We start from the raw sequence: 115343 nt of genomic DNA on the forward strand, positions 1-115343 counted from the left end.
TGTTTTAGGCGCTGAATCAGCGCGGAAATGAACTCATCATTTTTGAGTTATGAATTTTAATGCCCGAATTAAAGGGATCATCATGTGGGTTCTACTTCGCGATACCCTCAGTCAGCGTCGCCATCAATCGTGTCCGCCGTGACTCCAGTTCGCTAATCTGACGCTCAATATCCTCCAACCGCTGGTACTGTAATGCCTGGGTTTCAGGGCAGAAAGCCGCGCCTTCGACCATCAGCATACAATCAGGAAAGGAGCAGATTTCAGCAATGCTAAAACCGATATTGATGAGCCGTTGAATCTGACGCACCTGTGTTACTGCCTGCGGAGGAAAATAACGATATCCATTACAGGCACGTTTTGAAGTCAGTAACCCGTGCCGATCATAGTGACGGATTGCCCGAACGCTGACGCCTGATTGTTTCGCCACCTCTCCAATCGCCAACTGCATAGATCATCTCCAATAGGGGGCTTGACTCTGACACCAGTGTCAGGGTTCAGGATAGCCAGGAATCATTCATATCAGGAGGCTTTTTATGCTGTTACACCTATCACGCACGCTGTGTGCACTGTTCATCATGCTGTTTTCTACCGCACTGTTTGCTGCGGAAAAGCACTACACCGTCACCGCCCCCGATGGCGTGCGGATCGCGGTACAGGAGTCAGGCAATCCTGAAGGTTTACCCATTATCTTTATTCATGGCTTATTGGGCAGCCATCTTAACTGGGAAAAACAGCTCAACGAGCCGCAGCTACAGCGCTATCGCCTGATAACCTATGATCTTCGCGGGCATGGACTTTCCGACAAACCACAGCAGGCAGTAGCCTATAGCGATGGCAAGCGTTGGGCAGACGATCTCAAGGCGGTGATTGATCAACGCCACGCTCGAAATCCACTGCTGGTGGGATGGTCGCTTGGCGGCGCGGTCATAACCAATTATTTGGCGGCATTTGGTGACCATCAAATCAGTGGCGCAATCAATGCTGACGGAGTGGTGGAACTTACCCCGGCGTTAATCCCCGCGCATGACAACGTTTATCGCGACATGATCTCGGCAGATTTAAAAACGCATCTCGATGGCGAGCGCGCCTTCTTGCGGCTTTGCTTCTATCAGCAACCAGACAGCGAAACCTTTGAACGCCTGCTGGCGAATGCTGCAATGGCTTCCTGGTCCATGCAGCGTGCGGTGATGTCGATGACAATCCCATTGCCGCAAGGACTTAAACACGTGCGCGTACCGTTACTGTTTATATACGGTGAACATGACGCGCTGATTAATCCTGCGGCATCGCTGAAAAGAGCGAAGCAGGTGAATCCCGCTATTCAAACGCGTATTTATAGCCACTCCGGTCATGCTCCGTTTATTGAGGAGTCGGCACGCTTTAACCGCGATGTAGCCGCCTTCGCTGCTGCGCTTTGATTGGCTGTAAGTCATTCAGCGGAACAGCCATGTGAGTTGCTCTGATTAAACTTACCTTGGTGACAGGCAGGCTCAGTGCAAAAAAATGAGCCTGTTTTTTAGTAGAAATAATCACACAATGGCAACGCAACGCATCAGTAATACAATTTGCTGCGAGTGTTGACCTTGGATTGAAATAAAGCGAAGCGGTAAACTGTCGGTATGTGTTAATAAAAATTTGCATTAGCAACAATAAGACGTTGCAGCATCGTTTTTTAACAATTGACAGAGAGCTTTTTACTGTTCATCCTAATGAATTGTCTTTGCAAGATAACATTAAAAAAACCATATAAAAAATTCGCACTTTTCACTATTTATTCCTGAATATTATCTTTGATATTATCTTCTTCCAAAGCTTGTTTAGTCCGCGTGGACAATTCGAACGGATGGCATCCAGAGGTAAAATTGGAAATAACGTACAGTATCGATTTTCAGTACAAACGACGTGGTGAAGAAACGCCGACCCCTGCAGGAAGTGTTATTCAGACCTCTGGTGAATAAACTCCGGTGATGTTTATCCCTTCAGTAGGTGATTACGTAGAAATCGGTGGAAATCCAGAAGAGAACGAGACACTCAGCTCTTTCAGGGGAATCGTGATCTCACGTTTTTTCCGTTATGACCGACAGTCAGAGTATGAAGTGTTCTGTCATGTAAATATTTTAGTGGAAGAGTCATTCCAGAATTTTAGGCATCTCGTTCAAGACTAGTTAACCACTTTTGATCCCGGCCTTAAACCAAATTCAGACAAAACCGCCTAATGGAGGTTTTGTCGTTTAGAATCGCTGATAAGAAATTTTTAATAGATTCCGTGGTTTTCAGGGCGTTGAGCTGGCCGATCGTTTGTTATCAAATCAATCACAGTCAATGATTAACAATATATAGTCAATAGAAAACAGCCGGATAGTGAATCCGGCTGTCATCCATTATCAGGATTCGTCCAGAACTCTGCGTTGAAGCCCTTAAAAGCAGATCAAAAAACGCTTTCCCTCAACGCTATTTAAATGTTGGAACTCCCCTCACGGATACAACCCCCGCTCCTTCCTTGCCGTCAAAATCCGCTCACACGCCACCGCATAAGCCGCCGTTCGCAAACTCACTGCCAACTGTTCCGATTTTTGCCAGATCGCGAGCAGCGCCTGTTCCATGATTTTGTCTAGTCGGGCGTTAATTTCATCTTCGCTCCAGAAGAAGCTGGAGAAATCCTGTACCCACTCGAAGTAGCTGACGGTGACGCCACCGGCGTTGCAAATCACATCGGGCACCACCGTGATATTGCGCTGCGTCAGGATGTCGTCGGCCTCCGGTAACGTTGGGCCGTTAGCACCTTCCAGCACCATACGGCACACCAGTTTTCGCGCGCGCTCTGCGGTAATTTGCCCTTCCAGCGCGGCGGGGATCAGGATATCGCAACCCTGTTCCCAAAAGGCCTCGTGGCTGATCGCCGTTGCGCCATGAAACCCGGCGATGCTGCCGTGCTGCTGTTGCCAGCGAATCAGTGCCGCCACATCAATGCCGGCTGAATGATGCAGCGTGGCGCTGTGATCCTGCACCGTGACGACCTTAGCACCAGACTGCGAAAACAGTTCGGCGGCCACGCTGCCGACATTGCCGAAGCCCTGCACCGCCACGCGTGCGTTCTCCAGTTCCAGGCCGATCCGCTGCGCGGTAACTTTTCCGGTGACAAACACACCGCGCCCCGTTGCCTTCACGCGGCCCAGTGAACCACCGAGATGGATGGGTTTGCCGGTCACCACACCGGTACTGGTCATTCCGACATTCATCGACCAGGTATCCATCATCCATGCCATCACCTGCGGATTGGTGCCGACGTCCGGTGCCGGAATATCCTGCTGCGGTCCAATGATGCTGCCAATCTCGCTGGTATAGCGGCGCGTCAGTCGCTCCAGTTCCTTTTTGGATAGCTCTCGCGGATCGACGCGGATACCGCCTTTCGCGCCACCAAACGGCAGATTGATCGCCGCACATTTCACCGTCATCCAGGCTGACAGCGCCATCACTTCTTCCAGCGTCACGTCCGGGTGAAAACGCACGCCGCCTTTACCCGGCCCGCGTGAAAGATTGTGCTGCACGCGGTAGCCTTCGAAATGCCTGACGCTGCCATCATCCATCTCCAGCGGGATATCGACGATCAGTGCACGCTTAGGATGGCGCAGCGTATCCGCCCAGCGTGAAAGTTCGCCCAGATAGGGAAGGACGCGATCGACCTGCGCCAGATAGGTCGCCCAGGGAGAGTGTTTATCTTCTGATACATAGGAAAGCGCTGTCATCATTTCACCTTTTTGCACCGCGCAGGCGCTGCCCCAAATTCAGGATGCAGTAACCCCTCACAGTGATTGTGATCATCAAAAGAAGAGGGAATAGGCCGCTGACGGGCGGCCCCGATTTTATTTAGTGCGGCAAGCTTCCACGCTGAACTCATTGGCGGTAGCGAAACCACGTAGTCCGCCGATCAGCACCGACATCAACTGCGTACCCACCTGTTTTTCCGTCAGGCCAACGGTATCCAGCAGGTCAAAGATTTCACGGGGATCGAACAGGATGTTCCACAGGAAAATCGCTTTATCACCAATGTCCGGCAGATCCATTTCCTCCATCGCTTCGCGTAACGCCGGGCGTAGCGCATCAGCCTGCACTTTCAGGTAGTCCGCGCCTTCCCATAAACGTTCCAGGTAGCCACGACGGTTACGCATCGGCACCATTGCGGCACCGTTTTCGCGCACCAGTTTGATCCAGTGCCGGCTGATGTTCTCCAGTTTCTGCAGGCCCGCGCAGCTCTGGCTCAGACTGAAATCGAGCAAAAGCTGGCCCACTTCCTGGCGATAGGCGTTCAGCACCTCTTCTACCGACGTAAACTGGCGATAGGCCGTAGCAACGGATACGCCGGCTTCGGCGGCAATCTCCGCCAGGCTTATCGGGTTTTCTGCATGCTCAAACAAGCGGGCTCCCGCCTGAATCAGGTTTTTGCGGTTTCTTTCGGTATCACTGCGCATCGGTCTTCCCGCCATGGTGGGTTTTATTCCTGTGTTTTACGTCTCAGTTCAAACCAGCCAGCGCACGTTTGAGGCGACGTACGCCTTCGACAATCGCCTCATTGCTGGCCGCGTAGGACAGGCGCAGGTGGCGCTCTCCCGCCGCACCAAACTCACTGCCTGGACGGACGGCAATGCCTTGTTCACGCAGCAGCGCGACCATATCGATTGCCGGGATCGGCAATGAATAAGAAGGGAAGCAGTAAAATGCCCCCTCGGGTTCATTGAGCGACAGCTCCGGGATGGCGTACAGACCTTCCATCATTAACTGGCGACGTTCACGGTAGACATCATACATACGTTTGACGTCGTTTTTACACTGCGTGAGTGCCACCAGTGCTGCACGCTGCACTGCACTGTTCACCGATCCGTTGATGCTATTGTGAACGCGCGCGGCGGCAGCGATCATCTCAGCCGGGCCTGCCAGATAGCCCACGCGCCAGCCGGTCATGGCGTAACTTTTCGAGAAGGTCTGACAGTACAGCGTGCGGCCAGCGAAGGCGGGCACCTGCAATACCGAAGTGAAAGGGCGAACGGTGAACACCAGATCGCTGTAAGCTTCATCCGCAATCACCAGATTGTTGTGTTTGTTAACCAGCTTACCCAGGGTTTCAATTTCTTCGCAGCTGTGCACGATGCCGGTGGGATTGCCTGGGTTACAGAACACAAACAGTTTGGCGCCCTCCAGCGCTTTATCCAGACGATCCAAATCCCAGTGCAAATCGCTGCGGCACGGCATAGGAATGCAGATACCACCCGCCATATTGACCAGGTCGGCATACAGCGAATAAGTCGGATCCGGAATGACGACACGATCGCCCGGATTGACGATAGAGAGAATCGCAGCAGCCAGGCCTGCAGTACCGCCGTGGGTCACCAGCACTTCACCGTTTTTAACCGACATGCCGCTCCGCGCAGAGACGTCGTCGGCCAGCGCCTGGCACAATGTTTTATCGCCCAGCAGGGGGGCGTAATGGGTATAACCCTGCTGCAGCGCTTCTACTGCCGCCTGAACGATGCGCGGTGGGGTATCAAAATCGGGTTCGCCCATCGCCAGCGAGACCATATCACTGCTGGAAGCGGGTTGCTGCACGCGCAGTGACGTGCGTTCGACACGCAGTACCGCTTCGGACGCTTTAAAAAGTTTGGCAGACATCATTCACCTTCCTGTGGGATCAGTTGTGTTTGAAACGCTCGGCTTTGCATTCTGCGGGCGCATTTTTCCAGCGGCTGATCTCCAGATCGCCGGAAACGTCACGCAGGAAAGTCGGCGCAACAATCAGTTCTTCAATCACCGTGCGCATTGGCAGGCTGGCGCACAGCAGGATGGCATCGGCGACATCCTCAGGCTGCACCATATGGTCACGAATGCTTTGCAGCGGCGGGTTGGCGCGGTTATCCATAATCGGCGTGTTCGTTTCCCCCGGCAGAATGCAGGTCGAGCGGATGCCGTCATTGCGGAAGGTGTTGTGCAGATAGGTCATGAAGTTGCGTACGGCGGCTTTCGCGGCGCCATAGGCCGCACCGCCCAGCAGGTTCGGACGCAGCGCTGCCAGTGACGACACGGTGATGATGGTGCCGTTTTTACGCGCCAGCATGGAAGGCAACAGCGCCTGCGTCAGCAGGAATACGGCTTTCAAGTTGACGTCCTGCACCTGATCCCATTCTTCTTCTTCGATCCAGCGTGCGTTGAGTGTCTTGCTGGCGCTGCCGGCATTGTTGACCAGAATGTCGATCTCACCCAGTTCGCGCAGCGTCCAGGCAACCAGCGCATTCACCTCTTGCTTGCTGGCGATATCAGCGGCATAAGCCCAGGCTTCACCCCCCTGTTCATGCAGTTCCGCCACGACCTCATCCAGCACCGCTTTGCGGCGACCGACCAACACCACGCGCGCGCCGCGCTGCACAAAACCTGCGGCAGCCGCTTTACCAATGCCGCTGCCGGCGCCGGTGATGATGACCACTTTTCCCGTTAACTGTTCCATGCTTAGCTCCTGTTCAGTGCTGCGACGTCGACGCCGTAATCACGCAGCGCTCCCGCCTCGGTGATGTAGCCTTCCTGTAAATCCCACAGGATGGCCTGTGGATCACGTTCGGCGACCGGCATCTTGCCTCCGCCGCCCGGCATCTGGATGGTGATCTCATCGCCCGGCAGGACATCATGACGGCCAACCGGTTTGGCGAGGGATTCACCGTTGATAGCGATAAAGTTGGGTGCGCCCGCCGATCCGCCCAGCACGCCTTCTGCCGCGTGTTTCTGGCGCGAATAAAACATGCTGTGCGAGAGCGGATATTGGCTGGTATTGCGAATCACCATGCGCTGCGCCACGCCGCCGCGATAACGTCCCGCGCCGCCGGAATCTGGCACGATGGCTTTTTCGAGGAACAGCAGCGGCGTGGCGGATTCAATCAGTTCGACCGGGGTGGAAGACATATTGCCCGGGAAGCCGGTGACAATCCCATCCGCTGCCGGCCGAGCGCCGGTACCGCCGTTGACGCACAGACTCTCGACAAAGCGGCGACCGTCATCGAACTGGCCTGCAAACACGTCACAGGTCACCGGTGCACTGCCCGAATGGCCCATCACGCGCTCTGGCATAATCTCTGACAGCGCGGTGAAGATCGCGGCGTGCGCCATATGACCGACGCGATTGCGCATTTCAACCGCGCAAGGCGGGCGCGCGTTGGCAATCGATCCTTCCGGCGCAGTGACGGTGATGGATTTAAAGCAGCCCTCATTATTAGGCAGATGCGGTTCCAGCAGGCATTTCAGCGGATAGACGCTGTAGGCATAAGTGAAGGACATCGGGCAGTTGCTGCCAAACATTGATTCGGCCGAAGAACCGGCGTAATCGATGGTGATATTGCTGCCCTCGACAATCACCGCCACATTAAGGTGAATATCGCCTTCATAATCACCAATATCGACTGCTGCTTCGTAACGACCATCCGGTACCGCTTCAATGGCTTTGCGCATCGCGGCTTCGGTCAGCGAATGAATTTTCTCTGCCAGCGGGGTAACCGATTCCAGCTTCAGGTCATCCATCAGGCCCAGCAAACCGTTAGCACCAATCTGGTTAGCGGCCAGCATTGCGTGCAGATCGCCTTCCACCTGGTCCGGTGCGCGAACGTTGGCGAGGAACAGATCCAGCAGTTGCTGATTGACCTGACCTTCCATCATCAGCTTGCTCGGTGGAATGAGGAACCCTTCCTCATACATGTCGCGCGAGGACCCCATATTCAGCGAGCCGCCGATATCCGACATATGTGCCGCTGCGCCGGTAAAGGCCACCAGTTTGCCGTCGCGGAACACCGGCGTGACCACCGTAACGTCGTTGAGATGACCGGTGCCCAGCCAGGGATCGTTGGTGATCAGGCTGTCACCTGGCTTCAGGGTGTCAGCCGGGAATTTCGCCAGTAAATGGCGCACGGTGGCGGGCAGGGTGCCGATAAACACCGGCACGCTGGCTTTCGGCTGTGCCAGCGAATTGCCGCTGGCATCCATCAGCAGGCAGGAGTAGTCGCCTACTTCACGGATGATGCTGGAGAACGCCATGTTAACCAGCGTGGCCGCCGCTTCTTCAGAGATACTGACCAGGCGATCCCAGGTAATACGCAGGCTGATGGGATCGTCGAGAAATCGCAGATTGTCAGGGGTGGTTGTCGCCATCAGTTCAGCTCCATCAGAATATTGCCTTGTTCATCCAGCTGCGCAGAGGCACCCGGACCGACATAGATTGCACACTCTTTCTCCTGCAGCAGTGCCGGACCCTCTACTGCCACGCCGGTGACCAGCAGACTGCGTGGGATCACGCGGCACGGGCGGTAGCCCTGTTCACGGCCGAGATACACCTGCAGGCTTTTTTCACGCGCGTCAGGTTCGGGGTGACGCAGCTGGTCGGTAGTGTTGAGTTTCGGAGGCGTGGTTTGTACGCGCCCACGCCAGTTCACCACTTCCACACCTTGCCCCGGCAGCGTGCGGCCAAAGCGCGCCAGATGGGCGGCTTCAAAGGTATCGATCAGCGCTTGTACATCGCCGTGGCTCAGGAAGGTGTCAGGCAACGTCACGGTCAGTTCCGATCCCTGACCGACATAACGTACGCCGGCGAGCTTCTGCTGTATCGCGGTGGCAGGATCGGCATTCGCCGCGGCCAGTGTGGTCATCGCTTCATCAAACCCTTCGGCGAAGATCGCACTGATGGCGGCGACATCAATACCGGTTTGCAGGCGGCAGCGATCGGCACGCACAAAGTCAGCACTCGGCGGTGCGGTTAACAGACCGAAGGCGGAATAAACGCCCGCGCCGTTCGGGAAATAGACGCGTTTGACACTGAGCTGCTTGGCCAGCGACCAGGCGTGACTCGGGCCTGCGCCACCAAATGCCAGCATGGTCATCTGCGACGGGCTGACGTTTTTCTCAACCGAATGAGTGCGCAGCGCTTCGGACATTTTGCTGTTAGCAACTTCGTGGATGCCCCATGCGGCCTCTTCAACACTCAACCCCAGCGGTGCAGCGATACGTTGGATCGCGGTGCGGGCAGCCTCCACATCGAGTCGCATCCGGCCGCCGAGGAAGGCATCGGGATCCAGCAGGCCCAGAACCAGGTTGGCGTCAGTGACCGTTGGCAGCTCTCCGCCACGGCCATAGCAAGCCGGTCCCGGCCAGGCGCTGGCGCTCTCAGGGCCAATCTCCAGCAGGCCAAGTGAATCGACGCGCGCGATGCTGCCGCCACCGGCACCAATCTCAATCATGTCGACTACCGGCAACTTGACCGGCAAACCGCTGCCTTTTAGCAAACGGTCGGCGCGACCCACTTCATAATCGGTGGTGATGGAAGGTTCGCCGTTGCGCACTACGCAGGCTTTCGCGGTGGTGCCGCCCATATCAAAGGCCAGCACCTGATGTTCATCGTTCTTACGGGCAAACGCGGCAGTCGCCACAATCCCGCCTGCCGGGCCGGATTCGATGATGCGTGTGGGATAATCGGCCGCCACCTGCGGCGCCATCAAACCTCCGTTGGAGCCCATCACCAGCCAGTCACAGGCGAAACCGCCTTCGCGCAATTTTTGCTCAAGCCGCGCCATATAACGACGCGCCTTAGGTTGCACGAAGGCATTCATCGCCGTTAGCACGCCGCGATCGTATTCACGGATCTCACGGGACACCTTATGAGAGACCGAGATCGATACGCCCGGCAGTTCACGGCTGAGAATCGCCTCGATTTGATTTTCGTGCTCAGGCCAGGCGTAAGCGTGCATGCACAAAACCGCCACCGCTTCATAACCTTGTGAGCGCAGTTCAGCCGCCAGTTGCACCACTTCTCGCTCATCAAGCGGGGTGACCACTTCACCGCGTGCCGTGACGCGCTCATTGACTTCATAAGCCTGCGAGCGTGTCAGCAGTGGTTTCGCCGGTGCACCGTTCAGGTCATAGATGTCATAGCGATACTCACGTCCTAACACCAGCACATCGCGGAAGCCGCGTGTCACCACCAATGCGGTTTTGGCGCCGTGACGTTCCAGCAGTGCATTGATCGCCAGCGTGGTGCCGTGGGTAATGGTGTGAATATCACTGGCGCTGAGTCCCGCCATCTCCACCAGTTGAGTCAGCCCGGTGTAAGCGCCCTCGGAAGGGTCTTCGGGCGTGGTCAGCGTTTTATGGCGAATCGCTTCGCCGGTGACGTCGTTTAACAGCACCAAATCGGTAAAGGTGCCACCAATATCAAACCCTATCCGCCAGGGTGACGCGTTTTTCATAGTGACCTCGAAATCCTGAGTGAGTACTTGTATTCAGTGCTTATTCATCAGCCAGCGGCTTGCCGGCGGTCTCTTTCAGATACAGCGCGCTGATCAGCGTCAGCGCTGCGGTGAAAATCACCATGTAGCTGGGGATGCTGGCGATACCGGTCATGCCGATTAGCCAGGTCATCAGCAGGGGTGCGGAACCGCCGAAGATCACCGTCGAGAGATTGAAGCCAATGCTGTAGGCGCTGTAACGCACGTTGGTCGGGAACATCTCTGCCAGCGTGGCCTGAATCACGCCCGCGTGTCCGGCGAAGGCGAAGGCCAGTAGAATGGATGCCATGCAGGCCAGCGGGAACATACCGAGCGTCAGTAACCAGAAGCACGGCCACGCCAGTACGGCCATGGCAATCGCGGAGGCAATTAACAGCGGCTTACGGCCGAGACGATCGGAAAGCCACGCCATCAGCGGGATGGCACCGACGATGGTTAACAGACCGCAGGCCGTCACCATCAGGCTCTGGATCTGCTGGAAGTGCATCACCTTGTTAAGGTAGGTCGGCATGTAGACAAACAGGATGTAGTAACCCGGACCGTTTACCGCGGGTAACGTGATTGCCAGTCCAATCGCCTTCAGGTGACGTTTTGAGGAGAGCACTTCACGGAGCGGGTTACGTACCACGCGGTTGCTGGCCTTCACCATCTGGAAATGCGGTGTATCTTCAATGCGGGTACGGATGTAGACGCCGATCAGCGCCATCGGAATGGCCAGCAGGAATGGCACACGCCACATCCAGCTGTTCATGGCATCAACGCCAAACACATTGATTAGGCCGCTGATTAACAGACTGCCGAACAGCAACGCAATAAACGATCCCATTACCAGCGGTGACATCACTACTGCACGACGATGGTCTTCCGCATATTCCGCCACGAAAGAACCGGCTCCGGACACTTCGCCACCGGCGGAGAACCCCTGCACGATACGCAGTAGGATCAGTAGTGTGGGTGCGGCCCAGCCGATGCTCTCATAGCTTGGCAACAGACCAATGGCGGCCGTTGCCAGAGAAATCATCAGCAACAGGATCGCCAGCAGTTTTTGGCGTCCAATTTTGTCGCCGAGATAACCACAAATCACGCCGCCAAACGGACGCACTACAAAGCTCACCGTGAAGCCGACATAGGTGAGCATCAATCCGGCGTCGCTGGTGTTCATGTCACTGGCGGCAAACACAAGTACCAGTGAACTCACCAGCAAGCCGTAAATACCGTAGTCATACCACTCTACAAACGAACCGACTCCACCTGCGATTGACGCGCGGCGTACAACATTGTTCTTGGTCTTTCCATCCTTCGGCAGTGCGTAATTCATTGTTGCGGCATGTGATTTCGTCATCTGTTTTGCCCTGAGTTAAGCGTGGTTAATCCCCGGAAGGCCTTTAACGGTAGTGGCCTGGCTTTATTTATATTTACGGGTCACTTCCGCCGTCATTTCTGCTTCACGTCGGGCAACTTCGCGCACTTCAGCCAATACCGTCTCCGCGCGCCAGAAAGGAATGACAATGATGCCGTCGTCATCACCCACCACGATATCGCCTGCCGCGCACACCACGCCGCCAATCGCCACCGGTTCACCGATCACGCCGGGCCCATTTTTGAACGGACCGGCAGGGGAAACGCCGCGACAGAAAGTGGGTAAGCCTGTGGATTCAATTACTTTGCGGTCACGCACTGCGCCATCAATCACCTGTGCGACGGCGCCAGCATGCTGAAATCGTTGGGTGAGCTGTTCACCCACCAGCGCACGATCAATGTGGCCCTGGCCATTGATCATCATCACATCGCCCGGCTGGATATAATCCAGTGAGCGAATGACGGCAGCGTTATCGCCGGGCGTGACCAGCACAGGAAAAGCAAAGCCGACGAACGCGGTGTGGGTGGTGACCGGAACGATCCCGGCATCGCACATGTTCAGTCTTTCCATCGCATCGCCAATATTGGCAACGGGAAAATCAGCGAATGCTGCAAGCCATTTTTTATCTGGACGGTTCCATGCTTCTGGAATACGGACGTAAGCTGTTTCAAGTGCCATGCCAACCACCTTTTAAATGAAAAGTATTTATCAAGTGAGAATGTTTTATCACTTTTAAATTTGCGTTAGCAATACGTTAATCACGTTAATAATGGGGGGTGCGAGCTGAGCTTAGGAATGTTTCCATGAAAGGGTAATTACGTATTGACTTGAAACTAATGACTATTTTTCTTTGACGTCTCTGTATAAACGGCAGCCTGAATTTATAAATTCATTTCTATATTATTTTCTTATGGATTTATTTTGACATAACGCACAAAAATAGCGCACCAATGGTTAAATATGACGATTGCATCACACTTATGGTGCATAAAATTATAATTGTTTAGCTATATCTCTCTTTATAATGGCTATTTTCCATTACTAAAACGCAGATCAACTGCACCGTTTAAGGGCAACCTTCATTGAGGTGAATGAATCTTACCGCCTATCACTTATTACTCGGCAGTTCGTCGGGTAGCTTTCTCTTTTATGACTTAAATTATCATTTTCAGCGTTCAGAACGATTTTGTTAGCATTTTAGAGCATGGATTATCAGAGTCGCATCGCGATGTTAGTATTTTCGCGCTATAGTGCGGATAAATTATCGTTTTCACCTGGATGTTAAAGGATTCAGCCGATGCTGGTGGGATTTAAGGCGCTCTGCAAGCGCTATCACATTGAACTGGTTCAGCCACTTCGCGTGGAATCGGCTATTGGCACGGTTCGCGCCACCCATGAGAACCAGGGACACATCGAAAAGCGCTATCCTCCGAGCTATCAACCTGACGATAGCTTCTCAGGCCATTTTGCGTTTGGCCTCAAATATGAAGAGTTCCATCTGGAGTTTTTTGCCCGGCTCTTCGCTGCCATCGGCCCTGAACCGATCGAAAGCTGGTGCCTGCGCGAGCCCTTTGGCCAATACGCCCGCCGTACCGGTTTTCTCTATGAATGGCTAACAGGTAACACGCTCACCAACGTGTCCGATGTCGCTAACGGCGGGTATATTGCGGCGATCTCCGCGAAGGACTATCTGACGCGAACTTTAGCAATCAAGAATAAACGCTGGCGTATCAATGATAACTTACCCGGCTCGCCAGACTTTTGTCCTGTTATTCGCCGCACGCCTGAGATTGAGAATGCCATTGCCTTTGATGTCACGGCAGCACTGCATGAACTGGATGATACCTTTGGTGCCGATGTTCTGCTGCGAACCGCCAGTTGGCTGACCTTCAAGGAATCCCGGGCCAGCTTTTTAATTGAGAAAGAGGCTGAACAGGCCGATCGTATTCAGCGTTTCGCCCATGTTATTGCGCAATATTGCGGCCAGATCGATGACCCGCTCAGTGATGAAAGCCTGCATATTCTGCAAAGAGGCATTCTCGGTCACGATGCGTTGGGACTGGGGCTGCGTCGCTCGCCGGTGTTTGTCGGACAGGCGACCATGCGCGAAGACATCGTGCATTACGTAGCGCCGCAGTTTGAAGATTTGCCGCAGTTTATGCGTGGACTGCAGGAATTCGAACTCGCCACGCGTGGTGCAGAACCCCTGGCAAGAGCAGGCGTGATTGCTTTCGGCTTTGTCTATATTCATCCAATGCGCGACGGCAATGGCCGTATTCATCGCTTCCTGATTAATGACTCGTTAATTCGCGACGGCGCCATTCCTGAAGGCGTTATTCTGCCGGTCTCTGCCAGTATTACCAGCTCGCTGGATTTCCGTGTTGGCTATGACCGCACGCTGGAAGTGTTCTCTAAACGCCTGATGCGCCGCTATGCCACCTCATGCCATTTTGGTGAGATTGTGACCTATGACGACGGTACACCGAGCAACTTCACCTTCGCCGACTACGAAGATGCGCGTTACGCCTGGCGCTACCCGGATTTGACCTCTCACGTGTTGTACACCGCGAAAGTGATTGAGCACACCGTGCGAGTCGAAATGGCAGATGAAGCCAGAGTGCTGACAATATTCCAGAAGGCGCAGGAGAGGCTGAAGGAAGTGCTGGAGATGCCGGATCAGGATGCGAATCGGATAATCCGATCATTGAAAGAGAATGGCTGGCAGGTGTCAGGAAAGTTGAGAAAGGAGTATCCGCCGCTAGAGGATACGGCAAGGGCGGAGAAGATCGTTGAGGCGGTCAAGTCGGCGTTTGACGAGGGGAGTTAAGAAAAGTTGGGTTGGACGCAATTCTGAACATAAACGCCCTTACAGGAGAACTGCATGCATCATCTTGATGTGCAAGTGTTGAACGCAGCACTGGCATGGGCTGAGGAGCATCCGGTGTGGCTATGTACGGTGCTCAGTACCTTTGGCTCGTCCCCGCGCCCGCCAGGCGCAATGATGGTGATCAGAAGCGATGGTCGCTATTGCGGCTCGCTGTCGGGCGGGTGCGTGGAAGAGAGCTTTATCGCCCGAATTGGCGACGATATTTTTTCCTCGCCCAGCCAGATTGTTCGTTATGGAGACGGTGGCTTTGAGCCGGACCAGGCGCTGCCCTGCGGAGGCGCGCTGGACATCCTGGTGGAAAAGTTGATGCCGGTTAAAGCGTCGATCGGCTACCTGCGACAGATGATGTCAGCGTTGACGGGGCCGCATTCCGTGGTAAAAGCGCTGACAATACCCGAACCGTGCCGTTCGCTGCTACCTGGGGGGTATCTGAGCCGGACGCATACTCAGGTACAGGGCGCGAACATCGTGCTGACGTTGTGCGCCCCTCCCAGGGTGGTCATTGCGGGCCTCTCCAGCGTCGCACTCTACTGCGCGAACTTTGCTCAGGCTTTAGGGTTTGAAACACTGGTATGTGAGCACCGCGAGGATGTACTGCTGAATCTGGCCGATCAACTTGATGACTCTGTGAAGTTAATTAAGCAGTTTCCCGCTAGCTACCTTGAACGTGAAGGGTGTCACTCAGGCACCGCGATTCTTTCCCTTACCCATAACCCTCGCATCGACGATCTCACGATGATGGAGGCTGTAAATCTGCCCGCTTTCTATATCGGCGCCATGGGATCGCAGAACAACAGTCTGAGGCGAAAAGAGCGGTTAGTCAGGATTGGCGAACTGAATCCCGAAGAAATTAACCGGATTCATGCCCCGATTGGGATGGATATTGGCAGCAAAACACCCGCGGAGATCGCGCTATCCATTATGGCCGATGTCGTTAGCCACAAAAATGGTTTGATGGGCTCAGCGCAGGACAAGGATGGCGCATCGTGAATATTGCCATTCTGGTCATGGCCGCTGGGTACAGCCGTCGCTTCAGGCAATCCGGTCGGGGAAATAAACTCGCTGCGGTAATGCAGGGTAAGCCAGTGCTTCAGCATACGCTGGATAATGTGCGGGCTACTGGTCTTGACTGCTATGTGGTGGCTCGGCCTGATGACAGGCAACTGCATGCGTTAATGTCGGAAGAACGCATCGTGCGCTGTTCGAGTGAGGGGCTGGGGGAATCTATCGCGGCGGGCGTGAACGCCACAGCAGATTATGACGGATGGTTAATTACCCTGGCGGATATGCCTTTTATCCAGCCCTCAAGCTATCGGGCCATCAGTGAAGCGCTGCGCGACTCCCGATTGGTACGCGCACAAGTCGATGGAATACAAGGTCATCCCGTCGGTTTTCAGCGATCTTTTTACTCTCAGCTTTGTGCATTACAGGGAGACAAAGGGGCGAGGGAATTGCTAAACGCTGATGCTGTCACGTTTGTTGACTTAACCGATCGCGGCTGCATCACGGATATTGATACTATTGAGGATATTACGCGGGCTAATCAGGCTGAATGTTGATGTGGCTAAGAAACAGACGCTGCACGGACTTGCAGACCGCACAGCGGGTAAATTTATTTGGCGAACGTTAAGCGGTCTGGGGTAAAGCTGCTAAGAGTTTATCCAGCGTAACCGGATAATCTCTGACCCTGACACCCGTCGCGTTGTAAATCGCGTTCACAATGGCTGCACCGACACCACATAATCCCAGTTCACCCACGCCTTTGGCTTTCATCGGTGAAGAGACCGGATCGGTATCATCAAGAAAGATGACTTCCTGCTCGGGAACATCCGCATGAACGGGCACCTCATAGCTTGCCATATCGTGATTCACAAACAATCCCAATCGGGTATCCACCGCCAGTTCTTCCATCAGCGCGCCACCTAATCCCATTGTCATCGCGCCAATGACCTGACTTCGCGCGGTTTTGGGATTGAGTATTCGACCTGCCGCACAGACGGCCAACATGCGGCGTACCCGCACTTCCCCTGTGTAAACATCCACGGCCACCTCAGCAAAATGCCCGGCAAACGTGGATTGCTGATACTGCTGATCGAGGTCGCCAAACTCAATCGTGTCTTCTGCCGTCAGAGTGCCATTAGCCGCTGCCGCAGAAAGCGGGACGCTGCGATGACCTGAGCGAACTTCGCCCTCCACGAACTCGGCATCATCAGGGTTGATGCCGAGTGCTGTTGCTACCTGTTCTCGAAGCTTGACGCAGGCGGCATAAACGCCTGCCGTCGACGTGTTCGCACCCCACTGACCACCGGACCCCGCTGAGACCGGGAAAGCGGAATCTCCCAGTTTCACTGCTACTTGTTCAAGGGGCACGCCCATCATTTCTGCCGCCGTCTGGGCGATGATGGTGTAGCTACCGGTGCCAATATCCGTCATGTCGGTTTCGACGGTGACGATGCCATGCGCATCCAGGTGCACCCGAGCGCCAGAGGGAGCGAGGAGATTGTTGCGGAATCCAGCGGCTACGCCTAAGCCCACCAGCCAGCGCCCGTCTCTTACCTGGGCAGGCAAGGGATTGCGCTTTTGCCAGCCGAATTTATCTGCACCGGTACGCAGACACTCAATCAGCTGGCGGCGCGAGAAGGGGCGTTTGGCATCAGCGGGATCAACCTGAGTATCATTCAGAATGCGGAATTCGACGGGATCGATGCCAGCTTTCTCCGCTATCTCATCCATCGCCATTTCCAGCGCCATTAACCCTGGCGCCTCACCCGGCGCGCGCATCGCATTGCCTTCCGGCAGATCAAGCGTTGCCAGACGCAGGCCGGTCAGACGGTTAGCACCGGCATAGAGGAGTTCCGTCTGTTGCACGGCGGTCTCAGGGGTGCCGTTCGGCAAGTTACCCGACCAGCTAATATGCGAGATGCCCGTGATATGCCCGGATTTGTCGGTACCGATGCGAATATGCTGGTGCGTCGCGGGACGATGAGTGGTGTTATTAGGGATCATCGGCCGGGGGAGCATCATTTTTACCGGACGTTTCACAACGCGAGCGCCCAACGCTGCCAGCAGGGCATCACTGCGCAGAAACAACTTCCCGCCAAAACCACCGCCAATATAAGGCGACAGCACCCGCACTTTTTCCAGCGGCAGGTTCAGCGTCTTCGCAAGATCGGATCGGCACCAGTTTATCATCTGGTTCGACGTCCACACCGTTACCTTGTCCTTGTCCCACATGGCCATAGAAGCATGCGGTTCCATGGCCATGTGACTCTGATCCGGCGTGGTATAGGTTTCATCCAGCACAAACGCCGCTTCGCGCAGGGCACGATCCACATCACCCACGGTTTTATCCGGCGTATCTTCCGGTGGCGTCGTCACGGTGGGTATTTCATGAGCAAGGCTGTAAGCGCCTTCTTCTTGCTGATAACTGACCTCTACCAGTTGGGCCGCCGCACGCGCCTGTTCAAACGTTTCAGCGACAACCAAAGCAACGGCCTGATGGTAATGTTCAATACGGTATTCAGCCAGCAACGTTGCTGTGTTCATCTCCCCCTTGCTGAGTTTGCCCGCATTTTTGGCGGTAACAACGCCTAACACGCCCGGTGCGCTTTCAGCGGCTTCGGTATTAAGTGAGGTAATTTTACCTTTGGCAATCGGGCTACCCACCACATACCCATACGTGACGTCAGGCGCCTCATCATGCCATTCATAGGCGTAAGGCGCGCTGCCGGTTGTTTTTAAAGGCCCATCAATGCGATCAAGCGGACGGCCAACGTATCTGAGCTGGTCGATGGGATTAAAACCGGCGGGTTTCTCAAATTTCATGCTTTTGCCCTCGCGTCTGCCAGCACTGAAGCCAGAGTGCGCTTCGCCAGTACCAGCTTGAATTGGTTATCCGCCGTAGGATGTGCATCCTCAAACAACTTATCGAAAACCGGCTGAGCACCATTGGGCAGTTCGCTGTCTGCCAACGCCCGTCGCCAGGGTTGATGCGCCACACCCCCGACGGCGATCCTTCCTGTGTGATCACGCTTTACGATGGCCGCTACGGAAACCAGTGCAAATGCATAAGAGGCGCGATCGCGAACCTTACGGTAGATATGCGTGCCTCCCACTGGCGGCGGCAGGACCACCGCAGTGATAAATTCGCCCGCATTAAGCACCGTCTCAAGATGAGGCGTCTGACCCGGCGCGCGGTAGAAATCATTAATAGGAATCGCGCGCTCGCTGCCATCCGGGCTGACCGTTTCGATAGTTGCATCCAGCAGACGCATTGCCACGGCCATGTCGCTGGGATGTGTTGCAATACAATCTTGACTGGCTCCGATAACAGCAAGCTGGCGGCTGTAACCCCCAAGCGCCGCACAGCCGCTGCCGGGCAGACGCTTATTACAGGGCTGGTTGGTGTCATAGAAATAAGGACAGCGCGTGCGTTGAAGCAGGTTTCCTGCCGTCGTCGCCTGATTGCGTAACTGACCAGACGCACCTGCCAGTAACGCGCGTGAGAGCACCGCATAGCCCGTCCGCACACGCATGTCTGCGGCAAGGTCGGTATTTCGCACCAGTGCACCAATACGCAGTCCGCCTTCGTCGGTGGGTTCAATCTTATCCAGCGCCAAACCGTTCACATCAATGAGATGAGCGGGAGTTTCGATCTCCAGCTTCATCAGATCGAGCAAATTGGTGCCTCCGGCAATAAACCTGGCACCGGGATTTTGCAGCGCGCGCGTGGCGGCTTCCAGGGAAGAGGTGACTTTTTCATAGCTGAAGGCTTTCACGATGTCTGACCCTCCGCGTATTCATCAATGGCGGCGAGGATGTTGGCATAGGCCCCGCAGCGGCAGATATTACCGCTCATGCGCTCGCGAATTTCATCTGCATGTCGTGTCGGCTGTGCCAGCAGGTCCGGGGAAACGTGGCTGGGTATGCCGTCTGCAATTTCCTTCAGAACCGCCACGGAAGAGCATATTTGTCCCGGCGTGCAGTAACCGCACTGATAGCCATCATGTTTGATGAAAGCAGCCTGAAGCGGGTGCAGATTGTCAGGCGTACCCAGGCCTTCAATGGTGGTGACCTCAGTGTTTTGCTGCATTACCGCCAGTGTGAGGCACGCATTAATGCGTCGCCCATCTACGATAACGGTACAGGCACCGCACTGACCATGGTCGCAGCCCTTTTTGGTTCCGGTGAGGTGCAGATGTTCGCGTAGAGCATCCAGCAGAGTGGTGCGGGTATCCAGATGGAGCGAACGTTCTTTACCATTCACTTTTAAACTTACCGGCATCATGGCGGGTGGGGGTGTGGTAGCTAGCGCGTGCTGACTTGATGTGGTCGCAACTGAAGCGCTATTGGCTGTTGCGGCGTTTTCTCGATCACGATCCTGCTGGTGGTTGACATCATGTGGGGTGCTCATACCCGGCCTCCAGTGACAAAATTAGGGTGCCTAAGGCACCTCAGTTTATAAGGTTTTTGTAAGCACTAAGCATAGACGTCAATTGGACATTACGGGTGTGGCGGGCTATTTCTTCGCAGAAAGTAAGCGGAGCGAGAAATAAAACAACTTTTTATATGACCGATTTTAGAAATATACCGTATCGCTTATAAATTTGATTTCCCCGCATTGCTTGACGTAGCACTTGAATGTGCCGTAATGATGATTTGATGAATGGGGAAATCGTTATGTCGTTGCCACCCTTTCTCAGAGCAGAGGAACAAGTCATCATATACGATGGTATTTGTAAGCTGTGTAACGCCTGAGTTATTTTTTTGATCACTCATCGGATCGATCCGAAAATTCGCTTTGTCGCCATCCAAAGTGAGAAGGGGAAAATGTTACTTAGATACGCAGGTTTGCCTGATGAAAATATTCGAACAATTGTTCTGATTAACAAGAACCAACATTGGCTCAGGTCTCAGGCCATTTGCAGGGCAATGGCATTTATGCCGTGGCCCTGGAAGGCGCTGTCTGCTATTCGATTTTTACCCAGTTTTATATCTGATTTCATTTATAATCGTATTGCACTCAACCGCTATCGGTTATTCGGTCATTACGATGATGTTCATGAGATAGAAGGGGATTATCCTGGCAGGTTTTTATGAGCATTAATGATTGATGGTGATACTAATTTGTCGGTTCTAAACTCAAATATCGATGGCTCGACAGGGGCATGCTACTGGAAATTTAGCCATCAAAAATCATTGCCAGAATTTAACTGTATTATTAATTGGCAGTTTCGCCGTAAAAGGAAGGATAACACTCTGTACTATTTGAATATTATGCGCCAAGTAGTTTTTCACTAAATCAGCACTTTAATAAAAGTACTATAATAAATGTACACAACGGATGTTATGTTTAAAACTGTAGAATTGCTGCCCCATTAAGATTGGCGGAAACAAGTCAAGAAAAGTAAATCACTTTTTTCATGATCCTCAGCGAAACGGTTTCGGCTATTTTCCCGCATACGAAGATTAATCTGGAAGAACGGAATAAAATGGGCGGCTACCAGCAGTGGTTTTGATGATGATCTTGTCGTAAGGTGATGATATTAATGATAAAATGTGAAAAAATCGGGGGCGGAGGTTACCAGGCACTCTGTTGTAGACGCTGGTATCCTGCAGAAATACCGCCTGATCGTTCGGGAACAGGACGGCAGGGAAAAAAGTGCTCACGTAACCGTGAGTTAGATACAGATATAAACGAATCCGCACCACGGCGTTTCGGACCAGATGTTAACAGGGGCCTGCCTGATGAGGAGGGAGCCAGAACAGGTATGAAAGCCGGGTACCTCAGTGAAGGCCGGGGAATAGTCATAAACGCCCGGCCCCATATTATCTGTATCATTGCCCCTGTTTCATCTGCATGAAATATTACGCACAGCGTTAACATAAAGAAATGAGACTGTAATGAATTTAAAACGATTATCCGTCATGGTCAGTATATTATCCTTCATTGCGCCGGTTTTTATGCTGAGAGCTTATCTGGGATACTTCGATAATGCGGGCCTGCTGACAGCAGATATAGCGAACGCCGGCATACTTAATGGGGTATTTATTTTTATCTCATTGAGCGTTACGGCCTTTTCTGTTGTTATATTTTTACCATCCGTTGCTTATGGGGTGATGGTTCCTAAAGAAAACCGCCATATGTGGAACTATGAAACCATTAAATCCAGGGCCGGAATAAGCATGGTGTTTAATGCTGTTTACTCATCGCTGCTGTTTTTTTATATGGCCTATTTGTCATCGGAATATAAAGCTTATGGGCGGCTGACGGCTTGGGTTGCCCTGATGGGGTTAATTTCCGGCGTGACGCTGATTAATTATCTTTTTTTGCGCGATCCTGTTAATCAGGTTGTATATTATAAAGATAAAAAAACCAGAATTAAAATCAAAAGCCTCTGTTTTTTAGCCTACCCGGCCGGCGGGGTGTTCATGATCCTGCTCAACTGCTATGGGCTGGTATTACTGATTAACTCAGTGAATCATGAAAAAGTCACAGACAGCTTTAGCGATTTTGTCAGGATGGCATCTGTCATGATATTTCTCTGCGTAATTAATATCGTCCCAGGCATCGTTTTTTCACTCCTTCACAATCGGACCACGTTTGTGAAGGCCGCATGTACTGCGATGGTATCAGCAGTCATTGCCCTGAGTTTACTGGCTTCAGTCGTGACCTCCGTTGTTCCACTGATCATTAACAGGACCATGACCTTTACCGGTATTGCTGACTGGAAAGTCAGACGCTATGTTATCGACGGATCCTCATTTCCTGAAAAAAGATTTAGTGAGAACGTCTGGTATACTGAGCAGTCCGGAATAAAAGATAAATTTATCGTGAAGGGAGTTATGGTGTACTCGCTGAACAACACCAGGCTGCTCTGCCCGGAAATGATTAAGCCGGTTTACAGAGACCGCATACACTTTGTTCCCTGGAGCAGCCATTATGACAGCGACATTGCTAAAGAACTCGAAAAGGCCTCGGTAGCGTGCCAACCTTTTACGGCGGGCGGCATAAATCGGCTGGCAGACATTGAATGAGCTGAATCATAAGGTCTGTACCCCCTTCGCTGACATTCAGGGTGACAGAGTCACGGATACGAGTTGTTGGAGAAAGCACAGAGAACGGGCATAAATAGCGGCGGAAAATAGGTCTGTCGTGAATACCTTTCCACAGGGAAGATGATGGGCTCGCCAGCTGGCAGGCGTCCGGTTTATCCGCCTCAAGGATCGTTTTTTCCCCCCGCCGGGTGATATATTGACCGGCAGCGTCGACTTAACGCTGGCCCGGAAAGTGTTGTTTTACGGGGCAGGCGCTTCCCCGTCACTATAAGCAGGGATAAGCCTATGTTTCATATGATATGTTCCGGATGGAATGTTATTGCTAAATTTTTATCAGAACATGCAGTGTAGATGGGGGGAATATGTTTTCAAACAGAACAATACAGGAAGTCGTAAAGAGCATTCAGTTCCGGACAAACAATGAGTTTGATGACTTTATTATTCATTTTGAACTGAGCGAGGATATAGGTGGCGGCTCTATTGCAAAAAAAGAAACGTCGCTTGTGAAATACCTTAAAGATAACCCGGGGGTCAAAGGGCCGGATAATTCTGACTTGGTTGTCGAGATAATTGAATACATCCTTAAAAAGGACGCACGGTCTTATTCCTTATACAATAATCTGGAAAACCTGAATAACGCCCTTAAGCGGGACGGCTATGAGCTCACCGACACGTCCGTCAGAAAAACTCTTCCGGGTAACGTGCCGGTTGCCAGGTCAGAAGACCGTTTAGCAGAAATATTGAAAAAGCATGGCTTTACCACCGCAGCAGGGCACTACGATCAGGCCATTGCGTCTCATGGCCGGGGGGAATGGGCTGCCGCGAACAGTCAGCTCCGTACTTTTGTGGAAGAGTTTTTTGACAGAATTCATGACGTCACTCAGGCAGGAAGCGGTAAATCGTCCCAGCAACGCCGGCAGGAGTTAGCCAGCGCGGGCTTCTTCAGGTCTGAATATAATGAGTTCTGCCACAACGGAACCGGCTTTGTTGAGGGGTTCTGGAAGCGCCTACATCCTGAAGGATCGCATCCCGGTCTCTCTGAAGAGGCGGATTCGACCTTCCGTCTGCACCTAGTACTGGTGGTGATTCACTATTATGCCGAACGTTTTGATAAAACGTCAGGCTCCCTTTAACTCATCTGTTATGAGCGATATATGGACATACCCGACTTAATCAAACAACTGAAAGCAGCTAAAGTGATCACCACGCTGGTAGGGGAGTTTACTTTCAGGCAGCAGATTGGAGAAGGCGGAAACAGCAACGTCTGCCTGTACGTAAAAGAGGGGAAAGAGTTTGCGGTAAAATTCTTTTCAAAGGGCACGGAAAACCGGTCTAAAACGGATCGGTTCATTGACGAATTTTTCGGCATGGCACAGATACCGTCACATCCGTGTATCGCCGAATATTTTCATCTGGACACGGTGACCATCTCAGATGAAAAATTTCTGATCATAATCATGCGGCGCTACGCATCAGCCCTCAGGGGAACGCTGAGTGGAGAAGCCGATGAAACCCTGTATGTGGAAAAAATGACGGCGCTGTTTGAGCACCTGCTTGACGCTATCGGGCACCTGCACGCGCATGGCATCATCCACCGTGATATCAAGCCTCAGAATATACTCATCGACCGCCTGAATAATCGCTTCGTTCTGTCCGACTTCGGCATTTCAAAATTTGATCCGGAATACGTGGCGAGAGAAGCTGAAACAGAAGAGGGCGAGCGGCTGGCCAATTACCGTTACTGTGCTCCGGAGCAGCGGGGGCATAGCATTCCGGCATCTTTTTCCAGCGACCTCTATTCACTCGCTCAGGTGATGCAGGAATATGCGACGGGCGACATCAACCAAGGTGGAGGAAGAACCCCCGTGAGGTTCCAGAACTCAGAGACTCTGCGGATTATTGACAGGGTGATTGCAAAGTGTCTTATGCATAACCCGGCAGAAAGGCTGCAGAGCGTACCGGAAGTCAGAACGTTCATGCACACGGAAAGCGAGGCCTTTAAAGCCGATATTCTGTACAGGGCGCAGGAAAAGGAGATCTCGGAAAAATGGGCTTTTCTCTTTGCATTCAGTAACGCCATTGCAAAAGGTTGCCCGGCCGTCAGGCAGGTTGGTGAAATCACCGACCCTGGTAAAATCCGTCAATTCCTTGAGTATGTCGACGCGACGCTTGCCATTGATTCCGGTAAAGAGATGCTCTGGATGGTTAAATCTAACGGCGGGGATCAGAATTATTATGGCGCTGAGCACATCCGCGGGCATGAATATGAAATTAACTTCGGCGGCTTTGCGCATCAGGCTAATATTTTTAAAATCCTGGTTCATTATGACTCCGGCAGGCCTTACAGAAACTTCTTTGTGATCCTTACCGGAAGCCTGCCCCCTTTTGAATATACAGACTGCAGTGATTTAACGGTTAAGAAATGCAGGCCTCATCTTCCTCATTTAACGGATGAAGCGGTTCAATGGAACGGTCTCTTCCTAGACCCCGCGGATACCGAAAATCCTTATGTGGAGATTGAAGGAACGGTACACCAATACGACAGGGCCACTTTCAGGCATCTGAGTCGTTTTATCGCGCCGGAAGCACTGTTTGTCTCGCCGGAAGGCGTAGCGGATTACCGGGTGATCAGTCAAAACCAGCTGGCAGAGAGGCTTTTAAGAAGCTGTATTGCGCAAAAGACATTGAGTTCGGCGTCGGTCCGTCAGTACTGGAACGGGATAGGTGGCCGGCTCGCCCACTGGATAAGCAGCAGAAACTGAGTCTTACGAAGCCAGTTTCTCCGCCGGCTTTATTTATTGTTGATGCGGAACACGCTGGCCTTGTCGCTGTAAAACGCCAGCGGCTTGCCGTGCTACTCAAGGTAACCGCGCGTGGCTTCAAAGTAGGTGATAGTGGACTCGGAACGGACGAAATGAAGCTGCATCTGGCGACTGGTCGCGTTATCCACATAAACCAGCAGCGTGCAGGCCGGGCCGCGTTCCTCGAACCAGTGGTGATCACAGCCGTCGTTCTGTATCAGCTCGCCGACACAGGCGCGCCGGTAGCGGGGTTGCTGAATTTTAGGGGCACGATGCCTGCGCGGGACCCAGAGACCTGACTGTATCATCAGCTTGTGCACGCTCTCTTTAGACAATACAACGCCGTGCAGTTCGGTCAGCTTCTCGCATGCAAGTGTCGGACCAAAGTCTGAGTAGCGCTCGCGGATGATCTGAACCGCACGTTCAGCAAGGCCTGCTGGCAGCTGATAGTTGCTGGGCTTGCCGCGCCGCCGATCAGCCATGCCCAGCGGACCGTCTGTAAGATAGCGCTGAAGCAGGCGACGACAATGCCTGTCGGAAATACCGAGACGCTCAGCAGCGGGATGGGTTGTCAGCTGCCGGTCGACGACGTCCTGAATAATTTTAAGCCGATTAACTTCGTTCATTGTAAAAAACTCCGCACCAGAATCCGTCATATCAGGATCCTCAGCAGGTAGCCCGACACGGTCAGGCAAACTTAGATGACGGAATAAATATCATATTAATCAATGACTTGTCCTAGTTCATGTAATACTTATTATGTTAAATAATGTGGTTGTCCAGTTCTCAACGTCCCACCTTTTCCTTCCATAAAGCTACTACCTAAGCTAGTGGTTGCTTATGATGCAATAACGTTCACATTAAACTGTAGTAGCAACTGGGTTTTATTACTGTAACCCAATACGGGCACGTCTGGATTGGTCTTCAGCGCCCGCCATTTCGGACCCCGCATATCGGTATGGAATTCCAGCGTTCGTGTGACGTGGTCAAAGCGGCGCAGCACCAGCGTCCGCGCCTGCGGTTTGCCTTGTTGAGCAACGGGCGCCATAGTTAAGAAGTGAAAACCGCTGTTATGATCGTCTGCGCCGGTTTCCAGAGTTTTCCAGCAATCTTCATCAATCTGGTCGAAGCTTAATGGCATATGTTGTTCCTATATGCTGGATTAAAGGTCACGGGTGGACTTTACAAGGCTAAGGTAATTGCCCTGTTTGGCACAAATTTTTAGAGACGTTATTTCATCTCAGTTTTATTATAATAGGTAGCCTAATCTAGGATATTTGCCTAAAATTAATTTATTATGTTATGTCTGTTTACCTCACAAGGATTCCGTGTAATTGAAAAAGTGGCTTTATCCATTATCCATGTTTTTAATGGGCGTTATTTTTACATTGGCGGCCCTCTTTGTGCTGATGGCATTTGACAGAGTCATTCCAGCAAGTCAAGAGTATCAGCAGGCATGCCCTAAACTGTCTGAGTCACAAATCAAATCCAGCTTTATCAATTCCTGGTTCAGAATGGCCGGTAAAAGTGAAAGTATGGAAGCGATTGGTTTGTCGAACATCAGGTTTGAAACAAACCCAGTGTTTGCTGACAATAGCTGGTCTGGTGAGTTGAAGGTGGTTGGGGAAAAGGGCCACTATTCAGCGAATGTTATATTGGATTGTTACAACGGTTATTTCGACTACACCGGCCCATTCGATATGGTTCCGTGACCACGTTAAGCGTGAAACTCATTTTTTCGGCTCGGGAAACCTAAGAGCATAACAGGTGCACACTGATGTGCACCTGATAATTAAATCTGCTTCACCGCAAGTGTCGTTCCTTTGAAAAGTGACGAAACGCTGGTTGGAGCGACCCCGTTCCCGTAAACATTCACTGTCCTCACGACGAGGCCTTTTCGAAGGCCTATGGACTGACGCCTCCCAGGTGGCTGTGGCGTCGGGTCCGGTTGTAGAACACTTCGATATAATCAAAGATAACAGCCCGGGCCATGTCCCGGGTTTTATAAATCCGCTTTCTGATGCGCTCTTTTTTTAGCGAACTGAAGAAGGATTCTGCCACTGCATTATCCCAGCAGTTGCCGCGCCGGCTTATGCTTGGTGACAGGTTATTAACCTGACAGAACCGTCGCCAGTCATCGCTGCCTTACTGGCTGCCCTGGACGCCCTTCTTAGAGTCAAGCCGTTATCGGGATGCTCTCGATCTGCCTGTTTTGATTTCGCAGTAATGTATAAACTTCCCGTGAGATATATCGCTTCAGGCACCGTATTGCATCCATTTTTGTATACCCTTCGGCTACGCGTCGGGCAAAATATTCCTTCGTTTTGCGTCAGTTCGTAATCGACCAATGGCGATGATATGGAGAGCACTATTCGCAGCACGATCTCCACCCCAGCGCAGAATGGGGTCGACTCTGGTTATAGTGTATGCGCCTGGCCTCGATTTTGCACCGGGCATCCTCCATGGACATAAACCAGTTCTCGTTCAGGCACTCCTGGCGCAGCCTGCCGTTGAATGATTCCACTGTGGCATTATCCGTGGGCGTACCCGGCCGTGAGAAGTCAATCTGGATATCACGTTCGTACACCCATTTATCCAGCATTTTTCCCGCAAATTCAGAGCAATTATTCGTTTTCAGGAGCTGCGGTAACGGACGTCTCAACGCGATGATATTCAGCATCTCAGCCACTTCTGAAGATCGCAGGTTCTGGCCTACGCAGATCCCCAGACATTCACGCGTGTAGAGATCGAGTACCGTCAGCAGGCGAAGCCGGCGACCGTCAAACAGCGCATCGGAGACAAAGTCCATCCCCCATACGTGATTGGGATACAGCCCCTGCGGCTGGGGTTGACGTTTCAGCGCAGATTGATTGCGGCGGGGGCGTTTTAGCCGCAGCGATAATCCCTGCTCGCGATAAAGCCGGTAAATACGCTTGTGATTATCGCGCCAGCCTTCCCGTTTCAGCATGACGTGAACCCTGCGGTAGCCATAGTGGACGCGGGTTTCGGTTATCTCCCTGATGCGCAGTAGCCGCGCGCTGTCGTCTGCCGCAACGGAGCGGTAACGGTACGAACTGCGGCTGATCTTAAGCGCGAAGCAAACCTGTCTTTCACTGGCACCGTAGCGGGTCTGCAAGTCCCTGACCCACTCGCGCAGGCGTGCCAGCGTCAGCTCTTTTTTGCCAGCACGTCCTGCAGCTTATTACCAATATGCGAAAGTAACACATCCCATTGATTCAGTTGAATATTTAAGCAAGCCTGGCGTTCATCAATAGCAGCAATCAATCTTGAGAAGTCAACTGTTGTACTACAAACACACTGGGCTTTCATTTTTAAATACAGTTGGGTTAAATCCGAAGACTTAAGAAGCCGAAAAGCTGCTATCGCAAAGGCTAGAAACATAAAATGGGTATTCAGTGATACTTTGCACAACCAGAAAAACCTTTTTCATCTTCAACTTAGGTGGGAATTAAGGGCGTTACTGCCATAACTACCCCTTCAAACGAATGCTCTCTCTGTTTTATTTATTCAATCGCTGCTTAGAGGTCACAGTTACATCAGCTAAGTCAGCCTAAATGTCCGGAATCCTGCAGGTGCTGCCGAATCCTGGCTTTTATCAGATCCAGAAATTTTGCCGGCGTTGTTCCCCAGTTTTCAGGGACGAAAGAACCCCGGTAATGCGCCCTGAAATCAGCCTCCAGGTCATCACACTCCTTCAGGAACAAGTCGATATCATCGATGACAGCATGTTGCATCCCCTTATGCGATGCGGCTAGGTAGGCATCTATTTTGGGATCGATATCGTCACTGTCGTCAAACAGGTCGTAGTCCTGGCCGAAGTAAATGAAGATAAGGTCGTCGAGTGCGCTGATATTGATTCTGTCCACGTTACAGCTCCGGAAAGGCGGTGAGTACGAAATAAGGCTTACCGTGGTAAGGCCGGAACTCAAGAGAGACCCTGACGCGATAGACGGTGGTCGCCGAGGTGGCACCCCGCTTCACGACGATGCCTGTTGGCTGCGAGAATGCTCGGGACATCACCATTCTTGCGCGTAGGTTCGGCGGAACGTGCTTCACCCACATCTCAATCTGTCGGCGGTTATCCCGCACGACGGCGGAGATAAGCTTCTCAGCCTCATCTGTGGTTCTGAAGCTACTTGCTTCATCCAGGTTGGCACGGCGTCCGAGCCTGGCAATCAGCTCCTCTGGTGTTTTCCCAACATGTCTTTCGAGCGTGTGGCCGCCAGCGCCTTTCACCACGACCGCTTCGTGATCGGCTAACCGAATGCGGCCAGCACGGATGGCTGCAATTCTCACACCGCCGATCGCCAGAGCAAACGACATCGGCACGGCCAGATCGACGGTCGTGCCCACGTACATGGCCGTGTTCCGGTCAGCCCCCAGTTTTTCCGCCAGCGCGACCGCTGAGTTGTAGGTGTCGGTTGCGACCGACTTCCCTGTCCAGACCTGTCTGAGCGAGGCCTGGATGGTATCGAGGCTGTGGGTACCCACCATGACGCAACCGGCTTTCGTGAGCATGGTGGGTTCGGGTACCACGCACATCGCACCGGCACCAAACATTTCGGCCACGCCACCCAGTAATCCAAGACCACCGTACAACCGGTTGCTGAGAGTCTCTCCCTCGCTCACGGTTTTATCAGACATCACTGCGGCCATCTGCACGGGTGACATCGCCAGTACGATACCGGACTCGTTACTCATCATGCGCTCCATTGCCTGAGGTCAGTAACTGAACAGTACCAAAAGAGGAGAGAGAATATTAAGGAAATTGTCCGATAAATCCTGCTCGAAGAAGGAAAGCCAAATCGTGTGCTAACATCCCATGAGCCCAGATGTACTTCAACGGCGTATGTGCCCTCCCCTCTCAGAAAATGGAGAGAAAAAAAAGAAAATAAAAAGAAAACTTTACGGGCCCGAGCCGATCGGAAACTGCGCGGAGCGCGGCGGGAAGGCTTAACAGGGGGGATTGGGATGTTAGCTGAAGATAAGTACACTGAAATTTAGTTATAGCTTTGAGGTTACTCCTCTCTTATGAAATAAAAGATGGGTTTTCCACGCTGATTATGCTGACCTCGGAAGGCTGTGGCACCGCAAGTGAAGGTTATTTCACCCACCGTGCTTAAGGTAATGCACAACAGTGGGAAATCCTTGTATAAATTAATTTTAAGTTGAATCCTTTAGCACGCACCAAGCAAGTGGCTAATTAAGAAGGAATAACCTAATTCTTTAATAACGACATCTAGGCTTAAGCCATGCCTAAAGTAAAGTTCGGCTTATCGTATTCACTCTACATACAAATGCCTAATTGGTCACCTAAAGGGCTACGAGAACATCCGCCCTTTCCTTACTTGTTCATCATCAACGTTATGAAATAAAATGGACTCTTATAAGCAGTACCGGACATCATAATTATGTTAAATTTCATATCTCTATACGCACCCGCTAGCTATAGGATGATGCCGTTAGCTGATCATTAATGTCTTTAGTGTATGTTTATCAGGCCGTAATCAAATACTCAGTGAAAAACTCAACCACAGTTAAGAACATCGTGCACTGAGCCTCCTCAAACTGCTATCCACCTGACCTTTCCTATCTACCTGCCTATAGTTTATTAACCCTTCATCTTACTCAGGCTGCAAACTGCTATGAGTGCAGCAATTCGAAACCTGCTGATTATTCCACTGCTATCCATTACGTTTAGCCAGTCAAGTTACGCAGCAGATGGCCAACGCATTAAACAACGTGCGGATTCAGTTCTTACATTGATGAGCTATATGGTTGTTCCGGACATAACGGCAAGTGATCTGAACATCGGAACGGGAACCAATGAAAGCAATGAGCTCAACATTACCCAGTTTGGTGGTGGCGCAACATTAAGTGAAAACTTTCCTATATATCTCGAGGGAGCAATGGGTTACAGCCGCTACGATCCCCAGTTTGTCGTGAGTAACGGCACTGAGACACGTCGAATACCGACGAAATGGAACAGCCTGACGGCAACAGGAGGTATTGGGTGGGATTTCCATCTCTTTAAAGACCATCTGGGTGGAAACTGGGTGATTCGCCCTATCGCAAATGTCATGCTGGGCACTATGGCCAGCGACGCTCGTATAGGTGCTTGGGTAATTGATCGGCGTACCAACGCAGATTTTGATTTTCTGGACGGGGGAAGATTGAACGCCTATGGTCTCGGTGGATCGCTGATGCTGGATTATGAATTACTCTCGGCCGCTCAGGATATTGACATTGAATTGCGTTATTCGGGTATGCAATTGCAGACATTCAGTAATACCTCAAAAGCCGTGGAAGGACAGGCGAATGCCCAAAACCTTGGGATTTATGTACGCCGTAGAGCACCTATTTCAGACTGGACGCTTTTAAAAAGCCCGGTACGATACGTTCTTGAAGGAGCACATACAGAATATCTCGGAGATCAAAGGGGAAAACTCGGATTTGACAGCTTAAGTTCAATCGGTGTTGGCATCGAACTGGACAGCAGTCATTACCCTGTCTTTATTTCACGAACGCGACTTGTGGCGCGCTATATGTTTGGCAATGACACCAGTGGCTATGGAATCGGATTAGCAATGAGTTTTTAGCGTTACCAAATATCTTAGACCGGCCCGGATTCAGCGATAAACGTTTCGCGCAGGATGACTTCCTTCATCGTAGGATCATCTAAAAAACTCATCTGGAGCTCTGATGACTGTTTAGTCCATAAAATAGAGTTATCCTGCAAAGTATTACATTGGCCATCGTCATTCAAAAAAAATGACGATGGCATGTTAAAATGATGAATTATTTTGATTGGTTACTGTTGCTGACATTCGTATGCTTTTGTCATAATTAAAAATTATGATTATAATCAATGTGTTACAAGCATGTATCTTAAGGGTACTTATAAGGCAATAAATACCAATAAATTTCACTTAACAAAGATTCATTTGTGAGTCATCCTACCAGTCCCCTTTAATGCCGAGAATAATTATAATGAAATATACTTACTACATCAGCATATCTAAAGTCGGTAACACTCATCATGTACTGCATAACGGTACTTGCCAGATTTACCTCAGCAATAAAGAAGATATGATCGCGCTGGGACGCCACGAACAGTTTATTGTTGCATTAAATCTGGCAAGGAATAACTTTCAGAAAGTATCACCCTGCCCTAAATGCATATTAAAAAGACGATTGTATAATCTTGCCGCCACTAAACGAGGGCCCATTCCGATTAAACATCTTCCTGACGCCTAGTTTGTCTTTTTGCAATACCCCACTCTGTTAAGCGTGAGCAGAATTCATATGGATTCTGCTCATACTACGCTTTACAACAGCGATTATGCCCAAGATATACATTATTTGCTACACTGTTTTATGAATAAATTTAGGGTGTACTGCTGCTGACAACCATCATATCATCCTGTGAAGTACGGGCAAGTTCGCTTGCCCAGACACTATAATCTGTGCCCTTCTATTCAATACTTGAAAGCATGGCGCACATATCAGAGAGCTGACTCAGATGAACTTGAGTAAAAATCGGACCGGTTTTATTTCAAGTATTTTCTGCCAGATGCTTGGGAGATTGACTATTCCAGCAAGGGCAAGCAGCACGAGAATGATAATGGCCAGCAAAGCGGTCAGGACGACAATGAATCTGAATATATTCTTCTGTATTTTTATTTGGTGATCTCTAAATGACAACTCTTTTTCATACTCCACAACAGTATTGACTGACTTACTCTGGATGAAATACACCCTATCGGACTCATTCAAATCTCCCGTAATCACAAGAGAATCCAGAAGTAATCTCAACTTCACCTTATACTCTTCCTTACGGATGTGTTTATACCATAAACGGCCATGAATTAAGCCTAATATTTCTGACTCATTAAATCCATTATTTTCACGACCAGGCCTGAGTTTTATATATTCACTTAAAAGTAATTTTAATATAGCATATCGATCGTGACTGAGGCTTCTGGTTTCAGAAACAAACTTCGAAACCAGAGCCCCCTTCCCCCTGGAAACGAGTTTTTTGATGAATAAAATCTTCGTATAATAATCGAATGCAAAGAGCAAAATATTATTATAAGTTGATGAACTCTCCTTTCGGTAGTGAATTATCTCACTTTTCATCTCGGCGAGCGTAGGAAGATCGACGTTTAAATCTTTATTACTTTGTGTTTCCAGCAACACGCCATATCGTTTTCCGTCAGCAGGGTTGTCATTTACCCCATTCAGGAAAAACTGGACATCATCGATATCTCGGAAATATACCGTGTAGTAGTTATAAGGGTCATCAGGTTTCTCAGTTCTGTTTGTCAATGTCGGGAGATGCTTTGACCAGATTTTTATTTTTAACTTCTGGATGAAATCTTTCAACATACTGTACTCTCCGCAGGAGTGCTATGTGACTCATAAAAGCAGTGCTGGTTTAAGATTATGGATGTTTTCCGAAAAAATATTTAATGCATTGAACTATCTGTATTAAATATTTATCGCCGCACAGATGGAAAACCAGATCATGTTATCGATTAAAAAAGCATCTGTTTTTGGTAAGCATATGAAGAGTATAGGTGGCCCTAAACCAAAGATAGAAATAACATCCCCCATAGGGCAATGCCACTTCTTCTCTGGTCTGATTTGATTAACATATCCTCGCGATTCCTGTATTCCCATTCATCCTACTTTCAACCAGCGATAACGAGAAATTTCTGTCCCCCGTTTTTATAGGGTTAACTTCCTGACAATTGTTAGGTCTAAGCGACAAGCCACTGAGTGGTCAAGCTAACCGAATGATTTGTCGGAAAATACCCGAAGTCAGAATCTGTAAAAATAGTCAGCCATAACCCTAAAAGATGTAACTAAAGTATTTCAGTGCTCTGATATTATTTGGAACAACCGCATTAATGAATCTGCACATTTGTATCATCTTGATAGCGTTTTTCCGAAAAAATGCCACTCTGTTTTAATGTGATATTATAACAATAAAGGTGCATTCACAATCCATCTTCATGGTTAACCTATTGAAAGTGTTTGATAAAAATCAATCACTCAGTTGTTTGGTTTTGAGTGAAATAATTGATCAGCATCAACATTACTTAGATTAAAAAATAAAATTCATTAGTAATGATTGATTAAGCCCAGCGGTGTACTACTTTTAAAGCGAAATGTTGCGAGTCATTTCCCATTTCGCCATGTACACCCTATCAGGAGGAAGGATCGACTCTTGATAGGCTTCTTTTCAGTCATTTAAATTCAGACGTTTAGGCATATTTTCGAGGACAACTATGAAACTGAAGCCACTAATTGTTTGCATGGCGCTTGCCGCTTCACTTAGTTCAATTTCACTCGCTCAGGCTGCAGATGAATTGAGAAAGGATGCCGCAGGACCCACCAAACAGGCGAACGATGCTCTGTATAATCAGTTACCTTTCAATGATAAAACTGATTTTACTGACGCTCATAAAGGATTCATCGCTCCACTTCCTACTGCGGTAATCAAAGGTGAAGCTGGAAATGTTATCTGGAATCCGGAGCAATATTCTTTTATTAAAGAAGGAGAAAAAGCACCGGATACAGTCAACCCCAGCCTGTGGCGTCAGTCTCAGTTAATTAATATCAGTGGCCTGTTTGAAGTGACTGAGGGTGTTTATCAAATCCGTAATCTGGATCTCTCAAACATCACCATTATCGAAGGTAAGAATGGTATTACGGTCGTCGATCCACTGGTCTCGGCAGAAACGGCCAAAGCAGGTATGGACCTCTACTACAAAAACAGAGGTAAAAAACCCGTCATCGCGGTGATTTATACTCACAGTCACGTTGACCATTACGGTGGTGTACGCGGTGTGGTTGACGAAGCGGACGTCAAGTCCGGAAAAACCAAAATCTATGCACCTCAAGGATTCATGGAAGCCGCCGTAGCTGAGAACATTATGGCCGGTAACGTGATGAGCCGCCGTGCCAGCTATATGTATGGCAACCTCCTCAAAGCTGATCCAAAAGGCCAGGTTGGTGCTGGATTAGGTACAACCACTTCAGCAGGTACGGTAACGCTGATTGCGCCCACCGATTACATCACCAAAACCGGTGAAAAGCATACAATCGATGGATTGACCTATGAATTTATGATGGCACCGGGCTCCGAGGCGCCATCTGAAATGCTTTGGTATATCGAAGAGAAAAAGATTATCGAAACGGCAGAGGATGTCACTCACACCCTGCACAATACCTACTCACTTCGCGGTGCCAAGATTCGTGAACCGCTGCCATGGTCAAAATATATTAACGACGCCATTAACCGCTGGGGTGGAAAAGCGGAAATTATTCTTGCTCAGCACCACTGGCCAACCTGGGGAAATGATAACGTTAACAAGTTACTGAGATCACAACGTGACCTGTATCGTTATATCAATGACCAGACCCTGCGTATGGCTAATGAAGGCCTGACACGTGATGAAATTGCCGCCAAGTTCAAACTTCCACCGGCTCTGGCGAATACATGGGCGAACCGGGGATATTATGGTTCAGTGAGCCATGACGTGAAAGCAACCTACGTTCTTTACCTCGGCTGGTTTGACGGCAACCCAGCAACCCTTGATGAGTTGCCACCAGAAGAAGGCGCGAAAAAGTTTGTCGAGTACATGGGGGGCGCTGACAACATTCTGCAAAAAGCGAAAACTGACTATGAGCAGGGCAATTATCGCTGGGTCGCACAGGTGGTCAGTAAAGTCGTGTTTGCCGATCCCAACAACAAAGCTGCACGTGAACTGGAAGCGGATGCGCTGGAACAGCTGGGCTATCAGGCCGAGTCTGGTCCATGGCGCAACTTCTACCTCACCGGTGCACAGGAGTTACGCAGCGGTGTGGTGAAAGGACCCACGCCAAATACGGCCAGCCCGGATACGGTCCGAGCTATGACCCCGGAAATGTTCTTCGATTATCTGGCGACACACATCAATGGGGAAAAAGCCGCCAATGCCAAGGCGACGCTGAATGTGGACCTTGGCAAAGACGGTGGCAAGTATAAGCTTGAACTGGAAAATGGCGTACTTAACCATACGTCCAACTCTCAGGCTGACAATGCTGATGCAACTCTGACCCTCAGCCGCGATACGTTGAATAAGATCATCCTCAAGGATGAAACCCTACAGCAGGCTCAGGACAAAGGAGAAGTTAAGGTCACGGGAAATGCTGACAAAATTAATGAACTGCTGAACTCAATGGATAAATTCGAGTTCTGGTTCAACATCGTCACGCCGTAATAACCATACGGGCTATTCAATTGAAATAGCCCGTTTCATAAAAATACGCAGGTCTGCTGTTTTCGGACAGCATTGTCCCTTTGAATACATAAAGCGCTGAGCGCCTTCTTTTCAATCACCTTCTGCTTCATTTTATCCTGGATGATCCTGTGGAGGTTTTATTGTGTCAATTTACAGTGACGAGAACAGTCACACGATTTTCGGCAGAATGCGCAACAGGCTGAGAGGGTATCGGGCCTGTTCCTTGATTTTGCTTATTCTGTCCTGCGCCCTGTATTATTATCTTCTCACGACAGATGGCTTTCAGGCATGGCGCATTTACTCCCGTACTCTGGTTGCCGTCCACCTGCTTATATTTGTCGTCATTGAAAACGTCCAACTGAATCTGTCTCCTTCGGCCGGGCAGGTACCTTCACGATCATATGAAAATGAAAAACTGTTTAAAAGATGCTGGGGAAGGTTAAGGACTTCAGGGGTAAGAAACTCGGTCAAGTATTTGTATCAACATACTTTGACCTCTCTGCTTTCGGTTCTTGCCATTTATCTGGTAATTGAAAATTTCAATACTGAAAGTGCATTGCCCCCGATTACAGTCGGATTAATACCCATTGTATGCGTACTGGTCATCATCTGTTTTTCAGTGCTTGTTATTGAACGCATGCTCAGTTTTAAGTCGATTCGTCAATGGCCCTGTCATTCAATGGTCACTGGCTTAACGCGAGTGCTGTTAAGCATACTCCTGCTCATGACGGTGGCATTAGCTCTCAACAATTACATTCCCACGGCCTCGCTTTGGGTCGTGTATATTGCGTGCGGCATTATATTTTTGATTGCAGTAGAATTCATCTTTCATTCAGTCGCGCATATCTTCATCCTGCCCCGCGAAGGATGGTCCGCGCCGTTCCTTTGCAGAAGCATGGTCGCTGAGTGTTATCACTGGCCACTTCATCCCCTTCTTTTAATCCGGAAAAAAATCTATCAGCACTTTGGTGTTGATATTGGAAAGATCCAGGCATTTGCATTAATGGCGAGAATTTTCACCCCCGTATTACTTGGGATCGTTTTCGTGGGGTGGTTAATCAGCGGACTTCATCAAATTCCTCTTTCTCAGCGAGGGGTATACGAACGATTTGGACAGCCTGTTAATGTCTTGCTCCCGGGTATACACATTGGTTTGCCATGGCCCTTCGGGCGGGTACGTCCAGTCGATTATGGCGCGGTTTATGAGTTGCAGTTAAGTGATGAGCGACCGTCGTCTAACTCCTCTGCACCTCCGGTTCAGGACCGTATTGAGGGGCCAGCTCCGCAGGACAGTTGGCGATTGTGGGACAACACGCACTCCACCGATCAGGCTCAGGTTATCGCCAGTTCCATCGGGGATAAACAGAGTTTTCAGATAGTGAATATGGACATCCGAATAATCTGGCGGGTTGGCCTGCAAGATGCTGATGCCATGAATAGCCTGTATCACGCTGATGATTTGCCCACGACGATCCAGCGAGTCGCCCGGCAGGTCCTCACGCAATATTTTGCTCATCAGCAGCTGGATGTCTTACTGAATGAACAACGCGCAGGTATGTCTGTAGCGCTGAATAATGAAATTAAGCAACGCCTGAGAAACCTCAATTTAGGTGTAGAGCTTCTCTTCACTCGCATCGAGTCTATTCATCCGCCTGCTGGGGCAGCCAATGCCTATCATGGTGTGCAGGCCGCCCAGATAGCAGCAAATGCGCTGATTGCGCGAGAAAAAGGCTACGCAGCTGCGCTTGCCAATGACTCCCAGCGCGTTGCACTGACTGCCATCAATACATCTCAGGCGTTTTCACATGAACAACAGGCTCTGGCAAATAATGCGTTGACCCGTTACAGCGCTGAACATGATTCGTGGGAGATCAATCCGCAAGCATTTATTAATGAAAGGCGTTACCAGATTCTCAGCAAAGCACTGTCGCATACTCCGCTGCTTATTCTTGATGATGAAATTTCGGCGCACCATGCGCCCATCCTTGACTTAAGACAGTTCTGGCAGACATCTGAAAGTAATAAATAAAGGGCGGCGCATAATGAAGATCCGGACAATTTCATCACCCGTTGAGCCAAATAAGGTCGGGATGATGAATCAGAACCCCAATGGCAGTTCGCGTCAGACGAAAGGTGGATGGAAGCGATATTTCGTCGCCGCAATGCTGATTATTTTGACTCTGCTTATCGCGTGCCTGGTACAGGTTCCTGCGGGCAGCGCCACCATCATTACGCGCTTTGGCAGCCCCGTCAGGGTTATTTTAGATCCTGGACTGGCGTGGCGCCTGCCCGCTCCGTTCGAAACTCCGATGGAAGTTGATTTGCGCAGTCGTTCTACTTCCAGTGGGCTTCAGGATGTGGGAACCCGTGATGGCTTAAGGATTATTGTTCAGGCGTGGGCCATCTGGAAAGTCGATCCTGATGAGGCACATGTTCTGCGTTTCATTCGGGCGGTTCAGAATCAACCTGAAGAAGCGGCACGGCAGATTCGTACCTTCATCGGCTCTTCTCTGGAAACCAGTACCAGTAATTACGCGTTGTCCGACATCGTGAATACTGATGCGAAAAAAGTAAAAATTCCTCAGCTTGAACAGCAAATAAAGGTTCAGCTCAAGGAGCAATTATTAAAAAGTTACGGCGTTGAACTTGTCGATGTGGGGATCGAGCGACTGACCTTACCGGCGGTCACTCTGAACGCGACGGTTGACCGGATGCGTGCTGAGCGCGAAACAATAGCGACGGAACGCACCGCAGAAGGGAAAAGGATGGCAGCAGAAATCCATTCAAAAGCCGACAGGGATGCGCGCGTGCTTGAAGCAGATGCTTCCGTCAAGGCTGCAACCATTACGGCTCAGGCGCAGCGTGACTCTGCCGCCATTTATGCTAAGGCATATTCACTGGATCCACAGCTGTACAATCTGCTTCGTTCACTTGATACGTTGAGTGATGTCGTAAACAAAAGTACGCGAATTGTACTCAGTACCAACGCTGCACCATTTAAAGCGCTGGTGCAGCAGCCCACTGATGCGGAGCACCCCGCACAATGAGAAGCCAATCTGCTGGTTATTCCCCGTGGGGACAATCTTATCGTATCGCCTTTTACGGCTTGTATGCCGCGACGCTTTTGGCTGCTCTGGTGTGGATCTTTTCAAGCTTTCATCAGATCCCCCCTGATAGTCAGGCGGTTGTTCTGCGCTTTGGTAATCCGGTTGCGGTTGAACATTCCGGAGTCCTGTTCGCCTGGCCCAACCCGGTAGACCGGGTTGAGGTGATCCCCGGACCTGCCCGCATTCTTCAGCATGATGTGCTGCCCTTGCAGCGCAGCCAGCAATTGAAACTCCTCTCTCCCGATCAGTATGACTCTGATGCAGGCGCGGGCGCCGGCTATCTTCTGACCGGTGACGCAGGTGTTGTTCAGTTAAATATGCAGATTTTTTATCGCATCAGCGATCCGCTCCGATTCGTCTTACAGCGGCCGCACATCGCTGCGTTGATTGACCGCCTGGCCCAGCATGCTGCTACCCTTGTCAGTGCCAGCCGCGATTTGGACACTATTCTGGTTGCCCGACCGGAATCGGTCCAGAACGATAGTGACTCCGCACAAGCACGCTCAAAATTGCGCTACGATCTAAAGCTAAAGATTCAGCAAGATCTCGAACAGTTGAACGAAAGTGGTAACGCGCCGGGTATTGAGATTGAACGTGTTGATATCGCGTCTTCATTACCCTTTGATGCGGTTCCCGCCTTTGACTCCGTGCTGACTGCCAGCCAGCAAGCAGAACAGAATATTGCGCAGGCACAGAACGAAGCAACACTTCGGCTACAGCAGGCCCAGCAACAAGCCGACCGGTTACTACAGCAGGCGGACGCGACGAGCAGTGAAGTGCGCGCTCAGGCAGAAGTCTCAACGCAAACCATTACAAAACTTGCGCAGGCGCGTGCTGACGGTTCAGCCGTTGGCCTGCTGCCAAGGCTGTGGCGGGAGAAAATTACCCGCATCCTTTCATCTGCTGGGCAGGTTATTACGGTGACGCCAGGTGACAGTAGCCAGTTGCTGTTACAGGGCCCTGCGCCTGACGACGCCTCACCACCTGCCTCTTCTCAGAAAATTTACGGGAGCTTCCCATGAGCCACCAGTGTAGCCATGGCCATATCCATCCCAACTTCAGCCAGGGATTGTTAACACCTGAAGAAAGACGCCGTATGGCCATCCAGCTGACGCTGGCAATGACCACTGTGGGCCTTATTCTGTTGAGTCTGCTGTGGCGGACGTTATCCCCGGCTCAATCTGCTATAAGCGATCTGCTGGCCGGTGTCGCGTGGTTAATTGTGGCTGTTCCTGTGTTTCGCGCGGGCTGGCACAGCCTGCGACATCCAGACCTGCATGGTGTAACCGATTTGTTGATCGTGCTGGCGATGCTCGGTGCCTGGGCGCTGGGGGATTTAATTACTGCCGCACTGCTTCCCGTCTTGATGATTTTTGGCCATATCCTTGAAGAACGAAGCGTTATGGGAACGCGTCAGGCGATTGCGGGCTTAACCAAATTAACGCGCAGTCGCACCCGGCGTTTGCTCAGTGATGGTACGTTTGAAAATGTTGACAGCTTATCGCTGGTGGTTGGCGATACAGTTGAAATTCGGGCCGGCGACAGCGTCCCAGCTGACGGCAAAATAGTCAGTGGCAATGCCAGCCTGGACGTGGCTTCTATCACCGGAGAATCCGTCCCGCAGGAGGCTGGGCCGGGCAGTCTGGTTTTTGGCGGTGCCATAAACCTTAACGGCCTGCTGCGAATGGAAGTGACTCATACCGGTGCACAATCCACTCTAGGAAAAGTGATTGCGCTGATGAAAGATGCCGAACAGGCAAAACCACCCATCACGCGGTTGCTGGAGCGGTACGCCTCGCATTATTTAATTCTGGTTCTGCTTATCGCCGCCAGCACCTGGTTTTTAACCTACGACAGCCAGGCCATGTTAGCCGTTTTAGTGGCCGCCTGCCCTTGCGCACTGGTGCTGTCCGCCCCTGCCACCGCCATGGCCGGCATCGCGGTGGCCGCCCGCCACGGCATCCTGATACGCAATGCCGCTTTTCTGGAAGAGTTAGCGGATGTTGACGCCCTCATCATCGATAAAACCGGCACGTTGACGCAGGGACGCCTGCACGTCGTGGATTCCCTTCTGGTCTCTGGTGTGGTTTATCAGGACGTGCTGGCACTCGCTGCGGCGTTGGGTGCAACCAGCAGCCACCCGGTCAGTCACGCTCTGGCGGAGTACGTTAAAAAGGAACATCAGCCTGCACTGAGCAACGTTGAAGAAAAGCAGGGGTTGGGTGTGGTGGCCGAAACGCAGTCAGGCATCGCGTTAATGGGGCGCGCAGACCTGTTTGCCGCATACTCCGTTCCACTCATTCCCGCACCGGATCATGATGGTCCAATTGTCGGGCTGGCACATAACGGCCAGTTTCTGGGCTGGCTGCTTCTGGCAGATACTCTCCGGCCCGAAGCGGCAGAAGCACTTAAATCACTGGAAACGCTGGGTATTGAAAGGCGGTTGTTGCTAACGGGTGATCGGCTCTCTGCCGCCAATCAGGTTGCTCAAACACTTCATATCAATGAAGTCATCGCGCAGGCCCTGCCCTCGACAAAGCTGCATGAAGTGCAAAAAGCAGTTAACGCAGGTTGGCGTCCGCTGGTCGTTGGCGATGGCATAAACGATGCGCTTGCGCTTAAGGCTGGAGCAGTGGGTATGGCGATGGGTGCAAATGGCGCTGATATTGCGATGGTGTCTGCTGACATTGTTCTGACAGGAAGCGACCTCAGAAGATTACCCACGGCGATAAGGCTGAGCCGCAAATGCCGCAGGACTTTGCTGGTCAATGTCTTCATCGGTCTGGGGTGGACGCTGTTGATTGTTTCTGCGGCGGCACTGGGATTACTGGGTGGGGCCGGCGCGCTGATTGCCGCCCTCTTACATAACCTGAGCACCTTAATGGTCCTGGCAAACACCGGCCGTCTGCTTCAGTTTGATGAAACTAAATGACCATGCAGTCGTTTCGGTTGAAAAGAACAAATTTAAATCAATAGATTGGGAGTATGAATGAAAATACTTATCTTAACGACACTGATAGTTTCCTCGATGTCTGCACTGGCATCACCTTACGACAATCTGGCCCATGCCCTAAATGAACAGGTGATGATCAAAGATTTGCGAACGCATTGTGATATTCCCCCAACTGTTCCCGACGAAAAAGTGAAATCCGTCTTCCTCAACAGCCAGATTAACCATCAGTCGCTCAGCGCCGCGGGTAGCGCATTAAAGGACGGGCGTCACGACCAATATCAGACATCGATTGAGAGTATTCGCTGCCCAACCTTTGTAAAACAATGAGGCTACCTTCATGGATAAAAGCGGACAGAAATCGCTGTTACGTGCTTTCACCGTCGCGAGTTTGGTCTACGCAAGCCAGGCGCACAGTAGCGGGTTGTATTTATATGAAATAGCCACGGAGGACACGGGTCTGGCGGGTGCGGGACAAGCGGCACGAGCTCAGGATGCCTCAACATTGATGACCAACCCGGCGGGGATGACGCGTTTGCCGGATAACATGATAACCGGTGGAATACAGGCGCTCTATGGGGATACACCCTATCGACTGGATGATGATGCCGGTTATCAGGGCAAGAGCCCCGGTAATACCATCGGCTGGTTCCCTGGCGCTAGCCTGTTCTACCATCATCGCCTGACTGATGACCTCTCGGCAGGTATCGGCCTGTATGGCAATTACGGACTGGGACTCGATTTTGGGGAATGGGCGGGCGACCGGCTGATAAAGAAAAGTACCTTAGTCGGAATGACACTCAGCCCTGCCCTGGCGTGGAAAATTAATCCTCGTTTGTCCTGGGGAGTGGGCTTAGGCATCAACTATGGCTATCTGTCATTAACGCGCAATGTCGGTGGCCAGGATGAAAAAGCCACCGATCATGACTGGGCGCTTAACTTCCGTACTGGCCTGCTGTTTGATATCACAGATAAGACACGTGTTGGCCTGAATTACACCAGCAAAACGGAGTACCATTTCAGTATTGATGGTAAAGCGCGTTTCCCTCAGTTACCTAATGTTGAATATACCCTACCGCTGTCTGCGCAGATCAACACACCGGATCAACTGATGCTGAGTCTGGTGCATGATTTTAACCCGCAATGGTCGGTCATGGGGGATCTTGGCTGGCAGAACTGGAGCCAGTATGGCGGCAATCAGATTTACGTGTCAGGAGATGCGATAGATCGAGATAACCGTCTGAAGGATACCTGGCACACAGCCTTAGGCGTTCAGTTCCGGCCAGACGATCGCTGGCGTCTGAATACCGGGGTCGCATACGACAGCAGCTTCTACCAAAATCAAAATGATGCCTCAATGACGATGCCCTCAGGACAGGCATGGCGCTTTGGTGTCGGCGCGCAATACCAGGTTACATCGTCAAGTAACGTGGGCGCGGCGTTTGAATATCTGAAAATGGACTCTTCTGGCGTGGCTTCACCGCTGCTGAAAGGTACTTATCATAATCCGGACATCTATTTCTTTAGCATGAATTACAGCTACACATTTTAATCAAAAATTTATAGCCTTCTGGGGGTTATATGAAATTACTTGCTTCAGGCATTATTTTCACCCTTCTCAGTTTGACGTGTAGTGCTGCACTTGCGGCGGCAACAGATGATGCCAGAGGAGATCATAAACTCGATGATGATCCAACGAAAATCACCACCAAGGCGGGGGTGTCTTGGTCGGACACCTATGACATGGATGACAGTAACGTCTCGTTTTCCGGTTCGATTGCGCTCGACAAGGCCAAGAAGCTCAATGCCCGCATCAACAGTGATGCCAGTGAGTGGCGTATTGGCGGATCATGGCTGTTTCCCGTGGGAATAGTGAATTTTAACTTTGGGAAAAATGAATATACCAATGGCGCCACGCAGACAAATTATTCTGTCGGCACTTTCATTCCCCTCAGTTACTTTGGCTTTGCCCCGGGAGGGTTCCAGATTTTCCCCATGGCTGGCTATACCTACAACACCGGGGAAGTCCGCGATTGTCAGCGTGACGATAAAGGTGCCTGTATCTCACCGCAATTCGCCGAAAACCTGTCACCCGAATCCAATTTTGAAACCATCACGACATCAGGGAGCAGTGGATACCTTGGCGCGTTTACGCTGAAACCACTGACGCCGGATTTAACGATGATTGCTTTTGCGGCAGGTTCGTACGGTTCAAAGAATGATGAGGGTGAGAACTATCATGGTTATTTTGGTGGGATCGGCCTGGGTTATTCAATTGATAAGCATAATTCGATCAATGTGATGACATTTATTATGGACAATAATACTTACCTTGATTCTCCTGATAACCGCTTTGTCCTTTCCTATAAATATCAGTTTAATTAACGTGCAAAGCATGACGTTTAAGCGTTGTGAAAAATCAGATATTCAACGTCTGTTCTGCACCCAAGCCCTGATAAAGAGGCTGGGTGCAGCGCTTCATTCCTCAAAACCGCATCTTCACGCCAACGGTTGCTGAGATGTTTGCTTCAACCTGTGTATCGCCCCCGCTGCTCCAGGCCCTGCCTATCTCAGAATAGGCCTGAACTTTTTGACTGACTGCCCAGGTTGCCCCCACGGCAGCTTCCGTCATGCTGTACTGCTGGTCGGCAGTGATGGTGGTGGTACCCGCATTATTCGCGGTATTGGCAAATTTAACCTTATCCTGACCATTGCTGAGCATTGTCCAGTAATTAACACGTAAGTAAGGTTTTACCTGACCATACCCGGTGTCGTAATCGGCCGTCAGTCTTGCACCAATGCGGCTTATCAGCGATCCATCCGGATTCACATCGACACGCGTTTGCGAGGCACCCTCAAGCGTAACGCTGTCAAAATCGCTGTACTGATAGATCAACTGCGCCTGCGGTTCTATCTTCCAGGTGCTGTCTCCCAGTTGCCATGGCCTGCCGATTTCTACAGACGCCGCGAAGGAGTTACCGTCCGGGTGCACCGTCTCCCGATTGCGGCCGTTTTTAAGATCAACGGCGTGATAGCCATACTGCAGCACGTTATCGACATAGAGTCCGCTTTCATCGGTCCAGGTGGCATAGCCACCGATATAGGTCGAGAACGTCGAATTATAGGCGAGGCTGTCTGTGTCGCCATTTCTGCCGGATATGGACGTATCGTTATCGAGGAATGTGCCATAGATACCGGCTCGCCACTGGGCATCCTGATACAGGTCCCCCCCTACCTGCATACCGTTGTAATTGGATGAAGTACGGCTTTGCAGCGGATCGTTGATGTGCTGATCAACGGACTTAACCAGATATCGCATCCAGAAACGACTCTGCTGATCCTCAGCAACGTCCGCGCGCCAGGGTTGCTCATCCCCAACACGCTGATGCAGCGTACCCAACACCGCTAAGTCAGCCTGACGGATAATGGCGCCGAGCGTATCGAAGCCGGGAACGTCGGGTCGATATCCCGCACGCAGGAACCAGTCCTCCCCTGCACCCTCAGCATTACCCGCAAACAGCTGGTATTGGTATGCGCCTGATAACAGAACATCAGCACCTATGGTAAAGGCATCTTTGGTCGTCTGGGCGGTAGTAGTCCCCCCGTTCAGGGCTTCGACCACCATGATGCCATCACCCTCTGTAGGCTCGCCTAGCTGGCTGACGTCAATGTCTAACAGCGTGCGCCCACTCGCCGTTCCCCCATCAATAACCAGCCTGTCGGCAACCCCCGGGCTGTGTTGCTGTGCTGCAATTTTCAGTGTGCCGTCACTACCCACGTAATTGCCGGTGACGGTGAGCGTTGACCCCACATCCCCACCCCGCAAATTGACGGTGCCCTGATTCAGCAGGCTGGCGACACGTTGGTTGTATCCGCCGGTATCCAGGGTGGCATTCTGGCTCACCACATGTGTCGATGCGGCGCTGAACGTATTTTCAGCAGCTGCCTGCAACGTGCCCTGCTCCACGAACGTCAGGCCACTCCAGCTGTTCGCACCCGCCAGTCGGGCAACACCGGTTCCTTGCTGCCACACCTCGCCTGTACCCGAAATGTCGCCTGGCAGCGTGAAGGTATCACTACGATCCAGCACCAGCGTGCCCTGGTTATCAATATTACCCGCCAGATTGCCACTGCTGCCGCCATTACCCAGTTGCAAAACCCCTTCACGGATATGGGTAGTTCCCTGATAAACGTTATCGCCCGACAGGGTCAGCGTGCCGCCTCCGCGCTTGGTTAACTCACCCTCACCCGAGATGACGTTGGTCAGGCCGGCATTGAATGCCTGGGTATCAATCGTACCGCCACCCTCAATAAGCGTGACGCGTCGGTCGCTGTTGAAACCCTGGGTGTAACGAAGAGTCCCGCCAGCCAGGGTAATGCCACCTTCGCTGGCGCCTGAATTTGTGTCCTCAGATACCTGCACGGCTCCCGCGCTGATCACGGTCCCGCCGCTGTAATGGTTATTGCCATTAAGCTGTAGCGTGCCGAGATCGGTTTTATGCAGCGCACCGCTGCCGACCAACGAGGCGTTTATCGTCGCGAGATAATTCGCTCCCGACGAGGTGCCGTCACCAACACGGATCTGCGTGTCGCCTGCCGCCAGGGTCAGGGCATCCCCGTTCAGGGTGTAACCGTCGGTCGTAAACTGCGCGCCTGTTATGCCCACATCACCCAGAGAATTGTCGAGAGTGACATTACCTGCCTCACCGCCAAACACCGCGAAGGAGGCATTACTGTAAGGTGAGTTATAACGGCCTGCAGGCGACGTCGTGTCAGTGGTCCAGTTGTCATTGCCGCTGCCGTTTTGCCAGACGCCGTCGCCGCCTTCAATAATGCCGTTGTCCTTCATCTCGCCTGCGTTGCCGCCTGTTCCATCCCAAAACCGCAGCTCTGCCCCGGCGTGGTTGACGAGGTTGACCTGACCTGCGATGGACGTCTGTACATAGAGATCAGCAGCAGCTTGCGGTGCTGCTCCAATCACCAGCTGGTTATTGGTCAGCGCCCCGCTGTAGTTCAGAACACGGTAAACACCGACATCAAAAGTCCCTCCATTGCTCTGGGTGATATTGAGCTGGCCATTCAGGTTCAGATCGCCATTAACATTGATTAAATCGTTGTAGGTTCCGCCAGTGGTGTAGGCTTCGCCAAACTGGTAATCCAGCTGCGAACCTTCGTTGAGCGTCAGCGCCCCCATGGTCAAGGTCCCGACGCTGCCAATGCCAGACCCTGCGGCCAGCCGACCACCGTTATCCACGGTTACGCTGCCGCCGATAGTGCCGTTACCACCAAGGGTTGCGCCGTTGTTGACCGTGGTTTGCCCTATGGCTGGCGATTGATCACCATTGATGAGCAGCGTGCCTTGCGATATCTGCGTTGTGCCGCTGTATGTATTATTGCCGGTCAGCGTCAGGGCACCGATACCGGTCTTGACCAGGCTACCGCCGTTGCCGCTGATGATCCCACTGATGGTGTCGTCGTGTCCCACATTACCTTCAAGCAGCGTGGCCGAGCCTAAAACAACATTACCCTCCCCCGAAAGCGATCCAATGCTGGTTTGTGCATCGGCTGCGCTGATATCCACCACACCACCACTGGCGTTGCTGATGGTGGCGTTCTCTGCCATAGCGGCATCGGCAACGACGGTCTGACCACTGTTGTTGATCAGGGCACTACCCGCATTGGCACTGTTGCTTAGCAGCAGGAATGAGGAGGCGTCGGTGTTGATGGTGGCACTGCCGCCGTTGCTGCTATCAGCCAGCTGCATCCGACCGCCACTGGTGAGGTTGAACAGATGTGCCTCGGCCAGCGACGCGTTGTTGAAATTGAGCTGTGCCTGATCGGTGACATTGATGGTGCTGTCCGTTCTGCCTAATGCACCCGTGATATTGGCATCAACGATCAATTGCCCGTTGCCTGATTTGCCTTGGATAACGGTGTTGCCCTGATAGGGGTTGGCCTGATTCAGTGCCAGCGTGCCGGTTGCCGACCCCGCAGACGTGTCTACAACGGCTAAATCCCCGTCTCCCGCAATAACAGAATCCACCATCAACGTATGCCCGTAGGCATCGAGTGTGCCGCCACCGGTGGTATCGAGGAAGACATTGCGGTTCAGGGAGAAATCAGCACCGGCTTGCAGTGCACCCGTATTTTTCAACGTTAAACTGGTCGCGGGTGCGCCCAGACTGGCGTTATCAGAAACCTGTAATGCCCCTCCCCACACCTCAATCCCCGCCGAGAAATCATTGACGCCGTTAAGGATTAATCTGCCCGCATCGGTTTTCAGCAAGCGTATGCGGTTGGTGTCGAGCGCATCCTGTCGCAGGCTGGCGTTAATGGTTGTGGTGACGTCACTACCGCTCGCGCCATCACCCACACGGATCACGTAGAAGGTGTCAGCGACAGATTCTCCCTGAGCCTGATAAGTGTTTGTCGGCACGGGCACGCTTTCGGGGAATGACTCGGTGACGGTGCTGATGTAGTTAAGTGCGGAGGCGGGATTGAGCTGGTTCAAAACATAGTTATCGGCTGTAAACTGCATACCGGAATTCACGACGCGACCATTGATATTGCTGATCTGAACTTCACCGCCAGTGCCCTGGAATATCGCAAAGGCCGTCTGAGACCAGGGGGCATTACCGACGCCACTGGCCTGCGTCCAGTTGTTGGTGTCACCGGCGATATTGGCTTTCCATATCCCATTCCCGCCATCTACCTGACCATTACCTGTCGTCCCATCGCCGTGATTTGCCGTGTCTTCGCCATCCCAGAACTGCAGTTCACTGGCGGGGTCAACAAAATTCAGAATGAGGTTTACCTGGTTGGCAATATTGGTCTGAATCGCATAGGTGCCGCCGTCGTTGGGTGGCAGACTGTTGATCTCCAGCGTATTGTTGACCAGCGAGCCAGCATAGTTAAACAGGCGATAGACACCCGGCAGGAAGCTGCCACCAGGAGTGAGTGCCACATCCAGCAAACCATCCAGCACTAAATTGCCTTTCACATTCACAAAGTCGTTCAGGCTGCCACCTGGTGTGTAGGCTTCCCCCAGTGAAAACTGACTGTTTGTCGTGGCGTTCAGATTCAGATTGCCATTGATGGTCAGTGTACCGGTGCCGTTATCGCCGGGCGTCAGTACGGTATCATTAGCGAAGGTGACATCCCCTCCGATGGTGCCGTTGCCCCCCAACGCAGAGAAAGCGGCAACATTGGTCACCCCTGTCGCAGCAGACTGATCGCCGTTAATCAGTAACGTGCCCAGGTTTACCGTCGTGCTGCCTGCCCAGCTGTTATTACCGCCAAGTCGCGTAAGCCCCGAACCGAGTTGTTGAAAGTCACCACTCCCCGAAATGACGCCGTTCAGCGTCACCTCATCGCTGCGGTTAATCGTCAGCAACCCGTTATCAATGATAGGGGTGCTGGTTGAGAGCCCACCCACGGTGCCGCCATTACCCAGTGACAATTCACTCCCTTCAATCAGGGTCGTACCGGTATAACTGTTATTACCCAGTAACACCGTACTGCCACCACCTGTGCGCGTCATACCGCCGCTGCCGCTGATAACGCCGCTGTATTGCTGGTCTTGACTGCCATCGAAAATCAACTGGCTGCCGCTACTGGAGGTCGCGACATCATAGTTGCGTATCGAGGCGGCCCCTGCGGTGTTGACGTTGTTGCCGCTGCGCAGGATGGCGCCATTATTGACGTTGATATCCGGCGTGCCTGATAACGCCAGATCATCGAGTACCCTGATATCTGCCGCATTGAGCGTCATGCTGCTCCAGCCACTGCCAATATTGGTGCCTTTGCTGAGATCATCCGCAGCAAAGGAACCGACAGTAGCTGCAGAGGTGCCGTTGAATGACAGCGTACTGCCACTGCCGCCTTCGCTCAGAATATGGCGCGTGGATGCCAGAGAGACGTTACCGAGGGTGGCGCTGTCGCCGCCATCGCCCCCGCTGAAATTGACCGCACCCGCAAAGGTTCCACTGTTCCAGTTAAACTGATCGCTGCCGCTGCCAAGGGTAATTTCACCCTGTGTACTGCCCCCATTGAGCGTGACATTATCTGCCCCGCTGCCGGTAAGGATCGCCAGCGCATTGCTGTTCGCAGCCTGAAGCGTACCGATGTTGGTGAGCGTGGTGTTGCCACTGCCTGATGCATCAATGACCGTCGCGTTACTGCTGGCTGCACTGATGTTACCCGTGTTGGAAACCGTGCGGTTCGCGGCGCTGCCATTGATGAGAATGAGAGGGTTGGCGTTAGTGGTACCCGTGCTGCTGATTGAGCCGCTGTTACTGAACTGACTGGCATTTTCCGCCAGGATGGTGCTCCCTGTATTACTACTGGTGTTAATCTGCCCGCTGTTGCTGACGCTGCTGGCATTTGTCGCTGCAATCGCTGCACCGGCACTGCTGCCCATAGTGATGTTGGCACCTGAGCTCACACTACCATCCGTGTTCCCCAAGATTCCTATGCTGCCTGCTCCGCTACCATTAATGGTATAACCATTGCTAATCGTGAGATCGCCCGAAGTCGCCGCGCCATTGCTGTCTTCGAACGCAAATCCCTGACCGCTGCCACTGACGTTCAGTACATTGCCACTCCCCTGCGCGTTAAAGGTCACGGCGGTGCGGATGGCCGGTCCATCGGAGGCATTAATGGTGACGTTGTTGAGATTAATATTGGCGGTATTAGCATTGTTATTAATGCCAGCCCCGCTGTCTGCGATATCAATGGTGGTATTGCTGGCCGTGAAGCTACTGGCCCCATTATCCATCCGCACGCCATCTGCGCCGCCAGATGCGGTTATCTGATTCGCATCACCGTTCACGGTTAAAGCGGCACCACTGCCGGTGAGCTGAACGGCCGCCAGACCGCCATTGGCGCTCACGCTGCCTAATCGATCGACAACTGCGCCTGCGCCCTGTACCCGTATCCCGACATTCCCACTGTTCAGGGCGCCACCCACACTGATGGCATTATTGTTGGTGAGTACGCCAATGTTCTCAATATCGACGCCGATGTTGTCATTTCCCAGTACGCTGACGGGCGCGTTAACCGTGGCGCTACCCCCATCGTGCAGCCAGATCCCTTTACCGCCACTGCCATTTAAATTGATGCCGTTTACACCATTTAAAACCAGGTTACCCGCATGTGAGATGTCGTAGCCAATAATGCCGGTCTGGCTGGAAGTGGTGGTGGTAGACGCCGTGGATGTGACGTTGGTCAGTCGCTGATCACTGTCCAGCGTACCGTCAATATTGTAGTTTCGGCCATCAATTCGCACGGCGGTTGAATTATCATGGCCAAGCACAATACCGCCGTCACTGATGGTGCCCACTGCGCCGCCTGAAACCAGCACGCCTACCGCGTTATTACCGTTGACATTAATGGTGGCCGGCCCGGTAATGAGCGAACTGGCAATATCATCAGACTCATCAGCCGTACCGCCATCATCCACGCCGTTAGCAATAACACCAATCGCACTGTCACCACTGACGGTGAGCTGATAAGCGCTGCCGCTTCCGTTATCGCCATTGAACACTGCACCATTATCAACGGCAAACAACACGGAATTTGCCTGGCCATTGTCGTTGATGATGGCGTTACTGATATTGATTTTTGCCAGATTACCCCAGGCGTAATAACCGATCTGATGATCGTTTTCGAACGTCAGCGATGCCGAGTTGCCGATATCAATTTGTGCATTGCCACGTGCGTGCACACCAATAGCACCTGCTGACAGTAAACGGATAGTAGCCTGAAGATCGACTCTCGCTGCCTGATTGTTGAGTCCCTCAGCATAGACGGCATAGTTTCGGTATGTGTACACATTATCGTCAGAACCACCGGTGTCTCCTGCACTTCCCACGGTGATACTGCTGCTTGCCGATGAGGTGACATTCGCAGCGGCATTTTGCGCCTGCAGATAAATGGCCACGTTGTTGTCACCATCAACGAAAATGTCCCCGTTATTAGTGACGCTCCCCTGGTTATCGACCACATACAGACCATAGTTACTTGCCGCTGCGCCGTTGACCAGTTTGCCCAGTACGTTGATGGAACCGTTGTTTACCAGTGAACCAGTTGCACCATTGGTGAAAATACCCACGGCATTACGCGTGCTGTCACCAATGAATATATTGCCCTCGTTGAGAACATTCCCACTGCTGGTGGAATAAATACCGGCGCTCAGCGCACTGCCGCCGGTTAAAGGGACAGAAGCTGGCGTGCTCGAATCAGTGACCGGCGCATATCCTAGATAGATTGTCCCCTGATTGAGCACACTAGCGGCCTGCTCAGCATAGATGCCATAGCCTGCTGCCCGCCCTGCGCTGTTTCGGCTGTTATCGGTGAGGACTATGGTTCCATTACTGGTGTTGGTCGCACTACTGGTGCCTGATACCGTCATACCCCGGGCGTTAGCCGTTGTGCTGTCGGTAATGGCAATGTTGATATGACCATTGTTGGTGAGGGTACTTTGTCCAAGGCCCTGCATTGCGATGCTACCGGCATTGCTGACGTTCTGATTGGTACCGTCCTTTTCTAAAAACAATCCGGCATTGAGGGTGCCATTGTTCACCGCCGTGGCGTTCGTTACCTGCATCCCGATGGAGGTCGGGCTGGCGTTGTCACCTCGCCAGTGATTAATGGCTCCATCGTTGGTGAGTACTGCCCCCGTATCGCCGCGCATCACTGCGCTTGCGCCATCTACAGCAAGTGAGCCCGTGCTACTCACTGTGCCTGAGGCATTGTTTCCAGTCGCATAGATGACGTTCAAATCTCCCACAGGTAACGTCGCATTATTGCTGTGGGCAGCGTCGTTATCCCAGACGTGATAAGTGAGATTTATCGACGTCTGCTGCTGTTGATTCAGTAAGCCTGTGATAATGGCGTTGTAAACTGACTGGGCCTCTGGAGCGGAGTCAATTACCTGACCGTTCACCGAAGCGCCGGCAGTGAGCCAGTACTGAACTTGCGGTTTTCCTGCGTAAGCATTTTGACCAATCAGGTAATCATTAACTTCTGCGATATCTGCTGAAGAAGTAAAGTTGAAGGTTTTTGAGCCCGCCTGGATGACCCGCTGTCCGACCTGGACATAGTTGGGGATGGTCAGAGTGTAATCGTACTGTGCACTCTGTGCCGATATACTCTGAGTGTCATTCGATAATACCGAGGCAGGCCGGAAATGGATCAGATTATCGGACAACCAGTTCACCTGACTGGCAGCGGTTCCAGTCCCCTCTGCTTTAGCAAGAACGCTGTTTTTAGCCAGCAAGTCTAAAGTGTTTGCAGGCGCCGAAATCGGGGTTGTACCAGCCGTATCATCTCCCACATTGATATTCGCCGTTCCGCCTGAAGAGGCCACTGAAACAATGCCAAAATTATTATAAATCCGGAAGGAGGCTGGATCGTAAACCGCGAGCATCAGGTTGCTGACGGGCGTGTCGCCAGCCGAAACAAAGGTGGTGGAGTCATAAACGTTGATGACCTGATAGCTGCCTTCCAGACCCGGGATCTCAACGTTTAGCTCCTGGTTTTGCTGAGGATTGGCGGGTGACGGAGAGTAGGTGAACTGATTGATATTTTCGGCAGTAATGGGCGTGACGTTCCCCTGTGCATCGGTCGCGGTGATAACCGTGATCCTGTCAGCATCGTTGCCTCCGCCCCCGGGTAGAGCGTCGAAGACACTGACACTGGTTGAAGTCCCGTTACTCCCCGTTGCGAAGGTTGGCAGGGGGCCAAGAATGTTGAGCGTTGTGCCCGGAGCAAAGTGTTGGGGTAGTGACTCACTATCGATTGAAAAGGCTGTCCCAGTGTTGAGTACTGAATCGTAGTTAATGCCCTGATTATCTGGAAAACTGTAGCTCGGATAGGCATCTGCCCATTGGACGTCATCCGCATGTACTGACCCGGCTAAAAAAAAGGCCATGACCAGTGCAGTTAATCTTATAGAGCGGTTTATTCTGTTAGTCGAACCGTGATGTCTTTTTGTGATCTCGGATACTGGAACAAAAACGCCCCGCGACGCACTCCAGATAAGCCTATAAACAAAGTTCATAAACGCACCCGCCCCGTAAGTTATCAACCTGTTGTTTTTAAAGGATTGCTAAAGTTACATTCTGTACCAAGTCATAATAAAAAACTTACAATCAACATTAGTTCAAATATGAAAAGTAGTAGGTAAAATATTTGTTTTGCTTTCAGGCGTAAGATTAACCATCCGAATAACGTTGCAGCCAGGCACAAGTGCTGACTTTCATTTGCTCACTTATTCACGGGATCAAGTCATCAAGCATTTGTCAGGGAGTGAACCAGTAATTTAAAGAGTAGATAATGCCCAATAGTACATAACCGAATGTAAATCAAATAACGCATGCAATAATCAAGATGAAGATCTGACTTTTTTTTAATTTTCACTAACTTTCAATTGGTTAGCACAAATAACAAAATGTTTGATTGATATTTTCTGAGGTTAAATAAATACTTATGTTGCTTCTGGTAACATTCTATTCTCAGCCATGATGGCTGAATTCATGACTGAGTGACTATGTTGTTAACTTTAACAATTCGGAGTGTATAAATGAAAAATGTGATGATGAAAGCAATGATTCTGGCGGGAACTGTCTTCGTAACGACCAGCGTATTCGCGGCACAGGAAATAAGTAAAGAAGAAGCCAAAAACTACACTGAAGTTGCCACTGTTTCTACATCTGGCACATTTACCGATCCAAAAGATGCTAAAGATGAGCTCTCGAAACTGGCAGATGAAAAAGGGGGTAAATATTACGTCATTACCTCTGCAAGGGTCGAAGGTAAGGTTCAGGGTACGGCGACCGTCTACAAGTGATTTTCGAACTGCCAGTCCTGGGGACTGGCAGTAATCAATTAGCGATGTGATCTTATTTTTCTTTTATTTCCAGGTCATGCCTAAACCTGTTGAAAATATACGTTCATCCAGAGTATCCCGTGTCCCTTTCACGATATTTCGGTGATATCCAATATGAAACGTTGACCAGGATGTCAGTGCATATCTTAGCCCTAATTCAGCGTCAACAGATATTACACCGTCATTATCCAGAGAGTGTCCGGTTTCACCATTGCTATACAGAGTGACGCTTTTATCCATGAGGTATCGCTGGTAATCCCAGTGTATGGTCGCACCCAAATGGCTGTCACGCCGGTCATCGCTGTAACCATAACTGAAGGCTCCACCTAACAGCGATATCGAGAAAGCGCCCGTATCATCATCCCACAGCTGGTAGCCAGGGCCGGTACCAATAAGTAGTTGGCGGGACAAATCTTCCACCCAGTCACGTTTATAACTTAACCGCGACTGCCAGAAATACTGCTCTTCAAACAGGTAATCGATAGCATAGCGGAAGCTGTAATTATCTGTATTAACATTGCTTTCCTCGACTTCGCGATTGTATGTCGCGGAGATATCGTGCCTCCACTTTTCTTTCTTTAACTTGGTATTCAGTGAAAGGTTATAGTCATCTGTGCTGGTAGACGAATTTTTCAGATTCACGCCTGCATCTATATTTCCTGTCCAGTCCCATTGATCTGTTCGTACTTCAGACTGCATGAACTCATCGATTCGTTTAACAGAGACGATTTCTTTTTTTTCACTGGTTTTTATTACCACATACCCAGCGTTATAGGGAGTAAAGTAAACGGGGTAGTTTTCTTGTGTTTTATTATTTCTAATCAAAATCGGTGATTCTGTCTGCATGGTACTGACAGATTTCCATTTTACTTTCAAAACGCCGGCGTAGTCTGTCTTTAACTCAAGTATCCCATCACTCAGGGATTCGACCGTTCCGCTCAACCGGTCTCCATTAGTAAGCCAGACTGTGTCAGCCTGTACAATACAGGGTAAAGCTAAAAATAAAATAAATGAGTAGGCAAAAAATTTAATTACGGTTGTTCTCATCTTAGATTTTCCGTCGAAAATTATTAGTGGCGAAAAACTCATGAATTCCTGTCATCGTCAGTTTTTCTAAAACCACCCCCTGCTTGTAAGCGTAAGTATAGTAGACTTAAATCATCATGACTGACCATGCAACCTGAACAAACTTGAATTTCTTGTGGTTTATGAATTGCAGATGGTTAAGCCAGATTCAAGGACATAAGGTGAAGACAATGCGATATCACATTTACTTAATCACCCCATTATTATTTTGTTTTTATTCCAATGCAGAACCTGATTTAAGCTCACTGGGTTTAATCTCTGAGGATCGCCCTGACAGTCCAATTCCTAAAGGATTTATCGTTGGAGGTGCGGCGATATCTTCCCAGGCAAGATATCATGAAAGCAGTAATGATAATCTGGTCGTTCCTGGTGCACTCTATTTTGGTGATAATCTGATGTTTCTCGGAGACAGGGCACGTTACTACTTTAATAAAAATGACGATGTTGCATATTTTGGATATGGACGATACCGTTTTTCAAATCTTAATCCTTCAGACGATGGATTCCATGGTATGCACAAACGTAAAGGCGAACTGGAAGGCGGTGTGGGGTTAACCTGGATTACAAATTATGCGCTTCTGACAACACGAATCGTTACTGATATATCAGGCCAGAGTAACGGGCAGGAATTGCTGGTTTGGGCTGACTTCCCGGTCATTAGGGATAAATTTCTGTTTATGCCTGGGCTAGGGGTTGTAATCAGAAGTGAAAAATTAGCAAACTATTATTTCGGTGGTGTTTCCTCCTCTGAATCATCTCCCGAACGCGCGGCTTGGAATGCAGGCACCACCCTTTCGCCGATGGCTTCAGTTGTCACCAGTTATCGTTTTAATCAGCACTGGATTGGTCTGATCGCAGCCAACTATGAATATTACGATAAAGGGATCGCGAATAGCCCGCTGGTTCAACATAATGGTGAGTGGCTGTTTATTACCGGGATTGGTTACTCCTGGTAGTTAATATTAATCGAGATTTATTTATATACTTATGACTTCGTATCGAGTTTGGTGAACTTCATCTGGAATAATGATCACTTCTCAATATTATAATTTTGTGTAATAAATTTATTAGACGCTTTAACCCCTTCCCCTGCCAGTGATAACGTTACGGTCAAGATCCTAACTTCATATGATTGTCTATATAAGGCCAGACAAACACACAAAACCCTTGTATCATGCGGATCCGGGCCGGATCCTGACCTTAACGGCCATTTGTACGATATGGCTCGGCCTGAATGCGAACCGGCGTAACGGAACCTGAGCGCAGGTGGTTATAACTCCGGCAGCGCTACGTAAAATCTGACGGGCATCTTGCCCTGCTCTTCCCTCAGAATTTACGTAGCGATGCCATCTGATAAGCGGGCGAAAACTGAGCAAATATGAGTGAACTCTCCGGTTTTACTGGTATTGCACTCAGCGGCAGCGCCGATGACGATCTCACCGCGAAGCGGGCCGCATTCGTCCGTCATCGCGAGGCCTTTTCGCCCAATACGTGGCGGCAGCTGCTGAGCGTGATGCGGATCTGCTGGCGCTGATCGCAGGAGAACCGGCGCTCGTTCCTGCCCATGTCGCCGGAGTACATGCAGGACTATCTTTCCATCTCCAGGCTATCGGCCGGGCAACCTAACAACCATATCGGCGCATGCCGCGCTGATTGCAATGTTACACCGTAACGCCGGACTGGTCTCTCCCACGGTTTCACCCGACGTTGTGCGCGCCAGAAAGAAGATCAACCGTACGGCCGTCGTCTTGGGAGAGCGCACCGGTCAGGCGGTCCCTTTCTGCCGGCCGGATCTGAACCCTCTGGATGCGGCCTGGAATAATTCGCCCCAAGCTTCAGCACCTGCGTGACCTCGCCTTTATGCAGGTGGCCTACGGCACACTGCTGCGCATGAGTGAATTATCCCGCCTGCGGGTGCGCGACATCTCACGCGCCGCCGACGGGCGCATCATCCTCGACGTGGCCTGGCCGAAAACCATCCTTCAGTCGGGTGGCATCGTCAAGGCGCTCAGCGTCCGTTCCTCTGAACGCCTGATGGAGTGGATAAATGCAGCGGGCATTGCAGGCGATCCCGATGCCGTGCTGTTCTGCCCCGTTCACCGGTCAAATAAGGTCACCGCGATTGCAACTGAGCCGATGAGTGCCCCGTGTCTGGAAGATATCTGGCGCCGGGCGAGGCATCATGCAGGTGAACAATCGCGGCCTAAAACCAACAAAGGGCGCTATGCCAGCTGGAGTGGCCACAGTGCGCGCGTTGGTGCCGCGCAGGATATGGCCAGAAAAGGCGTATCAATCGCACAGATCATGCAGGAAGGAACCTGGACCCAGACCCAGACGGTGATGCGGTATATCCGCATGGCCGAGGCGCACAAGGGAGCTATGGTTTCGCTGATGGAAGATAGCTGGTCGTTGTGATGAGATGCCCGGATGCACGTTCCATAAAAAATCCTTTCACTGCCATTAACGTTATTAAAATACGTTTAAATTATGCCATGCCTTATTAAAGGATGCTTTAATAACAGGGCGGTCATTTAAAATATCTTTTGTTAAGCACCCCCCTTCACCGTTCTTCGCCATATTACGGCAGACGCCAGAGCACGAAACTCCTGAAGCAGGATCGACAATGACCCATGAATGCTGTCACCCATACGCGTCTCTTCATCAAAGTCTGTCGGGAACATGACAGGTGGTGCGGATATCTTCGCGATCGTCAGCGATGTCTTCCGGGCCTGCGACAGTGTACAGACCTGACCGATAGCATCGCTGATGCCTGCTGAGGGCATGTGCTGGAATCGTGGATATGGGCGCTGAATCCGGCCGCAATGAAATGCACGTCACCGGTATCAGACCCGGCTTAACGGCGAGGTCTGTGGTCATTTGACACCGACTCCGTCTCGCTGTCTCAGCGTTAAGCAAGGCTGTAAAGCCCTGATACTGTCTGATTATTTCAATGGTTGGTTTAGCAAAGCTCGTTGGCAGCGGACTCCAGCTTGTTCCAGCAATCTGAATCAATCATGTCGAGACGCAATGGCATGGGTGTTCCTGTCGGCTGGGTAGAGTGTTACTGATGGCGTTCCACAAGCTTAATAATCAGCGCCTGAAGTTCGGCTAATCCTTGCTGCTGGCTGATGTCGCCGGACACCACCGCATTAGAAATCGCATCGGCAGCACCTAAAATGCCCCACATACTGGCTTGGGGGAGTGATGCTTCGGAAAACCAGCCTCGAAATTTCTCAATGAAGTCATGCTGATATTTACGCTTCACCTCAGCCAGTTCCGGCGTGCTGTCGAGCGCCGACAACACATCTGGAATTTCCCGTCCATGCGTTAACACGCAATCGACATAGCTGGACGCCACCACGTAAGCCCGATCGGTAAGGCTGTCACCGGCAGCGTTCATCGCCGCCTCGATGATGGCGTTCTGCCTCAGGTCGAAATCTTCATACAGCGCAGCGAGCAGACCATGGCGCGTACCAAAATGATCGTAGACCACCGGCTTGCTCACGCCAGCCTCTTCTGCCACGCGCCCTAACGTCAAAGCATCACTGCCCTGCTCTCGCACCAGATTCCACGCCACAGTCATCAGTTGCTGCCGTCGGGCTTGATGCGACATGCGCTGGCGAGTGGATGAGTTCATGCGGGTTCCTTGACGTTAAAAAGTCGCTGGCCAAGTTGATGTGCCAGCTCGAAGTGTGCGTCAGGATAATTTATATCGCCAGGTAACAACAGTTCACTGGTCATAACAGGTGCGCCGCAGTAGTCAAAAATACCCACGTCAATCTGCGTACGCATGCTGCTGAAATAACCGCGACGTAAATAAGTTCGCTGACTCGCTGCGCCCAGCGCCAAAAGGTGTACCTGTAATTTGCCGAGTTTTTTCACGACGTGTTGGCCGTCATCCTCGTACGCCCAGCCTTGAGTGAACACGCGATCTATCCAACCTTTCAACTGCGCGGGGAACGACCACCAGTAAATCGGGTAAACCAGCACCAGTGCATCGGCACGGTCCAGCCGTTGCTGCTCGGCCACGACGTCGGCTGGCGACGGGGCGGCTCTTTTGAACTGTTCAAAATCAGCCTGATTAAAGCGAGGATCAAACTGCTCTGCAGCCAGATCGGCAATTTCATAACTGTGCCCACCAGCAGCAATGCCTTGTGCCACCTGCGAGACGATGGTGTGAGTATGAGAATGGTGGTCTGGATGAGCTGTAACGATAAGAGCATGCATAGCGACAACCTCCAAAAGAATTAACCTACCAATGGTAACTTACTGTTGGTAGGTTGTCACATTTGAAGGGATGTGGCAAATCAGATCCATGATGGCTGGTGAAGCCCGAATCTAATGATTTTTAGACATCGTCAAGATTGATGCCAGTAGAGTTAGGCAAACACAGAGCGGCGACGATCCCAATGATATAAGATGCGATCGCAAGGGCCCCCATGGCATAACCCAGATGAATTTTACTGGAAACAATTCCCACTAAGGCTGGCATTAAAGAACCAAAGCCGCGACCAAAACTGGCACAAAACCCGGCGCCATTCCCTCGGATGTATGTTGAATAAAGTTCAGAAAATGCGGGCGTCAAACCTGAAGCCAGACCGCCTTGTAAGGATCCCAGGAAGAAACCCAGCACTAACGTAATATTCAGGCTCACATTAGCAAACATATAGATACTGACGACGGCTATTTGACCTATCAGGAAAAGGATGATGGTTTTCCATCGACCCAATCTGTCGCTTAATCTGCCATATATAAAGGGTCCCACTAATGAACCCAATATATTAATTGCCAGATAGCCAGACATAGATAATACCGGTAATCCTAACTCCATTCGCAAGTAGGTTGGAAGCCAGGTGATCATAATATATGCGCCGCCAAAAATTCCAGAAGCGAGTAGCGTCGCTGTAATCGTAATGCGTAGATTTTTACCTTTGAAAATATCACTGATGCTGCTTTTACTCTTGGCTTCCGCCATTTTCAAAAAGACCGGAGATTCCGGAACTAAACGACGAATGAACCAGACAAGAATGGCAGGAATAATACCGATCAGGAAAAAGAGTTTCCACGCTATCTCTTGAGGAAAAAAATTGAGCAGCACAGGCAGCACGGCTAACGAGATTGCGTAACCAATAGCGTAACCACTTTGGATAGAGGCGCCTACACGTCCTCGGTAGCTGGCGCGGATCACTTCGCTGATTAAGACCCCACCGACAACGACTTCGCCACCATAACCGAGTCCTTGAAGAAAGCGGACGATTAAAAATTGCCAAAAATCTCCGCATAGTGCGGTTAATGCCGTGAAGCAAGCCACCCATAAAACCGTCAACTGCATAACACGAATACGTCCCCAACGGTCGGCCAGCATACCCGCACTCCACCCGCCTAAAGCACTGCCAATTAAAGAGGCTGATCCTAAAATACCCGCCTCTGATTTTGTCAGGATTGCCAGGCTCAATAATATAGGCATCACCAGAGAATATATGGTGCTGTCCATCGAGTCGAGCGTGAATCCCCCAAGGCATGCCCACCATGTTTTTCGCTCATCCCTGTTTAACGTACTGTACCATCCCAATTTCATTGCTCACCTTCCGTTTTATAATAGTAATAGATTGAGCACCTTGTAGGTGTCGAGGGTTGTGATATTCAAATGCTTGGTAATTTAAAAAATAAGTAAAATCACCTTCGGTCAAAAATATCCCGAGGTTCCTTTATTGTTGTGCGGTAAAGACACAATTATTCCAGTCGGCAAAATGCATCCTGCCAGTTGAAAGGCATCAGGTCGTGATAGTTCACCCCTTTCGCCTGCATACTGGCGGGTAAAGCAGCCTGAACCTGCTGCGTCGCCTGGCTCATCGTGGCATTTAGCCCCACATCCTGTAGCGTTTTGATGACCTCACCCATCTCTTCAGCACGACGAACGCCATGTTCCGCAACGCGGCTGATTAAGTAGTGGGGTAATTGGTCGTTCCACCCCAGAGAGGGGAAGCTGGCATGCAGTGAGGAGAGAACCGCGTCTTCGACGCCGTATTGTTTTGCCGCACTCAGGCACTCTGTCGTGAGCGCTTCCAGCCCTTTGATCATTACGCTGCGGCACATTTTGATTGCCGATACTTCGCCAACATGCAGGCTGGCGGCGCTGGCCTGACAGCCTAAAGCATTAAAAATCGAAGCAGCATACTCTGCGTGGTTACCGCCCATCAGTAATGGTGTCTGAAGTCGTTTAGGGGGTACGGGCGCCATCACCGCCACATCCAGATACGCTCCAGCACCCGCCGCCACTGCTCGCGCGGCAGCGCGTTTGGTTTCCGGTGCAACGGAGTTAAAGTCGAGGAAGTACTGGCTGCTCCGCAATAATGGGGCTGCTTGTTGGGCTACCTCAAATGCATTAGCGGCGGTGACCAGGGACAATACCCAATCAGCGCCTTCCAGTGCCTCAGCAAGGGAACGGGCCGGGTGAACCGAACCCTGCTCAGTTGCTGCTTTTAACGTCTCGCCCGCAGGTGTGAGAAACTTTTTATCCCAGACACTGACTCTCGCGACCTGCGAGAGATCTTTTGCATAAATTTGCCCTGCTTCACCAAAACCAATAATGGCGATGTTCGTCATGTCCTGCTCCTTATTTGCCTGACCAGAGCGTGCCAGGAATCGCGACGGAACCTTCAAACAGCAAGCGAGCGGTACGAATCAGTCCGCTGTTAATGACGTAGCCGTTCAGGTCTTGGCTGAGCATGACGCTAAATTCCCCTTCCGGGTGTTCTATGGAGAGCCGATGCTCGATTTCAGCACTGACTTGTGCCACGCCTTCCGTTATCGCACCGGGGATCAGGCAAGCCGTGGCCACACTCACGGCACCCAGTACGCCGATAGAGGCATGGCAGCGATGGGGAATAAAGGTGCGAGTGGTGACGGTCCCTCCATTTACCGGAGGGGAAATCAGCGTCATTTTGGGGACGGTGCGCGTGCTGACATCGCCAAGATTCATGCGTAAACCGGCCTGTAAGCGAATGGATTCCAGCCGGGCCTTCAGCTCATCATCAGCGTCCAGCTGTTCACGGGTTTCCAGGCCGCTGCGTTGCAGATCGGCGGCGCGCACTAAGACCACAGGCATCCCGTTATCGATGCAGGTTACGTCAATGCCATCAAAGGTATCGCGTGCTTGCCCGGTGGGCAGTAATGCGCCGCAACTCGAACCGGCGATATCCTGGAAACGGATGACCTGCTCTGCCGCGCAACCGGGCACGCCGTCAATTTGCGTATCACCCTGATATTCCACTGCTCCGTCAGGCGTCGCGATTTGCGCTTCGGCGATCTGCCCGGTATTCACCATGAAAATGCGGACTCGCGTCAGGGGGCCCTGAACGGGAATCAGACCTTTTTCAACCGCAAACGGGGCCACGGCGGCCAGAATATTGCCGCAGTTCTGCCCGTAATCCACTTTTGCCTTATCAACGTTCACCTGAGCAAACAGGTAATCCACGTCGGCGTCTGAGCGTGCAGAAGCAGAGATAATCGCCACTTTGCTGGTCAGCGGATCGGCACCGCCGATGCCATCAATTTGTCGCGGATCGGGGGATCCCATCACCGCAAGCAGCACCGCGTCACGCAGTTGCGTCTCTTCTGGGAGATCGCTGGCCAGAAAACAAGCGGCTTTAGACGTTCCACCCCGCATCAGAACACAGGGAATTCGGGTCTGTTTCATGATGAAAGCTTCTGTAAATCGTCAAGGGAATCAAGGTAGCGCAACCCTTTTTCAGCGAGCTGTTCGCGCATCTGATAAATATCCAGACCGAGTTCACCTGATGCTAACCGCACGCGTTTACTCTCTTCATTGGCGACACGCTGCCGGGCAGCCTGTGCCACCGCGTCGGCATCAGCCCTCGGCACCACCACCACGCCATCATCGTCAGCGACCACGATATCGCCCGGATAGACCAACTGGCCGGCGCAGATCAGCGGGATATTCACGGAACCCAGGGTTTCTTTAACCGTTCCCTGGGCATAGACCGCGCGCGACCAGACAGGGAAGTTCATCTCGCGCAGCGTTTGACTGTCGCGAATACCGATATCGCCGACTAATGCCACGACACCACGTGCTTTTAACGAGGTGGCGAGGAGATCGCCGAAAAAGCCGTCATGGCAGTCAGATGTCGGTGCCACCAGCAAGACATCATCCGGTTGACACTGCTCGACAGCAACATGAAACATCCAGTTATCGCCAGGCGAGACCAATACCGTCACGGCACTGCCCGTCACGGTGACACCCTGCTGGATCGGCCGCACTCGCTTATCCAGCAAGCCCTGGCGCTGTTGGGCTTCGTGAACGGTTGCCACACCAAAGTGGGCGAATTCTTTGACCAGGGCACCATCGGCTCGCTGAATTTTGCGCACGACCAGGCCTTTTCTGTTCACCATGCTCATGCCAGATCCTCCGTCACGCGGGGGAACAGGCTCTGATACCCTTCACCGTGGGTAATCACCCGTGTTGAGGTAATGCCAGTATTGCGTTTGGCCTGCACGCCGCGCTGTAATGCGACGCGGGTATAGTATTCCCACAGATGTTCCTGCCCGGCCATACACTGAATCGCTTGGTATTTTTTGTCCCAGACCGAAGTAATATCCAGTAATACATCCGGTTTCCACTGGCACTGCTCGGGCTGGTGGGGTTCAAAACAGTATACCGGCGGTGCACCAATAATCGGCTCGCCGGGGCGATACCCCTCGGCCTGCGCGATGATGCGCGCTTCCTGCGTGAGATTTGCCGCAAGAGGATGATCGTAGTTATAGGGATCGGCAATCGAGTGTGTCAGGACAAAGTGAGGCTGAATGCGACGGAATACATCGGCCAGCCGGAATAATGTCTCTTTGTCAGCGCGTAACGGATAGTCGCCCAAATCAAAGAACTCAATACTCGCACCCAACACTTCAGCGGCCGCTTCCGCTTCCGTGCGACGGTGCTGTTTCACCGTCTCCTCCGTCATATTGCCTTTGCGCCATAGTTTCGCCGATTCGCCGCGCTCACCAAATGAGAGACAAACCACATGCACGTCATAGCCGCGTGCGCTATGCAGCGCGATTGCGCCGCCCGCCCGCCAGACGAAGTCAGCGGAATGGGCACTGACCACCAAAGCACTTTTTTTTGCTGCGTTTTCCATCTTATTTCCCTGCTGTTGCGTTTTTTTTATCCTGCCATGACCCTTCTGAGGCGAATAATGTCTTTCATTGCGCATGCTATGAGTTTTATTTATGTTGTGATGATGATCTCGTGGAGGGAAGACCGGATGACGAATAAGAGCGGCGAAGAATTTGATATAAAAATCATGCAACTAAGAGCGCTTTGTTTAATTGCAGAAAGAGGCACAATATCGAATGCTGCTGAATATTTATTTCGCACCCAATCTGCGGTCACGCGATCGATTCGTGATCTTGAACACACTTTAGACACGCCTTTGTTTGAACGGCATGCCAGCGGAATGCTGCTGACCGAGCAGGGGAAATGTGTGTTACCGCGTGCGCAGCGTGCGCTGCAAGAGCTCAACCGCATCCCGGCCTTGCTGGCAAGATTTAAACAGCGGGAAAGTGTGCGCGATGAGGCTGAGCCCATCTGGTTATTCAATGTGAGGCGGTTGAATATTTTTCTGCAGCTCTACCACCTGCACCATACGCAGAGTGTCGCCAATATGCTGGCGATCAGCCAACCCGCCGTCAGCGCCGCGCTTAAGGTGCTGGAAAAGGGGGCCGGTCAGGTGTTATTTCAGCGTTCGCCAAAAGGGATGATGCCGTCAGCGGCGGCACGTGAAATAGCACCGTATATCAGCCGGGCACTGAATGAAATTCGTCACATCCCGGAAGACCTGGCCGCACAGGATGGGAAATTGCAGGGCGTGGTTCACGTCGGCGCCCTGCCCCTGTGCCGCACTTCTCTGCTGCCTCGTGCCATCAGTCGCCTTGTCGCTGCCCATCCGGCAGTGAGAGTGGTGACCAATGAAAGTGCATACAGCTCGCTGGTGACCGAATTACGGGCGGGTGAGGTTGATTTGATTCTGGGTGCGCTGCGACAGATTGATGGAATCACAGATATTGATCATCAGGCACTGTTCAGCGAAGAGCTGGTCCTGTTGACCCGCCCTGGGCATCCCTTGGTCGGAAATCCCGTCATCCCTGAGGATTTCGCGCAGACGCAATGGATTTTGCCGCGGGCGAATACACCAGCCCGACACTTACTGGATCAGGCCTTTAAGACGTTGGGGATCGCCTCTCCTGTGCCTGTCGTGGAGAGTGGCGACCTTGCCATCGTGCGTGGCCTGTTGATGAATTCCGACATGGTGGCGGCCGTTTCCTGGCATCAACTGGAATACGAATTACGCGCTGGCACGTTGGTGCCTCTGAGCTTCACGCTGCCCGATACGCAGCGTGATATTGGCATTACGCTGCGCCATGGGGCGCTTCACTCTCCCGCTACGCTGGCATTGATTGAATCCATTCGCGCCGAAGCCGTCTCAGACATCATCTAAACGAAATGCATAGGGTGATTAACGCTAAACTGCATGAGTGGCAATCATGTCGGCGTTTTTCACCTGTTGCTTTCGCCAGAGACTATGCCAACTCGCTCACAATATAAATGTAACTCATACCTTTAAAAGGGTTTTTAAACAGACATAACGCGCCAGGCTGCATACCGTGTAATTGGATTGTTAATACGCAACGACAACAAAAATAACCTCAGTCCCTTTACCGAGAACCTACCCATGAACACAGAAAAACTGGTCGATATCAAAGCCTGGATTGATGCACGGCCTATTTCGCCCTTTCAGTGGCGCGTACTCTTTCTCTGCCTGATTATCATCATGTTCGATGGCTACGATGCTGCGGTGATGGGGTTTATTGCTCCCGCGCTGATTGAAGAGTGGCATATTTCCCGTGCCGCCATGGGGCCCATCCTCGGCGCTGCCATGTTTGGCGTGGCGATAGGCGCATTGATTGCCGGCCCTTTGTCCGATCGCTTTGGGCGCAAGAAAGTCATTCTGCTGTCGGTGCTGATGTTCTCCACTTTCAGCCTCGTCTGCGCATTTGCTACCACGCCTTTACAAATGGCCTTGCTGCGTTTTATCGCCGGCTTGGGGCTGGGGGCCGTTATGCCTAACTGCGTCACGTTGCTGTCAGAGTACATGCCTGAACGGCGCAAGGGCGTCATGATTACCTTGATGTTCAGCGGTTTTAATATCGGGTCTGGCTTGGGCGGGTTTATTGCGGCTGCATTGTTGGCGCACTATCACTGGTCTGCCGTACTGATTTTTGGTGGCGTAATCCCATTACTGTTGCTGCCATTCCTGGGCGTGCTGTTACCTGAATCCGCCTTCAATCTATTGGTGCGTAAAGCACCCCGTGCTCAGATTGCGGCTTTGCTGAACCGGATGGGCGGACATTTCACCCCGGATTCGGCCTTTATCCTCAATTCCCCTCGGATGAGTCGCAACAGCACCATTTCACAGCTGTTCCGTCACGGATTTGCTCGCGGCACCATCATTCTGTGGATGACTTACTTTATGGGGTTGTTCGTCATCTATCTGTTGAATGGCTGGCTGCCGACCATTATGCGATCCGGTGGCATTTCACTGGAGCAAGCCGCCGTGATTGCCGGTCTGTTCCAGCTTGGTGGTCCACTGGGCGGCATCATCGTTGGCGCGTTAATGGACAAGCTCAACGCGAAATATGTTATTGCCGTGGTGTACCTGCTGGGCAGCCTCTGTTTAATCGCTCAGGGGGTGTTTAACTTCTCTGGCGTTAACCTTGGCATTTTCATCTTCATCATCGGCATGTGCATTAATGGCGCGCAGAACGGGTTGCAGGTCTATTCGCCTGCCTATTACCCCACGGAAATTCGCGCAACAGGGGTGAGTTGGATGCACGGTATCGGTCGTACCGGTGCCATTTTAAGTTCTTCCGTGGGGGGCTTACTGATCGGGGCGTTTCCAGCACAGTCCGCCATCTTCTTCATCCTTGCTTTGCCCGCGCTGTTCGCCGCAGTAAGCATTGTGTTACACCGTAACGTATCACTTTCATTGAAAGTCAAAGGGGCGGACCTGGATGATCTTCCAGTGCTTTCACAAACCCTAAATAACCGGTGATGTTACGCTCTAAAAAAAAGCTAATTACCTTACATATTGTTTAACAGGAATTTCATTATGACGATTCAACTGCCGGAACCCTGCTTTGATATTGCCCATCTGGCTCACGTTGAGATTTATAGTGACAAATTTGAAGAGAGTCTCGACTTCTTTGTTAACGTCTATGGCCTGACCATTTCGGCTCAGGATGCGGATCATGCCTGGTTGCGTGCCTGGGATGATTACGAGTTTCACAGTCTGAAGTTGACTCGGCACCACACCACCGGAGTCGGCCATATTGCCTATCGCGCCAGTTCAGAAGCCGCTTTAATGCGACGTGTCGCGGCCATTGAGGCGAGCAAGTATGAGGTGCTGGGCTGGGTCGATAATGAGCAGGGGCACGGTCGTGCTTTTCGCTTTGCCGATCCCTTTGGGCATGTTTTCGAGATTTACTACTATACGGTGCGCTACCAGGCGGACGCCGAGGAACGCCCATCGCTGAAAAATTTGTCACAGCGTTATCATGCACGCGGCGCCTGCCCACGCCGTCTTGATCATCTCAATCTGTTAGCCGCCGATGTCAGCGAGTTCAAAAACTTTATGGAGACGTGCCTGGGCTCACGCGTCACAGAGATGATTCAGCTGGATAACGGCCGCATTGGCGGATGCTGGTTCACTATCAATAATAAAACCTACGATCTGGCCTGTACGGAAGAGCACGGTGGCGGCAACGGACGTCTGCATCACGTCACCTACGCCACGGATACGCGCGAAGATATTCTGCGTGCAGCCGACATCTTTTTGGAGAATGGTATCCACATTGAGACCGGTCCACACAAGCACGCGATACAGGGCACGTTCTTCCTATATGTCTGGGAACCTGCGGGCAATCGCATTGAACTGGCTAATTCAGGGGCGCGATTAATTCTGGCGCCTGACTGGCAAACGGTCGTCTGGACGGAAGCTGAAAGGAAAAAAGGCCAGGCGTGGGGGCTGAAGACCATTGAAACCTTCCATACGCATGGTACGCCGCCATCTCGTTCTAACGGTTAAATTCCCTGCCATATTAGCCGTGCGGACAGCATCAGCTGTTCGCTGGCTGATTGACGTCAACAACGTTAATGATGTTTGCATGGCGCTAAAATTCGTGTCTTCCAACCGATCCCCTGACCACCATCCAGCTATCAAACCTCGGTAGTTCCCCAACTGACTGCTGGCGTATATGGCAGATCAACCTGCGCGCGGCTTCACGTCCCATTTCATACACCGGCTGAGCAACCACGGTTAAAGGCGGTGTCATCAATTCCGTCCAGGGAAAATCATCATACATCACAAACGACATCGCTTCGGGCACCCTTAACCCGCGTCTTGCCAGCCCTCGCAGGATGCCCATGGCAATGAGATTATCTGAGGCAATCAGTGCAGTGGGTGGTTCTGGGAGAGATAACAACTCCGTCAATATTTGTTCGATGATCGCGTCATTAAGGGCATTGAGGCGGATAAGGCTGGGATCCAGTTTAAGCCCTGCGTCCTGGTAAGCATCTATCATCCCCTTTACACGCTGTGCCACGGGAGTTGGCCCTAAAGTTGTTGCCGTTGAGTAGGGTTCAGGCACCCGCATACTGGAGAGGTAAGCAATGCGTTGATGGCCCTCATTGAGTAACAACGCGGTTGCCGCTTTAGCACTGGTTAAAAAGTTTGCCTGTATCGCCTCAACGTCCATGCCTTCGACTGCCCGGTCAAACATAATCAGTGAGCGGCCTTCGGCCAGCACCTGTTTAAGGTGTTCATTATCGCGTGACATCGAACTGCAAGGTGCCACGATGATGCCATCGACACGCTTATCCAGCATAACGCGCACTGCTTCCTGCTCCTCTTCCAGTGTCTCATCACTGTTGCTGAGAAGTAAGTGAAAGCCTGCCTGTCTGGCAACATCTGCCATGCCGCGTAATGCGAGCCCAAAGTGTGGATTTTCAATATCCCCGACAATCACGCCAATGGTATTAGAGCGCCCGGTATTCATGCTGCGGGCCAGCTCATTAGGCCGATACCCTAAGGCCTCTGCCGCCTGGTTAACCCGGGATTGCACCTCTTCACTGACGGAGCCATACCCGCCTAGTGCTCTTGCAGCCTGCGCTTTTGACACGCTGGCTGCGCGCGCGACATCAGCCACGGTGGGAACTCGGGAACGGTGATTTTCATTGGTCATAATTATTTCGAATCACAAGTTGATGACGACAGAATTGACGCTTCTTTAGGCGTGTGCTTAATATCAGTATATCCACTTGAGACCGGTCTCACAATATGCGCCGGTTTCATTTTGGCCCTCGCTGAGACCGGTCTCAATTATAATATCCCGGCTTAGCGGACTCTGAAGTTTCACCTGCACAGACGGAAGAGCCTTATGACATCGCAAAAATATTTTACCCACCTCACTGCCGCACTGTTCGGCAGCGCCGTGTTGTTTTCAGCCAGCTTCAGTGCTCTGGCGGCCAATGACAGCAACCCCTACGGTTTACTGGAGCCAGGACACCTGCGCGTGGCCAGTTTGGGGGATGCCAAGCCCTACACCTTCACCGACAAGAACGGGAATTTCACCGGTTTCGATATCGAGTTTTTTAAAAACGTGGCGCATCGGATCGGCATCGATAAGGTGGATTTTGTCGGCCAGGATTTCTCCGCCATTCTGCCAGCGGTGGCTAACGGGCAATATGATGCCGGCGTAGCAGCGATTGGGATCACCCCGGCACGGGAAAAAACCGTCGATTTTTCGACAGGCTATCTGGCTGGCTATTTGACCGTACTGACCCGCAGTGACTCGGGAGTGAAGAATGTCGAAACGCTGGCACATAAACGCCTGGGGGTGATCCAGGGCACGTTGCAGGAAAGTTACGCGCTGCAGCATTTCAAGCAGACCGACCTGGTGCGATTTCCTGATAACAACAGTGCCGTTTCCGCGCTGAACAATGGCACCCTGGATGCCATGTTCCTCGATTACGAAGCCGCCAAAGATTATGTCACCCGTTTCAAACTGGTCACAGCGGCTGATATCCCCTCTTTCGATGCCCCCGCCGGTGTGGCGATCGCGAAAGACAAGCCTGCTTTTAAAGCCGCTCTCGATAAAGCTATTAAAGATGCGATGCAGGACGGCACCTGGAAACAGCTTTATGAGAAGTGGTTCCCGGGTTCGCCGATGCCGAAACAGTATCTGCCGAACGGCCAATAACCTCGCGCGACATCTGAGCGAGAGACTGCATCCGGTGACGGCAACGGTCCGTCACCCGTAACAGAGAATCGGCTATGGACCTGATTACCATTCTTTCCCGGACGTTCTTTGATATTCCCTCAATGATGGACGTTCTGCCGCAATTGCTGGCAACTGGACTGGTTAACACCATTATCATCTCAGTCGCTGCGACGATACTGGGGACGCTGTTCGGCCTGATTTTGGCGTTGATGGGCATCTCCCCTTCGCGCTGGCTGCGACTCCCGGCGCGGTTATATACCGATTTGTTTCGCGGCTTGCCCTCCATCCTTACCATTTTACTGATTGGTCAGGGTCTGGCGCGATTCAGCTACCAACTGTTTGGTCCTACACCCTACCCGCTCGGCATTTTTGCCTTAAGCCTGATCGCCAGTGCCTATATGGGCGAAATTTTTCGCGCGGGTATTCAGAGCGTTGAGCAAGGCCAAATGGAAGCCTGCCGGGCACTGGGGATGAGCTACAGCCGCGCGATGAGGCTGGTGATCATTCCGCAGGGCATACGACGCGTGTTACCCGCCATCGTGAATCAGTTTATTGCCATCATCAAAGACTCCTCGCTGGTGTATTTGTTGGGGCTGATGACGAATCAACGCGAGTTGTTCCGCGTGGGTCAGGATGCCGCAGTACTGAGTGGCAATCTCTCTCCGCTGATGCTGGCCGGCCTGTTCTATCTCATCATCACCGTGCCCCTTACCCATGCGGTGAACTATATCGATGTGCGCTATCGAACCGGACGCCGTCGGGCGAGCGCGCCACAAAGCGGCCTGAAGGAGGTTGATGAGGTGGGGCAAAAGCGCACCGTCGCGCCGACTGGCTCACTGACCCGCGAGCGAGGACATTAATATGGCGACTTCCACTGCATTCCATGGCGCGAGCCTTGAGTTGCGCAATCTGACACTGGCTTACGGGCCAATTGAAGTCCTGCGCAATGTGTCTCTGACCGTCGCGCCTGGTACCACAACCTGCATCATTGGCCCTTCCGGCTCGGGAAAGTCGACGCTGTTACGCGGCATCAACCGTTTGCACGAACCTAAAAATGGCGATGTGTTGCTGGCGGGGCGATCGGTACTCAAGGACAAGCCCGATGCATTACGCCTGAGAATTGGCATGGTGTTTCAGCACTTCAATCTCTTCCCCGATCACAGCGCGCTGGAAAACGTGGCGCTGGCACCCTGGAAAGTCAAAGGGCGGCCAAAGGCTGAAGCGTGGGACATCGCCCGTCAACGGCTGGCTGAAGTGGGATTAGCGCAGCGCGCTGACCACCGTCCGCGCGATCTTTCTGGTGGTCAGCAACAGCGAGTGGCGATTGCACGCGCACTGGCGATGGAACCGGAAGTGATGCTGTTTGATGAAGCGACCTCCGCGCTGGATCCCGAATTGGTTAAGGGAGTGCTGACGCTAATGGCAGAACTCTGCCAGCGCGGGATGACCATGGTGGTGGTGACACATGAAATGGGCTTCGCCCGTCGCGTGGCCGACCAGGTGGTGTTTATGGATGAGGGGGAAATCGTCGAATCCGGCACGCCTGAAGCGATCTTTGATCGACCACAGTCTGCCCGTTTACAGCGCTTTCTTTCGGAGGTGCTTTGATGACACGCCAACGCATCTTGGATCTTGCCCTCCACGAACCCGCGTATGTGAATGCCTGACGGCTGTTCATTTTTAAGAGAAGGAATAAATGATGTCTGAGAAATCTGTAGCGAACACCGTTATCGTGCTGGGCGGCGGTATCCTTGGGGTATCCACTGCCTGGCATCTGGCCAAAGCTGGGGCGAAAGTCACACTGGTTACCGAATCAGAACTGGCGTCGGGCGCTTCAGGACGTTCACTCTCCTGGCTGAATTCTGCTGGCGAGCGTTCACTGCCCTACCACAACTTACGTATGGCGGGTATCGATCGCTACCGCACCCTGTTTGCTCGCTATTCTAATCTCGACTGGTTGCGTTTCGATGGCGCTGTTTTCTGGGCGGCTGATGATGAGGCGGGAACCCAGGCGCGCCATCAGTATGAGAAGTCGCATGGCTATGATTCACGCCTGATTGACCAGACCACAGTGGGTAGCGTGGATTCGCAGGTTAATAAAGCCAGTCTCTCAAAGATTACGATTGCCAATCCGGGCGAGGGCTGGGTGAGCCTCCCTCACCTTATCGATCATCTTGTTGAGGCGTTTAAAGCGCTGGGGGGAGAAATCGTTGAGGATGCGGGTAAAGGCAGTGTGATGACCGATTCTGGTAGAGCGATTGGTATTCGCTGCGAAAAGCGCGGGGAGTTTACTGCCGAGAATCTGCTGGTGGCGTGCGGCCCCTGGACACCCGATGTGGTTGCCCCGCTGGGTGTGAACATCCCCAATGGGTCGCCGGTTTCGATGTTAGTCACCAGTCAACCGAGTGGCCGCGGGCTCAAAGTGGTGTTAAATACCCCGCGCGCAGCCGTGCGACCCAATCCTGGCAATACCTTAGCGGTTGATCATGACTGGTATGAAGAGGATATCGTTGCGCATGCCGATGGACGGTACAGCATTGATGAAGCGGTCATTGACCAGTTAATGGCAGAAGCGGGAAAGCTGATTGGCGATGGTTCACCCCTCACAGCGAACAGCTGGAAGATAGGTTTGAAGCCCATTCCCGGAGATGGCGAACCGGTGGTCGGGGAATTGGTGAAAGTTCCAGGGTGTTTTGTTGCGTTTACCCATTCGGGGGCCACCCTGGGGCTGATACTGGGGGAGTTGATAGCAGAGGAAATGCTGACTGGGGTGAAGCACCCGATGCTCGCGAGTTTCCGGCCGGAACGGTTTGATTGATTCTAATGTGCTTCCAGCGCCTTGATAGTTGTGGCGCTGGAATTAATTGTACTTATACAGCTTTCAATAGTTTCATAAAATATGCGCATTGATTAACGCGGCAAAAATTTGGTTGATGGAAATAGGCCTAAATTTTAAAGATTAATGTTTAGGATGTCTCTGAGATTAACCAAGTATTGGTAAACTGTTTACTTTTAATGTGAACGCTTAGCTCGAATTTTTTAATGCAAACATATTGGTCGCGAGTATAGAGCATGTTCGGACTGGCAATAAGAATCAGGTGCATGGTGTCTTTTCCGCTGGATGCCGCGAGATTTTTACCGCAATGTGGACACCATGAGTAAACCTCAGCTAACAATGAAAATTCTGGGGAACGGCGTGAAGGCTAAGGTAGTATTTGATTTGCTCACAACTGACCAGCAACGCGATTAACCTTTATTAACCCGCATATAACGCCATGATTTATAGGATAATAATGGTGGCTGTATAAAAGTAGCCACTGCAATGCCGCAAGAAACCACACTCAGCGCAATAATAAAGCGTCGCGACAGGTCCCGAATGGCATGATCTAAAGTGCCGCCATAGCTTTCAAGGTTGTTCTTTACCTTGCGAATGTCCGACTGACTGAACCCCGAACGTAACAGCTTTTCTTCATTGACTTGCATAGCCCTTGACCCTTAACACTTTAACCACTGGTCAGATATATCAGAGTCCGGCACATTTTTCGAGCCAGTGTCCCTATCACACGGTGTATCTTATCAGGGCGCAGGTGAGTATTGCAGGTAAGCTGGGGTTCACTTCTCACCAGAATGCGGTTCCATTGTTGCGTGAGCTCGTCTTGCATATCTAAAAGCAACGGCAGCCCGATTTAATGCAGGCTGCCATATTTATCCACGGCTGTACGGATGAGCAAAATCCGTATCTAGCTAAGGGTTACGCCATGCTATGCAGCATATGATCCGCCAGGCGTAAACTGAGTGCCGCCCCTGTTAATGTTGGATTCATACAGGAGGCTGAAGGCATGACGCTGGTACCCGCGATCCACAGGTTCGGATGGTCGTGGGTCTGGCAATCACGGTTCACTACCGAATTTTTAGGGTCATCGCCCATGATGGTGGTGCCCATAATATGCTGGCGATCCTGGAATTTTGTATCAATCGACAGGATGTCGGCATTCAGCAGCTCTGCGAACTTATGGAAATCCTTAATGCCCTCTTCTTTTCCGGCGTGCCAGTAGTCTGTCACGCTGTAATAGATTTCCGGCAGCGGGATACCAATCGCATCCTTTTTCGTTTTGCTGGGTGTCACCCGGTTCTCCGGGAGTGGCAGCGTCTCGAAATCGATAGCAAAGTTCAGCGAACGTGCTGACTGGCGACGGATCTCCGCATCAAGTTTTGAACCCAGTACCCCTTTCTCAATTAATGATGCAGCATAGTCGGCGGTGGGGACCGTATTACGCACTTTGATCTTGTAGCTGGGGAAGTCTTTGCGGAATGCACCATCTCGGTTATTCAGGTAAACCAGTAGCTCTGTCGGTCCCTGCCCTGGCCAGACGTCCTCGGACATCATCACATTCATGCTGATACCGGTATGGCCCATCAGATTGCGTCCGACCTGATCAGACGAATTGGCGATACCCTGCGGATATTTCTCTGACGTCGACATCAGCAACAGCTTCGGTGACTCAATGCCGTAAGCCGCCAGCACAAAGTAGTTTGCCGTGAGGTGATGCTCGGAACCATCCGGTTTTTTATACCAGATACCGGTAATTTTCCCGTCGTCGCCCGCTTCAATACGGTAAACCACGGCATTATCCAGTAAGGTTGCGCCCAGCCTTTCAGCCTCATCAATGTGCATTGAGCCATCATATTTAGCCGCAATCGGGCATACCGGATTACAGTTGTTGTTCCCGGCACACATCGGTCGTTTTCCCCAAGGCTTGGTGGCACGGCCATTTGGCTCCAGCACCGGATTATAGCCCCCTTTGCCCAGCATCTCGCTCAGACGGTCGAACAGATAGCTGGTGGGTAGCCCTGGCATCGGGAACGGTGTCGAACGCGGTGGCCAGGCTTTGCCGCCCTGTCCGCTCTCGTCCTGCCCATCAATTCCCGAAACACCCAGTTCGTGTTCGGCTTTGCCATACCAGGGTTCCAGCTCATCGTAGCCAAAGGGCCAGTCGCGCCCGCGGCCATACAGGCTGTTCAACTTAAAGTCATTGGGGATCATGCGCCACAGTGCTGAACCAAAATGCCATGTGGTGCCACCCACCACGCGCAGGTATTTAGTGGGGTATTTTACCGGGCCGACCTGCTGCAGATAATCACCGTAAGTCGAGGGGATGTGCGGCGGGTTGGGATAAGGAGAACCGACACCCTGTAATTTGATGTTGGTCAGCGACATCTTAAACGGCGAATTGCGGAAGCGTTCGACAATCTCCTGACGCGAAACACGGGGACCCGCCTCAAGGATAATCACCGATTTGCCGGCTTTTGCCATCTGCGTGGCGATCAGCCCACCCATCACACCCGAACCGATGATAATGACATCGGCATCTACTTTTTGTGCACTCATGCGCCTTCTCCTGTTGTCGCCACTTTGCCATCGGTTACTGCCCAGTAGAAAGGACCGCCACCGTACGTTGGTACCACCAAAATGTCTCTGGTTGGCAGGTACATCAGCGCCTCGGCATAGGCGATAAGCTCTAAATCACTTCCTGTGCCGACAACGCCGGTATACCAGGCAGAAATAATCGTTTTTGCTGTCTGCCAGTCACCGTTGTCTGTACCCAACGCGGCGAGAAAATCATCCACGTGAGCAAAGTGACGCTGTTGTAACAGGGCGTTGAGGCTGTCGAGCTTTTGTCGGAACTGCGGGTCATGACGGGTTAATGCTTCAAAATAGCGCTGCCCCAGAACCGGCCCCACCGAACGGCTGACAAGAAACTGTGAAACGTCAAGAAAACCCGTGTCTGACATCTGTGCCGCAGCTAACGCGCGTGCCGGGAACAGGGAATTGCACATTGTCGCAAGGGACAGAATGCCCATGCCCTGCAGCAGCCGGCGCCGCGACAGCTGTGGGGAAGATTTATTTGTCATGCTTTTTACCCCTGCGGGAGAATGCCACGATGATCAGTAACAGAACGATCACCACCACTGCACCGCCGCCCCACACGGCTGGCTGGGCCAGTCGGGCAATCAGGGGCCGTTCTCCTCCCTCGCGTAGTGTTTTCACCTGCGCGGGCGTCACGTTGAGTTGTGCATTGCCGAAGTTCTTCAGCACGTAGTTGCTGACATCGGCAATCTGCTGATCGGTCAGACGATCGGTAAACAAGGCGTCAGGGCCGAATCCCGGCATGTCGACGTCTTTACCGGCCACGGTACGGTGCACACCGTAAACGATGGCGGCGATTAAGTTATCCGCCTGAGCTGCACCGGTCGCGGTGTTGTGATACAGCGAAGGGTAAATTTGGTTGCCCGAACCATCAGGTTGATGACAGTTCGCACAGGTACTGGCATACACTTTCCAGCCAGCATCCGGATTGTTAATGGCGCGCAGGGCTGCTTCGCTGGTTGCCGGACGTCCGAGGCTTTCGCGGGGAGCGCTTTCAGGGGAGCTGATGGCTGGAACCTGACGTAAATAGGCGACAATGGAGGCAATATCTTCATCGTTCAGATGCTGAAGGCTGTGCTCAACCGCTTCCGCCATGGGACCCGCAGCCTGAGCTTTGCCAGCGACGTGCCCCGTTTTGAGGTACTGAGCAATATCGGCATCACTCCAGTTGCCGATTCCCGCCTGTTTGTCAGGGGTGATATTCGGGGCGTACCAGCTGCCAAGGCTTCCGCCGGCCAGTGCCTGGTCATTGTTTTGTCCCATCAGTGCATTACGTGGCGTATGGCAGGTATCACAGTGCGCCAGAGCGTTGACGAGATAGTCCCCGCGATTGACCTGCGCTGACTTGTCCTTTGCAGGAACAAAAACCGTTTCATTGGCGAAAAGCATATTCCAGAAAAACATGCTTGAACGGATATTAAACGGGAAAGGTAAATCTGTTTTAGGTGGTACGTTATCATCTGCTTTGACGCCATACATAAAATAGGCATACAGAGCATGAATATCCGCATCAGTAATTTTAGCGTAAGAGGTATAGGGCATCGCCGGATACAGATGCTGGCCTTCTTTATTAATACCCTGCCGAACGGCTCTGGCAAAATCTTCTTCGGTATAATTCCCTATTCCCGCTGTTTTTGACGGCGTAATATTGCTCGCGACAATATTCCCTAAGGGGGAGGCGATAATATAACCTCCGGACATCTCTGAGCCATGTTGTGGCGCGGTATGACATGCACCACAGTCAGCAGCAATGGCCAGATACTTACCTTTCGCTATCAGCGCTGCAGAGTCATTCGCATTTTCTGCATGGGCAGAAAATGTCACAGACATTATTGCGCTCAACGCGAAAGGCAGACAACGTAGTCTCACCTTTCTTGCCTTCATTATAATTGCTTCCGGTAAATGATTATTTAATGTTGTTAGAATAATAAATGCACATCTGCGGGATGACCGCAGATGTGCAGATTATCAAAACCCTTAATTTTACAAAATACAAACAGTGCTATAACAGTTCGTAATCATTAAAAACAATATTGTCCGCACTGGCCGCCGTAATCTCGGTTTTTCCAGGGTCGGTTAAAAACGCATCACCTGGATGTACCCAAAGTTCTTTCACCCGGTTGGTATGGGCACGATCGGCGATGAGTACACGTCCTTCGGTGAAGAAGACGCGTACGCCAGGACCATACTGGGTATACTCTCCCGTGCTCTGTCCCGGTTTCAGGGTCACTTTCCAGCCTTTGACGGTTTTCTTATCCAGCACCTGCTGGAAAGCATAACTTGCCGGGCGTGTGGCACCGCCAAAATGTTGCGGACCCGGAATGTTAATTTCAAAAGCGACCTGATGATTCACCGTACTGCCGGTATTTGTCACTTTATCGGTGTCTGACTTGCCCTGATGTTCGCCAAACTTAACGTTACCGGTTTTCATCTCGGTAATGTTTACAGGCTTATCAGGATATTCAATTTTAACCGGGCTTCCCTCTATATGCGTGTTCACGTAGTCCAGATGCTGCTCATGAAAGAGTGTCGACTGTCCCGGCTGAATTAATACGCGCATGACGGTGACATATTTATTTTCAAGAATGACATGGTGAAGAGGTTCAAGATCGGTGGCGACTACTTTTTCAGCAGCCTGTGATTGAAAGGCTGCTCCCAGTAATACAGAGCATAATAAAGTTTTATTGAGCATCTTTTGAATGCTGGACATGACGACTCCTTTTTTACGTAATCAGACTCTGAAAAAAACGGCATTAAATAATGCACAGGTAATAACAAGATGTTATTCCACAATGGTGACCCAGTTTGCTCCCTTTCCGGTGGGTACTCGTTCAATTAAGTTGAGTTTTCCGCTCTGTTGATCAATGGCGTAAAGTGATATTTGCGAAGACTTCTGTCCTGACTCGATCAAATAATGACCGGAGTTATCAATGGCAAAACCGCGTGGCTGAGTCTCGGTTTTAATACTGTTAATCAACGTCAATTTTCCGTCCGTCGGTGATACGTTAAATGCCGTCAAAGAACTGCTGGTTCTTTCCGTTGAATACAGGAAGCGACCGTTCGGAGTGAGGTGAATATCGGCCTGCCACAACCGTGGCTTCTCAGACTTGGGTAAATCATCATCTCCGGTCAGCGGTCTTGCTTCACCACGCTGCATATTTCGGGCAATGGCCGGATCCAGTGAAGGCGTTACGTCGCGTTCAGTCATGGTGCCATCCTGGTTCAGCGTCAGGCGCGAGATATTCCCTGCCATCTCCGTCAGCAAATACATGTTCTGCTCCCCTTTTGCATCCACTGCCGGGGCAAATGCAAAGTGGCGCGGCCCGGTTGCCGCCTCGTGCTGGATATTGATAAATGCAGGAGTATTGGGCGTGACTTTCCCGGTGGCGCTGTCGAAACGATACTGCAAGAGCTGATCGGCGCCGAGTAACGGCACAAACAGGTACTGGTTGCTGGGGTCGGTCTGAATCGAATGGGCGCGCTTGCCGGTATGCACCACCTGAACGGGAGCGCTTTCGACCTTACCGTCTGCAGCAAGGCGATTAATGCTGAAGAGGTCACCGCCATAAGAGGAGGAAAGGAGAAAACGCCCTGTCTTATCCAAGGCAATGTACGCCATCGCTTCGGGCAGCGAGGTATCGGCAAAATGGGTCAGCGATCCGTCCGGCTGAATATGCCAGCCGGCAACATGGTAAGGCTGACTCCGCACCGATATGTACAGCGTCTTTTTATCTTTCGACACCACCATAGGCATACTTTTCAGCCCAGTGGGATATTCACCGATGGGCTTCAGCTGGTGCTTTGCTTTATCCAGCGTGTAGGCTGTCACCGTCCCGCTGTCGCCGTTTGAGACGTAAACAAAAGCCGTATCCTTTGCCATGGCTGCGGCTGCGAACACCATCATCCCCGCCGCGATAACTGTTTTCTTCATGTTCTTTTCTCTTTTTTGTAGGGTACAGAGTGACGCTTACCAGTGCGTCTTGAAGTGCTCACAAAGTTCATGCACTGCCGCTTCTGGCAGCGCGGCCGGTTTGATGGCGCAGTTCAGCCATAAGCGCGCCGTTTCTTCCAGTTCCTCCAGCGAGAAACTGGCCGCCGAGACGGACGCGCCCCAGATCACCGGCCCCAGGCGTTCAAGCATCACACCGCGAACCTCATTGGCCAGTCCGGCGACCTGTTCCGCGACGTCTGCATGACCCGGACGACGATATTCAATCAGTGGGATGCGCCCGACTTTCATGACCTGATAGGGCGTTAGTGGCGGCAAGATGCTGTCTTGCTGCCAGACACCTGCCAGCGTCAGCTGGACCAGATGCGTTGAGTGCGTATGGACCACGCCTTGCGCATCCGGATTACGGTCATAAATCTGTCGATGCAGCAGCAGCGTTTTGGAGGGTTTATCACCCGATACCCACTCGCCGTCTCGATTCACTTTGGCGATACGCGCCGGTTCAAGGTGGCCCAGACACGCATCGGTGGGAGTGATCAGCCAGCCATCTTCCAGTCGCGCACTGATGTTGCCCGCGGTTCCGGTGGTGTAGCCCCGGGTAAACAGGTCGGCTCCCACCTGGCAGATCTCTTCCCGTAAAGACTGTTCGTTTTGCATTTTCCCTCTCCTCAATCGTTAGCAGTGGCAATAACATTCGATTCACGGCGCACGCTGACGGGCAGCGGCTCCAGCTTGCCCAGCACGAACATAAACGTCAGCGCGCCGAGCACACAGATGGCACCAGCGACCAGTAAAGGCACCACAAAAGATCCGTGGCTGAGGCTCAGCATCAGTCCGGTAAATGATGCCGTGACAATCCCGGCGAGATTGCCAGCGAAGTTCTGGATGCCGCCCAGCGTGGCCACATAGTTACTGGCAGGCGCGACATCAGCTGGCAGCGTCCAGATGTTGGCTGCTGTGAATGCCAGACCGGCATAAGTGATGGAGAACAGCGTCAGGATCACGGCGATGCTGTCGGTGAAGGCCGCAAAGGCGATGACGGACGAGAGCAGCATGCCGGCCACCAGGCAGGTTTTACGTGCAGCCGTGAGGCTGAAACCTTTACGGTACAGAGCATCTGAGATGACGCCCCCTAACAGGCTACCGGGAATTCCCATCAGCGCTGGGATCGCGCCCAGCGTACCCAGTTCTTTCAGCGAGAAACCGTGGGCGACGGTGAGATAGGTCGGGAACCAGGTGACGAAGAAGTAGGTCGCAAAGTTCATGCAGAAAAAGCCGATCATCATTCCCCACACGTTACGGTGGCGGAACAGTGACCAGAGTTCGACTTTAGCGTTTTCCTGCGTGACCGGCGCAGCGCGATCCTCGAGCAGATTCTGACGCTCCGTCTCATCCAGTCCTTTCTTCTCTTCCGGATCGCGATAGAACACCAGCCAGATCGCTACCCAGACCAGTCCTAATGCACCGGTGACGACAAAGGAGGTTTCCCAGTCCCACGTGCTGATCAGCCAGGCAACCAGCGGCAATGCCAGTGCGCTTCCGGCGCGCGGGCCTGCATCGAAGATGCCGCTGGCGGTCGCACGCTGTTTTTTCGGGAACCAGCTGTAAACCACTTTCACGCAGCCCGGGTTGCCGCCTGCTTCACCGATGCCGAGCGCTAGGCGCGCAGCAAACAGAGAGGTGAAGCCTTTACCGAATGAGGTGAATACCGTGAAGAGTGACCACCAACCCACTGCCAGTGCGAGGCCCGCACGTGCACCCAGACGGTCAATCAATCTTCCCGCCGGGATCTGCATCAAGGCATAGGTCCAGAAAAAGGCGCCAAGAATGAGCCCCATACTGGTGTCATCTAATCCCAGATCGGCCTTGATGTGAGGTGCAGCAATTGCGAGATTGATGCGGTCAATGTAGTTGATAGCAATGGCGAAGAAGCAGAACACGATCATCAGCCAGCGAATTCGTGGATATCTGCGCATGGTGAATTCCTTTATGATTTATTTATGGGTAACAGAGGTTCTGCGGCGTTGCGGCCTGCAGCAGCCAGCGTTGCGGTTAAAATTTGGGGATGCAGGTCATGATTTGGTTAATAAATCGTGAGCAGGCGTCCTCAAGCTGATAACATGTTTTCAAAAGTAAGCGATTACAAAATACAGTCAAGCCAAAAGTAAGCGCTTTCAAAATTGATCGTGAGTTGTCTGCCAAAACTGTGGACAAGCTCACTTTTTTCAGCAGGAGTGACTTGATGAGTGAGAAGCAAAATGGAACCGGTCGCGTATCACTGGAAGATGTCGCGCGTCTCTCAGGAGTATCCACAGCGACGGTATCGCGGGTACTGAATGGTAGCTCCACGGTAAAAGCGGCCCGCCGGGAAGCGGTGGAGAAGGCCTGCGAGGAGTTGGGGTACGTTATCAACCGTGCGGCGCGAACCCTTGCATCGCGCCGCAGCATGACCATAGGCGCGGTGGTCCCTACGCTCGCGACTGAAACCTTTTCCCGACCGCTGGCCGCCTTTCAGCAGCTGATCCACGAAGCGGGGTACACGCTGCTACTGGCCAACTCCAATTTCGACCCAGACACCGAACTGAAGGAAGTCAACAAGCTGATTGAGTACGGGATAGATGGGTTAATGCTGGTGGGGAATACCCACCATCCCAGGCTATGGGAGCGCATCACGCAGCAGGACATCGCCTGCGTGCAGACCTTTTCACAGGACCGCGACAAGCCGAGTGTGGGTTATGACAGTGAAGGCGCCGCTGAAACGTTGGCCAACCATCTGCTGGGGCTGGGGCATCAACGCTTTGCCGTGATTGTCGGTACGCCCCCCTCCAACGATCGTGTCTCAGAGCGACTGAAAGGCACCCGTCGCGCGTTGCAGCAGCATGGGCTTGAACTGGCTGATACGCATCTGATTGATAATGCTTTTTCCATGAACGATGCGCGTAAAGCCGTATTTCGTCTGCTCGACGGGCCACAGCCACCCACCGCCATTATCTGCGGTAATGACCTGCTGGCGTTTGGCGCGATGCGCGCAGCAAGCGAACGCTACCTGCGCATTCCTAACGACATTTCGATAGTGGGCTTTAACGACTATGAGTATGCGGAACATCTTGAGCACCCGCTGACCACCATGCGTGTCGATTTGGCGTCAATTGGTGAGCACGCTGCGCATTATCTGTTGAACACACTGAACAACCAGACAGCGCAGACGCATACTGTGATTAAGACGGAACTTATCGTAAGGGGCAGTACGGGGTCAGTGCCCCGTCAGGATCGTTAGTCACGGCGCACTAAGCCAAACTGGCTGAAGATATCGGTGACTTGCGGTGTTTTCAGCCATGCCAGAAATTCGCGCGCGGGCTCGCTGTGTGTAGTCTTGTTCAGCACGGACGCTGAGATAGACACCGGCTGCTGCGTTTCAGGTGGCAACGCGCCGACAATCTCAACACCGGATACCATCAGCAATTCACTGAGCTGCTGTACCGCCAAATCTGCATTGCCATTGACCAGTTGCTCTGCGGTAAAGCCGGCAGGAATGACGGTACCACGGGCACGCAATTCAGCATCGATATTGAGTTGTTTCAGCACATGGCTGAACCACACGCCGCTGGCCCCGGCTTCCGACCATGAAACAGAACGTGCTGCCAGCAGGGTATCAATTAACCTTTCTCGCGTACTGATGTCAGGGTGCGGTGTTCCCGCCAGCACGGCAATACCGATGGGTGAATCTACCACCTCTATCCGATCATCTTTAGCAGCCAAACCCGATTCAATCAGCCTGTCGAGTGTTTCGACCGTGGCGATAACCACATCAGCCTGCTCGCCTGCGTTCAGCTCTTTTTCAATGATCGTACTGGGATGCCAGCGAAACGTCAGTTGCGTCTCAGGATGAGCATCCTGCCAGTGTCTGACCAGCGTATTAAAGGGCGCACTCAATGCCAGCGCGCTGTAAAGGGTTAACTCCATGCTTAATCCTCCTTCGCAAAATAGGGCGCACGGCGTAGCAACGAAGCATCCAGTTGACCCGGACGCGTTACGCCGATAAGTGCCAGATCGCGGTCTATTTCATCACGCAGAATGTGCATGGCATGCTCAATTCCTGCCTGGGCACCAATCACAGAACCGTAGAGGAACGGTCGGCCGAGGAACACGAAGTCTGCACCCAGCGCCATCGCCTTCATCACGTCGGTACCGCGGCGGATACCGCTGTCGATAATGACTTTCATATCCCCTTTTGCAGCTGCGATTTCGGGCAGCGTATGCAGTGGCGGAACGGTGTAATCGAGCTGACGACCACCGTGATTTGACAGGATCACCGCATCAGCGCCGAGGTCACGTGCCATGAACGCATCCTCGGGAGACATCAGTCCCTTAATCACCAGATTTCCTTTCCACTTTTTGCGTATGGCTTCAACGTGCTTCCAGCTTAGCTGATCGCGCGCATTGGTGTTACGCACCTTGCTGGACATCATGGGTGGGCCACGTTCAGCATCGGTGTTTTCAAAGTGGGGAGCGCCATGGCGCAGGAAAGTCTGCGCGACAGTACCCAGCAGCCAGCGTGGACTCATCGCGCTCTGCCACATCACTTTGGGGGTAATTTTGATGGGCATGCTGAAACCACTGCGGGTGTTGTGCTCCCGGTTGCCCAGCATCGGCGTATCTCCCGTCACGACCAGGGTTTTATACCCTGCTCGCTCGACGCGTTCGACTAAACGATCGATGCGCGGCTGATCGCCCGCCAGATAGGCCTGGAACCAGGCATCAGGGTTTGCCGCAATCACCTCTTCCAATGGGATGAGGGATGAGGCACTCAGGATCATGGGCACATTCATCGCGCGGGCTGCTTTGGCCAGCATCAGGTCAGCGCGATAGCTGACGAAGGAGGCGCCGCCAAGCGGTGCCACGCCAAAGGGATGAGCCCAGTCTTGTCCCAGCAGATTGACTCGCTGATCACGGCCCGACACATCACGGAACATGCGCGGCACAAAGACATACTGTTGGTAGGCTTCATAAGCCGCTGCAAGCCCCCTTCCGGTCTCAACGCCTCCCTTAACGTACTGATAAATCATATTGGGTAAACGCTTGCGGGCATGACGTTCGAAGTCTTCCAGTGCCAGTAAGTCCCTGAAATGACGAGGAACGGTACTGACTGGACGTGTCTGAGCTTCAGGCACACTGGCGATGTTAATAGCGGTGGTCTCTCCACGAGTAGTCATTTTGCGTTCTCAGTCATAATAAAAGTAAGCGATTTCAAAATTAACATTCAGGGGAATGTGGTCTGTTATTATCCTGCCAGATACTCAAATTATTTATGTGATCAACATCACTCAATAAGGATAAATGTAAGCCCTTACATTTTATTTTTCCCTTGGGTATGGTGTGCTGTAAAACAGAACTCTTACGGCTGATAACGGAGACAGTGATGAGCCCACGCATAGTTTTACTGCATGCCACCCCGGTGGCGATGACCCCGATACATGAAGCGTTCAACGATCTGTGGCCCGAAGCCGAGACAGTGAACCTGCTGGATGATGGTTTAACGATTGATCGCGCCAAAGAGGAACGACTCTCCCCGCTTTTAAGCGACCGTTTTGTTGCATTGGGACAATACGGCTATTCCATGGATGCTCAGGGCATCCTGGTGACCTGCTCCGCGTTTGGTCCGGCGATTGATCAACTGGCCGCCACTCTACCCATCCCGGTGTTGAAACCTAACGAAGCGATGTTTGAAGCCGCGTTACAGCAGGGTAAACGCATCGGCATGCTGGCAACCTTTGGCCCCTCTTTGGTTACCATGTGCGAGGAGTTTGAACGTTATGCCGAACTGACTGGTTCCCAGGCAACGCTGGAAACCGTGCTGGTCCCGGACGCCATTGATTTGCTGCGCAAAGGGGATGTTTCCAGCCACAACCGGCTAGTGGCAGAGGCCGCGCCCAAACTTTCCCATTGTGATGCCATTATGCTGGCGCACTTTTCCACTTCTCGTGCCGCTGCGGCTGTGCGAGAGCGTGTGAATGTACCCGTTCTGACTGCGCCTCACGCGGCGGTTAACAAACTGCGCGCTGCGCTGGAGGGCCCATCATGCTGATAGGAGTGATCGCCGACGATTTTACCGGTGCCAGCGATATCGCCGTTACCCTGTCCAAAGGGTTACCCGGAGAAGGTGGGCTGAGTACCACCCAGTATCTCGGCGTACCTGTGCAGCCCGCGCGACCTGAAGTTGAAGCAGGTGTGATTGCGCTGAAATCACGTTCATTACCCGCTGCGGTAGCGGTTGAACAGTCCCTTACTGCCTGCGAATGGTTGCTGGATCAGGGATGCCAGCAAATCGTGTTTAAATATTGTTCTACCTTCGATTCAACCGATAAAGGCAATATCGGACCGGTTCTGGATGCCTTAACGAAGCGACTGAAGGCGAAGCGGGTGATAGTCTGCCCGGCCTTTCCGGCAATGGGGCGCACGCTATACCAGGGTAACCTTTTTGTTAACGACCGCCCTCTCAATGAGTCCGGGATGGAGCATCACCCAGTGACACCGATGAAAGATGCCGATGTCCGACGTCTGCTTTCACGTCAGGCTGAGACGCCGGTGCGCCATATCAGCTGGCAGCAGGTGGTTAAAGGGAGTGAAAGCCTGCGTAGTGCTTTGCATGCCGATGCATCCGAAGCGGCACAGCTGGTGGTGGTGGATGCCATAAGCGATCATGATCTGACCATTATCGGCATATCGGCCGCGCAAGCACCGCTTATCAGTGGCGGATCGGGCATTGCTATGGCTTTGCCGCATAATTTTATCCAAGCGGGCAAGGCTGAAGGAGGCGTGCAGGATTACCCTGTTGTGCAAGGGCCAACAGCCATTTTGGTCGGGAGTTGTTCGGGCGCCACCCGTGGCCAGATTGAGGAACACCAAAAGCAGTATCCCGTGCTGGCGCTGGATATTCAGGATGTGATGAACGGCCGCGTGAATGCCGATGAGGTGGTGGCGTTTATTTGCGGGCATCAAGAGTCACTCCCGCTCGTCTACTCTTCGGGCGATCCTGAGAGTGTGAAGCAGGCACAGCAGCAATACGGCCAGGAGAATATTTCCCAACAGCTGGACGCGTTGTTTGGCGAAGCGGCCAGAAAACTGGTTCATGAACAAGGCATTCAGCGGCTGGTGGTGGGTGGCGGAGAGACTTCCGGCGCGGTGGTTAGCGCGCTGAACCTGCATTCGCTGCAAGTTGGGGAAGAGATTGATCCTGGGGTTCCTGCCCTCTTTCACACGGCCAGTAAGCCGTTAGCGCTGGCGCTGAAATCAGGGAATTTTGGGCGGCGGGACTTTTTTAGCCACGCGTTGAGGGTGTTGGGAGGGGGGGATTGATTTAGTTTATGATTGGCATGCCGTGGTTTTATTTTTGGAGCTACGGCAGATCATGCTAATTATGTTAAATATAGTTTTGGTTATGCATTTTGTACTGCGCTTTGCTGTTACCTGCTGCTGAGGTTTTTATCATTATCCTATGTTGTGCGCACCTTTAACCCAATTCGTCCTTCAGAATGGCCTTGTCGAGGCTCAGGTCGGCAACCAGTTTCTTAAGGCGATGGTTTTCTTTATCAACTTGCCGCATGTGCCTCAGTTCTGGAGGAATCCTGCGGTACTTTTTTCGCCAGATTTAAAACGCAGCGTCGGAGCTGCCCGGCTCCGGCAGACTTCGGGCTGACCTACCCATTTCAGCCTGCTTAGGGGCAAAGACTATCTGCGCTTCGGTAAAACGTATTTAGATATAACAGGCCAGATTTAATCGCCTCTGCTCACTTATCTGCCTGCAGTGATATATGCTCATTTTAATTCCGGATAAAACGAGGCGGCTATGAGCACTGGTATAGAACGCAGGCGGGTTAAGGGGCTGGAACCATGGACGACACGGGATGAAATGATAAGGCATGCATTCAGAAGGAGTCTGCCCTGGTTCGCCTTCGTCAACGTGAGCTTTGCGCTCATGGTGTTAATGAGAAGCAAACTGTTCGACACAATTCCCCAAACGCCCATGGAGCGTGAAACGCTGCTTTCATGGATTGACCTCTCGATGTCCCTCATTATCACCGCCTCTCTCGGGCTGCTTTCACTAATTTTTCTTTTACGTAAGCCGGTCAGACTGCTGGCAAAAGTGTTTCTGCTCGCTATCAGTGTGCTGTGGTCAGTGACCGCGTACTACTTTGTTGCCCATTGGCAGCTCCCGTTTGGCTGGCCACTTATCTGTGTGCTAATGTTATCCGGTCTTGCCGCGCTCTATTTTCATCTGTCCAGCCTGCTCTGCTATTTAATGCCGATGTGGCTCTCCATGCCAGTCATCAGCTTTGAGCTGAATCTCGGACTTATTCCACAGTTCATTGTACTGTGGCTCATTCTGACGGTAATTCTTGTATACGGACGGATAAACCTCAACCGGTGGTTCAGCGACGCCTGGCATCGTTTTGAATTGAATCAGCTACTGATTGGTCGACTGGACCTCATGGCAAGCCAGGACGCACTTACAGAAATTGCGAACCGCCGCACGCTGGAATCTTATCTGTCCCAGCTCTGTTCGCAGGGTGCGGCGTTTTCGCTCATCATGCTGGACGTGGACTACTTCAAGCGCTTTAACGATGCATACGGCCATCAGGCCGGAGATGACTGCTTGACCCGGGTAGCCCGTGTGCTGAAGTCTGCGGTACGCTCACCTGAGGATCTGGTCGCGCGCTACGGTGGTGAGGAGTTCACACTGGTTCTGACAAACGCAACAACGAAAGAGGCCATAATGGTGGCTGAACGCATACGTCAACAACTGGAACAGGCCGCCATAGCGCATTCCGCTTCGGATATCAGTTGCTGGGTCACGGTCAGCATGGGCATTGCTGAGACACGCGGCGGGCTGGCACCGGAACAGGTGATTACCCTGGCAGATGAGGCGCTATACCGTGCAAAGCATCAGGGTCGCAACCGCTGGGCGCATTAAACATTCGCAAATGTGGGCAGGATCTAAGCAAATCATGACATATCCGAGCAACGTATCTGAGAGAATTGCTGGCTGTAGTTTTCACGGCTTTTCATGCGTAAAGCATCTGCCGCAGCCCCCAACTTTGGTGATTTTCAGTTATCGCGAGGAAAGTGGAATTAATTTTCTCGTCAGATATCTGCTGCAGGATCCGGCACTGAGTGCGAAGGTCGTTAATCAGCAGTTGCTGCCCATTAAGTCTAGCAGTTGAGTATAGTAAGAAATAATGCCAAGACTGATGGGCTTCTTATCATCTTAAAGCCTCTTGAATAACCACGTGTTTAAAAAACACCTCAGCCTCTGCATCGGAGAGGAGTATGGCCTATTATTCTCCACCTAGTTGTTGCTTTTAAAAGGCTGGAGATCAACCGGAGGCACCTTTACGCATCCAGAAGAGCGCATCATCGATGATACGCGAGACAGAAGGAGCGCCGCATGCACGCTTTTTCTTTTCAAGCATAGTCACGATGCCTACGCTGTCGACAATTCTGCCACGATCAATTAACTCAAGTACAGCTTCCCCGATGACACCTGTTAGCAAAGGGGATGAAGTTACTTCTTCAGGCATGTGTCCCATTATCATTATCCACAATTAGAAAATTCTTAATTAAGTATTTATACTGATGTGACCTCTTACCTGCAATCAAACTTTGCATGAGTTCGACAGTTATACGAAATTTTCAGACAAATGCGAGAGTTTTGGAAAATCCCGAAGATTAAAGTTGGCCCACATTTTGCCTAACTGAGAAATTATTTAGTGCCAAATTTACGTAAGGAACTGGCTTACGTACCGATCCGATTAGTCGTGGCATAACATGCATAATTCAATGAAAAATCAGCCAAAGATTAGAGATAGGTTTAATAATAGATGCATGATTTTAACTTGAAACTCTTGGTTTTTTAGAAATCCTTCAAGAGTGACTGGAGTGGTACTCGATGAATGTGGCGATGAGTTTAGCCAATAACTTTTTTGACTGTGAAGACGATTTTTTATGTAAAATATATCTTATGCAGACAAAGCTTTTCGACTTGATTAAGTAACTCTCCTCCATTTACCCCAAAAACGTTATGCAGTTAACATTTTTTAACTTTTTATTCAATGCAATAGTGATAGGCCATTTATAATTTCATGGTGATAATTTAGCGCCAAATTAAACATAAGTGACAATAGCATATTGCATTGATTTGTAATGTTTTTTAAAGTAATTCGTGGTTTTTTATAAAGTCATGGAGCGTAATTATTAATTGGCGCTTTCCCCTTGCAAATGACTTTACCAATTCCAAGTAGAGATTGATTGGGTTTATATATTGCTTTTATTGTTATTTAATTATATTTCAGATAATTACAGTTTGAGCAACACTAAACTTAAGTGTTCCCTATTTTCATTGCCTGCATGTTTTGTGAGGAAAGTCTGATTTTTGAGAGGTTAAATCTACCTTTTTACTCAACCTTTTATCTAATTCATTTTATTATTTCAATGAGTTAAGTAAGCCCTGGGTTTTTTGTTGCTCAGGTTAGATTCTATTGTCTTTCCTACAGGGCAATATTACTGAGTATCGTCGAAATTTTTTTGAAATTTACTCTTGCGTCCGGGTACATTTGAAACTAAGGTTGTTTCAAAATATTAATATAATCAGTGCTTTCTACCTTTGAATTTCACCAGGTATAGCTTGTAATGGGGTTTAACTACTCCGTCCTTATTCCTAGAATATTGAGGGCGCTATGTTTATTGCGAAGGCTTGCTTTAATCGAGCACTGGTGATGGGTTTGTTATTTGTCCTGGCATTCAATGCTTCTTCAGCACAACCGCAGGGGGATTCCGCTCAGGCGAATAACCCCCTTGCCAATATGACTGCATTTAATATGCAGAATTATTATATTGGCGATGTAAGCGGAACTGATAAAGATGCTAACCAGTTCTGGCTGCGCTATGCACAACCTTTTTCTCTGAAGGAAAGCCACTGGCTGTTACGCGCCTCTCTCCCTGTAAATACCTATCCCGTTGGGCCGGGCGGCGGACATCAGACCGGCACCGGAGATTTGAACCTCTTCACCGCCTGGTTAATTGATACCGGCAATCCCTCGATCAGCTTTGGGTTTGGGCCGCAGCTTACTGCGCCTACAGCTTCTGAACATGCGCTAGGCAGCGAAAAATGGTCTGCAGGACTGGTTAACGTGCTGTTTAACGCCAGCTCGCCAGTATTTCAGTATGGCTATCTGGCTTCCTGGCAGCACAGCTTCGCCGGAGAGGGGAACCGCAGCGACGTCAATATCGGCGCCTTCCAGCCGTTCGCTTTTTATCAGCTGGGAGGTGGCACGTATCTCCGCTCCGCGCCCATCTGGAATTATAACTTCCAGAATGACAGTTACGGCATACCTCTTGGTCTTGGTGTGGGCCAGGTAATCAAGAGCGGCAAAACGGTTTATAACTTCTTTGTTGAGCCTCAGGGCAGCATTGCCGACCACGGTCCTGGTCAGGCGCGCTGGCAGATTTTCTTTGGGCTCAATCTGCAATTTCTTAACTAATTAAATTCACCTGGGAGCATAGCTATGCACCTATTTACAGATCCTAAATTTCGACGGTTTGCTTCGGCAGTGCTTGTTTTCATCTCTGCCGCCGGTTATGCAGCCCCCTATGACAGCGTTGGTTTTGCGCTGCGCCAGCAGGCGATGATTAATGATTTAAGGACCCATTGCCGCATAAGCCTACAAGTGTCGGATGAAAAAATCCGCAGCACCTTTATGGCCGATCCTGAAAACCATCAGACGCTTATTAAAGCAGCCGATGCTATGAAAGCGGGCGATCGGGTTCGTTATGCACGTACTCTGGCTGATATACGCTGCCCATCAATGCTGTAAGTCAGATCCGTTTTTCTTACCGGTCTGCATTGGAATGGAGACACGATGAAACTGTATCCTGCTTTGATCTTAAGTGGCTGTTTGTCCCTCCCAACTCATGCCGCGGGTCTTTACCTTTATGAAATTGCGACCGAGGATACCGGGCTAGCTGGTGCTGGTCAGGCGGCGCGTGCGCAGGATGCCTCCACGCTTGTCACAAACCCAGCAGGAATGACGCGACTACCTGACCGGATGTTTACGGGCGGCTTACAGGCTCTTTATGGTGATACGCCCTACCGGCTTGACGATGATGCTGGGCTACAGGGTAACAGTCCTGGCAATACCATCGGCTGGTTTCCCGGGGCCAGTATGTTTTACCATCAGCGCATCAACGATCAGTGGTCTGCAGGCATCGGGCTGTATGGAAATTACGGCCTGGGGCTCGATTTTGGGGAGTGGGCCGGTGACCGGCTCATTAAAAAAAGCACGCTGGTGGGGATGACCCTGAGCCCCGCGCTGGCCTGGAAGCTGAGCGATAAGGTGTCCTGGGGCGTAGGCGTGGGGATCAATTACGGCTACCTGTCTCTGACGCGTGACGTCGCGGGCTCAGATCAGAAACAGTCCGATCATGACTGGGCGCTGAATTTTCGCACCGGCCTGCTGTTTGATTTGACCGATGCGACGCGCGCGGGTGTCACTTATACCAGCAAAACCGAATATCACTTCAGTATCGACGGCGCAGCCCGTTTCCCCCAGCTCCCGAATCAGCAATACAGCCTGCCGATCACTGCGCAGGTGAATACGCCTGCTCAGCTGATGTTCAGCCTTGTCCACGATATTAATACTCAGTGGTCAGTGATGGGCGACTTAGGCTGGCAGGACTGGAGCGCCTACGGCGCCAATCAGGTCACCCTGGTGGATACCACACCTGAACGGAATAACCGCCTTAAAGATACCTGGCACACTGCGCTGGGACTGCAGTTTCGTCCTGATGATCGCTGGCGTCTCAACAGCGGTGTGGCTTACGACAGCAGTTTCTATCGTTCACAAAGTGATACGTCTCTGACCATGCCGTCCGGTGATGCGTGGCGATTCGGCGTGGGAGCACAGTATCAGCTCACCCCCTCCAGCAATATCGGCGCTGCCTTTGAATACCTGATGATGGACTCCTCACACGTAACGGCTCCGGCACTAAAAGGCAGTTATGACAATCCTGCCATTTACTTCCTGAGCATCAACTACAGCCAGACTTTTTAACCTGACCGAAAGGAGATTAGTGCAGTGCAGTTTGTTTAGTCGTAAAAGCGGAGCGGCTCACTTTTGCCGTTCCTTATGAGCCCCCACTTTGGAGCGCAGAAATGTTAAAAGTCCCTTTTTGCAAATCCCTGCTCGCGACGATGTTGACGGTCGCCTGCTGTTCCGGTAGCGCTCTGGCTGCGGATAACAGCACAACGCCGCAGACAGCACCGGAGCAAAACAAAAGTAAACCCAACATCGTGGTGATCTTTGGTGATGATATTGGCTACTGGAATCTCAGCACCTACAACCAGGGAATGATGGGATATAAAACCCCGAACATCGACAGTATTGCCGCTGAAGGGGCGAAATTCACGTCTTACTACGCCGAACAGAGTTCAACCGCCGGACGCTCGTCCTTCATCACCGGACAGATGCCGTTCCGTACCGGAATGAGCAAGGTGGGCATGCCAGGTGCGCCACAGGGTCTGCAAAAAGAAGATCCCACTATTGCCAGCATTCTTAAGCAACTTGGCTATGCCACTGGTCAGTTTGGTAAAAATCACCTCGGTGACCGGGATGAATTTTTACCCACCGCGCACGGTTTCGATGAGTTTATGGGTAACCTTTACCACCTCAATGCAGAAGAGGAGCCTGAAAACCCTGACTATCCTAAAGACCCGGCCTATCGTAAACAGTTCGGACCGCGCGGGGTTATCAAGTCTACTGCTGACGGAAAAATAGAGGATACCGGTCCGCTGAATACCAAGCGTATGGAGACCGTTGATGAGGAGACTCTGGCGGCAAACAACGACTTTATGGAACGGCAGGTCAAAGCCAACAAACCTTTCTTCACCTGGTATAACACCACGCGCATGCACAACAAAACGCATATCAAGCCGGCCGATAAAGGGGTGACCGGGTTGGGTGATTATGCGGATGGGATGGTTGAGCATGACAAGATTATCGGTGAGGTGCTGAAGAAAATTAAAGATCTCGGCATCGAAGACAACACCATTGTCGTTTATACCACAGATAACGGCCCGATGATCGCGACCTGGCCTGACTCAGGGATGACACCGTTCAGGGGTGAGAAAAACACCGGCTGGGAGGGCGGTTTCCGTGTACCGGCGATGATCAGATGGCCGGGTCACATCAAACCTGGTACGGTCATCAACGATATGTTTGGCAGTAACGACTGGTTCCCTACCCTGGTTGCTGCGGCTGGCGTACCGGATATCAAGCAGCAACTGCTTAAAGGCTACAAAACCAATGCCATGACCTACAAAGTGCATCTGGACGGTTATAACCAGCTGGACTTCCTGCAGGGTAAAGGTCCGGACCAGCGCAAAGAGTTCTTCTACTGGAGCGATGACGGTGACCTGCTGGCGATGCGCTACGGTCGCTGGAAGGCTCACTTTATGATTCAGGAACATACCGGCCTGGATCTGTGGAAGTATCCGTTCGTCAAACTCCGTACTCCGCTAATTTTCGATCTGGAAATCGACCCGCTTGAACGCGGTTCTGATGGCATGGACTACAACCACTGGTTCTATGACCGTCTGTTCCTGCTGGGTGGGGCGCAGAAATACGCCGCTGATATGTTGCAGAGCTTCAAAGAGTTTCCGCCACGCCAGAAACCGGGTTCTTTCACGGTTTCTGACGTGCAAAAACTCATTGATGAAGGCAGCCCCGCGACCAACTGATCCTGCTCACCCCTACCGGGCAAAATACTGCCCGGTTTTCGGAGGCCAAGATGAAATACAGCACTACATTGCCCGTAAAACCCTTACCCTCCGCGGAGAAGTACAACGGAAAAGGGCCTGTATACAAACGCCGCTTTCATGTCATGGCCAAACCCTCGGGCTCCACCTGTAACCTTGACTGCACCTATTGTTTTTACCTGTCAAAAGAACAGCTGCTCCACCAGGACCGGCACACCGGGATGAGCGATGAAGTGTTAGAACAGTTCATCCGGCAGTATATCGAGGGGCAGGATGGCGACCAGGTGGTGTTCTCCTGGCAGGGAGGCGAGCCCACGCTGATGGGCCTGGAGTTTTTCGAAAAAGTGGTCGCTTTTCAGAAGCAGTACAAAAAGCCTGACCAGAGAATTGAAAACGATCTCCAGACGAACGGCGTTCTGCTCAATGACAAATGGGCAGCATTCCTTAAGAAACATCATTTCCTGGTGGGCATTTCGATTGACGGGCCGCGGGAATTACATGACCGGTACCGCGTAACGCGAAGCGGCAAACCCACTTTTGATAAAGTCATGGAGGGCGTGGATGCGCTCAAGCGCCATGATGTGCCATTTAATGCACTGGTCACCGTCAACAGAACCAATGCGCGCTTCCCCCTGGAGGTTTATCGCTTCGTGACCCGCGAGCTGGGTGCCACTTACGTGCAGTTCAACCCCTGCGTAGAGCCTGTTGACTTCAAAAGCACGGCACCCCAGTTCTGGCGTGATGACACCATTCCTGTCACCGGTACGCGACGCGCGCGGCCGGGCGATCTGGACTCCATTGTGACCGACTGGTCCGTTGACCCCTATGACTGGGGGCAGTTTCTGATAGCGGTTTTTGAAGAGTGGGTTAATAACGATCTGGGACGCGTGCAGGTTAACCTTTTTGAAACCGCGGTAGCCCAGACGATGGGCATGCCGGCGCAGATTTGCACCGCGTCAGAATTTTGCGGCAAGGGGCTCGCCATTGAAAAAAATGGCGATATTTACTCCTGTGACCACTACGTTTACCCGGAATATCAGATAGGCAACATTGAATACAGCAAGCTTTCTCACCTGGCCTTTTCTGAACGTCAGCAGTCATTCGGTATGGGTAAGCGCGACACCCTGCCAAAATATTGCAGGGAATGCCCGCATCTGAAGCTCTGCTGGGGTGAATGCCCCAAAAACCGTCTGGTCCGGACCCCCGATGGTGAACTGGGCTTGAACTATCTGTGCCCGGGGATCAAAGCGTTCTTTAATTATGCCGAGCCCATTCTGGTGGGGATCACCACGTTACTGAAACGTGACTTTGCAGGAGTGCGGAAATGAATGCCACCGAAAAGATGCTTCAGCTTGAACAAAGTATGAATACTCAGGTGCTGGGTCAGCAGGAACTGGTGCGGATGTTGATTATTGCCCTGCTCTGCGATGGCCATGTCCTGCTGGAGGGCCTGCCGGGGCTGGCAAAGACCCGTGCAGTAAGGGAACTCGCCCGCCATGTTGAAGGCGTCTTCAGCCGAATTCAGTTCACGCCCGACCTGCTGCCTTCTGACATCACCGGCAGTGAAATTTATCAGCAGCATGCCACGCGAGAAGAAGATCAGTTCCGTTTTCGTCCGGGTCCGGTATTTGGCAATGTAATCCTCGCGGATGAGATTAACCGTGCCTCAGCCCGCGTGCAGTCTGCTCTGCTGGAGGCGATGGAAGAGCGCCATGTAACTGTTGCCGGTAAGAGCTGGCCCCTGCCAGGCGTGTTTATGGTGCTGGCTACCCAAAACCCGGTGGACCAGGAAGGCACCTGGCCTTTGCCGGAAGCGCAATTAGATCGTTTTCTGATGAAAGTGCTGGTCAGTTACCCGACGAAAGAGAATGAGCAACGCGTGATGCAGCTGGTTCGCGGCGAACAGCAGGAGAAATACCGCGCTGAACATGATGCATCGGCGAAACCGGTCGTTACGCCGGACGTAATGCTCACTCAGGGAGACATTGCAGATTGCTGGCGGGCGATTTCAGACATTTACGTTGCCCCCGCCATGGAGAACTACATTGTTAATCTTGTGGAGATGACCCGTCAGCCGGCACAGCTAAGTGAAACCTTCGCCAGCTATGTTGCGTTAGGCATCAGTCCACGCGGTACGCTGGCACTGGATCGGGCTGCCCGTGCGCAGTGCTGGCTTGAAGGCCGCGATGCGGTCCTGCCTGAGGATATAAAACGTATTGCACCGGCGGTACTGCGTCATCGTCTGATGCTGAGTTATCAGGCCAGCGCCGATAATCAGAGCGAGGACGACGTAATTCGTCTGCTGCTTGACGCCGTGGTGGCCTGATGGACGCGCGTCTGACCGTGACGTTACCCCAGCTGATGCATCTGGCGGGTGCGGCACAGCAACTGAGCAACCTTCCTGCGCAACTGCCGCCTGGCGCCATGGCCGGAGAGCGGACCTCGCGTCAGCAGGGGCGCGGGCTGAACTTTGACAGCCTGCGGCGCTATCAGCCGGGTGATGACGTAAGGCTGATTGACTGGCAGGCCACGGCGCGCCTGCGCGCGCCCTGGGTCAGGCTCTACAATGAAGAGCGGGAGCGTCCGGTAATTCTTTTAGTCGATCAGCGGCTGGACATGTATTTTTCCACCCGCGGTCAGACCAAGTCGGCAGCGGCAGCCGAAATCGCTGCACTGCTGGCCTGGCGGTGCTGGCACGATAACGATCGGCTCGGGTCCGCCGTGTTCAGTGATGATGAAATCGCTTTTCAGCGCTGCCGTTCACCAAAACGCTCGCTTCACCCTCTGTTTGCAGATTTGCTGAGGCTGAACCAGTCGCTGGCATCACGTTACCCGCGTGAACCGGCGCAACCTCTCAGCTTCACCCATTTGCTGCAGCAGATGAGCCGCCAGATTCCCGCCGGCAGCTGGGTTGCGATGATCAGCGACTTTCATGACATGGACGCTGAGTGCGAGGCACTCCTCGCACGCCTGCGCAGGCGGTGTGAGATAAGCGCCTTTGTCGTGCTGGATGACGTTCACCTGCGCCTGCCTGCTTCAGGTGAGCTTGCAGCCAGCTACCAGCAACAGCGCGTTGCCCTATCCCTTTCCCCACAGCTACAACGCCAGATTGCGGACGTGACCAGCGGTCGTCTGGCACGCCAGGAGAAGCGGTTACTCAGTCTGGGGATCGAGGTTCGTCAGATTAACGTCGGTGAACCAATACTTCATCAGCTTCAGACCGGAGGCGCACGTGCTGGAAAAAGGCTTTAGCGTTCCGCGTTTGCAAAATCCTGCGCTGCCCACAGAGCTCAGCTGGCTTCCACTGCCAGAAGGATGGTACTGGCTGGCCGCCATCCTGCTGATGACGGCCAGTCTGTGGCTGCTGCTGCGCATTGCTCGCTGGCGACGAAATGACTGGCGTCGTCAGGCTACGCGTCAGCTTGCGATGCTGGCCGGGGCAGACCAGTGCCTGAACTGGATTAAACAGGTCAAGCTGATTCATCAGCCGCGAATAACGGTAAGCAGCCAGCATTATGTCATCCAGTTGCTGCATGACTTGCCTCTCAGCAGTGAACTGGTCGAAAAGCTGAACCAGCGCTACTGCCAGCGGGATGACACTCTGGCTCCGGGGGAGCTAATTTCACTCAAACAGCAGCTTAAGCGCTGGCTGCAGGGGCTTCCCGATGTCTGAACTCATCGCTCAACTGGAGTTTGCCTGGCCGTGGATTGGGCTGTTACTGCCATTACCACTGGTCATGCGTTTTCTTCTGCCCCCTGCCCCCGAGGTCGCCGAGCAGGTTCGGGTGCCTTTCCTGCCCACGCTCATTGCTGAATTGTCGCTTCGCCGCGATCCCCCGGCATTACCGATCGCCCAGCGTGGCGTGTTCTGGCTGATATGGATTTTGCTGCTGACCTGCCTTGCTCGCCCGGAATGGCGGCTGCCGCCCACGCTGGTGACGCAGCCGATGCGCAATCTGGTGTTGATTCTGGATGTATCCGGGTCGATGGAGAAAAATGATGCCGGCCCGCAACTTACCCGGCTGCAGGCGGTTCAGCAAACGGTCAGAACCTTTGTCGCTCAGAGAAAAAGCGATCGCATCGGTCTGGTGATTTTTGCCAGCAGCGCCTGGCCGTTTGCGCCTCTCAGTGAGGATAAGCAGGCCCTGCTGACACGTATCGATCAGTTAACGCCCGGCATGGTAGGACAGCAGACTGCGATTGGCGATGCGCTAGGGGTTGCCGTCAAAATGCTGGACAGCAGTGAAGACAGCGACGCGGGGCGGATGGCCATTCTGCTGACGGACGGCAATGATACCGCATCGCAGCTTTCACCCGAACTGGCTGCACAACTTGCAGCGTCACATCATGTTCAGGTCGATACCATCGCCTTTGGCGATCCACAGGCCAGCGGAGAGGACAAGGTGGATAATGCGCTGCTGGCAAAAATCGCCCAGCTGACCGGTGGAAGGGCCTGGCAGGCGAGTACTCAGGGTGATGCGCTGAAAAATGTCTGGCGTGACATTGATGCTCAGACACCTGCACAGGTTAAGACGCTCGGATATTCCACCAGAGTCCCGTTATTTGGCTGGCCGCTGGGGATGGTGATTGTGCTATTGCTGATCACGGCTGGTTGGCGACGCTTGCGGGAGACAAGAAGATGACGTCATTTCATTTCCTTCAGCCATGGTGGCTGCTGACGTTGCCACTCTGTCTGCTTTTAGCATGGTGGCTCAAAGCGCCGCGAAGTGTCTGGCACCGGATAATGGATAAACCCTTTGCGCGAGCGATGATTATTCGCCGTTCAAACCCGCCTCTGCGGCTGGTTCCATGGATCATCGCGCTGGCCGGAATTGCGCTGGCCGGGCCGAGCTGGCACAAGCAACTACCGGATGGCGTGACGCCGCAAAGTAATGTGATGATCATTCTCCAGCAGGATTTCAGCATGCTGGCGCAGGATCTGCCACCTAATCGTCATCAGCGTATGCAACACAAACTGATGCTGCTGATGCAGCAGATGCCCGGCAGCCGGTTCGGGTTAATCGTCTACCGCAACGGTGCCTGGCTGACAACGCCGCTGACGCGTGATCCAGCGTTTTACGCCCTGTTTCTGAACGCCCAGCAGCCAACACTGATGCCAGAGGGGGAAGGCGAGGGTTTACGGGCAGCACTGGCCCTGGCTGATAAAAGTCTTCCGGCCACCCCTCGCAGCATGGTTCTGGTGGCAGATACTCTTGCCCCCGATGAAGCGGCATGGCTGGGCCAGCAATCCTATCCCCTTCAGCTCTGGGTGCCCGGCACAGCGCGTGGCGGAGCCTTACCGGAGACCTATGCTCAGCGTGGTATTGATACGCGGCTCAACGTATCACGCTTTAGTCAGATCCGTGACAACGGCATTCCCGTGACGCTTGCGAGTGGTACTGACGACGATGATATTTCTGCCATCCGTAAGCATATTCAGACCAGCCTGACACAGCAGGAAAATCACCGGCACGATTTGCCCTGGCATAACAGCGGTTACTGGCTGGCGGTGCCGATACTGTTTCTCGTGCTGTTCTGGCGGCGACAGGGAATGCTGGTGGTTCTGCTTGCTTTCACCTTATCGGGACTTCCGTCGGATGCCCGTTCAGCATGGCTTGATGCCTGGATTTCACCAGATATACAGGGCCAGCGTGCGTTTAAAGCAGGCCACTATGCAGAGGCTGCACAGCATTACCAGGATCCTCTTCGCCAGGGGATTGCGTTTTATTATGCCCGGGACTTCAGCGCCGCCAGTGCCGCCTTTCTGCAGGCACCACTCACCCCGGAGAATCTGGTGTGGCTGGCCAACAGTCTCGCCCAGCAGAAAAAATGGCAACAGGCACTGAATACCTACGACCAGGCACTCAGCCTGCGCCCGGACTGGCAGATAGCGCAACATAACCGGGCACTGATCGCTGACATTATCATGAAGCTGCGTCAGCAGGAGCGCGATCGCCAGGCTGAGCAGGGAAAAGAAAAAAATTACGATCCTGATGAAGTGAAAAATGATCTGAAGAAAGATCAGGGTGCAGAACAGAAAGATTTGCAGCCAATCGCCCGTGCAGCGCTACAGGTCAATCAGTGGTACGAGAACCTGACAGTGTCGCCGGGTGGCTTGCTGGAGAATTTCTATCGTTCTTCCGGACCGGAGGCACCATGAGAATATTACTGCTGTGTCTGATCTTTGTTGCCTGTTCAGCACGGAGTGCAATGGACATCACACGCGAACTGGTGGCGCCTCCCGCAGCCGTGCCGGGTCAGCCGCTGCGCGTTGCCATCACATTCTGGACTGACAGCTGGTTTAATCCCCCGCCTGAATGGCCAGACATGACCATTGTCAACGGCTCGCTGGTACCGGGTAACATACCCAACCAGCTGGTCACTAAACAGGCGGCGGGCGTCAGCTGGAGCGGGGTGAGGATGGAGCGAGACCTCATGGCCTGGGACCAGGGTTCTTTACAGCTGCCACAAATGGTCCTGACGCTGGAGTCAGCCGGGCAACCGCCTAAAACAGTGTCACTGGCCGCTCTGGACATCCCGATTCACTGGCCCAAAGGCGTACAGCAACCCGATCGATTTCTGCCCGCGCAGACGCTGAAGTTGACGCAGACGCTGAATTTGTTTCGGGCCGGTGAGGATAAAAACCTGCATGTGGGTGACGTGGTTGAGCGCGAAGTGGTGGTTAAAGCGCAGGGGGTGATCCCCGCTCAGATACCGCCCATCCTTATTGATTTACCCGGCGCGTCCACTCAGCGCCTCACGCCGGTAACGCAAGCCCTGACGCAGGGGCGAGACGAAGTGATTGGTAGCCAGCGCAGTGAAAAATTACGTTATCTGCCTGATACCTCTGGCCCCCTGGTTCTGCCGCCGATCCAGCTGCGCTGGTGGGACACTCAACACCAGCAGTGGCAATTGGCTACCCTGCCCGGCAAGCGTTATGACATTTTGCCCGCACGGCAGGCAGGTAGTGAGAAGGTGCTTCGCGCGCAATCCGGTCTGGCCGGCTGGCTCTGGGTCATGCTGGCTGGCACAGGCGTTGTTCTGCTGATCTGCATCTGGTTCGCCCGCCATCTGCTGCTGCGTGGTATCTGCTTCGCCGCTCTGGCCTGGCGGCGACTTTGGACGATCACATCCCTTCCCGAACTCTATCCACAAAGCAGGAGAAGAAGATGAAACAAGCATGCGTGATAGCGGCATTACTGACGGTGTTATCCGGACCGGTGCTGGCGGCGGATACGCCGCTTTCAGGCTGGCGTGACGGCAAAGCCAAGCGGGCCATCGTGGAATGGGTGACTCAGTCTACAGAGCCGGGTAGCGCCACGTTTATCCCCGTTAATCAGCGCTACGTGGTGTTCGACAATGACGGGACGCTCTGGCCCGAAGCGCCGCTGACGTTCCAGCTGCAGTTTGCCTTCGATGAAATAAAGCGGCTGGCTCCGCATAACCCGGACTGGCGCAGTGATGCACTGGTACAGGCCGTGCTGAATAATGATGTTAAATCTGTGTCAGCGGCGGGAAAGAAAGGCTTAATGCATATTCTGGCGCTGACCCACAGCAACATGACCACCGAAGAGTTTGATGCGCGCGTGAGCGCCTGGGTGGATACGCAGAAGCATGCGCGCTTTGGCTGTAGGTACGATCAACTGGGTTACCAGCCCATGCGGGAGTTACTGGATTATTTGCGTGAGCATGATTTCAAAACGTGGATAATTTCGGGAGGTGGCGTGGATTTCATGCGCGTGCTCGCCGAAAAAATGTATGGCATCCCGCCTGAACAGGTGGTGGGCTCATTCTCACTCTCAGAGTTTTCACTCAGTGATAATGGCAGCCAGATACGTAAAACCATGAACGGTGCGTTTTATGATGATGAGACAGCCAAACCTGTCGCTATCCACCTCTTTATGGGACATCGCCCGGTTGCTGCCTTTGGCAACAGTGACGGGGACGTCCCCATGCTGGAATACACCTCGACCAACCCTGCGGCAAAAACATTTGGCCTGCTGGTTCATCATACCGACAGCACGCGCGAATACGCCTACGATGCTCATCCGCCCGCCAGCGGCACGCTGGTCAATGGCCTGAAACTAGCTGAAAAATATGGCTGGACGGTAGTCGATATGAAGCAGGACTGGGCAACGGTCTTTGACCCGGCATTGTGTCCTGCTATCGCGAAATAAACGGGCTTAAGAGTCGTACTGAATTCAGCAGGCTAAGCCGGAGCCTGATTCATCCGGCATCACAAGGCTGACACGGTTCAGAACCAGGTGAATAAGATGATGGGTAATCATAAAGGGGGTTTAACCGCACTGCTGCTTTGTTTGTTTTCGTCATTTTCACTGGCCGGGGAGGATAATCAAAAACTCGATGATGACCCCACCAAAGTCACCACCAAAGCGGGTGTCAGCTGGTCAGATACTTACGACATGGACGACAGCAACGTATCCTTTTCGGGCTCGGTGGCGCTGGATAAAGCCCGCAAGCTGAATGCACGCATCAACAGCGATGCCAGTGAATGGCGTGTAGGCGGCTCGTGGCTGTTTCCTGTCGGGATAGTGAATTTCAACTTCGGTAAAAACGAATACACCAATGGCGCAACACAGACGAATTATTCAGTAGGCACCTTTATCCCCCTCAGCGTGTTTGGGATTGCGCCAGCAGGATTCCAGATATTCCCCATGGCGGGATACACCTATAACACCGGTGAAACCATAGGCTGTAAAAATGAAGGAGGCTGCATCGCGCCTCAGTTTGCGGATTCGCTATCTCCCGAGTTTGGTTATGACACTATTACCACCTCCGGCAGCAGCGGCTATCTCGGCGTCTTCACCCTCAGGCCACTTTCCCCGTCGCTGACGCTCATTGCTTTTGCGGCGGGATCTTATGGCTCCAAAAATGACGACGGGGATAACTATAAAGGCTACTTCGGCGGAGCCGGGCTGGGCATCAAGCTGACTGAGCATCAGTCCTTCAACCTGCTGACGTTCGTCATGGATAACAATACCTATCTGGACAGTCCTGACAGCCGTTTTGTGCTCTCTTACAGTTACCAGTTCAACTGATACATCCACGTTCACGCGCGGGGAGAGATTCATGTCGATATTTGCCCGTTTTATGCTTATTGGCTGCGCAATGCTGGCGTTACCGGGGACGTTGCATGGTGCTGAACCTCGTCACTCACCCACGGCCAGAGAGAATGCACGAACACTGGTGCTGCTCAATCAGCCGGTTGTCATGTTACAGGCAACGTATGGTCAGACGACCCCGGAAGAGCGTGTGAACCGCATCGTTTCTACCTTGCGCGATCTCAGCGCCGAAGATCTCCGCCATCCGGTCGAAACGCAGATGCTTAAACGCTATCAGCAGCAGGCGGTGCTCTTCATCATCAACAAAAAGCCCTTCATGCTGCTGTCGCAGAACGATTTAGATGAGGGTGACGATTTGACCCTGCCGCAGGCCGCGCTGCGGGTGCAGCAGCGGCTGGAAGATTTGCGTGCTGCGTTGTCGGAGCAGTATTCAAACCGCTATCTGCTGCTGTCAGCTGTGAAAACGGCCTTCGGCCTGGTGCTGCTTATTGCACTGTGCCTGGGGCTGCAGCGTGGTTGTCAGGCCGTCAGGCGGTATTGTCAGGCGCGAGAATTGCGCAGCGATCGCTCCGCTCGCTCGCAGCTCCGCAGGTTAACCGGCAATATTGAGGTGCATCTGGCAACGGCGTCAGCGATGCTGATTGGCACGCTTGCCGGCTGGTTTTATCTCAGCTGGGTGCTGCGACTCTTCCCCTGGACGCGCATCTGGGGCATGGAGCTTGGCGCTTACACCCTCATGCTGTTGCAGCGTATAGGTCTGGCTGTCCTCTCCGCTCTGCCGGGTTTGTGCGTGGTGCTGGCCATTGTCTTTATCACGGCACTGCTGTTGCGTCTGCTGAGAATGGTGTTACAACGCGTGGAATCAGGCAGCTTGCAACTACCCGGCGTCCACCGCGATACTGTCGGCGTCACGCGCAGGCTGGTGAGCATAGTGATCTGGCTTTTCGCACTGTCAGCTGCCTATCCATTTCTTCCGGGCGCTGACTCACTGGCCTTTAAGGGCATCAGCGTCTTTCTGGGATTGATGCTGACGCTGGGATCCGCCGGCGTGATGAATCATGCCATGAGCGGGCTGGTGTTAACCTATTCGCGCGCATTGCGGCGCGGCGATGTCATTCGTATTACCGACCATGAAGGCAAAGTCAGTGAGGTGGGCATGCTGGCCACCAAACTCCTGACCCGGGAAAACTATGAAGTGACGATACCAAACGCCGTAGTAGTGAGCGGAAAAATTGTTAACCTCAGTTCACAGTCTCGCGGCCGGGGTGTTCCTGTCACCACTTCTGTGACCATTGGTTACGACACGCCGTGGCGTCAGGTGCATGCCATGCTGGAGCTGGCCGCCAGCCGCACGGCGGAAATTCAGAGAGACGAGCCCGTTATTGTCAGGCAGCTGTCGCTGATGGACTGGTACATCGCCTATGAGTTGCAGGTGATTATTCATCCGGGCGCGTCACTGGCCGGCGTGCGCAGTGAGTTGCACGGACACATACAGGACGTGTTTAATGAGTTTGGTGTACAGATCATGTCACCCAATTTCGTGGGCCAGCCGGAAGGAGCGGTGTTGGTGCAGCCGGAAAACCGTTTCAGGGCACCGGCGGATCCTCCTGAGGGTAGTACTTCACGATGACCTGCAGTTACATTCGTTATATAACTCGTAAACATACTATAAATGCAGAGTTAGTAGTTGTCTGCATGGCAGAATCTGACCGATTAAAATAACTCTCAGTTGGCATAATAAAGATGCTTTTGCTACTAAACATATGAAGCGTTAGCGTGTTATCAGGAAAATATGACTTAATTACGAATGCAGTTTTGAAGTCATGCTCATGTGCGTGTAGCTGCACCGGAACATAAAATTATCTCAAGAGCATGGCCAGATTAGTATCTGAAACCACTCTCAACTCACTCAGTAGCCTTCAGATATACATTTAATCAATAATGAGAGCTGTTTTATCCATATAATGGACGGTAGGGCAATCTCTGTTAATTATCATGTTATTCAAAAATAATGATTTTAAATGTGTTTTTAAGTCATTAATTTTGAATTGGAAGTCCTGTTAGGTTCAACATTTATGTTAAGCGTTTTCAACGCTAGCAGTTTACTTAACTGTTCATGCAGTGTAGATTTGTGTTTTAACAATAAATTTTGCTTAACAAAACTCAATCTCTGAGTTGTCAGCTTTGGCTTATCGTTAAGGATAATTATAATGAAATACACTTACTACATCAGCATCTCTAAAGTAGCCAATACTCATCATGTCCTTCATAACGGAACATGCCAGATTTATCTCAGTCATAAAGAGGACATGATAGCAATTGGCCGCCATGAACAATTTATCGTCGCACTAAATATGGCGAGAAATAATTTTAAAAAAGTCACGCCCTGTCCTAAATGCATCTTAAAAAGAAGGTTATACAATCTGGCTTCATCCAAACGCGGCCCTGTACCCATAAAACATCTTCCAGATATGTAATATCACCACTCTGTTTATTCCTGTCTCGGGAAAAGATAAAAATGCCGGATGACCTCATGGAATTCGGCAGATCTTATTAAATATGGTATTTGCCCTCTCGATAAATTTGCCTCATGACTTTTTTAAAGTGAAATATGATCTGATTATCTTATTTTTTCTACAGGGGTGTTGTTCATCTTTTTAGATAAACTTCATCAGAAATCTGACGGGTTTGATTTCAAGTACTTTATGCCAGATGCTTTCGAGATTCACTATGCCCGCCAGTGATAGCAGTACTAATACAATAACAGTCAGCAAGGCAGTGATCACAATGGTCAGCCGGAAAATATTTTTGCGAATTTTTTCTTCACTTTCCCTGAGCGCCAGGTCCTTCTCATAGTCGACAAGGGTGTTAATTGATTTACTCTGAATCCAGTATGTTCCTTCAGACTGACTTAAATCTCCTGTTATGACAAGGGAATCGAGTAGTAATCTTAGTTTGATACTGTATTCTTCCTGCCGGATGTGTTTGTACCACAAACGTCCATGAATCATGCTCAAAATATCGTGTTCACTGAAACCTGTTTTTTCCCTGCTTGGCCTGAGAAGGATATACTCATTCAGCATTAATTTGAGTATAGCGTAACGGTCATGGCTCAGACTTCTGGTATCTGTGACAACGAGTGAAACAATACTGCCTTTGAACTTAGAGAAAATGTTTTTCAGATAGAGCAGTTTCGTATAGCGATCTACCAAAAAAAGAAAAATATTTTTGTAACTTAACGCGCTGTTTTTGCGGTAGTTTATGATTTCACTTCTCAGTTCAATCAGGGTTGCCAGGTCTGCATGCAGGACTCTTTTAGTACCTGTGTCCATAAGAATGCCATAGCGCTTTCCATTGTCAGGGTCATCAATGAAGCCATTGAGAAAATATTGAGTACCCTTAATGTCCTTAAAATAAACAGAAAAGTAGTTGTAAGGATCCTCAAGGTCTTTGTCTTTCCCGCTAAGTTCGGGCAGATATTGAGTCCAGAGCCTTTGTTTAATTGCTTTTATTGTGTCAGCAAACATTGCGTTATCTCCGCAGAACTTCCTGAGTTTAAATGCGCGCAATGCCTCTCTTCAGAGCAAAGCGTCATGCACTGCTGGCTGTTTCTCAGAACCGCATTTTCACGCCGAGAGAAGCAGAGATGTTTGCTTCTACATGGGCATCACCGCCACTGCTCCATGCCCTTCCAACCTCTGTGTAGGCCTGCACTTTTTTGCTGACAGCCCAGGTCGCACCCATAGCGGCTTCTGTCATGTTGTACTGCTGGTCGGCATATAGGGTCGTTGTACCCGCGTTGTTCGCCGTGTTGGCAAATTTAACCTTATCTTCCCCGTTGCTGAGCATCGTCCAGTAATTGATGCGCACATAGGGTTTGACCTGGCCATAGTCTGTGTCGTAATCGGCTGTAACCCTTGCGCCGATGCGACCAATCAGTGCCCCATCAGGATTAACATCCACGCGTGTTTTAGAGACACCATCGAGGGTAACGCTGTCGAAATCACTGTATTGATAAATCAGCTGTGCCTGAGGCTCAATTTTAAGGGCGCTGTCGCCCAGTTGCCAGGGCCTGCCGATCTCTACTGAAGCTGCAAACGAGTTGCCGTCAGGATGAACCGTTTCCCTGCTGAGTCCGTTTTTTAGATCCACAGCGTGATAACCGTACTGCAGCACGTTATCAACGTAGAAGCCGCTTTCATCGGTCCAGGTGGCGTACCCACCGATATAAGTTGAGAACGTCGAATTATAGGCGAGACTGTTGATGTCACCATTTTTGCCCGAAATCGATGTGTCGTTATCGAGGAAGGTGCCATAAATGCCGGCCCGCCACTGGGCATCCTGATACAGGTCTCCCCCCACCTGCATGCCGTTGTAATTGGATGAGGTACGGCTTTGCAGCGGATCGTTGATTTGCTGATCAACGGACTTGACCAGATATCGCATCCAGAAACGACTCTGTTGATCCTCGGCAACGTCTGCACGCCAGGGTTGCTCATCCCCCACGCGCTGATGCAGCGTACCTAGCACCGCTAAGTCAGCCTGGCGTATGATGGCGCCCAACGTATCGAAACCAGGAACGTCAGGGCGATAGCCAGCACGCAGGAACCAGTCCTCCCCTGCGCCTTCTGCATTACCCGCAAACAACTGGTATTGGTAAGCACCTGATAACAGGACATCAGCGCCAATGGTAAAGGCATCTTTAGTTGTCTGTGCGGTGGTGGTACCGCCGTTGAGGGCTTCCACCACCATGATGCCATCGCCCTCGGTCGGTTCGCCTAGCTGGCTGACGTCGATGTCTAACAGTGTACGTCCGCTCGCGGTCCCTCCATCAATGACCAGCCTGTCGGCGACACCTGGGCTGTGTTGCTGTGCCGCAATTTTCAGTGTCCCGTTACTGCCCACATAATTGCCGGTGACGGTGAGCGTTGACCCCACATCCCCACCGCGCAGATTGACTGTTCCCTGATTCAGCAGGCTGGCGACACGCTGGTTGTACCCGCCCGTATCGAGGGTGGCGTTCTGACTCACCACATGTGTCGATGCAGCACTGAAGGTATTTTCAGCCGCCGCCTGCAACGTGCCCTGTTCAACCAGCGTCAGGCCACTCCAGCTGTTCGCGCCCGCCAGCCGGGCAATACCGGTTCCTTGCTGCCACACCTGGCCTGTACCCGAAATGTCTCCTGCCAGCGTGAAGGTATCAACGCGATCCAGCGCCAGCGTACCCTGGTTATCAATATTGCCCACCAGATTGCCGCTACTGCCTGCATTACCCAGCTGCAAAACCCCGTCACTGATATGGGTGGTTCCCTGATAAACGTTATCGCCTGACAAGGTCAGCGTGCCGCTTCCACGCTTGGTTAACTCACCCTCGCCCGAGATGACATTGCTCAGGCCGGCATTGAATGCCTGGGTATCAATCGTGCCGCCCTCCTCAACAAGAGTGACACGCCGATCGCTGCTGAAGCCTTGGGTGTAACGTAGCGTACCGCCAGCCAGGGTAATGCCACCTTCACTGGCACCTAAATTGGTGTCCTCAGACACCTGCACGGCTCCCGCGCTGATCACTGTGCCACCGCTATAACGGTTATTGCCGTTAAGCTGTAGCGTGCCGAGGTCGGTTTTGTGCAGTGCACCGCTACCGACCAGCGAGGCGTTGATTGTGGCGAGATAGTCTACGCCAGACGATGTGCCATCACCGACCCGAATCTGCGTGTCATCTGCCGTCAGGGTCAGATCATCCCCGTTCAGCACGTAGCCGTCGCGGGTAAATTGCGCACCGGTTATGCCCACAGCACCCAAAGAATTGTCGATAGTGACGTTACCTGCTTCACCGCCAAACACTGCGAAGGAGGCATTACTGTAAGGAGAGTTATAAAGGCCAGCGGGTGACGTCGTGTCAGTGGTCCAGTTGTCATTTCCTCTGCCGTTTTGCCAGACGCCATCGCCGCCTTCAATAATCCCATTGTCCTTCATCTCTCCTGAGCTGCCGCCGGTGCCATCCCAAAACCGCAGCTCAGTCCCTGCGTGATTGACCAGGTTGACCTGACCTGCGATTGATGTCTGCACATAGAGATCAGAAGCAGCCTGCGGTGCCGTTCCAATCACCAGTTGATTGTTGGTCAGCCCCCCGCTGTAATTCAGAACACGATAAACACCGACATCAAAAGTACCGCCACTGGTTTGGGTGATATTGAGCTGGCCATTAAGGTCCAGATCGCCATTAACATTGATTAAATCGTTGTAGGTTCCGCCAGAGGTGTAGGCCTCTCCGAACTGGTAATCCAGCTGAGATCCTTCATTCAGTCTCAGCGATCCCATTGTTAGCGTCCCGACACTGCCTATCTCCGATCCAGCAGCCAGTCGGCCACCGTTATCCACGATTACAGCACCGCCAATGGTGCCATTGCCCCCAAGGGTTGCACCAGTATTGACCGTGGTTTGTCCGGTGGCCGCCGATTGATCCCCATTGATCAGCAGCACGCCTTGCGATACCTGCGTTATTCCGGTGTAGATGTTGTTGGCAGTCAGCGTAAGGGTACCCGTTCCGGTTTTCGCCAGACTGCCGCCGTTGCCGCTGATAACGCCGCTGATGGTGTCATCGCGTCCCATGTTGCCTTCCTGCATTGTGGCCGAGCCCAGCACGACATTTCCCGCACCAGAAAGAGATCCAACGCTGGTTTGGTTACTCACTGAGGTGATATCGACGGTGGCGCCACTGGCATTGCTGATGGTGGCATTCTGTGCCTGAGCAGTATCGGCAAAGAGGGTCTGCCCACTGTTATTGATCTGGGCATTACCTGCATTCGCACCGTTGCTCAACTGCAGGACAGAAGTTGCGTCAGTATTGATGGTGGCATTTCCACCGTTGCTGTTATCAGCCAGCTGCATGCGCCCACCGCTGGTGAGATTAAACAGATGATCCTCGGCCAGCGATGCGTTGTTGAAATTGAGTTGTGCCTGATCGGCCACATTAATAGTGCTGTTCGTCCTGCCTAATGCGCCGGTGACATTGGCATCAACAACCAACAGCCCGTTGCCCGTTTTGCCCCGGATAGTCGTGTTGCCCTGATAAGGGTTGGTCTGATTCAGTGCCAGCGTGCCGGTTGCCGGTGTGGCAGAGGTATCAACAAGGGCTAAATCGCCCTCTCCCGCAATGACAGAATCCACCGTCAGCGTATGTCCGTTAGCATCAAATGTGCCGCCACCGGTGGTATCCAGGAACACATTCCGGTCCAGAGAAAAATCAGCACCGGCTTGCAGTGCACCTGCATTTTTCAAGGTTAGACTGGTCGCGGGGGCGCCCAGACTGGCGTTATCTGAAACCTGTAATGTCCCTCCCCAAACCTCGATCCCGGCAGAGAAATCGTTGATGCCATTGAGGATCAATCTTCCCGCATCAGTTTTCAGCAAACGTATGCGATTGGTGTCGAGCGCGTCCTGACGCAGGCTGGCGTTAATAGTTGTGGTGACATCACTCCCGCTTGCGCCATCACCAACGCGTATGACGTAGAAGGTGTCAGCGACCGATTCCCCTTGGCCCTGGTAAGTGTTAGTCGGCACTGGCACGCTTTCCGGGAAAGACTCGGTGACTGTGCTGATGTAATTGAGCGCAGAGGCGGGGTTGAGCTGATTAAGAACATAGTTATCGGCGGTGAACTGCATGCCTGAATTCACGACGCGGCCATTGATATTACTGATCTGGACTTCACCGCCCGTTCCCTGAAAGACGGCAAAGGCCGTCTGAGACCAGGGGGCATTGCCTACACCACTTGCCTGCGTCCAGTTGTTGGTATCGCCGGCAATATTGGCTTTCCATATCCCATCACCGCCGTCTACCTGACCATTACCTGTGGTCCCATCTCCGTGATTTGCCGTATCTTCGCCATCCCAGAACTGCAGTTCACTGGCAGGATCAACAAAATTCAGGATGAGGTTTACCTGGTTTGCGATATTAGTCTGAATGGCATACGTACCGCCGTTATTGGGTGGCAGACTATTGATGTCCAGCGTATTGTTGACCAGCGATCCAGCATAGTTAAACAGGCGGTAGACACCTGGCAGGAAGCTGCCGCCCGGCGTAAGTGCCACATCCAGCAAGCCATCCAGCAGTAAATTCCCTTTTACATTCACAAAGTCGTTCAGGCTGCCCCCGGGTGTATAGGCTTCCCCCAGTGAGAACTGACTGTTTGTCGTGGCGTTCAGGTTCAGATTGCCATTAATGGTCAGTGTACCCGTGCCGTTATCGCCGGGCGTCAGAACGGTATCATTAGCAAAGATGACATCCCCGCCAACAGTGCCGTTTCCCCCCAACGCAGAGAAAGCCGCAACATTGGTCAGCCCTGTGGCAGCAGACTGATCGCCGTTAATCAGTAACGTGCCCTGGTTTACTGTCGTGCTGCCTGCCCAGCTGTTATTGCCGCCGAGTCGCGTGAGCCCCGAACCGAGCTGTTGAAAATCGCCACTCCCTGAAATCACACCATTCAGCGTCACCTCATCGCTGCGGTTAACCGTCAGTAACCCGTTATCAATGATGCTGGTGCTGGTTGAGAGCCCACCAACGGTACCGCCATTGCCCAGGGACAGTTCGCTGCCGTCAATCAGGGTTGTACCGGTGTAACTGTTATTCCCCAGCAACACCGTGCTACCACCGCCGGTGCGCGTCATACCGCCGCTACCGCTGATAACGCCGCTGTATTGTTGATCTTCACTGCCATCGAAAACCAGCTGGCTGCCGGTACCTGAGGTAGCGACATCATAGTTGCGTATCGAGGCGTTGCCTGCGGTGTTGATGTTGTTGCCACTGCGCAGAATGGCGCCATTGTTTAGGTTAATATCGGGCGTACCCGACAACGACAGATCATCAAGTACTCTGACCTCTGCCGCATTGAGGGTCAGGCTGCTCCAGCCACTGCCAATATTGGTTCCTTTGCTCAAATCATCTGTAGCAAAGGAACCGACAGTTGCAGCCGTCGTGCCGTTGAATGACAGCGTGCTGTCGTTGCCACCCTCACTCAGAATATGGCGGGTGGTTGCCAGAGAGACGTTTCCGAGGGTGGCACTGTCAGCGCCATCGCTTCCGCTAAAATTGATCGCACCCGCAAAGGTGCCGCTGTTCCAGTTAAACTGATCGCTGCCGCTGCCAAGGATAATTTCACCCTGTGTATTTCCCCCATTGAGCGTGACATTATCGGCCCCGCTGCCGGTGAGGATTGCCAGCGCATTGCTGTCCGCTGCCTGAAGCGTACCACTGTTGGTCAGCGTGGTGTTGCCACTGCCTGATGCATCAATGACCGTAGCGTTACTACTGGCTGCACGGATGGTACCCGTGTTGGAAATTGTGCGATTCGTGGCGCTGCCATTGATGAGAATGAGTGAGTTGGCGTTAGTGGTGCCCACGCTGTTGATGGAGCCGCTGTTACTGAACTGACCGGCATTCTCCGCCAGTACGGTGCTTCCGGTATTACTGCTGGTTTCAATCTGCCCGCTATTGCTGACGCTGCTGGCGTTCGTTGCTGCAATAGCCGCACCGGCACTGCTACCCATAGTGATGTTGGCCCCGGAACTCACGCTACCATCCGTGTTTCCCAGGATACCGATACTGTCAGCTCCGCTGCCATTAATGGTATAGCCATTGCTAATCGTCAGATTTCCCGTAGTGGCATTGCCCGTGCTGTCCTCGAAAGCAAAGCCCTGTCCATTGCCGCTGACGTTCAGTACATTGCCGCTCCCCTGCGCATTAAAGGTCACGGCGGTGCGAATGGCCGGTCCATTGGAGGCATTAATGGTGACATTGTTGAGGTTGATATTGGCGGTGTTGGCGTTGTTATTAATGCCTGCACCGCTGTCTGCAATATCGATCGTGGTATTACTGGCCGTGAAGCTACTGGCACCATTGTCCATGCGGACGCCATCTGCACCGCCAGATGCGTTAATCTGATTTGCATTGCCATTCACCGTTAGAGCGGC

The 115343-nt window shown here is 52.1% G+C and carries 85 protein-coding genes and 5 pseudogenes (1 of these 90 running past the window's edge); 47 read left to right on the plus strand and 43 right to left on the minus strand.

The genetic code is table 11. The features are described from left to right. Positions 1-91: 91 nt before the first annotated feature. On the minus strand, positions 92-448 hold the full coding sequence (locus tag QMZ30_RS11390) for a MerR family transcriptional regulator (protein ID WP_283227455.1): 357 nt from the start codon (positions 446-448) through the stop codon (positions 92-94). Between the two features lie 85 nt (positions 449-533). On the opposite strand from QMZ30_RS11390, the gene QMZ30_RS11395 reads away from it, so the two are divergent. Then, positions 534-1418 carry an alpha/beta fold hydrolase gene (locus QMZ30_RS11395; protein ID WP_283227456.1) on the plus strand — a complete coding sequence of 295 codons (885 nt, stop codon included), beginning with the start codon at positions 534-536 and terminating at the stop codon, positions 1416-1418. Between the two features lie 1056 nt (positions 1419-2474). On the opposite strand, the gene QMZ30_RS11400 is transcribed toward QMZ30_RS11395, so the two are convergent. The 8 genes from QMZ30_RS11400 to QMZ30_RS11435 all read right to left on the minus strand — a co-directional run bounded on the left by QMZ30_RS11400 (position 2475) and on the right by QMZ30_RS11435 (position 12342). Further along, the gene (locus QMZ30_RS11400) at positions 2475-3746 is read right to left on the minus strand and encodes a Glu/Leu/Phe/Val family dehydrogenase (protein ID WP_160869066.1); all 1272 of its coding nucleotides are present in this window, start codon (positions 3744-3746) and stop codon (positions 2475-2477) included. Between the two features lie 117 nt (positions 3747-3863). Beyond that, positions 3864-4484 carry a TetR/AcrR family transcriptional regulator gene (locus QMZ30_RS11405; protein WP_283227457.1) on the minus strand — a complete coding sequence of 207 codons (621 nt, stop codon included), beginning with the start codon at positions 4482-4484 and terminating at the stop codon, positions 3864-3866. Positions 4485-4512: 28 nt separating this feature from the next. Further along, positions 4513-5667, minus strand: a complete 1155-nt coding sequence (locus tag QMZ30_RS11410; RefSeq protein ID WP_283227458.1) for a pyridoxal phosphate-dependent aminotransferase — start codon at positions 5665-5667, stop codon at positions 4513-4515. A 16-nt stretch (positions 5668-5683) separates the two neighbouring features. Beyond that, positions 5684-6493 carry an SDR family oxidoreductase gene (locus QMZ30_RS11415; RefSeq protein ID WP_283227459.1) on the minus strand — a complete coding sequence of 270 codons (810 nt, stop codon included), beginning with the start codon at positions 6491-6493 and terminating at the stop codon, positions 5684-5686. Between the two features lie 2 nt (positions 6494-6495). After that, positions 6496-8178 carry a hydantoinase B/oxoprolinase family protein gene (locus tag QMZ30_RS11420; protein ID WP_283227460.1) on the minus strand — a complete coding sequence of 561 codons (1683 nt, stop codon included), beginning with the start codon at positions 8176-8178 and terminating at the stop codon, positions 6496-6498. After that, positions 8178-10265 (minus strand): hydantoinase/oxoprolinase family protein, encoded by a 2088-nt coding sequence (locus QMZ30_RS11425; RefSeq protein ID WP_283227461.1) that lies wholly within the window; start codon positions 10263-10265, stop codon positions 8178-8180. The genes QMZ30_RS11420 and QMZ30_RS11425 overlap by 1 nt, the downstream gene beginning before the upstream one ends. A 40-nt stretch (positions 10266-10305) precedes the next feature. Beyond that, positions 10306-11646: an MFS transporter gene (locus QMZ30_RS11430; RefSeq protein ID WP_283227462.1), complete on the minus strand. Its 1341-nt coding sequence runs from the start codon at positions 11644-11646 to the stop codon at positions 10306-10308. Between the two features lie 63 nt (positions 11647-11709). Continuing rightward, positions 11710-12342: an RraA family protein gene (locus tag QMZ30_RS11435; RefSeq protein WP_283227463.1), complete on the minus strand. Its 633-nt coding sequence runs from the start codon at positions 12340-12342 to the stop codon at positions 11710-11712. A 619-nt stretch (positions 12343-12961) separates the two neighbouring features. Between QMZ30_RS11435 and QMZ30_RS11440 the strand changes: the two genes are divergently transcribed. Genes QMZ30_RS11440 through QMZ30_RS11450 form a run of 3 tightly spaced genes read left to right on the plus strand, consistent with a single transcriptional unit; the run spans position 12962 to position 16110 of the window. After that, positions 12962-14491 carry a Fic family protein gene (locus QMZ30_RS11440; protein WP_283227464.1) on the plus strand — a complete coding sequence of 510 codons (1530 nt, stop codon included), beginning with the start codon at positions 12962-12964 and terminating at the stop codon, positions 14489-14491. 54 nt (positions 14492-14545) lie between these two features. Beyond that, the gene (locus QMZ30_RS11445) at positions 14546-15541 is read left to right on the plus strand and encodes an XdhC family protein (protein ID WP_283227465.1); all 996 of its coding nucleotides are present in this window, start codon (positions 14546-14548) and stop codon (positions 15539-15541) included. Next, positions 15538-16110 (plus strand): nucleotidyltransferase family protein, encoded by a 573-nt coding sequence (locus QMZ30_RS11450; protein ID WP_283227466.1) that lies wholly within the window; start codon positions 15538-15540, stop codon positions 16108-16110. Before QMZ30_RS11445 ends, QMZ30_RS11450 begins: the two co-directional genes overlap by 4 nt. 67 nt (positions 16111-16177) lie before the next feature. Here QMZ30_RS11450 and paoC read toward each other — a convergent pair whose 3' ends face one another. The 3 genes from paoC to paoA are packed head-to-tail and all read right to left on the minus strand — an operon-like array spanning position 16178 to position 19964. Next, positions 16178-18376 carry an aldehyde oxidoreductase molybdenum-binding subunit PaoC gene (gene paoC / locus QMZ30_RS11455; protein WP_283227467.1) on the minus strand — a complete coding sequence of 733 codons (2199 nt, stop codon included), beginning with the start codon at positions 18374-18376 and terminating at the stop codon, positions 16178-16180. After that, positions 18373-19329, minus strand: a complete 957-nt coding sequence (locus QMZ30_RS11460) for an FAD binding domain-containing protein (protein WP_283227468.1) — start codon at positions 19327-19329, stop codon at positions 18373-18375. Before QMZ30_RS11460 ends, paoC begins: the two co-directional genes overlap by 4 nt. Continuing rightward, positions 19326-19964 (minus strand): aldehyde dehydrogenase iron-sulfur subunit PaoA, encoded by a 639-nt coding sequence (paoA, locus tag QMZ30_RS11465; protein ID WP_283227469.1) that lies wholly within the window; start codon positions 19962-19964, stop codon positions 19326-19328. Before paoA ends, QMZ30_RS11460 begins: the two co-directional genes overlap by 4 nt. 353 nt (positions 19965-20317) lie before the next feature. Here paoA and QMZ30_RS11470 point away from each other — a divergent pair, with 353 nt between their 5' ends. The 4 genes from QMZ30_RS11470 to QMZ30_RS11485 all read left to right on the plus strand — a co-directional run bounded on the left by QMZ30_RS11470 (position 20318) and on the right by QMZ30_RS11485 (position 25371). Continuing rightward, on the plus strand, positions 20318-20650 hold the full coding sequence (locus tag QMZ30_RS11470; RefSeq protein ID WP_349306828.1) for a thiol-disulfide oxidoreductase DCC family protein: 333 nt from the start codon (positions 20318-20320) through the stop codon (positions 20648-20650). Positions 20651-21454: 804 nt separating this feature from the next. Continuing rightward, entirely contained in the window at positions 21455-22588 is a 1134-nt protein-coding gene (locus QMZ30_RS11475; RefSeq protein ID WP_283227470.1) for a hypothetical protein, read from the plus strand. A gap of 383 nt (positions 22589-22971) precedes the next feature. Beyond that, positions 22972-23742: a hypothetical protein gene (locus tag QMZ30_RS11480; protein WP_283227471.1), complete on the plus strand. Its 771-nt coding sequence runs from the start codon at positions 22972-22974 to the stop codon at positions 23740-23742. A 21-nt stretch (positions 23743-23763) separates the two neighbouring features. Continuing rightward, positions 23764-25371: a serine/threonine protein kinase gene (locus tag QMZ30_RS11485; protein WP_283227472.1), complete on the plus strand. Its 1608-nt coding sequence runs from the start codon at positions 23764-23766 to the stop codon at positions 25369-25371. A 32-nt stretch (positions 25372-25403) separates the two neighbouring features. Here the strand turns inward: QMZ30_RS11485 and QMZ30_RS11490 are convergent. Next, positions 25404-26066, minus strand: a pseudogene (locus QMZ30_RS11490) (ISNCY family transposase); the annotation flags it as partial. Positions 26067-26248: 182 nt separating this feature from the next. After that, positions 26249-26551, minus strand: coding sequence for a PNPOx family protein (locus QMZ30_RS11495; RefSeq protein ID WP_283227473.1), 303 nt, complete (start codon positions 26549-26551; stop codon positions 26249-26251). A gap of 193 nt (positions 26552-26744) precedes the next feature. Between QMZ30_RS11495 and QMZ30_RS11500 the strand changes: the two genes are divergently transcribed. Further along, positions 26745-27122: a hypothetical protein gene (locus QMZ30_RS11500; RefSeq protein ID WP_283227474.1), complete on the plus strand. Its 378-nt coding sequence runs from the start codon at positions 26745-26747 to the stop codon at positions 27120-27122. Positions 27123-27315: 193 nt separating this feature from the next. Here QMZ30_RS11500 and QMZ30_RS11505 read toward each other — a convergent pair. The 5 genes and pseudogenes from QMZ30_RS11505 to QMZ30_RS11525 all read right to left on the minus strand — a co-directional run. Beyond that, positions 27316-27555 (minus strand): annotated as a pseudogene (locus QMZ30_RS11505) (IS3 family transposase); the annotation flags it as partial. A 31-nt stretch (positions 27556-27586) separates the two neighbouring features. Next, a pseudogene (locus QMZ30_RS11510) lies at positions 27587-27810 on the minus strand (IS110 family transposase); the annotation flags it as partial. Then, positions 27782-28608, minus strand: a pseudogene (locus QMZ30_RS11515) (IS3 family transposase); the annotation flags it as partial. The pseudogenes QMZ30_RS11510 and QMZ30_RS11515, both read right to left, overlap by 29 nt. Positions 28609-28976: 368 nt before the next feature. Then, positions 28977-29297 (minus strand): contact-dependent growth inhibition system immunity protein, encoded by a 321-nt coding sequence (locus tag QMZ30_RS11520; protein WP_283227475.1) that lies wholly within the window; start codon positions 29295-29297, stop codon positions 28977-28979. A gap of 1 nt (position 29298) precedes the next feature. Then, positions 29299-30132, minus strand: a complete 834-nt coding sequence (locus tag QMZ30_RS11525; RefSeq protein WP_283227574.1) for an RNase A-like domain-containing protein — start codon at positions 30130-30132, stop codon at positions 29299-29301. Positions 30133-31076: 944 nt separating this feature from the next. On the opposite strand from QMZ30_RS11525, the gene QMZ30_RS11530 reads away from it, so the two are divergent. Beyond that, positions 31077-32030 (plus strand): autotransporter domain-containing protein, encoded by a 954-nt coding sequence (locus QMZ30_RS11530; protein WP_283227476.1) that lies wholly within the window; start codon positions 31077-31079, stop codon positions 32028-32030. A gap of 919 nt (positions 32031-32949) precedes the next feature. On the opposite strand, the gene QMZ30_RS11535 is transcribed toward QMZ30_RS11530, so the two are convergent. Further along, on the minus strand, positions 32950-33819 hold the full coding sequence (locus tag QMZ30_RS11535) for a hypothetical protein (protein ID WP_283227477.1): 870 nt from the start codon (positions 33817-33819) through the stop codon (positions 32950-32952). Between the two features lie 905 nt (positions 33820-34724). Here QMZ30_RS11535 and QMZ30_RS11540 point away from each other — a divergent pair. From QMZ30_RS11540 to QMZ30_RS11575, 8 genes are all read left to right on the plus strand, one after another. Further along, entirely contained in the window at positions 34725-36701 is a 1977-nt protein-coding gene (locus QMZ30_RS11540; protein ID WP_283227478.1) for an alkyl/aryl-sulfatase, read from the plus strand. A gap of 163 nt (positions 36702-36864) precedes the next feature. Beyond that, positions 36865-38751, plus strand: coding sequence for a protease modulator HflK (gene hflK / locus QMZ30_RS11545; RefSeq protein WP_283227479.1), 1887 nt, complete (start codon positions 36865-36867; stop codon positions 38749-38751). A gap of 13 nt (positions 38752-38764) precedes the next feature. Next, positions 38765-39769 (plus strand): protease modulator HflC, encoded by a 1005-nt coding sequence (gene hflC, locus QMZ30_RS11550; RefSeq protein WP_283227480.1) that lies wholly within the window; start codon positions 38765-38767, stop codon positions 39767-39769. Then, on the plus strand, positions 39766-40851 hold the full coding sequence (gene hflK / locus QMZ30_RS11555) for a protease modulator HflK (RefSeq protein ID WP_283227481.1): 1086 nt from the start codon (positions 39766-39768) through the stop codon (positions 40849-40851). The genes hflC and hflK (QMZ30_RS11555) overlap by 4 nt, the downstream gene beginning before the upstream one ends. Continuing rightward, entirely contained in the window at positions 40848-42761 is a 1914-nt protein-coding gene (locus QMZ30_RS11560) for a heavy metal translocating P-type ATPase (protein WP_283227482.1), read from the plus strand. Before hflK (QMZ30_RS11555) ends, QMZ30_RS11560 begins: the two co-directional genes overlap by 4 nt. A gap of 57 nt (positions 42762-42818) precedes the next feature. Next, positions 42819-43109, plus strand: coding sequence for a YicS family protein (locus tag QMZ30_RS11565; protein ID WP_283227483.1), 291 nt, complete (start codon positions 42819-42821; stop codon positions 43107-43109). 10 nt (positions 43110-43119) lie between these two features. Further along, entirely contained in the window at positions 43120-44331 is a 1212-nt protein-coding gene (locus QMZ30_RS11570; protein ID WP_283227484.1) for an OmpP1/FadL family transporter, read from the plus strand. A gap of 29 nt (positions 44332-44360) precedes the next feature. Beyond that, a complete protein-coding gene (locus QMZ30_RS11575; protein WP_283227485.1) occupies positions 44361-45164 on the plus strand; it encodes a hypothetical protein in 804 nt (267 codons plus the stop codon). Positions 45165-45264: 100 nt separating this feature from the next. On the opposite strand, the gene QMZ30_RS11580 is transcribed toward QMZ30_RS11575, so the two are convergent. Then, on the minus strand, positions 45265-54840 hold the full coding sequence (locus QMZ30_RS11580; protein ID WP_283227486.1) for an autotransporter-associated beta strand repeat-containing protein: 9576 nt from the start codon (positions 54838-54840) through the stop codon (positions 45265-45267). A 522-nt stretch (positions 54841-55362) separates the two neighbouring features. Here QMZ30_RS11580 and QMZ30_RS11585 point away from each other — a divergent pair. Then, on the plus strand, positions 55363-55629 hold the full coding sequence (locus tag QMZ30_RS11585; RefSeq protein ID WP_283227487.1) for a YdgH/BhsA/McbA-like domain containing protein: 267 nt from the start codon (positions 55363-55365) through the stop codon (positions 55627-55629). A gap of 63 nt (positions 55630-55692) precedes the next feature. Here QMZ30_RS11585 and QMZ30_RS11590 read toward each other — a convergent pair whose 3' ends face one another. Continuing rightward, on the minus strand, positions 55693-56715 hold the full coding sequence (locus tag QMZ30_RS11590) for a DUF481 domain-containing protein (protein WP_283227488.1): 1023 nt from the start codon (positions 56713-56715) through the stop codon (positions 55693-55695). Between the two features lie 209 nt (positions 56716-56924). On the opposite strand from QMZ30_RS11590, the gene QMZ30_RS11595 reads away from it, so the two are divergent. After that, positions 56925-57710 (plus strand): MipA/OmpV family protein, encoded by a 786-nt coding sequence (locus QMZ30_RS11595; RefSeq protein ID WP_283227489.1) that lies wholly within the window; start codon positions 56925-56927, stop codon positions 57708-57710. A gap of 422 nt (positions 57711-58132) precedes the next feature. After that, positions 58133-59169, plus strand: a pseudogene (locus QMZ30_RS25890) (tyrosine-type recombinase/integrase). Between the two features lie 646 nt (positions 59170-59815). On the opposite strand, the gene QMZ30_RS11605 reads toward QMZ30_RS25890, so the two are convergent. The 7 genes from QMZ30_RS11605 to galB all read right to left on the minus strand — a co-directional run bounded on the left by QMZ30_RS11605 (position 59816) and on the right by galB (position 65906). Beyond that, positions 59816-60391, minus strand: a complete 576-nt coding sequence (locus QMZ30_RS11605; protein ID WP_283227490.1) for a TetR/AcrR family transcriptional regulator — start codon at positions 60389-60391, stop codon at positions 59816-59818. Beyond that, a complete protein-coding gene (locus QMZ30_RS11610; protein WP_283227491.1) occupies positions 60388-60981 on the minus strand; it encodes an NAD(P)H-dependent oxidoreductase in 594 nt (197 codons plus the stop codon). The genes QMZ30_RS11605 and QMZ30_RS11610 overlap by 4 nt, the downstream gene beginning before the upstream one ends. 121 nt (positions 60982-61102) lie before the next feature. Further along, positions 61103-62332: an MFS transporter gene (locus tag QMZ30_RS11615; RefSeq protein ID WP_283227492.1), complete on the minus strand. Its 1230-nt coding sequence runs from the start codon at positions 62330-62332 to the stop codon at positions 61103-61105. 155 nt (positions 62333-62487) lie between these two features. After that, the gene (locus QMZ30_RS11620; RefSeq protein WP_283227493.1) at positions 62488-63360 is read right to left on the minus strand and encodes an NAD(P)-dependent oxidoreductase; all 873 of its coding nucleotides are present in this window, start codon (positions 63358-63360) and stop codon (positions 62488-62490) included. Between the two features lie 10 nt (positions 63361-63370). Next, the gene (locus QMZ30_RS11625; protein ID WP_283227494.1) at positions 63371-64453 is read right to left on the minus strand and encodes a 4-oxalomesaconate tautomerase; all 1083 of its coding nucleotides are present in this window, start codon (positions 64451-64453) and stop codon (positions 63371-63373) included. Next, on the minus strand, positions 64450-65172 hold the full coding sequence (locus QMZ30_RS11630; protein WP_283227495.1) for a 4-carboxy-4-hydroxy-2-oxoadipate aldolase/oxaloacetate decarboxylase: 723 nt from the start codon (positions 65170-65172) through the stop codon (positions 64450-64452). The genes QMZ30_RS11625 and QMZ30_RS11630 overlap by 4 nt, the downstream gene beginning before the upstream one ends. Beyond that, the gene (gene galB, locus QMZ30_RS11635) at positions 65169-65906 is read right to left on the minus strand and encodes a 4-oxalmesaconate hydratase (RefSeq protein WP_039336311.1); all 738 of its coding nucleotides are present in this window, start codon (positions 65904-65906) and stop codon (positions 65169-65171) included. Before galB ends, QMZ30_RS11630 begins: the two co-directional genes overlap by 4 nt. 126 nt (positions 65907-66032) lie before the next feature. On the opposite strand from galB, the gene QMZ30_RS11640 reads away from it, so the two are divergent. The 3 genes from QMZ30_RS11640 (at position 66033) to QMZ30_RS11650 (ending at position 69911) form a co-directional block, all read left to right on the plus strand. Next, entirely contained in the window at positions 66033-67265 is a 1233-nt protein-coding gene (locus QMZ30_RS11640; RefSeq protein WP_283227575.1) for a LysR family transcriptional regulator, read from the plus strand. A gap of 234 nt (positions 67266-67499) precedes the next feature. Next, positions 67500-68879 (plus strand): MFS transporter, encoded by a 1380-nt coding sequence (locus QMZ30_RS11645; protein WP_283227496.1) that lies wholly within the window; start codon positions 67500-67502, stop codon positions 68877-68879. Positions 68880-68936: 57 nt separating this feature from the next. Continuing rightward, a complete protein-coding gene (locus QMZ30_RS11650; protein ID WP_283227497.1) occupies positions 68937-69911 on the plus strand; it encodes a VOC family protein in 975 nt (324 codons plus the stop codon). Positions 69912-69996: 85 nt separating this feature from the next. On the opposite strand, the gene QMZ30_RS11655 is transcribed toward QMZ30_RS11650, so the two are convergent. Continuing rightward, positions 69997-71067: a LacI family DNA-binding transcriptional regulator gene (locus QMZ30_RS11655; RefSeq protein ID WP_283227498.1), complete on the minus strand. Its 1071-nt coding sequence runs from the start codon at positions 71065-71067 to the stop codon at positions 69997-69999. Between the two features lie 195 nt (positions 71068-71262). On the opposite strand from QMZ30_RS11655, the gene QMZ30_RS11660 reads away from it, so the two are divergent. The 4 genes from QMZ30_RS11660 to QMZ30_RS11675 all read left to right on the plus strand — a co-directional run bounded on the left by QMZ30_RS11660 (position 71263) and on the right by QMZ30_RS11675 (position 74923). Beyond that, entirely contained in the window at positions 71263-72084 is an 822-nt protein-coding gene (locus QMZ30_RS11660; protein ID WP_283227499.1) for an ABC transporter substrate-binding protein, read from the plus strand. Between the two features lie 74 nt (positions 72085-72158). Continuing rightward, the gene (locus QMZ30_RS11665; protein ID WP_283227500.1) at positions 72159-72965 is read left to right on the plus strand and encodes an amino acid ABC transporter permease; all 807 of its coding nucleotides are present in this window, start codon (positions 72159-72161) and stop codon (positions 72963-72965) included. 1 nt (position 72966) lies between these two features. Continuing rightward, complete coding sequence (locus tag QMZ30_RS11670; RefSeq protein WP_283227501.1) at positions 72967-73713, plus strand: amino acid ABC transporter ATP-binding protein; 747 nt, start codon at positions 72967-72969, stop codon at positions 73711-73713. A gap of 91 nt (positions 73714-73804) precedes the next feature. Then, positions 73805-74923, plus strand: coding sequence for an NAD(P)/FAD-dependent oxidoreductase (locus tag QMZ30_RS11675; RefSeq protein ID WP_283227502.1), 1119 nt, complete (start codon positions 73805-73807; stop codon positions 74921-74923). 428 nt (positions 74924-75351) lie between these two features. Here the strand turns inward: QMZ30_RS11675 and QMZ30_RS11680 are convergent, their stop codons facing one another. The 8 genes from QMZ30_RS11680 to QMZ30_RS11715 form a co-directional block, all read right to left on the minus strand. Next, positions 75352-75588, minus strand: coding sequence for a hypothetical protein (locus tag QMZ30_RS11680; RefSeq protein ID WP_283227503.1), 237 nt, complete (start codon positions 75586-75588; stop codon positions 75352-75354). 268 nt (positions 75589-75856) lie between these two features. Beyond that, entirely contained in the window at positions 75857-77494 is a 1638-nt protein-coding gene (locus QMZ30_RS11685) for a GMC family oxidoreductase (RefSeq protein WP_283227504.1), read from the minus strand. Then, a complete protein-coding gene (locus QMZ30_RS11690; RefSeq protein WP_283227505.1) occupies positions 77491-78018 on the minus strand; it encodes a sugar dehydrogenase complex small subunit in 528 nt (175 codons plus the stop codon). The genes QMZ30_RS11685 and QMZ30_RS11690 overlap by 4 nt, the downstream gene beginning before the upstream one ends. Next, complete coding sequence (locus QMZ30_RS11695; protein ID WP_283227506.1) at positions 78008-79417, minus strand: c-type cytochrome; 1410 nt, start codon at positions 79415-79417, stop codon at positions 78008-78010. The genes QMZ30_RS11690 and QMZ30_RS11695 overlap by 11 nt, the downstream gene beginning before the upstream one ends. 118 nt (positions 79418-79535) lie before the next feature. Then, on the minus strand, positions 79536-80243 hold the full coding sequence (locus QMZ30_RS11700) for a hypothetical protein (protein ID WP_283227507.1): 708 nt from the start codon (positions 80241-80243) through the stop codon (positions 79536-79538). 72 nt (positions 80244-80315) lie between these two features. Then, positions 80316-81464, minus strand: a complete 1149-nt coding sequence (locus tag QMZ30_RS11705) for a lactonase family protein (RefSeq protein WP_283227508.1) — start codon at positions 81462-81464, stop codon at positions 80316-80318. A 36-nt stretch (positions 81465-81500) separates the two neighbouring features. Next, positions 81501-82139, minus strand: coding sequence for a 3-oxo-tetronate 4-phosphate decarboxylase (gene otnC, locus QMZ30_RS11710; RefSeq protein WP_283227509.1), 639 nt, complete (start codon positions 82137-82139; stop codon positions 81501-81503). Positions 82140-82150: 11 nt separating this feature from the next. Continuing rightward, on the minus strand, positions 82151-83458 hold the full coding sequence (locus QMZ30_RS11715) for an MFS transporter (RefSeq protein WP_283227510.1): 1308 nt from the start codon (positions 83456-83458) through the stop codon (positions 82151-82153). A 266-nt stretch (positions 83459-83724) separates the two neighbouring features. On the opposite strand from QMZ30_RS11715, the gene QMZ30_RS11720 reads away from it, so the two are divergent. Then, a complete protein-coding gene (locus QMZ30_RS11720) occupies positions 83725-84759 on the plus strand; it encodes a LacI family DNA-binding transcriptional regulator (protein ID WP_283227511.1) in 1035 nt (344 codons plus the stop codon). On the opposite strand, the gene QMZ30_RS11725 is transcribed toward QMZ30_RS11720, so the two are convergent. Continuing rightward, positions 84756-85445 carry a substrate-binding domain-containing protein gene (locus QMZ30_RS11725; RefSeq protein ID WP_283227512.1) on the minus strand — a complete coding sequence of 230 codons (690 nt, stop codon included), beginning with the start codon at positions 85443-85445 and terminating at the stop codon, positions 84756-84758. The two genes, QMZ30_RS11720 and QMZ30_RS11725, sit on opposite strands and share 4 nt — an antisense overlap. Positions 85446-85447: 2 nt before the next feature. After that, positions 85448-86695: an alpha-hydroxy acid oxidase gene (locus QMZ30_RS11730; RefSeq protein WP_283227513.1), complete on the minus strand. Its 1248-nt coding sequence runs from the start codon at positions 86693-86695 to the stop codon at positions 85448-85450. Positions 86696-86901: 206 nt separating this feature from the next. Here QMZ30_RS11730 and QMZ30_RS11735 point away from each other — a divergent pair, with 206 nt between their 5' ends. From QMZ30_RS11735 to QMZ30_RS11745, 3 genes are all read left to right on the plus strand, one after another. Continuing rightward, entirely contained in the window at positions 86902-87567 is a 666-nt protein-coding gene (locus QMZ30_RS11735) for an aspartate/glutamate racemase family protein (protein ID WP_283227514.1), read from the plus strand. Next, the gene (gene otnK / locus QMZ30_RS11740) at positions 87561-88838 is read left to right on the plus strand and encodes a 3-oxo-tetronate kinase (protein ID WP_283227515.1); all 1278 of its coding nucleotides are present in this window, start codon (positions 87561-87563) and stop codon (positions 88836-88838) included. The genes QMZ30_RS11735 and otnK overlap by 7 nt, the downstream gene beginning before the upstream one ends. A gap of 553 nt (positions 88839-89391) precedes the next feature. Further along, positions 89392-90453: a GGDEF domain-containing protein gene (locus QMZ30_RS11745; RefSeq protein ID WP_442956358.1), complete on the plus strand. Its 1062-nt coding sequence runs from the start codon at positions 89392-89394 to the stop codon at positions 90451-90453. Between the two features lie 403 nt (positions 90454-90856). Here the strand turns inward: QMZ30_RS11745 and QMZ30_RS11750 are convergent, their stop codons facing one another. Continuing rightward, on the minus strand, positions 90857-91060 hold the full coding sequence (locus QMZ30_RS11750) for a hypothetical protein (RefSeq protein ID WP_283227517.1): 204 nt from the start codon (positions 91058-91060) through the stop codon (positions 90857-90859). Positions 91061-92215: 1155 nt separating this feature from the next. Here QMZ30_RS11750 and QMZ30_RS11755 point away from each other — a divergent pair. From QMZ30_RS11755 to QMZ30_RS11825, 15 genes are all read left to right on the plus strand, one after another. Beyond that, the gene (locus tag QMZ30_RS11755) at positions 92216-93019 is read left to right on the plus strand and encodes a hypothetical protein (protein ID WP_283227518.1); all 804 of its coding nucleotides are present in this window, start codon (positions 92216-92218) and stop codon (positions 93017-93019) included. Between the two features lie 24 nt (positions 93020-93043). Further along, on the plus strand, positions 93044-93352 hold the full coding sequence (locus QMZ30_RS11760; RefSeq protein WP_282996464.1) for a YicS family protein: 309 nt from the start codon (positions 93044-93046) through the stop codon (positions 93350-93352). Positions 93353-93397: 45 nt separating this feature from the next. Continuing rightward, a complete protein-coding gene (locus QMZ30_RS11765; protein ID WP_282996465.1) occupies positions 93398-94588 on the plus strand; it encodes an OmpP1/FadL family transporter in 1191 nt (396 codons plus the stop codon). Positions 94589-94689: 101 nt separating this feature from the next. Next, positions 94690-96273 carry an arylsulfatase gene (locus QMZ30_RS11770; RefSeq protein ID WP_282996466.1) on the plus strand — a complete coding sequence of 528 codons (1584 nt, stop codon included), beginning with the start codon at positions 94690-94692 and terminating at the stop codon, positions 96271-96273. A gap of 50 nt (positions 96274-96323) precedes the next feature. Then, entirely contained in the window at positions 96324-97619 is a 1296-nt protein-coding gene (locus tag QMZ30_RS11775; protein WP_282996467.1) for an anaerobic sulfatase maturase, read from the plus strand. After that, entirely contained in the window at positions 97616-98617 is a 1002-nt protein-coding gene (locus QMZ30_RS11780) for an AAA family ATPase (RefSeq protein WP_282996468.1), read from the plus strand. Before QMZ30_RS11775 ends, QMZ30_RS11780 begins: the two co-directional genes overlap by 4 nt. After that, a complete protein-coding gene (locus QMZ30_RS11785) occupies positions 98617-99543 on the plus strand; it encodes a DUF58 domain-containing protein (protein ID WP_282996469.1) in 927 nt (308 codons plus the stop codon). The genes QMZ30_RS11780 and QMZ30_RS11785 overlap by 1 nt, the downstream gene beginning before the upstream one ends. Next, the gene (locus QMZ30_RS11790) at positions 99524-99964 is read left to right on the plus strand and encodes a DUF4381 family protein (protein WP_282996470.1); all 441 of its coding nucleotides are present in this window, start codon (positions 99524-99526) and stop codon (positions 99962-99964) included. Before QMZ30_RS11785 ends, QMZ30_RS11790 begins: the two co-directional genes overlap by 20 nt. Then, positions 99957-100934 carry a VWA domain-containing protein gene (locus QMZ30_RS11795; protein WP_282996471.1) on the plus strand — a complete coding sequence of 326 codons (978 nt, stop codon included), beginning with the start codon at positions 99957-99959 and terminating at the stop codon, positions 100932-100934. The genes QMZ30_RS11790 and QMZ30_RS11795 overlap by 8 nt, the downstream gene beginning before the upstream one ends. Then, complete coding sequence (locus QMZ30_RS11800) at positions 100931-102451, plus strand: VWA domain-containing protein (RefSeq protein WP_282996472.1); 1521 nt, start codon at positions 100931-100933, stop codon at positions 102449-102451. Before QMZ30_RS11795 ends, QMZ30_RS11800 begins: the two co-directional genes overlap by 4 nt. Beyond that, positions 102448-103464 (plus strand): oxygen tolerance domain protein, encoded by a 1017-nt coding sequence (locus QMZ30_RS11805; RefSeq protein WP_283227519.1) that lies wholly within the window; start codon positions 102448-102450, stop codon positions 103462-103464. The genes QMZ30_RS11800 and QMZ30_RS11805 overlap by 4 nt, the downstream gene beginning before the upstream one ends. Then, entirely contained in the window at positions 103461-104468 is a 1008-nt protein-coding gene (locus QMZ30_RS11810) for an HAD family hydrolase (RefSeq protein WP_282996476.1), read from the plus strand. The genes QMZ30_RS11805 and QMZ30_RS11810 overlap by 4 nt, the downstream gene beginning before the upstream one ends. A gap of 96 nt (positions 104469-104564) precedes the next feature. Beyond that, positions 104565-105350, plus strand: coding sequence for a hypothetical protein (locus QMZ30_RS11815; RefSeq protein ID WP_282996474.1), 786 nt, complete (start codon positions 104565-104567; stop codon positions 105348-105350). A 52-nt stretch (positions 105351-105402) separates the two neighbouring features. Next, positions 105403-107004: a mechanosensitive ion channel family protein gene (locus QMZ30_RS11820; protein ID WP_282996477.1), complete on the plus strand. Its 1602-nt coding sequence runs from the start codon at positions 105403-105405 to the stop codon at positions 107002-107004. Positions 107005-107584: 580 nt separating this feature from the next. Continuing rightward, on the plus strand, positions 107585-107851 hold the full coding sequence (locus tag QMZ30_RS11825) for a hypothetical protein (protein ID WP_283227520.1): 267 nt from the start codon (positions 107585-107587) through the stop codon (positions 107849-107851). Between the two features lie 180 nt (positions 107852-108031). Here the strand turns inward: QMZ30_RS11825 and QMZ30_RS11830 are convergent, their stop codons facing one another. Both QMZ30_RS11830 and QMZ30_RS11835 read right to left on the minus strand, forming a co-directional pair. After that, a complete protein-coding gene (locus tag QMZ30_RS11830) occupies positions 108032-108901 on the minus strand; it encodes a hypothetical protein (protein WP_283227521.1) in 870 nt (289 codons plus the stop codon). 85 nt (positions 108902-108986) lie between these two features. Beyond that, a protein-coding gene (locus QMZ30_RS11835) for an autotransporter-associated beta strand repeat-containing protein (protein ID WP_502921476.1) crosses the window boundary here: on the minus strand, positions 108987-115343 show its 3' portion. 2847 nt of this gene lie beyond the right edge of the window; 6357 of the gene's 9204 nt are visible here — the last part of the coding sequence; its start codon lies beyond the right edge, outside the window; the stop codon is at positions 108987-108989.

This window comes from Pantoea sp. EA-12 (genome assembly GCF_030053355.1).
GTDB classification, from domain to species: domain Bacteria; phylum Pseudomonadota; class Gammaproteobacteria; order Enterobacterales; family Enterobacteriaceae; genus Pantoea; species Pantoea vagans_C.

Excerpts from the sequence above, each read along its gene's own strand:
- QMZ30_RS11390 (WP_283227455.1), bottom strand. The coding sequence starts at position 448 with ATGCAGTTGGCGATTGGAGAGGTGGCGAAACAATCAGGCGTCAGCGTT.
- QMZ30_RS11395 (WP_283227456.1), top strand. The coding sequence starts at position 534 with ATGCTGTTACACCTATCACGCACGCTGTGTGCACTGTTCATCATGCTG.
- QMZ30_RS11400 (WP_160869066.1), bottom strand. The coding sequence starts at position 3,746 with ATGACAGCGCTTTCCTATGTATCAGAAGATAAACACTCTCCCTGGGCG.
- QMZ30_RS11405 (WP_283227457.1), bottom strand. The coding sequence starts at position 4,484 with ATGGCGGGAAGACCGATGCGCAGTGATACCGAAAGAAACCGCAAAAAC.
- QMZ30_RS11410 (WP_283227458.1), bottom strand. The coding sequence starts at position 5,667 with ATGATGTCTGCCAAACTTTTTAAAGCGTCCGAAGCGGTACTGCGTGTC.
- QMZ30_RS11415 (WP_283227459.1), bottom strand. The coding sequence starts at position 6,493 with ATGGAACAGTTAACGGGAAAAGTGGTCATCATCACCGGCGCCGGCAGC.
- QMZ30_RS11420 (WP_283227460.1), bottom strand. The coding sequence starts at position 8,178 with ATGGCGACAACCACCCCTGACAATCTGCGATTTCTCGACGATCCCATC.
- QMZ30_RS11425 (WP_283227461.1), bottom strand. The coding sequence starts at position 10,265 with ATGAAAAACGCGTCACCCTGGCGGATAGGGTTTGATATTGGTGGCACC.
- QMZ30_RS11430 (WP_283227462.1), bottom strand. The coding sequence starts at position 11,646 with ATGACGAAATCACATGCCGCAACAATGAATTACGCACTGCCGAAGGAT.
- QMZ30_RS11435 (WP_283227463.1), bottom strand. The coding sequence starts at position 12,342 with ATGGCACTTGAAACAGCTTACGTCCGTATTCCAGAAGCATGGAACCGT.
- QMZ30_RS11440 (WP_283227464.1), top strand. The coding sequence starts at position 12,962 with ATGCTGGTGGGATTTAAGGCGCTCTGCAAGCGCTATCACATTGAACTG.
- QMZ30_RS11445 (WP_283227465.1), top strand. The coding sequence starts at position 14,546 with ATGCATCATCTTGATGTGCAAGTGTTGAACGCAGCACTGGCATGGGCT.
- paoC (WP_283227467.1), bottom strand. The coding sequence starts at position 18,376 with ATGAAATTTGAGAAACCCGCCGGTTTTAATCCCATCGACCAGCTCAGA.
- paoA (WP_283227469.1), bottom strand. The coding sequence starts at position 19,964 with ATGAGCACCCCACATGATGTCAACCACCAGCAGGATCGTGATCGAGAA.
- QMZ30_RS11475 (WP_283227470.1), top strand. The coding sequence starts at position 21,455 with ATGAATTTAAAACGATTATCCGTCATGGTCAGTATATTATCCTTCATT.
- QMZ30_RS11480 (WP_283227471.1), top strand. The coding sequence starts at position 22,972 with ATGTTTTCAAACAGAACAATACAGGAAGTCGTAAAGAGCATTCAGTTC.
- QMZ30_RS11485 (WP_283227472.1), top strand. The coding sequence starts at position 23,764 with ATGGACATACCCGACTTAATCAAACAACTGAAAGCAGCTAAAGTGATC.
- QMZ30_RS11495 (WP_283227473.1), bottom strand. The coding sequence starts at position 26,551 with ATGCCATTAAGCTTCGACCAGATTGATGAAGATTGCTGGAAAACTCTG.
- QMZ30_RS11525 (WP_283227574.1), bottom strand. The coding sequence starts at position 30,132 with ATGAGTAACGAGTCCGGTATCGTACTGGCGATGTCACCCGTGCAGATG.
- QMZ30_RS11530 (WP_283227476.1), top strand. The coding sequence starts at position 31,077 with ATGAGTGCAGCAATTCGAAACCTGCTGATTATTCCACTGCTATCCATT.
- QMZ30_RS11535 (WP_283227477.1), bottom strand. The coding sequence starts at position 33,819 with ATGTTGAAAGATTTCATCCAGAAGTTAAAAATAAAAATCTGGTCAAAG.
- QMZ30_RS11540 (WP_283227478.1), top strand. The coding sequence starts at position 34,725 with ATGAAACTGAAGCCACTAATTGTTTGCATGGCGCTTGCCGCTTCACTT.
- hflC (WP_283227480.1), top strand. The coding sequence starts at position 38,765 with ATGAAGATCCGGACAATTTCATCACCCGTTGAGCCAAATAAGGTCGGG.
- hflK (WP_283227481.1), top strand. The coding sequence starts at position 39,766 with ATGAGAAGCCAATCTGCTGGTTATTCCCCGTGGGGACAATCTTATCGT.
- QMZ30_RS11560 (WP_283227482.1), top strand. The coding sequence starts at position 40,848 with ATGAGCCACCAGTGTAGCCATGGCCATATCCATCCCAACTTCAGCCAG.
- QMZ30_RS11565 (WP_283227483.1), top strand. The coding sequence starts at position 42,819 with ATGAAAATACTTATCTTAACGACACTGATAGTTTCCTCGATGTCTGCA.
- QMZ30_RS11570 (WP_283227484.1), top strand. The coding sequence starts at position 43,120 with ATGGATAAAAGCGGACAGAAATCGCTGTTACGTGCTTTCACCGTCGCG.
- QMZ30_RS11575 (WP_283227485.1), top strand. The coding sequence starts at position 44,361 with ATGAAATTACTTGCTTCAGGCATTATTTTCACCCTTCTCAGTTTGACG.
- QMZ30_RS11580 (WP_283227486.1), bottom strand. The coding sequence starts at position 54,840 with ATGAACTTTGTTTATAGGCTTATCTGGAGTGCGTCGCGGGGCGTTTTT.
- QMZ30_RS11585 (WP_283227487.1), top strand. The coding sequence starts at position 55,363 with ATGAAAAATGTGATGATGAAAGCAATGATTCTGGCGGGAACTGTCTTC.
- QMZ30_RS11590 (WP_283227488.1), bottom strand. The coding sequence starts at position 56,715 with ATGAGAACAACCGTAATTAAATTTTTTGCCTACTCATTTATTTTATTT.
- QMZ30_RS11595 (WP_283227489.1), top strand. The coding sequence starts at position 56,925 with ATGCGATATCACATTTACTTAATCACCCCATTATTATTTTGTTTTTAT.
- QMZ30_RS11605 (WP_283227490.1), bottom strand. The coding sequence starts at position 60,391 with ATGAACTCATCCACTCGCCAGCGCATGTCGCATCAAGCCCGACGGCAG.
- QMZ30_RS11610 (WP_283227491.1), bottom strand. The coding sequence starts at position 60,981 with ATGCATGCTCTTATCGTTACAGCTCATCCAGACCACCATTCTCATACT.
- QMZ30_RS11615 (WP_283227492.1), bottom strand. The coding sequence starts at position 62,332 with ATGAAATTGGGATGGTACAGTACGTTAAACAGGGATGAGCGAAAAACA.
- QMZ30_RS11620 (WP_283227493.1), bottom strand. The coding sequence starts at position 63,360 with ATGACGAACATCGCCATTATTGGTTTTGGTGAAGCAGGGCAAATTTAT.
- QMZ30_RS11625 (WP_283227494.1), bottom strand. The coding sequence starts at position 64,453 with ATGAAACAGACCCGAATTCCCTGTGTTCTGATGCGGGGTGGAACGTCT.
- QMZ30_RS11630 (WP_283227495.1), bottom strand. The coding sequence starts at position 65,172 with ATGAGCATGGTGAACAGAAAAGGCCTGGTCGTGCGCAAAATTCAGCGA.
- galB (WP_039336311.1), bottom strand. The coding sequence starts at position 65,906 with ATGGAAAACGCAGCAAAAAAAAGTGCTTTGGTGGTCAGTGCCCATTCC.
- QMZ30_RS11640 (WP_283227575.1), top strand. The coding sequence starts at position 66,033 with ATGACGAATAAGAGCGGCGAAGAATTTGATATAAAAATCATGCAACTA.
- QMZ30_RS11645 (WP_283227496.1), top strand. The coding sequence starts at position 67,500 with ATGAACACAGAAAAACTGGTCGATATCAAAGCCTGGATTGATGCACGG.
- QMZ30_RS11650 (WP_283227497.1), top strand. The coding sequence starts at position 68,937 with ATGACGATTCAACTGCCGGAACCCTGCTTTGATATTGCCCATCTGGCT.
- QMZ30_RS11655 (WP_283227498.1), bottom strand. The coding sequence starts at position 71,067 with ATGACCAATGAAAATCACCGTTCCCGAGTTCCCACCGTGGCTGATGTC.
- QMZ30_RS11660 (WP_283227499.1), top strand. The coding sequence starts at position 71,263 with ATGACATCGCAAAAATATTTTACCCACCTCACTGCCGCACTGTTCGGC.
- QMZ30_RS11665 (WP_283227500.1), top strand. The coding sequence starts at position 72,159 with ATGGACCTGATTACCATTCTTTCCCGGACGTTCTTTGATATTCCCTCA.
- QMZ30_RS11670 (WP_283227501.1), top strand. The coding sequence starts at position 72,967 with ATGGCGACTTCCACTGCATTCCATGGCGCGAGCCTTGAGTTGCGCAAT.
- QMZ30_RS11675 (WP_283227502.1), top strand. The coding sequence starts at position 73,805 with ATGTCTGAGAAATCTGTAGCGAACACCGTTATCGTGCTGGGCGGCGGT.
- QMZ30_RS11680 (WP_283227503.1), bottom strand. The coding sequence starts at position 75,588 with ATGCAAGTCAATGAAGAAAAGCTGTTACGTTCGGGGTTCAGTCAGTCG.
- QMZ30_RS11685 (WP_283227504.1), bottom strand. The coding sequence starts at position 77,494 with ATGAGTGCACAAAAAGTAGATGCCGATGTCATTATCATCGGTTCGGGT.
- QMZ30_RS11690 (WP_283227505.1), bottom strand. The coding sequence starts at position 78,018 with ATGACAAATAAATCTTCCCCACAGCTGTCGCGGCGCCGGCTGCTGCAG.
- QMZ30_RS11695 (WP_283227506.1), bottom strand. The coding sequence starts at position 79,417 with ATGAAGGCAAGAAAGGTGAGACTACGTTGTCTGCCTTTCGCGTTGAGC.
- QMZ30_RS11700 (WP_283227507.1), bottom strand. The coding sequence starts at position 80,243 with ATGTCCAGCATTCAAAAGATGCTCAATAAAACTTTATTATGCTCTGTA.
- QMZ30_RS11705 (WP_283227508.1), bottom strand. The coding sequence starts at position 81,464 with ATGAAGAAAACAGTTATCGCGGCGGGGATGATGGTGTTCGCAGCCGCA.
- otnC (WP_283227509.1), bottom strand. The coding sequence starts at position 82,139 with ATGCAAAACGAACAGTCTTTACGGGAAGAGATCTGCCAGGTGGGAGCC.
- QMZ30_RS11715 (WP_283227510.1), bottom strand. The coding sequence starts at position 83,458 with ATGCGCAGATATCCACGAATTCGCTGGCTGATGATCGTGTTCTGCTTC.
- QMZ30_RS11720 (WP_283227511.1), top strand. The coding sequence starts at position 83,725 with ATGAGTGAGAAGCAAAATGGAACCGGTCGCGTATCACTGGAAGATGTC.
- QMZ30_RS11725 (WP_283227512.1), bottom strand. The coding sequence starts at position 85,445 with ATGGAGTTAACCCTTTACAGCGCGCTGGCATTGAGTGCGCCCTTTAAT.
- QMZ30_RS11730 (WP_283227513.1), bottom strand. The coding sequence starts at position 86,695 with ATGACTACTCGTGGAGAGACCACCGCTATTAACATCGCCAGTGTGCCT.
- QMZ30_RS11735 (WP_283227514.1), top strand. The coding sequence starts at position 86,902 with ATGAGCCCACGCATAGTTTTACTGCATGCCACCCCGGTGGCGATGACC.
- otnK (WP_283227515.1), top strand. The coding sequence starts at position 87,561 with ATGCTGATAGGAGTGATCGCCGACGATTTTACCGGTGCCAGCGATATC.
- QMZ30_RS11745 (WP_442956358.1), top strand. The coding sequence starts at position 89,392 with ATGATAAGGCATGCATTCAGAAGGAGTCTGCCCTGGTTCGCCTTCGTC.
- QMZ30_RS11750 (WP_283227517.1), bottom strand. The coding sequence starts at position 91,060 with ATGCCTGAAGAAGTAACTTCATCCCCTTTGCTAACAGGTGTCATCGGG.
- QMZ30_RS11755 (WP_283227518.1), top strand. The coding sequence starts at position 92,216 with ATGTTTATTGCGAAGGCTTGCTTTAATCGAGCACTGGTGATGGGTTTG.
- QMZ30_RS11760 (WP_282996464.1), top strand. The coding sequence starts at position 93,044 with ATGCACCTATTTACAGATCCTAAATTTCGACGGTTTGCTTCGGCAGTG.
- QMZ30_RS11765 (WP_282996465.1), top strand. The coding sequence starts at position 93,398 with ATGAAACTGTATCCTGCTTTGATCTTAAGTGGCTGTTTGTCCCTCCCA.
- QMZ30_RS11770 (WP_282996466.1), top strand. The coding sequence starts at position 94,690 with ATGTTAAAAGTCCCTTTTTGCAAATCCCTGCTCGCGACGATGTTGACG.
- QMZ30_RS11775 (WP_282996467.1), top strand. The coding sequence starts at position 96,324 with ATGAAATACAGCACTACATTGCCCGTAAAACCCTTACCCTCCGCGGAG.
- QMZ30_RS11780 (WP_282996468.1), top strand. The coding sequence starts at position 97,616 with ATGAATGCCACCGAAAAGATGCTTCAGCTTGAACAAAGTATGAATACT.
- QMZ30_RS11785 (WP_282996469.1), top strand. The coding sequence starts at position 98,617 with ATGGACGCGCGTCTGACCGTGACGTTACCCCAGCTGATGCATCTGGCG.
- QMZ30_RS11795 (WP_282996471.1), top strand. The coding sequence starts at position 99,957 with ATGTCTGAACTCATCGCTCAACTGGAGTTTGCCTGGCCGTGGATTGGG.
- QMZ30_RS11800 (WP_282996472.1), top strand. The coding sequence starts at position 100,931 with ATGACGTCATTTCATTTCCTTCAGCCATGGTGGCTGCTGACGTTGCCA.
- QMZ30_RS11805 (WP_283227519.1), top strand. The coding sequence starts at position 102,448 with ATGAGAATATTACTGCTGTGTCTGATCTTTGTTGCCTGTTCAGCACGG.
- QMZ30_RS11810 (WP_282996476.1), top strand. The coding sequence starts at position 103,461 with ATGAAACAAGCATGCGTGATAGCGGCATTACTGACGGTGTTATCCGGA.
- QMZ30_RS11815 (WP_282996474.1), top strand. The coding sequence starts at position 104,565 with ATGATGGGTAATCATAAAGGGGGTTTAACCGCACTGCTGCTTTGTTTG.
- QMZ30_RS11820 (WP_282996477.1), top strand. The coding sequence starts at position 105,403 with ATGCTTATTGGCTGCGCAATGCTGGCGTTACCGGGGACGTTGCATGGT.
- QMZ30_RS11825 (WP_283227520.1), top strand. The coding sequence starts at position 107,585 with ATGAAATACACTTACTACATCAGCATCTCTAAAGTAGCCAATACTCAT.
- QMZ30_RS11830 (WP_283227521.1), bottom strand. The coding sequence starts at position 108,901 with ATGTTTGCTGACACAATAAAAGCAATTAAACAAAGGCTCTGGACTCAA.